General features: G+C 64.5%; 95 protein-coding genes, 1 pseudogene and 1 other annotated feature (1 of these 97 running past the window's edge). Of the genes and pseudogenes, 40 read left to right on the top strand and 56 right to left on the bottom strand.

All coding sequences use genetic code 11. The annotated features are described in order from the left end of the window. From ppsR to QU44_RS18620, 6 genes are all read left to right on the top strand, one after another. A protein-coding gene (gene ppsR / locus QU44_RS03530) for a transcriptional regulator PpsR (RefSeq protein ID WP_033920112.1) crosses the window boundary here: on the top strand, positions 1–1,120 show its 3' portion. The gene continues 314 nt to the left of window position 1, outside the view; only the last 1,120 of its 1,434 coding nucleotides appear in the window; its start codon lies off the left edge, out of view; its stop codon occupies positions 1,118–1,120. A gap of 84 nt (positions 1,121–1,204) precedes the next feature. Then, positions 1,205–2,113, top strand: a complete 909-nt coding sequence (chlG, locus tag QU44_RS03525) for a chlorophyll synthase ChlG (RefSeq protein WP_033920111.1) — start codon at positions 1,205–1,207, stop codon at positions 2,111–2,113. Further along, the gene (locus tag QU44_RS03520) at positions 2,101–3,438 is read left to right on the top strand and encodes a BCD family MFS transporter (protein WP_033920110.1); all 1,338 of its coding nucleotides are present in this window, start codon (positions 2,101–2,103) and stop codon (positions 3,436–3,438) included. The genes chlG and QU44_RS03520 overlap by 13 nt, the downstream gene beginning before the upstream one ends. Further along, positions 3,435–4,619 (top strand): geranylgeranyl diphosphate reductase, encoded by a 1,185-nt coding sequence (locus QU44_RS03515; RefSeq protein WP_033920109.1) that lies wholly within the window; start codon positions 3,435–3,437, stop codon positions 4,617–4,619. The genes QU44_RS03520 and QU44_RS03515 overlap by 4 nt, the downstream gene beginning before the upstream one ends. Continuing rightward, a complete protein-coding gene (locus QU44_RS03510; RefSeq protein ID WP_231621598.1) occupies positions 4,616–5,107 on the top strand; it encodes a TspO/MBR family protein in 492 nt (163 codons plus the stop codon). The genes QU44_RS03515 and QU44_RS03510 overlap by 4 nt, the downstream gene beginning before the upstream one ends. After that, positions 5,044–5,346 carry a hypothetical protein gene (locus tag QU44_RS18620; RefSeq protein ID WP_231621597.1) on the top strand — a complete coding sequence of 101 codons (303 nt, stop codon included), beginning with the start codon at positions 5,044–5,046 and terminating at the stop codon, positions 5,344–5,346. The genes QU44_RS03510 and QU44_RS18620 overlap by 64 nt, the downstream gene beginning before the upstream one ends. An 84-nt stretch (positions 5,347–5,430) precedes the next feature. On the opposite strand, the gene QU44_RS03500 is transcribed toward QU44_RS18620, so the two are convergent. After that, on the bottom strand, positions 5,431–5,943 hold the full coding sequence (locus QU44_RS03500) for a c-type cytochrome (RefSeq protein ID WP_033920188.1): 513 nt from the start codon (positions 5,941–5,943) through the stop codon (positions 5,431–5,433). Between the two features lie 316 nt (positions 5,944–6,259). On the opposite strand from QU44_RS03500, the gene QU44_RS03495 reads away from it, so the two are divergent. Further along, complete coding sequence (locus QU44_RS03495; protein WP_197054234.1) at positions 6,260–7,177, top strand: GGDEF domain-containing protein; 918 nt, start codon at positions 6,260–6,262, stop codon at positions 7,175–7,177. Here the strand turns inward: QU44_RS03495 and QU44_RS03490 are convergent. Both QU44_RS03490 and gntA read right to left on the bottom strand, forming a co-directional pair. Continuing rightward, positions 7,147–7,758, bottom strand: a complete 612-nt coding sequence (locus tag QU44_RS03490; RefSeq protein WP_033920107.1) for a DUF1989 domain-containing protein — start codon at positions 7,756–7,758, stop codon at positions 7,147–7,149. The genes QU44_RS03495 and QU44_RS03490 overlap by 31 nt on opposite strands. After that, on the bottom strand, positions 7,755–8,444 hold the full coding sequence (gene gntA, locus QU44_RS03485; protein ID WP_033920106.1) for a guanitoxin biosynthesis heme-dependent pre-guanitoxin N-hydroxylase GntA: 690 nt from the start codon (positions 8,442–8,444) through the stop codon (positions 7,755–7,757). The genes QU44_RS03490 and gntA overlap by 4 nt, the downstream gene beginning before the upstream one ends. A 137-nt stretch (positions 8,445–8,581) precedes the next feature. Here gntA and QU44_RS03480 point away from each other — a divergent pair, with 137 nt between their 5' ends. Next, entirely contained in the window at positions 8,582–9,034 is a 453-nt protein-coding gene (locus tag QU44_RS03480) for a MarR family winged helix-turn-helix transcriptional regulator (protein ID WP_033920105.1), read from the top strand. Between the two features lie 77 nt (positions 9,035–9,111). Further along, positions 9,112–11,208: a malate synthase G gene (locus QU44_RS03475; protein ID WP_033920104.1), complete on the top strand. Its 2,097-nt coding sequence runs from the start codon at positions 9,112–9,114 to the stop codon at positions 11,206–11,208. Here QU44_RS03475 and QU44_RS03470 read toward each other — a convergent pair whose 3' ends face one another. Next, positions 11,209–12,225, bottom strand: coding sequence for a YihY/virulence factor BrkB family protein (locus QU44_RS03470; RefSeq protein WP_052134292.1), 1,017 nt, complete (start codon positions 12,223–12,225; stop codon positions 11,209–11,211). Between the two features lie 314 nt (positions 12,226–12,539). On the opposite strand from QU44_RS03470, the gene QU44_RS03465 reads away from it, so the two are divergent. From QU44_RS03465 to QU44_RS03440, 6 genes are all read left to right on the top strand, one after another. Further along, on the top strand, positions 12,540–14,675 hold the full coding sequence (locus QU44_RS03465) for an autotransporter assembly complex protein TamA (protein WP_231621596.1): 2,136 nt from the start codon (positions 12,540–12,542) through the stop codon (positions 14,673–14,675). Continuing rightward, the gene (locus QU44_RS03460; RefSeq protein WP_033920102.1) at positions 14,675–18,883 is read left to right on the top strand and encodes a translocation/assembly module TamB domain-containing protein; all 4,209 of its coding nucleotides are present in this window, start codon (positions 14,675–14,677) and stop codon (positions 18,881–18,883) included. Before QU44_RS03465 ends, QU44_RS03460 begins: the two co-directional genes overlap by 1 nt. Positions 18,884–18,967: 84 nt before the next feature. Then, on the top strand, positions 18,968–20,449 hold the full coding sequence (locus tag QU44_RS03455) for a flavin-containing monooxygenase (protein WP_033920101.1): 1,482 nt from the start codon (positions 18,968–18,970) through the stop codon (positions 20,447–20,449). 71 nt (positions 20,450–20,520) lie between these two features. After that, positions 20,521–21,288 carry a trehalose-phosphatase gene (gene otsB, locus QU44_RS03450; RefSeq protein ID WP_231621595.1) on the top strand — a complete coding sequence of 256 codons (768 nt, stop codon included), beginning with the start codon at positions 20,521–20,523 and terminating at the stop codon, positions 21,286–21,288. Beyond that, positions 21,285–23,081: a glycoside hydrolase family 15 protein gene (locus QU44_RS03445; protein WP_033920100.1), complete on the top strand. Its 1,797-nt coding sequence runs from the start codon at positions 21,285–21,287 to the stop codon at positions 23,079–23,081. Before otsB ends, QU44_RS03445 begins: the two co-directional genes overlap by 4 nt. Beyond that, a complete protein-coding gene (locus QU44_RS03440; RefSeq protein WP_443018068.1) occupies positions 23,078–24,466 on the top strand; it encodes an alpha,alpha-trehalose-phosphate synthase (UDP-forming) in 1,389 nt (462 codons plus the stop codon). The genes QU44_RS03445 and QU44_RS03440 overlap by 4 nt, the downstream gene beginning before the upstream one ends. Positions 24,467–24,504: 38 nt before the next feature. On the opposite strand, the gene QU44_RS03435 is transcribed toward QU44_RS03440, so the two are convergent. Genes QU44_RS03435 through QU44_RS03425 form a run of 3 tightly spaced genes read right to left on the bottom strand, consistent with a single transcriptional unit; the run spans position 24,505 to position 30,408 of the window. After that, entirely contained in the window at positions 24,505–25,974 is a 1,470-nt protein-coding gene (locus QU44_RS03435) for an efflux transporter outer membrane subunit (RefSeq protein ID WP_033920098.1), read from the bottom strand. Then, complete coding sequence (locus QU44_RS03430; RefSeq protein ID WP_033920097.1) at positions 25,971–29,180, bottom strand: efflux RND transporter permease subunit; 3,210 nt, start codon at positions 29,178–29,180, stop codon at positions 25,971–25,973. The genes QU44_RS03435 and QU44_RS03430 overlap by 4 nt, the downstream gene beginning before the upstream one ends. A gap of 1 nt (position 29,181) precedes the next feature. Next, the gene (locus QU44_RS03425; protein ID WP_081987844.1) at positions 29,182–30,408 is read right to left on the bottom strand and encodes an efflux RND transporter periplasmic adaptor subunit; all 1,227 of its coding nucleotides are present in this window, start codon (positions 30,406–30,408) and stop codon (positions 29,182–29,184) included. Between the two features lie 219 nt (positions 30,409–30,627). Here QU44_RS03425 and QU44_RS03420 point away from each other — a divergent pair, with 219 nt between their 5' ends. Then, positions 30,628–31,662 (top strand): oxidoreductase, encoded by a 1,035-nt coding sequence (locus QU44_RS03420; protein WP_033920096.1) that lies wholly within the window; start codon positions 30,628–30,630, stop codon positions 31,660–31,662. Between the two features lie 9 nt (positions 31,663–31,671). On the opposite strand, the gene QU44_RS03415 is transcribed toward QU44_RS03420, so the two are convergent. Then, positions 31,672–32,388 (bottom strand): FadR/GntR family transcriptional regulator, encoded by a 717-nt coding sequence (locus tag QU44_RS03415; RefSeq protein ID WP_052134291.1) that lies wholly within the window; start codon positions 32,386–32,388, stop codon positions 31,672–31,674. 130 nt (positions 32,389–32,518) lie between these two features. Between QU44_RS03415 and QU44_RS03410 the strand changes: the two genes are divergently transcribed. The 3 genes from QU44_RS03410 to QU44_RS03400 are packed head-to-tail and all read left to right on the top strand — an operon-like array spanning position 32,519 to position 35,617. Further along, positions 32,519–34,114: a sodium/sugar symporter gene (locus QU44_RS03410; RefSeq protein WP_033920095.1), complete on the top strand. Its 1,596-nt coding sequence runs from the start codon at positions 32,519–32,521 to the stop codon at positions 34,112–34,114. 4 nt (positions 34,115–34,118) lie between these two features. Continuing rightward, entirely contained in the window at positions 34,119–34,985 is an 867-nt protein-coding gene (locus tag QU44_RS03405) for a 2-dehydro-3-deoxygalactonokinase (protein WP_033920094.1), read from the top strand. Then, a complete protein-coding gene (locus tag QU44_RS03400) occupies positions 34,982–35,617 on the top strand; it encodes a 2-dehydro-3-deoxy-6-phosphogalactonate aldolase (RefSeq protein ID WP_033920093.1) in 636 nt (211 codons plus the stop codon). The genes QU44_RS03405 and QU44_RS03400 overlap by 4 nt, the downstream gene beginning before the upstream one ends. On the opposite strand, the gene QU44_RS03395 is transcribed toward QU44_RS03400, so the two are convergent. Beyond that, the gene (locus QU44_RS03395; RefSeq protein WP_231621594.1) at positions 35,606–36,205 is read right to left on the bottom strand and encodes an arylesterase; all 600 of its coding nucleotides are present in this window, start codon (positions 36,203–36,205) and stop codon (positions 35,606–35,608) included. The genes QU44_RS03400 and QU44_RS03395 overlap by 12 nt on opposite strands. Positions 36,206–36,328: 123 nt before the next feature. On the opposite strand from QU44_RS03395, the gene QU44_RS03390 reads away from it, so the two are divergent. Beyond that, a complete protein-coding gene (locus QU44_RS03390) occupies positions 36,329–37,027 on the top strand; it encodes an ABC transporter ATP-binding protein (protein WP_033920091.1) in 699 nt (232 codons plus the stop codon). Next, positions 37,024–39,534 (top strand): ABC transporter permease, encoded by a 2,511-nt coding sequence (locus tag QU44_RS03385; protein ID WP_033920090.1) that lies wholly within the window; start codon positions 37,024–37,026, stop codon positions 39,532–39,534. Before QU44_RS03390 ends, QU44_RS03385 begins: the two co-directional genes overlap by 4 nt. Positions 39,535–39,540: 6 nt before the next feature. On the opposite strand, the gene QU44_RS03380 is transcribed toward QU44_RS03385, so the two are convergent. The 12 genes from QU44_RS03380 to QU44_RS03325 form a co-directional block, all read right to left on the bottom strand. Next, positions 39,541–40,887 carry a dicarboxylate/amino acid:cation symporter gene (locus tag QU44_RS03380; RefSeq protein WP_033920089.1) on the bottom strand — a complete coding sequence of 449 codons (1,347 nt, stop codon included), beginning with the start codon at positions 40,885–40,887 and terminating at the stop codon, positions 39,541–39,543. A gap of 144 nt (positions 40,888–41,031) precedes the next feature. Next, entirely contained in the window at positions 41,032–41,973 is a 942-nt protein-coding gene (locus tag QU44_RS03375) for a manganese catalase family protein (RefSeq protein WP_231621605.1), read from the bottom strand. A gap of 299 nt (positions 41,974–42,272) precedes the next feature. Then, entirely contained in the window at positions 42,273–43,124 is an 852-nt protein-coding gene (locus QU44_RS03370) for a universal stress protein (protein ID WP_033920087.1), read from the bottom strand. A gap of 13 nt (positions 43,125–43,137) precedes the next feature. Then, positions 43,138–44,622, bottom strand: a complete 1,485-nt coding sequence (locus QU44_RS03365; RefSeq protein WP_033920086.1) for a SulP family inorganic anion transporter — start codon at positions 44,620–44,622, stop codon at positions 43,138–43,140. A 93-nt stretch (positions 44,623–44,715) separates the two neighbouring features. After that, positions 44,716–44,770 (bottom strand) — a sequence feature (sul1 is cis-regulatory element that is thought to sense ions involved in sulfur or methionine metabolism; They are found in Alphaproteobacteria). 117 nt (positions 44,771–44,887) lie between these two features. Further along, complete coding sequence (locus tag QU44_RS03360) at positions 44,888–45,667, bottom strand: phosphoadenylyl-sulfate reductase (protein WP_033920085.1); 780 nt, start codon at positions 45,665–45,667, stop codon at positions 44,888–44,890. Further along, positions 45,660–46,121, bottom strand: a complete 462-nt coding sequence (locus QU44_RS03355; RefSeq protein WP_052134290.1) for a DUF934 domain-containing protein — start codon at positions 46,119–46,121, stop codon at positions 45,660–45,662. The genes QU44_RS03360 and QU44_RS03355 overlap by 8 nt, the downstream gene beginning before the upstream one ends. After that, complete coding sequence (locus QU44_RS03350) at positions 46,108–47,745, bottom strand: nitrite/sulfite reductase (RefSeq protein ID WP_033920084.1); 1,638 nt, start codon at positions 47,743–47,745, stop codon at positions 46,108–46,110. Before QU44_RS03350 ends, QU44_RS03355 begins: the two co-directional genes overlap by 14 nt. A gap of 1 nt (position 47,746) precedes the next feature. Further along, positions 47,747–48,043 (bottom strand): DUF2849 domain-containing protein, encoded by a 297-nt coding sequence (locus tag QU44_RS03345; RefSeq protein ID WP_033920083.1) that lies wholly within the window; start codon positions 48,041–48,043, stop codon positions 47,747–47,749. Further along, complete coding sequence (cobA, locus tag QU44_RS03340) at positions 48,040–48,828, bottom strand: uroporphyrinogen-III C-methyltransferase (protein ID WP_033920082.1); 789 nt, start codon at positions 48,826–48,828, stop codon at positions 48,040–48,042. The genes QU44_RS03345 and cobA overlap by 4 nt, the downstream gene beginning before the upstream one ends. A gap of 88 nt (positions 48,829–48,916) precedes the next feature. Then, positions 48,917–49,480 (bottom strand): DUF6891 domain-containing protein, encoded by a 564-nt coding sequence (locus QU44_RS03335; RefSeq protein WP_033920081.1) that lies wholly within the window; start codon positions 49,478–49,480, stop codon positions 48,917–48,919. A gap of 9 nt (positions 49,481–49,489) precedes the next feature. Beyond that, positions 49,490–50,905 (bottom strand): succinylglutamate-semialdehyde dehydrogenase, encoded by a 1,416-nt coding sequence (astD, locus tag QU44_RS03330; RefSeq protein WP_033920080.1) that lies wholly within the window; start codon positions 50,903–50,905, stop codon positions 49,490–49,492. 101 nt (positions 50,906–51,006) lie between these two features. After that, positions 51,007–52,383 carry a protein adenylyltransferase SelO family protein gene (locus QU44_RS03325; RefSeq protein ID WP_033920079.1) on the bottom strand — a complete coding sequence of 459 codons (1,377 nt, stop codon included), beginning with the start codon at positions 52,381–52,383 and terminating at the stop codon, positions 51,007–51,009. Positions 52,384–52,401: 18 nt separating this feature from the next. Here QU44_RS03325 and QU44_RS03320 point away from each other — a divergent pair. From QU44_RS03320 to QU44_RS03310, 3 genes and pseudogenes are all read left to right on the top strand, one after another. After that, positions 52,402–53,271: pseudogene (locus tag QU44_RS03320) on the top strand (alpha/beta fold hydrolase); the annotation flags it as partial. A 143-nt stretch (positions 53,272–53,414) separates the two neighbouring features. After that, positions 53,415–54,554 carry a glycosyltransferase family 4 protein gene (locus QU44_RS03315; protein ID WP_033920078.1) on the top strand — a complete coding sequence of 380 codons (1,140 nt, stop codon included), beginning with the start codon at positions 53,415–53,417 and terminating at the stop codon, positions 54,552–54,554. A 78-nt stretch (positions 54,555–54,632) separates the two neighbouring features. Next, on the top strand, positions 54,633–56,036 hold the full coding sequence (locus QU44_RS03310; protein ID WP_033920077.1) for an NAD(P)H-dependent flavin oxidoreductase: 1,404 nt from the start codon (positions 54,633–54,635) through the stop codon (positions 56,034–56,036). A 93-nt stretch (positions 56,037–56,129) separates the two neighbouring features. Here the strand turns inward: QU44_RS03310 and arsH are convergent, their stop codons facing one another. The 11 genes from arsH to QU44_RS03255 form a co-directional block, all read right to left on the bottom strand. Beyond that, positions 56,130–56,891 (bottom strand): arsenical resistance protein ArsH, encoded by a 762-nt coding sequence (gene arsH, locus QU44_RS03305; RefSeq protein ID WP_033920076.1) that lies wholly within the window; start codon positions 56,889–56,891, stop codon positions 56,130–56,132. 13 nt (positions 56,892–56,904) lie between these two features. Continuing rightward, positions 56,905–57,969: an ACR3 family arsenite efflux transporter gene (gene arsB, locus QU44_RS03300; RefSeq protein ID WP_033920075.1), complete on the bottom strand. Its 1,065-nt coding sequence runs from the start codon at positions 57,967–57,969 to the stop codon at positions 56,905–56,907. Beyond that, positions 57,966–58,448: an arsenate reductase (glutaredoxin) gene (gene arsC / locus QU44_RS03295; protein ID WP_081987841.1), complete on the bottom strand. Its 483-nt coding sequence runs from the start codon at positions 58,446–58,448 to the stop codon at positions 57,966–57,968. The genes arsB and arsC overlap by 4 nt, the downstream gene beginning before the upstream one ends. 12 nt (positions 58,449–58,460) lie before the next feature. Continuing rightward, positions 58,461–58,790, bottom strand: coding sequence for an ArsR/SmtB family transcription factor (locus tag QU44_RS03290; RefSeq protein ID WP_033920074.1), 330 nt, complete (start codon positions 58,788–58,790; stop codon positions 58,461–58,463). A gap of 68 nt (positions 58,791–58,858) precedes the next feature. Further along, the gene (locus QU44_RS03285) at positions 58,859–59,533 is read right to left on the bottom strand and encodes an NAD(P)H-dependent oxidoreductase (RefSeq protein WP_033920179.1); all 675 of its coding nucleotides are present in this window, start codon (positions 59,531–59,533) and stop codon (positions 58,859–58,861) included. Positions 59,534–59,707: 174 nt separating this feature from the next. Continuing rightward, complete coding sequence (locus QU44_RS03280) at positions 59,708–60,331, bottom strand: response regulator transcription factor (RefSeq protein WP_033920073.1); 624 nt, start codon at positions 60,329–60,331, stop codon at positions 59,708–59,710. Beyond that, complete coding sequence (locus QU44_RS03275) at positions 60,328–61,797, bottom strand: PAS domain-containing sensor histidine kinase (RefSeq protein WP_231621604.1); 1,470 nt, start codon at positions 61,795–61,797, stop codon at positions 60,328–60,330. Before QU44_RS03275 ends, QU44_RS03280 begins: the two co-directional genes overlap by 4 nt. Before the next feature lie 501 nt (positions 61,798–62,298). After that, positions 62,299–62,784: a hypothetical protein gene (locus QU44_RS03270; RefSeq protein WP_197054233.1), complete on the bottom strand. Its 486-nt coding sequence runs from the start codon at positions 62,782–62,784 to the stop codon at positions 62,299–62,301. Between the two features lie 8 nt (positions 62,785–62,792). After that, the gene (locus tag QU44_RS03265) at positions 62,793–63,596 is read right to left on the bottom strand and encodes a universal stress protein (RefSeq protein WP_033920071.1); all 804 of its coding nucleotides are present in this window, start codon (positions 63,594–63,596) and stop codon (positions 62,793–62,795) included. A gap of 90 nt (positions 63,597–63,686) precedes the next feature. After that, on the bottom strand, positions 63,687–65,000 hold the full coding sequence (hemN, locus tag QU44_RS03260) for an oxygen-independent coproporphyrinogen III oxidase (protein ID WP_033920070.1): 1,314 nt from the start codon (positions 64,998–65,000) through the stop codon (positions 63,687–63,689). A gap of 288 nt (positions 65,001–65,288) precedes the next feature. Then, positions 65,289–65,687: a BLUF domain-containing protein gene (locus QU44_RS03255; RefSeq protein WP_033920069.1), complete on the bottom strand. Its 399-nt coding sequence runs from the start codon at positions 65,685–65,687 to the stop codon at positions 65,289–65,291. A 106-nt stretch (positions 65,688–65,793) separates the two neighbouring features. Between QU44_RS03255 and QU44_RS03250 the strand changes: the two genes are divergently transcribed. Continuing rightward, a complete protein-coding gene (locus tag QU44_RS03250; protein WP_033920068.1) occupies positions 65,794–67,446 on the top strand; it encodes an NAD(P)/FAD-dependent oxidoreductase in 1,653 nt (550 codons plus the stop codon). Positions 67,447–67,493: 47 nt separating this feature from the next. Here QU44_RS03250 and QU44_RS03245 read toward each other — a convergent pair whose 3' ends face one another. From QU44_RS03245 to QU44_RS03205, 9 genes are all read right to left on the bottom strand, one after another. Then, positions 67,494–69,188 carry a hypothetical protein gene (locus QU44_RS03245; RefSeq protein WP_033920067.1) on the bottom strand — a complete coding sequence of 565 codons (1,695 nt, stop codon included), beginning with the start codon at positions 69,186–69,188 and terminating at the stop codon, positions 67,494–67,496. Continuing rightward, the gene (locus tag QU44_RS03240; protein WP_033920066.1) at positions 69,185–71,338 is read right to left on the bottom strand and encodes a DUF4175 family protein; all 2,154 of its coding nucleotides are present in this window, start codon (positions 71,336–71,338) and stop codon (positions 69,185–69,187) included. Before QU44_RS03240 ends, QU44_RS03245 begins: the two co-directional genes overlap by 4 nt. Continuing rightward, positions 71,335–72,462 (bottom strand): BatA domain-containing protein, encoded by a 1,128-nt coding sequence (locus tag QU44_RS03235; RefSeq protein WP_033920065.1) that lies wholly within the window; start codon positions 72,460–72,462, stop codon positions 71,335–71,337. The genes QU44_RS03240 and QU44_RS03235 overlap by 4 nt, the downstream gene beginning before the upstream one ends. After that, positions 72,459–73,346, bottom strand: a complete 888-nt coding sequence (locus QU44_RS03230; RefSeq protein WP_033920064.1) for a DUF58 domain-containing protein — start codon at positions 73,344–73,346, stop codon at positions 72,459–72,461. Before QU44_RS03230 ends, QU44_RS03235 begins: the two co-directional genes overlap by 4 nt. A 9-nt stretch (positions 73,347–73,355) precedes the next feature. Next, positions 73,356–74,351: an AAA family ATPase gene (locus QU44_RS03225; RefSeq protein ID WP_033920177.1), complete on the bottom strand. Its 996-nt coding sequence runs from the start codon at positions 74,349–74,351 to the stop codon at positions 73,356–73,358. Positions 74,352–74,378: 27 nt separating this feature from the next. Then, on the bottom strand, positions 74,379–75,140 hold the full coding sequence (locus QU44_RS03220) for a DUF4159 domain-containing protein (protein ID WP_231621593.1): 762 nt from the start codon (positions 75,138–75,140) through the stop codon (positions 74,379–74,381). A 32-nt stretch (positions 75,141–75,172) separates the two neighbouring features. After that, complete coding sequence (locus QU44_RS03215; RefSeq protein ID WP_033920063.1) at positions 75,173–76,504, bottom strand: TldD/PmbA family protein; 1,332 nt, start codon at positions 76,502–76,504, stop codon at positions 75,173–75,175. Between the two features lie 24 nt (positions 76,505–76,528). After that, positions 76,529–78,163, bottom strand: coding sequence for a TldD/PmbA family protein (locus tag QU44_RS03210; RefSeq protein WP_033920062.1), 1,635 nt, complete (start codon positions 78,161–78,163; stop codon positions 76,529–76,531). Positions 78,164–78,383: 220 nt separating this feature from the next. Continuing rightward, complete coding sequence (locus QU44_RS03205) at positions 78,384–78,767, bottom strand: c-type cytochrome (RefSeq protein WP_081987840.1); 384 nt, start codon at positions 78,765–78,767, stop codon at positions 78,384–78,386. 168 nt (positions 78,768–78,935) lie between these two features. On the opposite strand from QU44_RS03205, the gene adh reads away from it, so the two are divergent. The 4 genes from adh to QU44_RS03185 all read left to right on the top strand — a co-directional run bounded on the left by adh (position 78,936) and on the right by QU44_RS03185 (position 84,495). Further along, the gene (gene adh, locus QU44_RS03200; RefSeq protein ID WP_033920175.1) at positions 78,936–80,456 is read left to right on the top strand and encodes an aldehyde dehydrogenase; all 1,521 of its coding nucleotides are present in this window, start codon (positions 78,936–78,938) and stop codon (positions 80,454–80,456) included. Positions 80,457–80,589: 133 nt separating this feature from the next. After that, positions 80,590–80,979 carry a DUF779 domain-containing protein gene (locus tag QU44_RS03195; RefSeq protein ID WP_033920060.1) on the top strand — a complete coding sequence of 130 codons (390 nt, stop codon included), beginning with the start codon at positions 80,590–80,592 and terminating at the stop codon, positions 80,977–80,979. Positions 80,980–81,109: 130 nt separating this feature from the next. After that, a complete protein-coding gene (locus tag QU44_RS03190) occupies positions 81,110–82,240 on the top strand; it encodes an FIST N-terminal domain-containing protein (protein ID WP_052134288.1) in 1,131 nt (376 codons plus the stop codon). Beyond that, the gene (locus QU44_RS03185; RefSeq protein ID WP_033920059.1) at positions 82,240–84,495 is read left to right on the top strand and encodes a hybrid sensor histidine kinase/response regulator; all 2,256 of its coding nucleotides are present in this window, start codon (positions 82,240–82,242) and stop codon (positions 84,493–84,495) included. The genes QU44_RS03190 and QU44_RS03185 overlap by 1 nt, the downstream gene beginning before the upstream one ends. Positions 84,496–84,524: 29 nt before the next feature. Here the strand turns inward: QU44_RS03185 and QU44_RS03180 are convergent, their stop codons facing one another. The 4 genes from QU44_RS03180 to pedF all read right to left on the bottom strand — a co-directional run bounded on the left by QU44_RS03180 (position 84,525) and on the right by pedF (position 88,472). Next, positions 84,525–85,181: a response regulator gene (locus QU44_RS03180; RefSeq protein ID WP_033920058.1), complete on the bottom strand. Its 657-nt coding sequence runs from the start codon at positions 85,179–85,181 to the stop codon at positions 84,525–84,527. Between the two features lie 86 nt (positions 85,182–85,267). Beyond that, positions 85,268–87,055 carry a methanol/ethanol family PQQ-dependent dehydrogenase gene (locus tag QU44_RS03175; protein ID WP_443018067.1) on the bottom strand — a complete coding sequence of 596 codons (1,788 nt, stop codon included), beginning with the start codon at positions 87,053–87,055 and terminating at the stop codon, positions 85,268–85,270. Positions 87,056–87,174: 119 nt separating this feature from the next. After that, positions 87,175–88,038, bottom strand: coding sequence for a substrate-binding periplasmic protein (locus QU44_RS03170; protein WP_033920172.1), 864 nt, complete (start codon positions 88,036–88,038; stop codon positions 87,175–87,177). Next, entirely contained in the window at positions 88,038–88,472 is a 435-nt protein-coding gene (gene pedF, locus QU44_RS03165) for a cytochrome c-550 PedF (protein WP_033920057.1), read from the bottom strand. The genes QU44_RS03170 and pedF overlap by 1 nt, the downstream gene beginning before the upstream one ends. 113 nt (positions 88,473–88,585) lie before the next feature. On the opposite strand from pedF, the gene QU44_RS03160 reads away from it, so the two are divergent. Both QU44_RS03160 and QU44_RS03155 read left to right on the top strand, forming a co-directional pair. After that, the gene (locus QU44_RS03160; protein ID WP_033920056.1) at positions 88,586–89,545 is read left to right on the top strand and encodes a PQQ-dependent catabolism-associated beta-propeller protein; all 960 of its coding nucleotides are present in this window, start codon (positions 88,586–88,588) and stop codon (positions 89,543–89,545) included. 193 nt (positions 89,546–89,738) lie between these two features. Next, positions 89,739–91,157, top strand: coding sequence for a hypothetical protein (locus tag QU44_RS03155; protein WP_033920055.1), 1,419 nt, complete (start codon positions 89,739–89,741; stop codon positions 91,155–91,157). 27 nt (positions 91,158–91,184) lie between these two features. Here the strand turns inward: QU44_RS03155 and QU44_RS03150 are convergent, their stop codons facing one another. Together QU44_RS03150 and QU44_RS03145 are read right to left on the bottom strand one after the other, a co-directional pair. Beyond that, a complete protein-coding gene (locus QU44_RS03150) occupies positions 91,185–92,168 on the bottom strand; it encodes a quinoprotein relay system zinc metallohydrolase 1 (RefSeq protein WP_033920054.1) in 984 nt (327 codons plus the stop codon). Continuing rightward, positions 92,168–92,968, bottom strand: coding sequence for a quinoprotein dehydrogenase-associated SoxYZ-like carrier (locus QU44_RS03145; RefSeq protein WP_033920053.1), 801 nt, complete (start codon positions 92,966–92,968; stop codon positions 92,168–92,170). Before QU44_RS03145 ends, QU44_RS03150 begins: the two co-directional genes overlap by 1 nt. A gap of 44 nt (positions 92,969–93,012) precedes the next feature. Here QU44_RS03145 and QU44_RS03140 point away from each other — a divergent pair, with 44 nt between their 5' ends. From QU44_RS03140 to QU44_RS03130, 3 genes are read left to right on the top strand one after another with little or no spacing between them, the layout of a single operon-like run. After that, on the top strand, positions 93,013–93,609 hold the full coding sequence (locus QU44_RS03140) for a rhodanese-like domain-containing protein (protein WP_231621592.1): 597 nt from the start codon (positions 93,013–93,015) through the stop codon (positions 93,607–93,609). After that, entirely contained in the window at positions 93,606–95,069 is a 1,464-nt protein-coding gene (locus tag QU44_RS03135; RefSeq protein ID WP_052134286.1) for a sensor histidine kinase, read from the top strand. The genes QU44_RS03140 and QU44_RS03135 overlap by 4 nt, the downstream gene beginning before the upstream one ends. A gap of 13 nt (positions 95,070–95,082) precedes the next feature. Next, on the top strand, positions 95,083–95,757 hold the full coding sequence (locus QU44_RS03130; RefSeq protein ID WP_033920170.1) for a response regulator transcription factor: 675 nt from the start codon (positions 95,083–95,085) through the stop codon (positions 95,755–95,757). A gap of 104 nt (positions 95,758–95,861) precedes the next feature. Here QU44_RS03130 and QU44_RS03125 read toward each other — a convergent pair whose 3' ends face one another. Next, a complete protein-coding gene (locus QU44_RS03125; protein ID WP_197054231.1) occupies positions 95,862–98,255 on the bottom strand; it encodes a TonB-dependent receptor family protein in 2,394 nt (797 codons plus the stop codon). Between the two features lie 162 nt (positions 98,256–98,417). Between QU44_RS03125 and QU44_RS17360 the strand changes: the two genes are divergently transcribed. Together QU44_RS17360 and QU44_RS18110 are read left to right on the top strand one after the other, a co-directional pair. Continuing rightward, positions 98,418–98,993, top strand: coding sequence for a tetratricopeptide repeat protein (locus tag QU44_RS17360; protein WP_052134284.1), 576 nt, complete (start codon positions 98,418–98,420; stop codon positions 98,991–98,993). Between the two features lie 91 nt (positions 98,994–99,084). After that, positions 99,085–99,741: a hypothetical protein gene (locus QU44_RS18110; protein ID WP_156140899.1), complete on the top strand. Its 657-nt coding sequence runs from the start codon at positions 99,085–99,087 to the stop codon at positions 99,739–99,741. A 33-nt stretch (positions 99,742–99,774) separates the two neighbouring features. On the opposite strand, the gene QU44_RS03110 is transcribed toward QU44_RS18110, so the two are convergent. Continuing rightward, entirely contained in the window at positions 99,775–100,149 is a 375-nt protein-coding gene (locus QU44_RS03110; protein ID WP_081987847.1) for a winged helix-turn-helix transcriptional regulator, read from the bottom strand. A gap of 113 nt (positions 100,150–100,262) precedes the next feature. Between QU44_RS03110 and QU44_RS03105 the strand changes: the two genes are divergently transcribed. Continuing rightward, complete coding sequence (locus QU44_RS03105) at positions 100,263–101,111, top strand: SDR family oxidoreductase (protein WP_033920050.1); 849 nt, start codon at positions 100,263–100,265, stop codon at positions 101,109–101,111. A gap of 113 nt (positions 101,112–101,224) precedes the next feature. Then, on the top strand, positions 101,225–102,646 hold the full coding sequence (locus tag QU44_RS03100) for a methyl-accepting chemotaxis protein (protein ID WP_331377418.1): 1,422 nt from the start codon (positions 101,225–101,227) through the stop codon (positions 102,644–102,646). A 5-nt stretch (positions 102,647–102,651) separates the two neighbouring features. Here QU44_RS03100 and QU44_RS17355 read toward each other — a convergent pair whose 3' ends face one another. The 7 genes from QU44_RS17355 to QU44_RS03065 form a co-directional block, all read right to left on the bottom strand. Beyond that, the gene (locus QU44_RS17355; RefSeq protein ID WP_052134282.1) at positions 102,652–102,996 is read right to left on the bottom strand and encodes a response regulator transcription factor; all 345 of its coding nucleotides are present in this window, start codon (positions 102,994–102,996) and stop codon (positions 102,652–102,654) included. Positions 102,997–103,066: 70 nt separating this feature from the next. Then, entirely contained in the window at positions 103,067–104,203 is a 1,137-nt protein-coding gene (locus tag QU44_RS03090; protein ID WP_052134281.1) for a hypothetical protein, read from the bottom strand. Positions 104,204–104,236: 33 nt separating this feature from the next. Then, positions 104,237–105,958 carry a hypothetical protein gene (locus tag QU44_RS03085; RefSeq protein ID WP_033920049.1) on the bottom strand — a complete coding sequence of 574 codons (1,722 nt, stop codon included), beginning with the start codon at positions 105,956–105,958 and terminating at the stop codon, positions 104,237–104,239. A gap of 2 nt (positions 105,959–105,960) precedes the next feature. Continuing rightward, positions 105,961–107,283: a hypothetical protein gene (locus QU44_RS03080; protein WP_052134280.1), complete on the bottom strand. Its 1,323-nt coding sequence runs from the start codon at positions 107,281–107,283 to the stop codon at positions 105,961–105,963. Next, positions 107,280–108,224, bottom strand: a complete 945-nt coding sequence (locus QU44_RS03075; RefSeq protein WP_033920048.1) for a hypothetical protein — start codon at positions 108,222–108,224, stop codon at positions 107,280–107,282. The genes QU44_RS03080 and QU44_RS03075 overlap by 4 nt, the downstream gene beginning before the upstream one ends. 57 nt (positions 108,225–108,281) lie before the next feature. Then, positions 108,282–109,178: a hypothetical protein gene (locus QU44_RS03070; protein WP_033920047.1), complete on the bottom strand. Its 897-nt coding sequence runs from the start codon at positions 109,176–109,178 to the stop codon at positions 108,282–108,284. A 186-nt stretch (positions 109,179–109,364) separates the two neighbouring features. Beyond that, complete coding sequence (locus tag QU44_RS03065; protein WP_033920162.1) at positions 109,365–109,565, bottom strand: hypothetical protein; 201 nt, start codon at positions 109,563–109,565, stop codon at positions 109,365–109,367. A gap of 177 nt (positions 109,566–109,742) precedes the next feature. Here QU44_RS03065 and QU44_RS03060 point away from each other — a divergent pair, with 177 nt between their 5' ends. Both QU44_RS03060 and QU44_RS03050 read left to right on the top strand, forming a co-directional pair. After that, positions 109,743–111,698 carry a CocE/NonD family hydrolase gene (locus QU44_RS03060; RefSeq protein WP_052134279.1) on the top strand — a complete coding sequence of 652 codons (1,956 nt, stop codon included), beginning with the start codon at positions 109,743–109,745 and terminating at the stop codon, positions 111,696–111,698. A 682-nt stretch (positions 111,699–112,380) separates the two neighbouring features. Next, positions 112,381–115,170, top strand: a complete 2,790-nt coding sequence (locus QU44_RS03050) for a TonB-dependent receptor (protein WP_033920045.1) — start codon at positions 112,381–112,383, stop codon at positions 115,168–115,170. Positions 115,171–115,343 lie beyond the last annotated feature (173 nt).

Below are 115,343 nucleotides of genomic sequence, written 5' to 3'. Positions count from 1 at the left end.
CGACAATGGCGAAGTGCCGGTGCGCTATCTGGCGATGGCATTGGGCAAGGATGGCCGTGTCGTCGCGATCGGGCGCGACATGCGCGCGCAGGCAGCGACTCAGCAGCGACTGATCCAGGCGCAGCAATCGCTCGAACGCGATTATATCCGGCTGCGCCAGGTCGAGGCGCGATACCGGCTGTTGTTCGACATGGGGCGCGAGGCGGTGCTGGTCATCGACGCCGCGACTCGCCGCATCCGCGAAGCCAATGTCGCCGCGCATCGACTGGTCGATGCCAAGCCCGGCGCACTGGTCGACCAGCCGGCGACGATGTTGGTCGAGGCCGCTGATCGTGAGCGATTGGTTGCCTATCTCGGGGCGGCAGCCGTTGCCGTGACCCCGCCGACCGAGGTATTGATGCTGCGCAAGGGTATCGGGGAGGGGAGGTTCGTGGCGACGCTATTTCGCCAGGAGCGAGCCGCCCTGCTGCTGCTGAGGATCGAACCGACTGCTGTCGGGGCGCAAGTTTCCGACGAATCGTTGCCGTTGCGCGATGTCGTCGATGCGTTGCCCGATGCGTTCGTGCTGGCCGATGCCGATATGCGGGTGCTGACCGCCAATGCGTCGTTCCTGGAGCTGGCCGAATTGCCGGTGCTCGATCGAATGACGGGGGGGGCACTTGGCGAGTGGCTCGGGCGTCCTGGTATCGACCTTGAAGTGATCGAAACCCAGTTGCGCGAGCATGGCACCGTCCGCAATGTCGCAACGATCATGCGCGGCAGTTCAGGCGGCGAGGAAGAAGTCGAGCTTTCGGGGGTCGCGGTTCCCGGAACCGATGGGTCGATGCATTTCGGCTTCACCATCCGCACGCTGGCGCGTCGGGTGGTCGACACCGCCCAGCCGGGACGCGAAGTACCGCGTTCGGTCGAGCAGTTGACCGAGCTGGTTGGCCGCATGTCGCTTAAGGAAATCGTGCGCGAGAGCACCGACCTGATCGAACGATTGTGCATCGAGGCGGCGCTGGCGCACACATCGGATAATCGCGCTTCGGCGGCGGAGATTCTGGGGGTCAGTCGCCAGAGCCTCTATTCCAAGCTGCATCGCCACGGCCTGGGCAGTTTGACGAGCGAACCGCAATAGCTTCTGCGCTGACACGGTCTTACTTGACAGCTAATAGTGTCAATTTCATTTGACGCTTTCGGTTGGCGGGCATAGCCTCATGCCATGGCCGAAACTTCGACTCATTCGCGTGGTGCTCCCATTCCGGCGGCGCGCGATGTGTTCGAACTGCTCAAGCCGATCACCTGGTTTCCGCCGATCTGGGCCTTTGTCTGCGGGGTTGTTTCCTCGGGCGTGCCGCTGGGTGATCGCTGGCCGTTTCTGATTGCCGGCATTCTGCTGACCGGGCCGCTGGTGTGCGGCACCAGCCAGGCGGTGAATGACTGGTTCGATCGGCATGTCGATGCGATCAACCAGCCCGAACGGCCGATCCCGTCGGGGCGGATCGCCGGGCAATGGGGATTGGCGATCGCGCTGATCGGCAGCGCGGTGTCTGCGCTGGTGGCATGGGTCACCGGCCCCTGGGTATTTGTCGCGACCTTGGTAGGGTTGGCGCTTGCCTGGGCGTATAGCGCACCGCCGCTGCGGCTGAAGGTCAACGCGATCCTGGGGCCGGGCGCTGTGGCGCTGAGCTATGAGGGGCTGACCTGGTTCACCGGGGCTGCGGTGATGGCGGGGACGCTGCCCGATGCGCCGGTGCTGGTGATCCTGCTGCTGTATAGCATCGGCGCGCACGGCATCATGACACTCAATGATTTCAAAGCGGTGGAGGGCGATCTTGCCACCGGGGTCCGTTCGCTGCCGGCGATGCTGGGTATCGGACGCGCGGCCAGGGTGGCGTGCCTGACGATGTTGCTGCCGCAACTGGCGGTGGTCGCGCTGCTGCTCCGCTGGGAGCATGCGATCGTCGCCGGCGTGGTGGCGTTGCTGGTGATCGGGCAGGTCGGGGCGATGGCGCGGCTGCTGCGCGATCCAAAAGCGATGACCCCTTGGTTCGCCGCGACCGGCGTGTCGATGTACGTGCTCGGCATGCTCGCCGCCGCGTTCGGGCAGGGGGGCGTATGGGGATTATAGGCAAACCGCTTGGCTGGGGCGGCATCGTTCGCCTGGGGCTGGTGCAAAGCGCGATCGGCGCGATGGTGATGCTGGCGACGTCGCTGCTCAACCGGGTGATGGTCGTCGAATATGCGCTGCCCGCAGCGTTGCCGGCGGGACTGGTTGCCTTTCACTATGCGGTACAGCTTTCGCGGCCGTTGTGGGGGCATGGCTCCGATCGCGGCAATCGGCGAACGCCTTGGATCGTCGGCGGCATGGGCGCGCTGGCGCTGGGGGTAGTGCTGGCGGTCGATTCGCTGGCGTTGCTCGCGCAGGGCGGGGTGGGCGGCTATGCGATGGCGATCCTGGCCTTTGCGATGATCGGCGGCGGCGTGGGAGCAGCAGGCACGTCGTTGCTCGCACTGCTGGCGACGCGGGTCGCGGCCGAGCGGCGACCGGCGGCGGCGGCGATCACCTGGATCATGATGGTCGCAGGGATCATCGTCAGCGCCGGCGTGGCGGGCGCGTTGCTCGATCCCTATTCCTTGCCCCGGCTGGCGATGATCGTCAGCGGTATTGCGCTGGTGGCGTTTGTGATCGCGCTGGTGGCGGTACGCGGCATCGAGCCGGCCAGGACCGCGATGGAGGCGGCTACGTCGCCACTCATGCGGATCGAACCGGAGTCGTTCGGCGTAGCGATCGCTGCGATGCTGGCCGATCGCGATGCGCGGCGGTTTACGCTGTTCGTCTTCGCCTCGATGCTCGCTTATTCGATGCAGGACATGATCCTCGAGCCGTTTGCGGGACTGGTATTTGCTTACTCCCCTGGTGAATCGACCAGCCTGGCGGGCATTCAGCATGGCGGCGTATTGGCGGGGATGATCGCGGTCGGGGTCGGCGGCAGTGCTTTTGGCGGGCGTAGCGCGATGGGATTGCGCCGCTGGATCGTCGGCGGATGCGCCGGATCTGCGCTGGCGCTGGCAGGGTTGGCGATGGCGGCGCAGGCAGGACCGGGTTGGCCACTGGCGCTGAATGTGGCGCTGCTGGGTATGGCCAATGGCGTGTTCGCGGTCGCGGCGATCGGCACGATGATGGCGCTGGCAGGGGCCGCCGGCGATGGCCGCGCGGGCATGCGGATGGGCGTATGGGGCGCATCGCAAGCCATCGCCTTCGGCCTGGGCGGATTGATCGGCGCGGTCGGCGTCGATTGGGGGCGCGCCGCGACCCGTGATGACGCTGCGGCATTCGCATTGGTCTTTGCGGGCGAGGCGGCGCTGTTTGTCGTTGCCGCCGCATTGGCGATCGGCGCGACGGCGCGTTCCACCACGATACAGCATCTCGAACTGGCGGAGTTGGCACGATGAAGACGGCGTATGATTACGACGTGGTGGTGGTCGGCGGCGGCCCATCGGGCGCAACCGCCGCCACAGACCTGGCACGATTGGGCAGGCGCGTGATGCTGCTCGACCGGGGCGGGCGGATCAAGCCGTGCGGTGGTGCAATCCCGCCGCGCGCGATCGAGGATTTCGCGATCCCCGACCATTTGCTGGTCGGCAAGGCGCGGACGGCGCGGATGGTCGCGCCTTCGGGCAAGATCGTCGACATGCCGGTCGGCGACGGTTTCGTCGGGCTGGTCGATCGTGAGACATTCGATGAATGGCTGCGCGCACGGGCAGCGCTGGCGGGTGCCGATCGGCGGACGGGGACGTTCGAGACGATCGAGCGTGCCGAAGATGGCGCGGCGGTGGTGGTCTATCGCGAAAGCCGAAACGGGCAGCTGCAGCGGGTGCGGGCGGCTAGTGTGATTGGGGCCGACGGGGCGCGATCGGGTGTGGCGCAGGCGACGCTGAAGGGCGAGCGAACGCCGTGCGTGTTCGCCTATCACGAGATCGTCAAGTCGCCCCCTGCGGGCGACCCGAGCTTCGATCGCAGCCGCTGTGACGTGATCTATCAGGGGCATTTGTCGCCCGATTTCTATGCCTGGGTGTTCCCGCATGGCGAGACCGCCAGCATCGGTGTGGGCAGCGCGAACAAGGGATTCCCCTTGCGCGACGCGGTCGCCCGGTTGCGCGCCGACAGCGGTCTTGCCGAGTGTGAGACCATTCGCTGCGAAGGCGCGCCGATTCCGCTCAAGCCGCTCAAGCGATGGGATAATGGCCGCGACGTCCTTGTTTCGGGTGATGCGGCGGGCGTGGTCGCGCCTGCATCGGGCGAGGGAATTTATTACGCGATGGCATGCGGCCGCTTCGCCGCCGACGCGATCGATGCGTTTTTGACCACCGGCAAGGCAAGCGCGCTGAAACAGGCGCGCAAACGCTTCATGCGCGAACATGGCAAGGTGTTCTGGATCCTGGGGATCATGCAGTATTTCTGGTATCGCAACGACAAACGGCGCGAGCGCTTCGTGAAGATGTGCGAGGATCCCGACGTCCAGAAACTGACGTGGCAGGCCTATATGCACAAGCGCCTGGTGCGATCCGATCCGATGGCGCACGTCCGTATTTTCTTCAAGGATATGCGCCACTTGCTGGAGTCCGCGACATGACTACCCTTAATCGCGCAGGTATGTTCCCGGTGGCGATCGCCGCCGTCGCTGCAACGTTCGTCGCCGTCGTCGGCGCGACGATGACCGATCTGGGGCCATGGTATCGCACGCTGGCAAAGCCCGGCTGGGCGCCGCCCGACGCGATGTACGGGATCGCTTGGACATTGGTGTTCGCCACCACGGCGCTGGGCAGCGTCACCGCGTGGCGCGCGATCACCGATCGCGCTGCCGGCGATTGGCTGATCGGGCTGTTCGCGTTCAACGGATTCCTGAATATCCTGTGGAGCTTGTTGTTCTTCCGCCTCCAGCGACCCGACTGGGCCGCGATCGAAGTGGTGGTGCTCGGGGTTTCGGTGTTCGTGCTGACGCTCTTTGCCTGGCGGCATTCGCGCGCGGCGGGGATGTTGCTGTTGCCGTATCTGGGTTGGGTGGTGTTGGCTGGCGCGCTGAACTGGGAAATCGTCCGGCTGAACGGGCCGTTCGCCTGAACGCCTTTTTCGCCAGCGGCCATGCGGTCGACGTCGTGCTGGCGGTGCTGGCGCTCGAATTCGGCTGGCTGGTCTGGCGCGGCGGATGGGGGGTGGCCGATGCCGCCTTCCGGCTGTTGCCAGGCGCGCTGATGCTGCTGGCGACGCGGGGGGCGTTGACCGGCGCTGCCTGGCCCTGGGTCGCGCTGCCGCTGCTGGCATCGTTTCCGGTGCATCTGCTTGATTTGCGGCGCAGGTAGCCGGGCCGATCGAATGAGCTGATGCACGGCAAGTACAAAAAGCCGCCCCGGTCGCTCGGGGCGGCTTTCAGCAATGGTGCTGACTTACTTCAGCTCACCGAGATACGCGATGACATTGGCGCGCTTCTGTTCGTCGGGAATGCCGGCGAACGCCATCTTGGTGCCGGGCACCACGCGCTGCGGATTTTCCAGATACTGGAACAGCTTTTCGGGGGTCCAGGTGATGCCGCTATTTTTGTTGGCGGGGGTGTAGCTGTAGCCAGCGACCGTGCCGGCGGCGCGTCCGACGATGCCGGCAAGCGATGGCCCGATCTTGTTCACGCCGGCTTCGACCGCATGGCAGGCTTGGCACTGCAGGAACACGGTCTTGCCGCTGGCGGCGTCGCCGGTGAAGCTTGCGAAGGTCGCGCCGGTTACCGTCGCAGTATCGTCGGCTGCGGGCGCAGCCGCTTTGGGGGCTGGTGCTGCCGCCGGTGCAGCAGCGGTCGTAGTGTTGGCCGGGGCTGCCGCTTTTTCCTCTGATCCGCCGCCCGAGCATGCGGCTAGCGTCAGGGCAGTCGTCGCGACGCCCAACGATAACCAACCTGTGCGCTTCATCGATCCAAAGTTCATTCGCCTGCTCCTATACAGTGTAAATGGTACGCTTCTTTTGTACCCTACATCGTCACGCAATAACCCGCCGATCGAAAAACAGTGCCGTCTCCGGATTTCGCCCTTTCATTTCTATCATGCAGGCGTTTAACCGCAAGACGTACATGCATCGATCGTTGCGCGATTTATGGTCGGGCGTGCTTGCATGGCAACGCAGTCGTAAGTTTTGCGGTCTTATGTTGCACTGCATCCATCATGGAGCTACCAACTTGCTTCTCAACAAGGTTAACGAACATTGAGTAGCATGCTGGCGCAACCGGTAATGATCGTGGATCGTGCACCTGACGAGGGGGCCTTGCTCGCGCGTGCCACCCGCCTTGCCGGGATCGGCGCGTGGCGGTGCGATCTTGCCGACGACCGTCTGGCGTGGACCGAAGGGGTCTATGGCCTGTTCGGGGTTGCCTGCGATGTATCGCTCGATCGACGCGAGGTTGTCACCTGGTTCGACGAGGAGTCGCGGGACATTCTGGAGCGTCTTAGGTGCGATGCCATCGCCCGGCGCGGTAATTTCAATATGGATGCGCGAATTATCCGGCCCGATGGCGAAACCCGCTGGATCAGGATCCGTGCGGAATATGGCCATATTCCAGGCGGGGCGGGTGAGCTATATGGTCTGAAACAGGATATTACCGAGGAACGCACACGCTGGGAGGCGTTGCGACGCCTTGCCGACTGCGATGCACTTACTGGCCTGGCCAGTCGCGGCACGTTTCAGCGGGACTTTCTCGATCGCGATTCCGTTGCGGGCTCGTTGGTGCTGTTGGACATCGACGGGTTCAAACCAACCAATGATCGGTTCGGCCACGCCGCTGGCGACGCTTGTCTGGTCGCGGTGGCGCATCGCCTGCGCGCCGCCTTCGCAGATGCAAAGATGGTTGCGCGGATCGGCGGCGATGAATTCGCCGTCGTCGCGCGCGGTGCGCCCGAAGCGGTCGCGAAGCGAGTGAAGAGCGCATTGTGCGATTTATCGTTGCCGGTCAGCTGGGGCAGTGGGCTGCTGGCGCTGAGCGCGTCCGCCGGCATGGCGTCGTGTCGAGACCATGAGCGCATGAGCGCCGAAGCGTTATTCGTTGCCGCCGATACCGCATTATATGCGGCGAAGCGGGCAGGCCGAAATCGCCTGATGATCTCGCCTTCGGCCATGAGCAGTCAATTCTCGAAAGGGCGTTCGATCCGATAATGGATCGGCTTGAAGCTGCCGCCGTTCGAATCCTTGGCCGAACAGGCGGTCAGGCCGACGATCAGGTCGATCTCGGCGCGAAAGCTGATGTGGTCGCCGGCTTTGCTGAGCGGCGGCAGCACTTGCAGCTTGCCGGTTTCGCCGTCGACCGGGACATTCATGAAGCAATTGAACGCACTGGGTATCTGGTCGGGCGTCACGCCATAAGGTTCGAGCGCAGCGGCGAGGTTGCCGAAGCATCCGCGATGCGGCGGCTCGTTCTCATAGCATAGGCGGAACGTGTCGTAAGAGCATGGCGTCAAAAGGAAATCATGGCGCCCGACGCTATCGTCGACGATCGTCAGCATGACGTTCGATCGGTTGGAAAACAACCGGTCGCCGGTGGTGAGATAGATGCGTTCGGCATAGTCGAAGGTGCGACCCGACGAGATGACTTCGCCCAGATCGTCGGCGCTGAACGCCAGCAGGTCGGATACCTGCTGCCCCTTCGGGTCGATCACCACTAGCAGCTCGCCCTTGGCCAGGCGCAAGGCGGTGCCGCTGCGTTCGGGAATCTCGATCGTTTCGCTAATCTCGCTCATTTCGGGGCGTCTCCGCGATATTCGAAGGGCGGGGTCCAGCCATCGTCGACGACTCGGCCCGAATATTGCCGGGCTTCGCTGGTTTCACCGTGGCGCGACAACATCGGGTTGCGGCTGCCGGCAAGCGCTTCGTCGCGGACCATGATCTTTTCGCGCATCTTTTCATACTGGCCGTCGGCGCGAAGCTGTTCGAACTGATCGTGCAGGTTGAACACCATCGTGGGCCGCCCGAACCGGCGAGCGGGACGGCTCGCCTGCGGATGGAGGCCGACGATGAAAAAGGCCTCGCCCCCGAAACTGAGCGAGAAATGCGGGTTGCTGGGGTCGTGGCTCACGCGCCGGTCATATTCCTGACCGCGCCAGACGTCCTTGTCCGACAGCGACTGTACCCGGCGCCACAATGCCGCTTCGAACGCGGGTTCGTCGAGGTCGCCGGGACCGTCGAACACCACCGCGAAGCTGCGATACAGCCCCGGATCGGCGCGATAGGCGGTGGCAAATCGCAACAATTCGTCATGGATACGCACATCGTCCCACGCGCTGTCGATCGTATTGCAGGCAAGCACCTGCAAGGTTCCCTTGGCCATTGCCGCCTTGGCGCCGACGCATGGGAACGCCCGATCCTCAACATGGGCGAAGAGCATTTGTTCGAGCGCATCCTGCGCTTCGTGTTTCCAGCTAAACATAGGTTGGGATCGCGTCGCATCTGTAACGGTGGGGACAGGCAATACGAACGGAGCGCATTCCTGTTCCCAAGCCAATGGTATTGCGCGATTTTGGTTGGCGGCGTGACGGCGGGGAAAAGGCGCGGTAGCATCGCGGCATGAACCGGCTCCATCTCGACAGTTTCCTACCCTATCGCCTTTCGATCGCGTCGAACCGCGTGTCGGGGGTGGTGGCGATCACGTACCAGGCGATGTTCGGCCTTCGCATCCCCGAATGGCGGCTGATCGCGGTGCTGGCAGAGGGCGATGGGGCGACTCAGCAGGCTTTGGGGGTGGCTACCCGGATGGATAAGGTGACGGTCAGTCGCGCGGCGATTGCGCTGGCCGAGCGGGGGCTGGTCGATCGGCTGCCCAATCCGGGCGACCAGCGATCGCATATCCTGTCGCTGTCAACGGCGGGGCGGGCGCTGTATGAACAAGTCGCGCCCAAGGCGATCGAGATGGAGGCACGGTTGTTCGAGGGGTTTGACGCCGGAGAACGCAAGCTGTTGCGATCGATGCTTGAGCGATTGGAAGCGGCTGCGGCGACACTGGAGCATGAACAGGGTTGATTGCGCGCGCCGGGCGTGCTGAACGGGTTGCGCCTCCCCGGGTATGTGCCGAGCAATGCCATAGCCAGGAGTATGCCATGCCCACCACCGAACGCGCCGGCCTGACCATCGCGACTTCGCTTGCGCGTTTCATCGAGGAATCGGTGCTGCCGGGCCTTGGCATCGATGCGCCGAGCTATTGGCAGGGCGTGGCGGTGATCTTTGCGCAATTCGGGCCGCGCAACCGGGCGTTACTGGCGGTGCGCGACGATCTTCAGGCGCAGCTTGATGGCTGGCACGACCGGCATCGCGGCGAAGCGATCGACCCGCTCGCCTATCAGGCGTTCCTGCGCGCGATCGGCTATCTGGTCGATGTGCCGGCACCCTTCACCATCGGCACGACGAAGGTCGATCCTGAGATTTCGGTGCTGGCCGGGCCGCAACTGGTGGTGCCGGTGCTCAATGCCCGCTTCGTATTGAATGCCGCCAATGCGCGCTGGGGCAGCCTGTATGACGCGCTGTATGGCACTGATGCACTACCGGGGGTGCCGACACCGGGCGGGTATGACGCGAATCGCGGCGCGCAGGTGATCGAGCGTGCGCGGGCGTTTCTGGATCAGGCGGTACCGCTGCGCAGCGGGAGTTGGCGCGATTTCACCAGCGGGCATCTCGATCTGGCCGATCCGCAGCAATTTATCGGCCACCATGGCGCGAACCTGCTGTTTCGCCATCATGGCCTGCATATCGAAGTGGTGATCGACCACGACCACCCGATCGGCGCGACCGACAAGGCGGGGATCGCCGATGTGCTGCTCGAATCGGCGCTGACGACGATCGTCGATCTGGAGGATTCGGTCGCGGCGGTCGATGCCGAGGACAAGGTGGCGGCCTATACCAACTGGCTCGGGCTGATGCGCGGCGATCTGGAGGAGAGCTTCGTCAAGCAGGGTAAGACGCTCACCCGAACGCTGAACCCCGATCGCAGCTATGCGCTTGCCGATGGCCGCGACCTGTCGCTGCCGGGCAGGGCGGTGTTGTTCGTCCGCAACGTCGGCCATCTGATGACGACGCCCGCGGTGCTGCTGCCAGGGGGCGACGAAGCGCCCGAGGGCATTTTGGATGCGATCGTCACCAGCACGATCGCCCTGTACGATCTTCGCGCGCTGGGCCGGTATCGCAACAGCCGCACCGGATCGGTCTATATCGTCAAGCCCAAGATGCACGGGCCGGCCGAATGCGCCTTCACCAACGATCTGTTCGACGCGGTGGAGGATCTGCTCGGCATCGATCGCCACACGATCAAGGTGGGGGTGATGGACGAGGAACGCCGCACTTCGGCCAATCTTGCCGCCTGCATCCACGCGGTGCGCGACCGGATCGTGTTCATCAACACCGGCTTCCTCGATCGCACCGGCGACGAAATCCACACCGCGATGCGCGCCGGGCCGATGGTGCCCAAGGGCGAGATGAAGGGTGCTGCATGGATCAAGGCGTATGAGGATCGCAACGTCCTGATCGGGCTGGCGACCGGGCTGGCCGGGCGCGCGCAGATCGGCAAAGGGATGTGGGCCGCGCCCGACCGGATGGCCGACATGCTCGACCAAAAGATCGCGCATCCGATGACCGGCGCGAACACCGCCTGGGTGCCGTCGCCGACCGCCGCGACGCTGCACGCGCTGCATTATCATCAGGTCGATGTGGCGGCGCGGCGCGAGGCGCGTGCTGCCGAGCCGATCCCGCCGCTTGGCGACCTGCTGACGATCCCGCTGGCGATCGGGCGCAACTGGACGCCGCAGGAAGTGGCGCGCGAGCTCGACAATAATGCCCAGGGGATTCTTGGCTATGTCGTGCGCTGGGTCGATCAGGGGGTGGGCTGTTCCAAGGTGCCCGATATCGACGATGTCGGGCTGATGGAGGACCGCGCCACGTTGCGGATCAGTTCGCAATTGCTCGCCAATTGGCTGGCGCACGGCATCGCGACCGAGGCGGAGGTCGACGCCGCGCTCAAACGGATGGCCGCCAAGGTCGATGGCCAGAATGTCGGCGATCCGCTGTACCGGGCAATGGCGGGGCGCGAGGACCAGTCGCTCGCCTATCAGGCCGCGCGCGCACTGGTGTTTGAAGGCGTGGCGCAGCCGAATGGCTATACCGAGCCGCTGCTGCATCGTTTCCGCCAGCAGGCGAAGGCGCGCTGATCAATATTGGTCGCGGCGCGGCTTCACCTGGCGTTTGCTGGGCAAGGTATCGGCCATCCGCGCCCCGCGCTGTCCCTGTGGGCGCGGGTCGCCGGTGGTCGAATCGACGCCGGTCTGGCGCTCGGCCTCGGCATTGATTTCGGCACCGATCAGCACCGCATAGCTCGACACGAACAGCCACATCAGCAGCACCACCACCGCGCCCAACGCGCCATAGGTGGCGTTGTAATTGGCGAAATTGGCGGCGTAGATGCCAAAGCCGAAGGTGGCGGCCAGCCACAGGATGGTGGCGGCGAGCGATCCCACCGACAGCCATTGCCAACGCGCGCGGGCGCGATCGGGGCCGTAGCGATAGACACAGGCAAAAGCGGTGGTCGCGATCAGCGTCGCGATCAGCCAGGTCAGCGCCTGGATGACCACGACGCCCGCCGGGCCGAGCAGATCGGTGAGGAAGCGCAAATAGCCAAGCGCGCCGGCTGACAACAAGCCGACGATCGCCGCGATGACCGCGCCGATGGTGAGCAGGGCGGATAAGAGGGTGGTCTTGAAGAAGTTTCGCCCTTCTTCCTCCTCATACACCACGTTGAGCGCCTGAATGATCGCGCTCGACGCGCGCATCGCGCCGTAGATGGATAGGGTGAGCGCGATCGCCAGCGCTAGTCCGGCGGTTTCGGCGGCGGTGCTGACGACCGAGATCAACTGGTCTGAAATCAGCTTGGCGGCTTCGGCGGGCATCAATTCGAACAGCGTCTGCATATGCGCGGTGACGGTGACCGGATCGGCCACCAGGCCATAGGTCATTACCACCGCACCCAAGAGCGGGACGAACGACAGAAACGCATAGAAGGCGACCCCCGCCGCCATCAGCGACAGGTTATGATAGCCCATCATCGTGTAAACGCGGAACAGGATCGATCGCCATGCCGGCCAGGGGTGATGCCAGGGGTGATGTGAATCGAAACCGGGGATGCCCGCTGGGTTGGTAGTCGATTGGTCGGTGGTCGCCGCGTCGTTCATCTTGCCCCTCTTATCGTCGGCTGGATAACGCTGCCGACGCCCCGAGGATGCACAGCGCCCGCCAACGGACACGCTTTGCACCTGACAAGGTTGCGCAAAAACTGCATGAGGCGCGGGAGCCTAATGCCCGATCGGGCGTTTGCGGGGTTCTGGGGATGAGCGCGTCGCGTTCGCAAGCGCCCCGCATAAGTAGCGGGGACGCAGTGGGGACGAGCAGCGCTTTGAGGTATCGTAAGTCATTTGGCCCCGTGGCGCGGGGTGTTTCGCAAGTTGCCCTGGCATCGTGTTTCTTGTGCGTGCCAGCCGCTGCAACGGTGCAAACAGCGCCTGCAGCCGATGTCCCTGCCCAGACGCTGCCGAGCATCGCCGGTGCCCCCCAGATCGAGAATCCGATCATTCCCGAGGCCGAGTTTGAAGCGGCGCTGCCGTCGCTATCGGACGATCTCGACGCGCCGCTTGAACCTATGGAACGTTTTGAAGCGCCGGTGGCTCCCGCCGCTGCGGCACCCGATGCTACTGCGCCAGTACCCGGCCAGACCGTCGCCGATCCCGGCACCATCGCGCCGCAGCCCTTGTCCGCCGAAGCGATGCTCGCGCAACCACTGCCGCCGATCGCCACGTTTGAGGTGAACCCGCCGATCGAAGTCGCGGCGCAGGACGATACCGATCCGGTCGAAATCCGTTACATCACCGTCGTCGACGGACTGAAGCAGGTTGGCCTGGCCGATGCGTTCAAGACGTTGTCGGCATTGCAGGAGGGCAAAGGCAAGGCTGCCAATGCAACGCAGGTGGCTGCCCGAGCGCGCGAGGATGAGCAACTGGCGCTGCGGCTGTTGCGCTCGATCGGCCATTATGATGCGTCGGTCGTGTCGGCGATCGAGCAGAACCCAGCCAATTCGGGCAATTTGCGCGCGGTGCTGACCGCTACCGCCGGGCCGGTCTACAAGATCGGATCGATCGACGTGAAGGCCGAGGAGACCGTGCCAGCCGGCCTGATCCTGCGCGAATTGCCGCTGAAGATAGGCGAAACGATCGATGCCGCGCGGGTGCAGGGGGCCGAGGCCAATGTCGCGCTCAAGCTGCCGCAACAGGGCTATCCCTTTGCCGAAGTGGGGCAGCGCGACATCTTGCTCGACGAGCGCGTCTTTACCGGAGCCTATACACTGCCGGTGACCACCGGGCCGCGATCGTCGTTCGGCACGATCACGACCCAGGGCGACCAGGTGTTCGAGGTCGATCACCTCGAAGTGCTTACCCGTTTTGATCCGGGTGAACTGTATGACAGCCGCAAGGTCGACGATCTGCGCGATGCGCTGATCGCCACCAGCCTGTTTTCGACGGTGTCGGTCGAGCCGCAGCGCACCGGCACGCCCGGTCCCGATGGCACCGAGCAGGTCAATCTGCTGGTGCGGCAGAATGCGGGGCCTGCACGAACGCTTGCGGGCGAAGTCGGTTATGGCACCGGGCAGGGCATTCGCGCCGAGGGCAGTTGGACCCATCGCAACCTGTTCCCGCCCGAAGGCGCGCTGATTGGCAACATCATCGCGGGCACGCAGGAGCAGGGGCTGGGGGTGACGTTTCGCCGATCGAATGCCGGCAGGCGTGATCGCACCGTGTTGCTGAATGCCAGTGCCAACCGGTCGGATTACGAGGCGTTCGAAGCTTTCACCGGCACGCTTTCGGGGCGGATCAGCTATGATTCGACGCCGATCTGGCAAAAGCGGATCACCTATTATTATGGCCTCGAACTGATCGCCACCAACGAAGACGTTTTCGATTTCGATCTGAACGACCGGGTGCGCCGGACCTATGGCATCGTGGCGGCTCCGTTGTTCATCGGCTGGGATAGATCGGACGATCTGCTGAACCCGACCAGGGGCTTTCGCCTGAAGCTGAACGTCAGCCCCGAGGCGTCGGTGCAGGGCAGCGCGCGGCCCTATGGCCGGTTCATGCTCGAAGGCACCGCCTATTTCCCGGTCACCGACAGCATCGTCATCGCCGGTCGTGCGCGCGGCGGGGCGATTGCGGGCATTTCGCGCGACGATCTGGCCCCGTCGCGGCGCTATTATGCCGGCGGTGGCGGATCGGTGCGCGGCTTTGGCTTCCAGGAATTGGGACCGCGCACGATCGAGCCCAATCCCGATTTCGACCCCGAGAATGAAGATAGCTCGCCAACGGTGTTCCGCGCGATCGGCGGTCGCAGCATGAACGAGTTCGCGCTTGAGGCGCGCTATCGCTTCGGCAATTTCGGCATCGTGCCGTTCATCGATGCTGGGCAGGTGTATGACAGCACCTTGCCCAAAGGATCGGACTTGCGCTTCGGCGCGGGGATCGGCGGGCGGTTCTATACCAATTTCGGCCCGATGCGGCTCGATGTCGCAACCCCGATCGCGCGCCGCGAAGGTGAATCGCTGATCGCGGTCTATATCTCGATCGGGCAGGCGTTTTGATGACCGACACCATCGCCCAGGATCAGCCCGAAGCGCCACGCGACGAGCAACCCGGTGGTGCGCCGATGTGGCAGCGCGTGCTGAAGTGGATCGGCATTGCCGTTATCGGCGTCGCATTACTGCTTGGCCTGGTGGTGGCCGGGCTGAATACCGCGCCGGGGCGGCGGTTCGTGGCCAATCAGATCAACGGCTATACCCTGGCTTCGGGGCTCAACGTACAGGTCGGGCGGATCGAGGGATCGCTTTACGGCGCGATGGTGTTGCGCGACGTTCGGCTGCGCGATCAGCGCGGGGTGTTCGCTACCTCGCCGCGGTTTGCGGTCGACTGGCGTCCCTTTGCCTTTGCGTCGAACCATGTCGACATTCGATCGCTCACCAGCCCGCTGGTGCGGATCGCGCGGATGCCCGAATTGAAGGAAACGCCGAGCGACCCCGACGCGCCGCTGCTGCCCGATCTCAACATCGACGTGAACCGGCTGGCGATCGCCCGGATCGAGCTTGCGCCCGCAGTGACGGGCAAGCGCCACATCGCGCAGATCGATGGCGAAGTGCATATCGCCGATCGCCGCGCACAGCTTAGCGCCAAGGCGGTGACGCTGCGTGCCCCCGGTATTGCCGGCGGCGATAGGCTGGTGCTGGCGCTGGATGCGGTGCCCGATGACGACCGGTTCGACGTCGACCTGAAGCTGAATGCCCCGGCGGACGGGCTGATCGGCAGCATGGCGGCACTTCGCGCGCCATTGGCGATTTCGATCGATGGGCAGGGGACATGGGCGCGCTGGACCGGGCGGCTGGCGGGAACGCTTGGCGGGCAAAGCCTGGCCAATATCGCTGTCACTGCGCGCGATGGTTTTTTCCAGGTGCGCGGGCGTGCCCAGCCAGGGCTGTATCTGGAAGGGCCGGTCGAGCGGCTGATGGCATCGGGGCTGCAAATCGCGCTCGATGCGCGGCTGCTCGAAAACCGCCGCCTCGATACCCAGCTTCGCCTGCGATCGGATGCACTGGCGGTGGCGACCAAAGGGCTGCTCGATCTTGGCCGAAGCCGTTTCGAGGGCTTTCGCGCCGAGGCGCAATTGCTGACGCCGGGCGCGATCGCCGACAATCTCAACGGTAATGCCGTGCGCGCGCAAGTGGCGCTCGACGGGGCGTTCGCGACGCCGACGGTGGATTACAAGCTGCAGGCGGCAGCGATCGGCTTTGGCGAAACGGTGGTCGAGCGGCTTTATGCCGAGGGTCGCGCGACGGTGAATGCCGATCGCATCCTGGTGCCGGTAAATGCCCGTGCCGCCCGCATTGCGGGGCTGAACGCAGCCATTGGCGGGCTGGTCACCAATGTCGCGATCAATGGCGATCTGGCCTATTCGGGGCAGCAATTGCTGTCGGACAATCTGCGTATCCGCTCCGACCGGATCGACGCGACGGCGGTGATCGTCGCCGACCTTGGCACCGGACGCTATACCGGCGCGCTGAAGGGGCGGGTGAATGATTATGAACTGGCCTCGATCGGTATCCTGGATCTTAGCACCGATGCCGATCTGGTTGCCACCGCTGGCGGATACGGCATCCGTGGCCGCGTCGTCGCGCAGACGACCCGGCTGTTCAACGACGGGGTTCGCAGCTTTCTGGGCGGCAATGCGACCACTGCGGCCAATGTCGCGCTGGGGCCGGATGGGATCGTCCGCTTCGACAATCTGCGCCTGAACGCGCCGCAATTCCGTATCACGCGGGGGGCGGGGCGATATGATTTTGCCGGGCCGCTGCTGGTCAATGCCGATGCGATATCGACCCAATATGGCCCGATCGCCGCGCGCGTCAGCGGCACCGTCGCCGCGCCCGTCGTGCTGCTGCGGGCGCCGCGCCCCGGGGTTGGCGTCGGCTTGAGCGATCTGGTCGCGAATATTCGCGGGCAGGGCGATGCTTATGCGGTAAAGGCAACCGGCGATACCGATTATGGCCCGTTCAACGCCAATGTCCTGCTGCGGACCGGGCCGCGCCTGACCGCCGACATTCGCGATACGGTGTTTGCGGGCATGAACATCGATGGCCGGATCGCTGCCACCGATGCAGGGCCGTTCACCGGCGCGCTCAACTTCTCCGGCTCGGGCGTGAACGGCATCGCTAGACTGGGCGCGCAGGGGAGCTATCAAAGCGCAACCGTTAGCGCGCGGGCGAACAATGCGCGGATTCCCGGCGATGCCGGCCTCACCATCGGTCGCGCGATCATCGACGGGTCGGTGGTGCTGTATGACGATGCCCCAGCCATGGTGTTCGACGCGCAGGTGGCGAATTTCCGCCAGGGCGATTTCGTCATTACCCAGGCGCGCGCGCGCGGTGATTATCGCGGCGGCAACGGCACCGTCACGGCGCTGGCGCGCGGATCGTCGGGCGTGCCGTTCGAGATCGCGGCCAATGCACGGCTAGGCCGCGGCCAATATCTGGTGGCGCTGAAGGGGCAGGGCAACGGCATCGGTTTCCGCACGGTGCAGCCGGCGCGGATCGTGCCGGCGGATGGCGGTTATCGCCTGTTCCCGACGCGGATCGACTTCGACAATGGATCGGCCCGGATCGCGGGCACCTATGGCAATGGCATGTCGGTGCAGGGACGGCTCGACAAGCTGGACCTGGCGATTGCTAACGCCTTTGTCCCCGGCCTGGGGCTGGGCGGATCGGCAAGCGGCAGTTTCGAGGCGACGCAGGCCGCGGGCGCGGCCTTCCCGACCGGCAACGCCCGGATCGAGGTCGATAATTTCACGCGATCGAGCTTGGCGACGGTATCGGCTCCGGTCGATATTCAGGCGATCGGTACGCTGGGATCGGGGCGAAGCGACCTTCGCGCCATTGTCCAGCGGGGCGGTGCGACGATCGGGCGGGTCGTGGCGGGGTTCACTCCCGGCAGCGGCGGCTATGCCCAGGCACTGCTGACCGGCGGCATCCGCTATAACGGCCCGTCGGACGTGCTGTTTTCCCTGACGGGTATTGCTGACCAGCGCCTGTCGGGTCCGGTGGGCATCGCCGCCGATTTCTCGGGCACCGTTGGCGCGCCGCGCATTGCGGGTGTCGTTCGGGCGAACAGCCTGCGGTACGAGAATGAAACCTATGGCACGCGGCTGACGGCGATGCGGATCAACGGGCGGTTCAACAACGACCGTTTCGAGCTGACCGAATTGCAGGCGACAGCGGGCGAAGGCACCGTGACTGCGCAAGGCTATGTCGGGTTGGCGGCGAATAGCGGCTTCCCGATCGACGTTCGCGCCAGGCTGAACAATGCGCGGCTGGCGCGCAGCGATGCGCTGGGTGCCACCGCGACCGGCAATATCCGGCTGACCAATGGCACCGATGGCGGGCTGATCCAGGGCGACATCGTGATCCCCGAGGCACGCTATCAGGTGATCCGCCAGGGCGCGGCAGAAGTCGCCGAACTTACCGGCATCCGGCGGCGCGGCGATGTCGTGAAGGTCGCGACCTCGGATGGTGCAGTCAGCGGCCCGCCAGGGCTGTTCCGCCTGGCGATCAATGTCCGCGCCGACAACCGGCTGTTCGTATCGGGGATGGGGCTGGAGTCCGAATGGGAGGCTGATCTGCGGGTCGGCGGAACCTCGGCCAATCCGCGCATCACCGGGACGATCGAGGTTGTGCGGGGAACCTATTCCTTCTCGGGCAAGCGGTTCGACCTGACGCGCGGGGTGATCAGCTATGAGGGCAATGACCTGACCAATCCCAATGTCGCGATTTCGGCAAGCACCACCACCGAAGGCGTGACGGCGATCATCAACGTCACCGGCACCGCGCAACAACCGCGGGTGGCGTTCAGCTCGACCCCGGCGCTGGCGCAGGATGAGGTGCTATCGCGGATATTGTTCGGCAGTTCGGTGACGAACCTATCGGCGGTGCAGGCGATCCAATTGGCATCGGCGCTTAATTCTTTGCGCGGATCGGGCGGCGGGCTGAACCCGCTGGGTGAGTTGCGCCAGGCGGGCGGCATCGATCGCCTGCGGATCGTCGGCGGGGATGAGGCAACCGGGCGCGGCACGGCGCTGTCGGCTGGGCAATATCTGACCGACGACATTTATGTCGAGATTATTACCGACGCGCGTGGCTTCACCGCCACCCAGCTCGAAGTGGCGCTGACCAAAACGTTGAGCGTGTTGTCGCAGACCGGATCGTTCGGCGGATCGAACGTCAATCTTCGCTATTCGCGCGATTATTGATCCTTTGGGGATCGCAAAGGCGGGCTATGTCCCGCCTTTCGTTCATCGCCTGAATCGAATAACGGGTATGGCGGGAGAAACGCGATGACTGTGGAGCATTTCGACGTCGTAGTGGTGGGGGCGGGCTTGTCTGGCATCGGTGCCGGACATTACCTGCGCGAGCGCTGCCCCGACCGCAGTTTCGTGATCCTGGAGGGGCGCGAGCGCAAGGGCGGCACCTGGGACTTGTTTCGCTATCCGGGGATTCGTTCGGATTCGGACATGCATACGCTTGGCTATGCGTTCAAACCCTGGACCGAGGCCAAGGCGATCGCCGATGGCCCGTCGATCCTGAATTATATCGAGGAAACCGCGCGCGAAGACGATCTGGAGCGCCGGATCCGCTATCGCCAGCGCGTGGTGGCTGCCAGTTGGTCGAGCGCCGATGCGCTATGGACATTGACGGTGGAGGAAGGCGAGGCGGCGGTGCCGCGCAATTATACCTGCAATTTCCTGCACATGTGCACCGGCTACTATGACTATGCCAAGGGCTACACCCCCGATTTCGCGGGGCGCGACGATTTTGGCGGCATTGTGGTGCATCCGCAATTCTGGCCAGCCGAACTGGAGTATGCCGGCAAGCAGGTGGTGGTGATCGGCAGCGGCGCGACGGCGGTTACGCTGGTGCCAGAACTCGCCAAGCAGGCGGCGCATGTTACCATGTTGCAGCGGTCGCCAAGCTATATTGTCGCTCGCCCATCGCATGATCGTTTCGCCAATTGGCTGCGCCGCGTTGCGCCGGCCAAGCTGGCATATGGCGTCGTGCGCTGGCGCAACGTGCTGCTGGGGCAGTTTTTTTATAGCCGCACGCGCAAATATCCGCAGCAGACCAAGAAGCGGCTGCTTGGCTGGGTCCGCGATCATCTTGGCCCCGACTATGACGTCGATACCCATTTCACGCCCAGCTATAATCCGTGGGACCAACGGCTGTGCCTGGTGCCCGACGCCGATCTGTTCGAGACGATCAAGCGCGGCGAGGCGAGCGTGGTCACCGGGCATATCGATCGCTTCACCGCCGACGGCATCCGCCTGACCAATGGCGAGGAAGTCGTCGCCGATGTCGTCGTCACCGCGACCGGGCTGGAGCTGCAACTGATGGCCGACATGCCGGTGACGGTGAATGGCGTACCGATCGTGTTCAGCCAGACGCTGAATTACAAGGGGATGATGTTCAGCGGGGTGCCTAATCTGGCGTATTCGTTCGGCTATACCAATGCGTCGTGGACGTTGAAGGCCGATCTGACCGCCGCCTATATCTGCCGCTTGCTCAACGCGATGACCAAACGCGGCGTTCGGCAAGCGACGCCGACGCAAAGCGATGCCGATCCGGCGGCGCATCCGTTTCTGGATTTCTCGTCGGGCTATATCCAGCGGGCGATTGATCGGTTTCCCAAGCAGGGCGCGCATGCGCCGTGGAAGCTGCACCAAAGCTATGCGCGCGATCTGGTCGCGCTGCGCTTTGGATCGATCGACGACGATATGGTGTTTTCCAATCCCGTTCCGGGCGGCAAGCGTCAGGCTGCCTGATAGTTGCCAATTTTTTTGCTGCAACGCGAAACCGGTTCGCATCCGGAACGTTCAAGTCGCGGGAGGCCGTTTTGCAAAATTCTATCATTACCGATGCCCAGGGGCTGTTGCCCCCACCCAGGGCATTGCTTCGCGGTGCCAGCCTGTTTCTCGATTTTGACGGGACATTGGTAGACTTACAGGACCGTCCCGATGCGGTGACGGCGGATGCCGAACTGCGCGGGCTGATCGCGCGGCTGGGTGAGGCGCTGGATGGGCGGGTTGCGATCGTGACCGGGCGGGCGATCGCGCATGTCGAGCATATGTTTGGCAGTCTCAGCTTTGCCGTGGCTGGTAGCCACGGGGTCGAGTTTCGCTGGCCCGATGGCCGCACCGCCGCACCCGCGCTGCCGCCGACGCTGGATCGGGTGATGGCGCAGGTTCATGCCTTTGCCGCGACGCGCGATGATGTGCTGGTGGAGACCAAGCCCTTTGGCGTGGGGCTCCATTATCGCATGGCCCCGCAGCACGAAGCCGATGCGCGCGTGCTGGCGCAGCGGCTGGCGACCGAACATGCGCTGCACCTGCAACCCGGCAAGATGATGATCGAACTGCGCGCCGCCAGCGGGGACAAGGGCAGCGCGATCACCCGATTGATGCAGGATGCGCCGTTCGCTGGGATGCGGCCGGTGTTCCTGGGCGACGATGTGACCGACGAGGACGGTTTCCATGCGGTGGCCGCAATGGGCGGCGTTGGCATATTGGTGGGCGATGCGCGTCCGACGGCGGCGGGGTATCGCCTGGCCGATGTGGCGCAGGTGCGCGCGTGGTTGCAAGGCGCCGTGCAGGTGGCGGTATGACCCCCACGCTCGATCTATGGCCGATCGGTAATTGCCAGGTCAGCGCGCTCGTCGATCGCGGCGCGCGCTTCGTTTGGGGATGCGTGCCGCGCGTCGATGGCGACCCGACGTTTTCCTCGCTGATCGACGGGCGCGATCCTGAATCGGACGACGCGGTTGGGCTTTGGGCGATCGACCTGGAGGACTGCGTTTCGATCGACCAGCATTACCGCCAGAACACCCCGATCCTGGTGAGCCGGATGACCGATTCGAATGGCGGCGTGATCGAGGTGACCGATTTCTGCCCGCGTTTAGAACGGCTTGGGCGAACCTATCGCCCGGTCGCCTTCGTGCGCTGCGTCAAGCCGATCGCAGGCAGCCCGCGCATTCGCGTGCGGCTGCGCCCGACGCGCAATTGGGGCGATTCAGCGGTCGAGCGGACCAGCGGATCGAACCATATCCGCTTCCTGCTCGACGGCATTCAGCTTCGGCTGTCGACCAACGCACCGGTGGGCATGCTCGAGGCAGAGCGCGTCTTCCGCGTCGAGCGGCCGCTGCATTTCTTCCTTGGCCCCGATGAGAGCTTTGCCGGCGATCTTTCGACCACGGTCGAGGAGATGCTGACCTATACCACCGAGCATTGGCAGCATTGGGTACGTGGGCTGGCGACGCCGTTCGAATGGCAGGATGTGGTGATCCGATCGGCCATCACGCTGAAGCTGTGCCAATATGAGGAAACCGGCGCGATTGTCGCAGCATTGACCACGTCGATCCCCGAGCATGTCGGGTCGCAGCGCAACTGGGATTACCGCTATTGCTGGATCCGCGACGCTTACTACACCGTGCAAGCGCTCAACCGGGTCGGTGCGCTCGACGTGCTCGAGGGGTATCTGGGCTATCTGCGCAACATCGTCGACGGGGCGAAGGGCGGGGACATCCAGCCGTTATACGGGCTGCTGGGCGAAGCCGAACTGACCGAGCGCGAAGCCGAGCGGCTGGCGGGGTATCGCGGGATGGGGCCGGTGCGTGTGGGCAACCAGGCCTATGAGCAGATCCAGCACGATGCCTATGGCCAGATCGTGCTGTCGAACGTCCAGGCGTTCTTTGACCAGCGATTGTTCCGCATGGCGGGGATCGAGGATTTCGAAGCGCTCGAACGGGTGGGTGAGCGGGCATGGGAGCTGTACGACAAGCCCGATGCCGGGCTGTGGGAGCTTCGCACCCGGCAATCGGTGCATACTTATTCGGCGGCGATGTGCTGGGCGGCGTGTGATCGGCTTGCCAATGCGGCGGGGCGGCTTTGCCTGCCCGACCGCGAGAAATTCTGGAACGAGCGTGCCGCCACGATGCGCGCGACGATCGAGAAGTCGGCGTGGCGCGAGGATACGCAGCGGCTGTCGGCCACCTTTTCGGGCGATGATCTCGATGCCAGCCTGATCCAGTTGCTCGACCTGCGTTTCCTGTCGCCCGACGATCCCCGCTTTCGCGGCACGCTGAACGCGGTCGAGGCGGGGCTGCGGCGGGGCAGCCATATGCTGCGATACGATACCGAAGATGATTTCGGATTGCCCGAAACGGCATTCAACGTCTGCACCTTTTGGCTGATCGAAGCGTTGCATTTCACTGGAAGAGACGCCGACGCGCGCGCGCTGTTCGACGAAATGCTGTCGCGCAGAACCGCCGCCGGGCTGCTGTCCGAAGATATCGACCCCGCAACCGGGGAATTATGGGGCAATTATCCCCAGACCTATTCGCTGGTCGGCATGATCAATTGTGCGGTCCTGCTGAGCAAACCATGGAGTGCTATTCGTTGAGCCGCCTGATCATCATTTCCAACCGAGTCTCTGCCCCGACCGAGTCCAATTCGGGGGCGCAGGGCGGGTTGGCGGTGGCACTGGCGGCGGCGCTGCGCGAGTATAAGGGCATTTGGTTCGGCTGGTCGGGTGAAACCACCGATCATTTCACCGGCCATATCAACTTCCAGCGCGCGCAGGGGGTGACCACCGCCACCGTCGATCTGGAAGAGCAGGATATCGAGGAATATTATAACGGCTACGCCAACCGCACCTTGTGGCCGTTATTCCATTACCGCATCGACCTGGCCGAATATGAGCGCGATTTCGCCGGTGGGTATCAGCGGGTCAATGATCGCTTTGCCGATACCGTTCGGCCACTGATCGAAGCCGACGATGTCGTCTGGATTCAGGACTATCACATGTTTCCGCTCGGCAGTTCGCTTCGCGCGCGCGGGTGCAGGAACCGGATCGGCTTTTTCCTGCACATTCCTTGGCCACCGCGACGGCTGCTGGGCGTATTGCCCGAAGCGGCGGAGTTGGTGCGGCATCTGTTCGATTATGACGTCATCGGATTTCACACCCAAGAATGGCTCGACAGTTTTTGCGACTATGCCGTGGTCGAACTGGGCGCGACGCTCGACGGGCATATGCTGACGCTGGGCGATCGGGTGTTGCACGTCATGGCCGACCCGATCGGGATCGACGCCAAGGAGTTTATCGAGGCATCGCACAGCCCCACGGCTCGCCTTGCGTTCCGGCGGATGCGCGACAGTGCGGTGGGCCGCGACATGATCGTCGGGGTCGATCGGCTCGATTATTCCAAGGGGCTGGAGGAGCGGTTCCTTGGCTATGAGCGTTTCCTGAAAACCTATCCCGAAGAGCGCAAGGAAGTGTTCCTGCTCCAGATCGCACCGCCTTCGCGCGGCGCGGTCGAAAGCTATCAAAAGATACGCACTGCGCTGGAGGGCATGTCGGGGCGGATCAACGGCGCGTTCGCCGATGTCGATTGGGTGCCGATCCGATATGTGAACCAGGGTTATCCGCGCGACCAACTGGCGGGGATATATCGCGCCGCTCGCATCGGGCTGGTGACGCCGCTTCGCGATGGGATGAACCTGGTCGCCAAGGAATATGTCGCGGCGCAGGATCCCGACGATCCCGGCGTGCTGATCCTATCGCGCTTTGCCGGGGCGGCGGCGCAACTCAAGGAGGGCGCGGTCCTGATCAATCCCTACAGCGCCGAGGAGATCAGCGATGCGATCGTGCTGGCGCTGAAGATGCCCCGCGAAGAGCGGATCACCCGCTGGCGCGCGATGATGGACAATGTGGTGAACGAAGATGTGGTGTGGTGGCGCAAGCGCTTCACCGAGGCGCTGATGGCTGACATCACCATCGATGCCTGATCAAACTCCCCTCCCCAGCCGGGAGGGGAGTTTGACGGTTACTGTGCCGCCGCCGTCGCCGCCCGCCGGGTGACGTCGGGTGCATTTTCCCAGCCACCGCCCAGCGCCTTGAACAGGTTCACCTGTGCATCGGCCAGCGTCGCGTCCGAGGCCGCGAGTGCGGCCCGCGCATCGGCGCGCTCCTGTTCGGACTGGATCAGTTGCAGGAAGCTGTCGGCGCCATAATCGAACCGCAGCCGCGACAGCCGCGCCGATTCGCCCGACGCGCGCACCGCGCGTTGCAACGTCCGGTTGCGGTCGAGTTCGCCAGCATAGCGGGCAAGCGCCTGTTCGACTTCACGAAGCGCGGTCAGCACCACGCCGTCGAACGCGGCAAGGCTGCCATCGGCAGTTGCCTTGGCCTGGCGCAAGCGGGTGCGGGCAACCGTCATATTGGGGAAGTTCCACGAAATCAGTGGCCCCAGCGAGAAGTTGATGCTGTCGCGCTCGACAAGATTGTCGATCGAGGTCGAAGCCAGGCTGGTCGACCCGAGCAACTGGATCGACGGATAGAGCGACGCTGTCGCAACGCCGACGCGGGCAGTGTCCGCCGCCAGCTTGCGTTCGGCCTGGCGAACGTCGGGACGGCGCGCCAGCAGCGCCGCGCCATCGCCGATCGGGATGATCTGTGACGTGCGCGGCGGCGCGGTGCAGGCGTTGGCGGTTGCATCGATCTCGGCGGCCGGACGACCTGTCAGCGTCGCGAGGGCATAAAGCGACGCGCGGCGTTCGGCCTCCAGCAACGGCACTTGGGCCTGGGTCTGGGCCAGCAGCGTATCGGCGCGTTCGACGTCACGGCGCTGGCCACGCCCGGCTTCGAACAGCCGGCGCGTGAGGTCCAGCGTCTGCTGCTGAAGTTCCACCGTTTCGCGCGCTACCGCGATCTGGCTGGCATTGCTGCATGCGGTGGCATAGGCGCGCGCGGTTTCGCCGGCGACCGATACGCGAGCGGCATCGACCTGCGCCGCAGCCGTCGCGACATCGCCGCGAGCCGCCTCGATCGCACGGCTGACGCCGCCGAACAGATCGAGTTCATAGCCGACATCGACACCGGCGGTGAAAAAGTCGGTTTCGAACGAGGGGATTTGCTGCCCCTCACCGAATTGCGCGCCGAAGCTGTTCGACCCGGTGCGCTGTCGCGTGCCTTGCGCCGACAGGCTGGTGGTGGGCAACCGTCGTCCGCGCGTTTCGCCTAGGACGGCGCGTGCGCGTTGCAGGTTCGCGGCGGCCTGCCGAATGTCGGTATTGTGCACCAGCGCCTCGGTCACCAGCCGATCAACATTGGGGTCGTCATAGAGCTGCCACCATTTTTCGGGCAGCGCCTGTGCCGAGACCGCGCTCAGCCTCTGGCCTTCGGCAAAGGCGGCTTCGCTGGTGATGCCGCCCGGCGTTGCGGGCCTTTCATAGTTGGGGCCAACCGCGCAGGCCGAAACCATCAGCGCGGCGGTTAGACTTGCCAGCTTCTTCATGCGGGCTCTCCGGCAGCGGGGGCGGGCGGGGCAGGGGGCTGATCGACAGGCTGGCGCGGCTTGTGCCGATCACGCCAGCGCGCTGCGCCATTCCCCATGCGACGGCTCATGATGTAGAATGCAGGGGTGAACAGCAGGCCGAACAGCGTGACGCCGATCATGCCGAAGAACACCGCCACACCCAGCGCTGCGCGAAGCTCGGCACCGGGGCCTGACCCGATCACCAGCGGCAGCACGCCCAGGATGAACGCGATCGAGGTCATCAGGATCGGCCGCAGGCGTTGAGCAGCGGCATGCCGCGCAGCTTCATACATTTCGTCGCCGCGGTCTTCATTCGCCTTGGCAAATTCGACGATGAGGATCGCGTTCTTTGCCGCCAGGCCGATCAGCACCACCAACCCGATCTGGGTGAGGATGTTGTTGTCCAGCCCCATGAAATTGACCCCGAGCAGCGCCGCCAACAGGCACATCGGCACGATCAGAATCACCGCGAACGGCAGGGTCAGGCTTTCATAATTGGCCGACAGCAGCAGGAAGACGAACAGCACCGCCAGGCCAAAGGCGACGATCGCAGTGTTGCCCGCCTGCTTTTGCTGGAACGCGAGTTCGGTCCATTCATAGCTCATCCCGTCGGGCAGTGTTTCGGCGGCGATCCGCTCCATCGTTGCCAGGCTCTGGCCGGTCGAAAAGCCGGGAATGGTGTTTCCCTGCAATTCGGCCGAGGGGTATAGATTGTACCGCACCACGCGATACGGCCCGCTGTCGTCGCGCAGGGTCATCACCGCATCGAGCGGCACCATCTGGCCCGAAGCCGAGCGGGTGCGCAGCCGGCCGACATCCGACGTTTCGTCACGATAGGGCGCATCGGCCTGTGCGGTCACACGGAAAGTGCGGCCGAGGAAGTTGAAGTCGTTGATGTATGACGAGCCCAGATACGTTCCGAGGGTCGAGAAGATATTCGCCACTGGCACCCCAAGCTGCTCTGCCCGTTCGCGATCAATGTCGGCGAACAAACGCGGAGTCTTGGTGTTGAACAGGGTGAAAGCGCCGGTGATGCCTGGGGCGGCATTTGCCTTCATCATCATCTGAAACGCAGCCGCTTCCAGCGCGCCATAGCCACGGTTCTGACGATCCTCGATCATCATCTTCCAGCCGCCGCCGGTGCCGATGCCCTGAACCGGGGGTGGCGGGATCACCAGCAGCATACCCTCGGTCAACTGGCTGAAGGCACCGCGCAGCATGTTGGCGACGTCGTCGGCCGGCGGCCGCTCGGCGTGACCCTTCATCGTCACGAACATCGCGGCGGTGTTGGGCGCAGCCGAAAAGCTTGCGCCGTCGAGGCCGACCAACGCCACCGTGTCCTTCACATATGCGTTCTTGCCGGTGATTTCCTGCGCGCGCAGCATCATCGCGGTGGTCCGCTCGAGCGACGCGCCAGGCGGAAGCTGTGCCGCAACGATGACATAGCCCTGATCCTGCGCCGGAATGAACCCGGTTGGCGTCGAGTAGAACTGCCACCCAGCCGCTGCGATCAGCAGGACATAGGCGATACCGACGATCCCCAGCATGCGGATCGCACGCGCGGTGAGCCGGCCATAGCGTTCGGCCAGCCATTCGAACCCGCGATTGAAGCTGCGGGCAAAACGGGTGGGCCAGCCGCGCACGCCAGCGGCGGGGGCGACATCCTCATGCTTTTTGGGCTTGAGGATCAACGCCGCAAGGGCGGGCGACAAGGTGAGCGAGATGAAGGCCGAGATGGCGGTGGCCGACACGATCGTCAGCGCGAACTGCTGATAGAAGGTGCCCGAAATGCCCGGGATGAAGCTGGTCGGGATGAACACCCCGCACAGCACCAGCGCGATCGCGATCAGCGCGCCCGATACTTCGTCCATCGTTTCATGCGCTGCCTGGAGCGGGGTCAGCCCCTTTTCCTCCATCAGGCGCTCGACATTCTCGACCACGACGATCGCGTCATCGACGACGATACCGATCGCGAGCACCAACCCGAACAGCGAGAGGTTGTTGAGCGAGAAGCCAAATCCCAGCAGTACCGCCAGCGCGCCGACCAACGAGACCGGGATCGCGATGATCGGGATGATCGCCGCGCGCCAGCTTTGCAGGAAGATCAGCACGACCAGGCTGACCAGGATGATCGCCTCGATCAGTGTATGATACACGGCATCGATCGACGCCGAGATATATTCGGTCGGGTTGTACGGAATTTCGTACTTCATCCCCGGCGGGAAGGTCTTCGACACCTGTTCGAGCTCGGCGATCACCGCGTCGGCGGTGGTCAGCGCGTTCGATCCGGGAAGCTGTGAAATCGCGACGGCGGTGACCGGCTTTCCGTTCAGATACGCATTGATCGAATAGGTTTCGGCCCCGAGCTCGACCCGCGCCACATCGCGCAACCGGGTGAGTGCGCCGCCTTCGCCGCGCTTGACGATGATCTCGCCGAACTGTTCGGGGGTGGTGAGGCGACCTTCGGCCTGGATGCCGAGCTGGAACGCATTCTTGCCGGTATTGAACGGCGGCGAACCGACCGAACCGACCGCTGCCTGCGCGTTCTGTGCGCGGACCGCGGCGGTGATTTCATCGACCGTCAGGTTGCGCGCGGCGGCCTGATCGGGATCGATCCAGACGCGCATATTATAGTCGCGGCTGCCGAAGCTTTGCGCGTTGCCGACGCCCGACACGCGCGAGATCCGGTCGATCACCTGCGTCCCGACATAGTTCGAGACATATTCCTGGCTGAGCGAGCCATCGGGTGACGAGAACATCGCCACCATCAGGAAGTCTGGCGAGTTCTTGAGCACCGTTACGCCGATCTGGCGCGTCTGTTCGGGCAGGCGCGGCTCGGCCGAGGCCACCCGGTTCTGCACCAGCACCTGTGCCTGATCGGCATCGGTGCCCTGCGCGAAGGTGACGGTGATCTGGGTCTGGCCGTCGCCGGTGTTCGACGAGGACATGTAGATCATGTTCTCGACGCCGTTCACCGCTTCCTCGATCGGGGCGGCGACGGTTTCGGCTAGCGTTTCGGCGCTGGCCCCGGGGAATGACGCGGTGATGACCACCGTTGGCGGTGCGATCTCAGGATATTGGGTTATCGGCAGGGCGGGGAGCGCCACCAGGCCGAACACCAGGATGAGGATCGACAGGACCGCCGCGAAGATCGGGCGATCGATGAAGAAATGCGGGAATTTCATCTCAGTTCGCCGCGCTGGCTGCGGAAGCGGGTGGGGTCGATACCGGCATCGATGCCGGCGAATTGCTAGCCGGCTTCAGCTGGATCTTGGTGAGCTTGGCTTGCACCGGCATGCCCGGTTGCAACGCGGTCAAGCCGGCGATGACGACGCGGTCGTCCAGCTTCAGCCCTTCGCGGACCACACGCAGCCCGTCGGCGGTCGGGCCGGTGACGACCGGGCGCGGCGCAGTCTTGCCATCGGCACCGACGACATAGACGAACCGGCGGGTCTGATCGCTGACGATCGCTTCTTCGGGGATCAGCATCGCACGATAGTTCCCCGATCCAAGCAGGCGGGCGCGGCCGAACATGCCCGGTGTGAGGAAGTCATCGGGATTCTGGATCAGCGCATGCGCCCGGATCGTGCCCGAATTGGGATCGATCGTGTTATCGACAAAATCCACCTTGCCGCGCCAGTTCCAGCCGCTCTCGTCCGAGAGCTGGATTTCCACCGGGTTGCGGGCGTCGCGCGAGGAGCGGCGCTCGCCGCTTTGATCCTGCCGGCGATATTTCAGGTAAAATGCCTCGGCACCGTCGAACACGAACCAGATCGGACCGGTCGATACGATACGGGTCAGCACGGTCTGGCCATCGCTGACGAAATTGCCGTTGCTGACGCGGCGGCTCGACACGCGCCCCGAAATCGGCGCGCGAACCGTGGTGAACGAGACGTTCAGTTCGGCAGTCTGGGTCTGCGCGCGTGCTGCCGCTACATCGGCTTGCGCGGTGCGGAGCGCAGCCTGGCTGGTTTCAAACTCTTCGCGGCTGACCGCTTGCGCCGCCAGCAGCTTTTCGGAGCGCTGGAGTTCGCTGCGTGCATTTGCCAGCGTTGCTTCGGAGCGCTGGGCCTGCGCACGGGCTTGTGCCAATGCGGCGCGATAGGGGCGGGGATCGATTTCGAACAGCGCCTGGCCCTTGCTTACCTGCTGGCCATCGCTGAACATGACGCGGGTGATCGTGCCGGTGGCGCGGGGGCGGATCTCGGCGTCCTGGATCGCTTCGAACCGGCCGACATATTCATCCCAGTCGCGGATTTCGCGCTCGATGGGATTGGCGACCGACACCTGCATCGGCGGGCGCGCCGGGGGCGGGGCTTCGCCCGAGCATGCTGCCAGCAGCATCGCCGACATGAGCGGCATCGCAGCGGTCAGCCGCAGCGGGTTCCATAAATTGTTCGTTACCTGCGGCATTGCCGTTCACCTCTTGCATGCGCCAAAATTTTCGTCGGCGACCGCCAAGTGCGTTCGCAGTCGCAACATTGCAATAGCCCGAACCATAATTTTTGAACACTGGCGTTCAAAAGCCCGGAATCCGGTGGGTCAGGCGTTGCAAGGATATACAGCGTCACGCCGAACATTGTCCGATAGACCGCCCTTTTGCATTGTAGTGGGGCGGATAGGAGAAACGAAATGGCCGGAATGCTTGGAGTCGGACTGGTCGGCTATGGTCTGGCGGGCAGGGTGTTTCACGCACCGCTGATCGGAGCAGCACCGGGCCTCACGCTGCGATCGGTAGTGTCGCGTGACCCTGCCAAGGTCTGGGCCGATTTGCCGGGAATGCAAGTGGTGCCCGATCTGGCAACGCTGCTTGACGACGATGCGATCGATCTGGTGGTGATTGCCACCCCCGATGCGTTGCATGCCGAGCAGGCTATCGCCGCGCTACGGGCGGGGCGGCATGTGGTGGTCGACAAGCCGTTCGCACTGACGCTGGTCGATGCCCAGTCGGTGGCCGATGCCGCCGATGCGGCGGGCCGCAGCGTGACGGTGTTTCACAACCGCCGTTGGGATGCCGATTTCCTGACGCTGCGCCGGTTGATCGGCCAAGGCGCGTTGGGCGAGGTGATCCAGTTCGAAAGCCATTTCGATCGCTTCCGCCCGCAGGTGATCGATCGCTGGCGCGAACATGCAGGGGCAGGGGTGTGGAACGATCTGGGGCCGCATTTGATCGATCAGGCGCTGGTGTTGTTCGGCCTGCCCGATCGCGTGATCGCCGATTTCGCCATTCAGCGACCCGGCGGCCAATCCCCCGATTATGCCCATGTCACGTTGGTGTATCCCAGGCTTAGGGTGATCCTGCACGCCAGCATGATGATGCCTGCGTCGGCGCTACGCTTTGCGGTCCACGGGACCAAGGGCAGCTGGATCAAGCACGGCCTCGATCCGCAGGAAAATGCGCTGCGAGCCGGCACCCTGCCAGGGGCGGAGGGCTGGGGCATCGATCGCGTGCCCGCGCATTTGTCGCTGGTGGGCGAGGGTGCGGGCGTCGAAACCCGCGACGCGCCGTGTGATCCAGGGGACTACCCCGCCTTCTATGCCGGCGTCGCGGCGATGATCGCCGGCGACGGTCCCAATCCAGTGCCGGTGTCGCAGGCAATAGACGTCATGCGCGTGATCGAGGCGTCGCGACGATCCGCCGATGAAGGCCGAAGCGTCGCACCGTGACGAAAGCGGTCAGTCGCGCTCGGCGATCAGCACCAGCACGTCGCCGATGATGGCGGTCATCGCGCGGCGGGCATCCTCGGGGTCTCGCCGTTCGATCGCGTCGGCGACCGCCCGGTGATCGACGATGTTGGCCGACCGGCCCTTGATCTTGTTGGTGAAGCGGATCGACGTTCGCAGCGCAGTCGCGACGACCATCTGGAACTGTTCGTAGAACGGATTTTTCGACGCGCGCAGGATCGCCAGGTGAAAGGCGATGTCCGCCTCGAGCGCGTCGCCGTCGCCGGCTTCTGCCGCCGCCATCGCATCCAGCCCGCCGCGAATCGCGCGCAGGTCGGCGGCGTCATGAAATTGGGCCGCCAGCGCTGCCGCTGCAGGTTCGATGCCGATCCGTAGCTGGTTGAACTGGCGCAGCAATTCGACCGAGAATTTGCGTTCGAGCAGCCAGCGCAGCACATCGGGATCGAACAGGTTCCACGCCTTGGCCGGCTGAACGATCGTGCCCTGGCGCGGCCGCGCGCTGACCAATCCCTTTGCGGTCAACATCTTCACCGCTTCGCGCGTCACCGATCGGCTGACGCCGTGTACCTTGGCGATTTCGGCCTCGGTCGGGAAGGGCCGGTCGGCATATGCCCCCGTCACGATGGCGCGGCCCAGCAGCTCCAGCATGCCGTGCGTCAGATTGCGGCCCAGCTCGGGCCGCGCGGCAGCGATATCCTCGTCAGTCATTCTCATCCCCATCTGGGCCGTGTTTTATGCATGCACGCGACTTTGTCACTCGCTTCGATGCTCGACACTAGCATTTTATCGTATAAATACCGGCGAGATTTCAGCAACCATGCGGGACAGGGGCGCAGCTATGGGGCTTTCGACGATCGATCTGGTCGTGGTGATCGTATATGCGATCTTCATCTTCGGCCTGGCGCAGTTCGTGTCGCGCGAAAAAGGCGGTAAGGAAAAAGACACCAGCGATTATTTCCTGGCGTCGAAGTCACTGCCCTGGTGGGCAATCGGCGCATCGCTGATCGCGGCCAACATCTCGGCCGAACAGATCGTCGGCATGTCGGGATCGGGCTATGTCATGGGGCTGGCGATCGCATCCTATGAATGGATGGCGGCGATCACGCTGCTGATCGTCGGCAAATTCTTCCTGCCGATCTTCCTGAAGAACGAAATCTACACGATGCCGCAGTTCCTAGAGCAGCGGTATGGCAGCTCGATCCGGACGCTGATGGCGATCTTCTGGCTGGCGCTGTACGTGTTCGTGAACCTGACGGCGATCCTGTGGCTCGGCTCGATCGCAGTGAACAAGGTCGCGGGCGTCGATCAGATGGTCGCGCTGTTCGGGCTCGGGCTGTTCGCGTTGCTGTACCAGCTTTACGGCGGGCTGAAGGCGGTGGCGTTGACCGACATCGTTCAGGTGACGTTGCTGGTGTTCGGTGGCCTGACGATCTCGGCGTTGACGCTCAACGAAGTCGGTGGCGGGCAGGGGGTGCTGGCCGGTTTCGGGGTGCTGCTCGATCGTGCGCCCGAAAAGTTCAACATGATCCTAGAGCCCGGCGAAGTCGGCTATCAGGAACTGCCCGGCATCGCGGTGCTGGTGGGTGGCATGTGGATCGCCAATCTGAGCTATTGGGGGTTCAACCAATATATCATCCAGCGCGCGCTGGCGGCCAAGAATCTGGCCGAAGCGCAAAAGGGCATCGTGTTTGCCGCGGGCCTCAAGCTGCTGATGCCGCTGGTCGTGGTGGTGCCGGGGCTGGCGGCGGTGATCCTCGCGCCGGGGCTGAATCCTGCCGATGAAGCCTATCCCACGATGATGCGCTATCTACCGTCGGGGCTGCTGGGGCTGGTGTTCGCCGCGCTGATGGCGGCGGTGGTCGCCTCGACCGCGTCGAAGATCAATTCGATCGCGACGATCTTCACGCTCGATCTGTACGCGAAGTTTCGTGACATCCCGACCGTCGCCGAAGACGGTGCGGCGCGGACGGGCCGCGAAAAGCATCTGGTGCTGATCGGTCGTTCGTCGGCGGCGGTGGCGACGGTGATCGCGTTGTTCACCGCGCGGCCTTTGCTCGGCGGATCGGACCAGGCGTTCCAGTTCATCCAGGAGTTTTCGGGCTTTTTCACGCCGGGGATCACGGTGATCTTCCTGCTGGGGCTGTTCTGGAAGCGCGCGAGCGAATGGGGCGCAATCGCCGCCGCGGTCGCATCGGTGGTGCTGTCCTATCTGTTCAAGGTGGGGATGCCCGACATGCCGTTTATCAACCGCATGGGGCTGGTGTTCATCATCGCATTGGTGCTCGCCGTTGTCCTGTCGCTGGTAAAGCCGGGGGCTGCGGGCAGCGACCGGATCACCGCCGAGGGGGTGAGCTTCCGCACCACGCCAAGCTTCAACGTCGCCGCGTTCGCGATCGTCGGCGTCGTGATCGCGCTTTATGCGTCGATGTGGTGAGCCGATGACCGACGCATTCATCGCGGTCGATTGGGGCACCACCAACCGCCGCGCCTATCGGATCGAGGGCGGCATCGTCGCGGCGAGCGAGCGCGGCGGGCCGGGGGCTGCGGCGACGCCTGCCGAGGCGTATCCTGGCGAAGTGGCAGGCCTGCGCGAGCGGCTGGGCGATCTGCCGATGTTGCTGGGCGGCATGGTCGGATCGACGATCGGCTGGCGCAGCGTTGCCTATGCCAGCGCGCCGGCGGGGCTCGCTGATCTGGTCGCGGCAGTCGAGTGGATCGACGATCGCACCGGCATCGTGCCCGGGGTTTCGATCGTGCAGGGCACGCAGGGCGACGTGATGCGCGGCGAGGAATTGCAGATCCTCGGCGCGGTGGCGGCTGGCATGGTGCCGGGCGATGCGCTGGTGTGTCAGCCGGGCACGCATTGCAAATGGGCGACAGTGGCGGCGGGGCGGATTGCCAGCTTCACCACCGCGATGACCGGCGAACTCTTTGCGCTGTTGCGGACGCATAGCGTGTTGAAGGGGCAGCTCATGGGTGAGGTCACGCCCGGCGACGCCTTCGTCGACGGCGTGCGCGAAGGGGCCAAGCGCGACCTCGCCGCCAGCCTGTTCGGCGTCCGCGCCGCCAGCGTGCTTGGCTTGCGCGACGATGCCGATGCCGCGAGTTATGCCAGCGGGCTGCTGATCGGGGCCGATGTCGCCGCAAGGATAGGGGCGGGTGTGACGGTGTATCTGCTCGCAGATGCCAATCTGGGCGCGCTCTATGCCGCCGCTATTTCGACGCTGGGCGGCCAATCGGTCGCGATCGACAGCGAAGCCGCGTTTCTTGCCGGCGTCACACAGCTTTGGGAGCTTGCCCGATGACTAATCTCCACCGTTTCGACGCCGCCTTTGCCGCCTGCCCATTGGTGGCGATCCTGCGCGGGGTTCGCCCCGACGAGATCGAGGCGATCGGCCATGCGCTGGTCGAGGCGGGGTTCACGCTGATCGAAGTGCCGCTCAATTCCCCCGACCCGTTCGCGAGCATCGAATTGCTCGCCCGCCGTTTCGGCGATCGCGCGGTGGTCGGCGCGGGGACGGTGCTGACGGTCGAGGATGTGCTGCGCGTCGAGGCGACCGGCGGCACGCTGATCATCGCCCCCAACGCCAATCCTGCGGTGATCTCGGCGGCGGCCGAGCGCGGGCTGGTGGCGATGCCGGGGATCGGCACCCCCACCGAAGCCTTTGCCGCGCTGGCGGCGGGGGCGGCGGCGCTGAAACTATTCCCCGCCGAGGCTGCAAGCCCCAAGGTGCTGAAGGCGATGCGCGCAGTGCTGCCCAAGGATGTTCGGATGCTGCCGGTTGGCGGCATCACGCCCGAGGCGATGGGGCCTTGGCGCGAGGCGGGCGCGGCCGGGTTCGGGCTGGGGTCGGCGCTCTATGCCCCCGGCATGACCGCGGCTGAAGTCGGCGAGCGGGCACGCGCCTTCGTCGCGGCGCTGCCGTCAGTCGGCTAGCCGCTGTGCCACCAGCGGGGTCACCCGATCGGCGACTCGCTCGACGCCCTTGGCGTTGGGGTGGATCCGATCGGGGAGCATCAGCGCGGGGTTGCCGATCACGCCGTCGAGGATGAACGGGTACAGCGCCGCGCCATATTCCCTGGCCAGATCGGTATAGATCGCGTTGAACGCGGAGACATATTCGGGGCCGAGATTGGGCGGGGCGACCATGCCGGTAAGCACCACCGGCACTTCGCGCCGCCGCAATTCATCGAGCATCGCCACCAGATTGGCGCGCGTTTCGGCAGCGGGAATCTGGCGCAGCACGTCGTTGCCGCCTAGCCCCAACAGCACGAGGTCTGGCTTGCGCGGCAGATTGTCGAGCGCGAAGGCCAGACGCTGACGGCCCGCCGCGCTGGTGTCGCCCGATACGCCCGCATTGACCAGCGTTGCGTTGATGCCGTCGGCGCGAAGCCGGTTTTGCACCGCATCGGGAAGGCTCTGCCCGCGTCCCAATTGATAGCCCGCATACAGGCTGTCGCCGAACGCCAGGATCAGCTTTTCCTCGCCTGCCGGACGCACGGTGGCCGCCGTCTTTCCCGCCATTGCAGCCGCGTTATCCGCCACTGGCAGCGCGGGATCGCCGCAGCCATTCAAGCATATCGTTTGGAGAATGGCCGCTGCCGCCACATATCGCTTGTTCAAACTAGCCAAGGTCAAGCTCACTCCATGCATTCCCCACAGCAGCGCGATATGGTCATCGATGCGCGCGATGTCACGCTGACGCTAGGCAGCGGCGATGCGGCGACGCAGATTTTGCGCGGTATCGACCTGGCGGTGCCGCGTGGTCAAAGCATCGCTCTGCTGGGACCATCGGGGTCGGGCAAGTCGTCGCTGATGGCGATATTGTCGGGGCTCGAGCGCGCCACCGGCGGCAGCGTCGCGGTGGCGGGGCTGGATTTCGGGACGCTCGACGAGGATTCGCTGGCGCGCGCGCGGCGGGGGCGGATCGGCATCGTGCTTCAGGCCTTCCACTTGCTGCCGACGATGACCGCGCGCGAGAATGTTGCTGTGCCGATGGAATTGGCGGGGGTGGCCGACGCCTTCGAGCGCGCCGATGACGAGCTGGCGGCGGTGGGTTTGGGCCATCGCATCGGCCATTATCCCAGCCAATTGTCGGGCGGAGAGCAGCAGCGCGTGGCGATTGCGCGCGCGCTGGGGCCGCGCCCCGATCTGGTGTTCGCCGACGAACCCACCGGCAATCTCGACACCGCCACGGGGGCTGCGATCATGGATTTGCTGTTCGAGCGGCAGGCGGCGGCGGGGGCGACGCTCGTCATCATCACGCATGATCCGGCGCTTGCAGTACGCTGCGACCGGGTGGTGACGCTGGGCGACGGCCTGATCGTCGAGGATCGCGCGGCGTGAGCGATTGGGGAATCGCCTGGCGGCTGGCGCGGCGCGAATTGAGCCTGCGGTTTCGCGGGCTTCGGCTGTTGCTTGCCTGCCTGTTTTTGGGCGTGGGGGCGCTGGCGGCGATCGGCAGCCTGACGCAGGCGATCGGCGGCGAACTCGCGGCGCGGGGGCAGACGATCCTGGGCGGCGATGTCGAGTTCGAGATTTCGCAGCGCGAGGCCAATGATGCCGAACGCGCGGCGATGGCGCGGCTGGGCAACGTCTCGCAGAGCGTGCGGATGCAGGCGACGGCGGTCGGCGGCGATCCGGGCAGTCCGCGCATCGTGCCGATCGACCTGAAGGGCGTCGATGGCGAATATCCGCTCTATGGCCGGCTGACGCTGCGCGACGGTCGCAGTGTTGGCGCGCCCGATGCCGGGACGGTGTGGATCGCACCCGCGCTCGCCGATCGGCTGCGCGTGGGGCAGGGCGGTCGCTTCCGCATCGGATCGGCAAGCTTCACCGTCGGCGGGATCATCGCCGACGAGCCTGACCGATTGGGCGAGGGCTTCACCCTGGGGCCAGTCGCGATGGTATCGCTGGGCGGGATAACGCGCACCGCGCTGGTCCAGCCGGGCAGCCTGTATGCCACGCGCTACCGCATCCAGATGCCCGACTCGCGCGATCCCAAGACCGTCGAGGAGGCGTGGAACAAGGCGTTCCCGGTCGCCGGCTGGGAAACCAAGACGCGCGAACGTGCATCGCCCAGCGCCGCGCGCTTTATCGACCGGATGGGGCAGTTCCTGCTGCTGGTAGGGCTGTCGGCGCTGGTGATCGCGGGAATCGGCGTCGGCAACGGCGTGACCTCGTATCTCGCGGCGCGGCGGGGGAGTATCGCGGCGCTGAAGGTGCTCGGCGCGACATCGGGGGTGATTGCGCGGGTGTATCTGTTGCAGATCGGCGTGGTCGCTGTGGCCGGGATCGCTGCCGGGCTGCTGGCGGGCGTGGTCGCGGTGCCGCTGATCGTGTGGGCGGCGGGCGACGTGCTGCCGGTCGCGCCCGAATTTCAGGTGCAGTTGCTGCCGTTGATGCTGGCGGCTGCCTATGGCCTGCTGATCGCGCTGGCGTTCACCGCGCGCCCGTTGATCGCGGCGGGGCGTGTGCCCGCCGCGGGGTTGCTGCGCGGGGTGATCGGTGAGCGTCCGGTGCCCTGGCGGCATTCGCTGCCCTGGGTGGGCGGTGCCGGTGCGGCGATCCTCGCGCTGGCGCTGGCGACTGCCGAGCAGCCGTTGCTCAGTGCCGGCTTCCTTGCCGCCGTTACTGCGGTGCTGCTGCTGTTGGCTGGCGTCGGCGTGCTGGTCCGGCGCACCGCCGCGCGACTGCCACGGTCGCGTCGCCCGTTGCTGCGGCTGGGCATTGCAGCGCTGCATCGGCCGGGATCGCGCACCGGCGCGCTGGTCGTCGCGCTGGGGCTTGGCCTCACGCTCTTCGTATTGCTGGCGGCGATCCGCACCAGCATCGACGGCAATATCGCAAGCTCGGTGCCGCAGCGCGCGCCCGCTTTGTTCGCGCTCGACGTGCCGCCGCCGCGCGAAGCCGATTTCCGCGCGACCATCGCCGCGATCGAGCCGCGCGCCGAAGTGAAGACCGTCCCTGCGATGCGCGGCACGATCACCGGCTATGGCGATGTCCGCGTCGCTGACCTGGAGGAGCTTCCCGAAGGGGCATGGGCGCTGCGCGGTGAACGCGGGCTGACCTATGCGGCGACCTTACCCGAAGGCAGCGAACTCGTGGCGGGAAGCTGGTGGCCGCGCGACTATAGCGGTCCGCCCATAGTTTCGGTCGATGAACGGCTGGCCGAGGCGATCGACCTGAAGCTTGGCGATCCGATCAGCGTCAGCTTGCTCGGCGTCGAGCGTACCGCGCGCGTGGCGTCGTTCCGCAAGATCAATTGGGACACATTGGGCTTCAACTATGTGCTGGTATTCAGCCCCAATGCCATCGCCGACGCGCCGCATAACCTGGCGGCGACGATCGATTTGCCCAAGGGGCGCGAGCGGGCGGTGCTGAACGCGCTCGTGCCACGATTCCCTTCGATCTCGGTGATCGAGGTTGGCGGGGTGCTGGCGCAGGTGCGCGACATTGTCGGCGCGATGGCGACCGCGATTGCCGCTGCGGCTTCGGTCGCGATCCTGGCGGGGCTGGCGGTGCTGGTGGGCGCGATCGCCGCGACGCGCGAGGCGCGGACCTATGACAGCGTGATCCTCAAGACCCTGGGCGCGACGCGCGGGCAGGTGTTGTGGGTGCAGGCGATCGAATATCTGCTGCTGAGCGCGATTTTGGCCGCGCTCGCCCTCGCGCTGGGCTTGGGCGGCGCATGGTATGTCGTGACGCAATTGTTCAGCTTCGAATGGCTGCCCGATTATCGCGCGGTCGGCGCGACGCTGGCGGCGGGTGTTGTGGTGACCACGGTCATCGGCGTGCTGGGGGCGCTGCCGGTGCTCAATGCCCGCCCGGCGCGGGCGCTGCGCGAACTATAACGCCGCTCAGTCGATCGACGCGGCACCCTGGGGGATCGCCCCGATGGCAGGCAGGTCGCCGCGCATCGCCGCGTCGAACTGTGGCTGGTCGAGCGCATTTTCCCAGCGCGAGACGACTACCGTCGCCACGGCGTTGCCGATGAAGTTCGTCAGGCTGCGGCATTCGGACATGAAGCGATCGACCCCCAGGATCAGCGCCATGCCCGCCAGCGGCACCGACGGCACGATCGACAGCGTTGCCGCCAGCGTGATGAAGCCCGCCCCGGTGACCCCCGCCGCGCCCTTTGATGACAGCATTGCGACGCTCAGCAACAGCAATTGCTCGCCGATCGTCAGGTCGACATTGGTTGCCTGCGCGATGAACAATGCCGCCATCGTCATGTAGATGTTGGTGCCGTCGAGGTTGAAGCTGTAGCCGGTGGGCACCACCAGCCCGACGATTGATTTGGGGCAGCCCGCGCGCTCCATCTTCTCGATCAGCGACGGTAGCGCGCTTTCGGATGACGAGGTGCCCAGCACCAGCAGCAATTCGGCCTTGAGATAGGCGATAAGCTTGAAGATCGAAAAGCCGCACAGTCGGGCGACGCTGCCCAGCACGACGATTACGAACAGCAAGGCGGTGAGGTAAAAGGTGCCCACCAGCGCCGCGAGGTTGGCGAGGGTTCCCAGCCCATAGGCACCGATGGTGAACGCCATCGCGCCGAACGCTCCCACCGGCGCCGCGCGCATGACGATCGACACGAGCTTGAAGAAGACTGCCGAGACGTCTTCGAGCAGGTTGAGCACCGGTTCGCCCCGATCGCCGACCAGCGCCAGCGCGACGCCGAACAGGATCGCGACGAACAGCACCTGCAGGATGTTGCTTTGCGTCAAAGCGCCGGTGAAGGTGTCGGGAATGATCGCGAGCAGGAAGCCGGTCAGCGTCGATTGCTGCGCCTTGGCGGCATAGGTCGCGACCGCGCCGCTATCCAATGTCGCTGGGTCAATGTTCATCCCCGCGCCGGGCTGGACAAGATTGCCCACCACCATCCCGATCACCAGCGCGAAGGTGGAGAAGAAAAGGAAATAAGCGAACGCTTTGCCCGCCACCCGTCCGACCGAGGCGAGGTCACGCATCCCGGCGATGCCGGTGACGATCGTCAGGAAGATCACCGGCGCGATGATCATCTTGACCAGTTTGATGAAGGCATCGCCCAGCGGCTTGAGCGCTTCGCCGGTGGCCGGGTAGAAATGGCCGACCGCCACTCCCGCGACGATCGCGAGCAGCACCTGTGCGTATAGCAGGTTATACCAACGATTGCGGCGTGGCGCGGCTACGCCCTCCGCCGGTAGCAGGGTGATCTTCAGCGACATTCGCGTCTTCCTCGACTGGCCGCGATTGAGCGGCACATCTGTCGATAGACGGCTTGATGCGGGATATACCAGTGCTGCGCTGCCACTATCCCCAGGCTGTAACCGGAAAACGGCCCGCCGATACCCGATCGGCGGGCCGTGGCATTACATCGCGTCGGCCATTCTCACGGCGTCGTCGACATCGGCAGCAGCGCCCTTGTCGTCGCCGGTGATCCGGCCGGCACCCGCGCCTGCGCCCAGATCGACGCCCGTCGTCGGATCGCCGGTCGGCACCGACGCAGTGCGGACGGCAAGCTTTTCGGCGGCCATGGCGTCGGCCTTGTCGAGTACTACCGAAGCCGAACCATCGCCATCATCGAACGGCATGGTCTGCGCCAGATCGTCGATCCGCTCCCATTGATCGCCCGAATTCCACGGGCCGTTCATGTCGCCTTCGCCTTGCGACGTGTTGACATAGACATTGGCATATTTCTCGATCCCCGGCAGCTTGCCCGACGGGAAATTGTCCTCGATCGCGTACAGCGCCTTTTCGAACGACTTCTGGTGCGCGATTTCGCGGGTCATCAGGAAGCCGAGCGCATCCTTGATGCCGGGATCGTCGGTGATGTTGATCAACCGCTCGTAAATCACCTTGGCGCGGCTCTCGGCGGCGATGTTCGAGCGGAGATCGCACGTCGGATCGCCGCGGCTGTCGATATAGGCGGCGGTCCACGGCACGCCCGACGAGTTGGTCAGCGAAGGGCCGCCACCGTGTAGCAACGACTGGGTATGGCTGTTGCCGCCCCGAGTCATCGACAGATAGAGTTCGGCTTCTTCCATCGAGGCTTCCGCAAGCTGTGCCTTGGCACCCTTGTTCAACATCGCGACGATCGAACCGATTACTTCCAAATGGCTAAGCTCTTCGGTAGCGATGTCGATCAACAGATCCTTGCGACCTGGATCGAGTTCGCCCAATCCTTGCGTGAAATAGAGCATCGCTGCTGCGAGTTCACCATCGGCACCGCCGAACTGCTCCAGCATTAAAGATGCCAATACAGGGTTTGGTTCGGCAACGCGCACGGTATATTGCAACCGTTTGTTGTGCATGAACATCGGGATATTCCAGTTCTGTCAGGAGGTGCTGGAATAACGGGCAATTTGCGACGATGTTCCCGCACAACAGAATAAGCGGATACCACTAACCTGGATCAGGCAAGGTGATGGACGATCTATTCGTCGGCAGCGTAACGATCTATTGAGCGCCTGCCAGTAAACTCAATCGATCCGATCGAGCATCATCGCAATTGCCGAATCTACTGCGCCGCCAGCATAGAGACTGGAGCTGCCACAATGCTCGCCGCGATGCTTTGGTTGCCCCGCGATCGATGCGGGGCAACCTCCCGCGTTTATCGCACCAGAAAAACCGGCGCGTGGACGGTGCGGATCATCGCCGTCGTGGTGCTGCCGACGATCAGCGTGCGCAGCCGTGAATGGCCATAGGCACCCATCACCAGCATCGCCCCCGGCGTCTTGGCGACGATGTCAGCGATGACCTCTTCGGCTTTGCCCTTTTCCAACGTCGCGGTGACCGCGTGCGCGGCCTCCAACTGGCTGGTGGCTGCTGTGAGCGCCTGTCGGTGGGCGTCGTTTTCGCTATCGGCCATGACGATATGCACCGGCATGGCAGCAAATAATGGCGAATTGACCAGCCGTTCCAGCGCGCGATCGGCGGCTGGGCTGGCGTCATAGGCAAAGACCACGCTTTGCGGTGCCTGCGCTGCCCGATTGGCGATCAGGATCGGCTTGGTGCTGGCACGCACGACGCGCTCGATCTTTGACCCGATATGGTCGGTCGCGAATTCGTGGCTGCCGCCGCGCTTGCCGATTACGACCACGCGCGCATCGGCTTCCTGCTCAAGGATCGTCTCGACGATGCCGCCATGCCGATGGAGCACGCGAACCTCGGTAACGCCGCCTTCGCGCAATCGGGCTTCCCCGGCTTTGAGCAGCGCCCGGCCGCGTTCGACCTGTAACCGTGCGTCGGTTTCCTCCAGTCGCACCAATTCTTCCATCAGGTCGGTCTTGGCCCCGAGGCCGATCGCGCCCGACAAGTCACCGCGCGCGGTCACCGATTCCTTGCGCTGGACGACGTGGAGCAGTTCGACCGGCATTTCGAGCCGCTTTGCGGCCCAGGCTGCGAGGTCGCAGACGCTGTTGGCGTAGCTAGATGCGTCGATACAGGCGAGAATATTTTGCATATTCAATTTCCTATCAATGGCCGCCGAGTTGCGCTTGGGCACCCGGCTTGTCGTGGATCGCGAAACGCTGGACCAGCGATGCGCTTGCCTCGTTCAGCCCGATCACCTCGACATCGGTGCCTTCACGCCGGAATTTCAGAATTGCCTTGTCGAGCGTGCCGATCGCCGAAATGTCCCAGAAATGCGCATCGCTGACGTCGATCACGACGCGGTCGAGAACCTCTTTGAAGTCGAATGCTTCGGCGAAGGCGTCGGACGAGGCGAAGAACACTTGGCCCGCGATGCGATAGGTGCGGGTGGCACCTTCGGCCGACAGGTCGGACGTGACGACGAACAGCCGCTTGACCTTGCTCGCAAAGAACAGGCCCGACAGGATCACGCCCGCCAGCACGCCTTGCGCCAGATCATGCGTCCACACCGTGATGACGACCGTTGCCAGCATCACCGCCGACGATTGCCAGGGATGGCGACGCACATCGGTGATCGAGCGCCAGCTAAAGGTGCCGATCGACACCATGATCATTACTGCGACCAGCGCCGCCATCGGGATGATCGCGACGACCGAGCCGAGCACCAGCAACAGGAACAACAGGAACACGCCCGACACCATCGTCGACAGCCGCGTCAGGCCGCCCGACTTCACGTTGATCACCGACTGGCCGATCATGGCGCAGCCGCCCATGCCGCCCAGGAAGCCGGTGAAGAAATTGGCGATTCCCTGGCCCTTCATCTCGCGCTGCTTGTTCGATCCGGTGTCGGTGAGGTCATCGACGATCTGCGCAGTCATCATCGATTCGAGCAGGCCGACTGCGGCCATCGTCGCCGAATAGGGCAGGATGATCTGGAAGGTTTCGAACGTGAACGGCACGTTCGGAATCAGCCACGCCGGCAGCGACGAAGGCAGCTCGCCCATGTCGCCCACGGTGCGGACGTCAAAGCCCATATACCAAACGAGCAAGGTCAGCACCGCGATCGCGATCAACGGCGACGGCACCGCCTTGGTCAGACGCGGGAAGAGATAAATGATCGCCAGCCCGCCTGCGACCAGCACATAGGTGAGCGGCGCGACCCCGGTCAGTTCGGGCAATTGCGCCATGAAGATCAGGATCGCCAGCGCGTTGACGAAGCCGGTGATGACCGACCGCGACACATATTGCATCAGCAGATGCAGCCGCAGAAAGCCCGCGAGCAACTGAATGACGCCCATCAAGATGGTCGCGGCGAACAGATATTCGACGCCATGATCGCGCACCAGCGGCAGGATCAGCACCGCGATGGCGGCAGTAGCCGCAGAGATCATGCCCGGTCGACCGCCGACCAATGAAATAATCACCGCGATCGAGAAGGAGGCATATAATCCGACGCGCGGATCGACGCCGGCGATGATCGAAAAGCCGATGGCTTCGGGAATCAGCGCAAGCGCCACGACGATACCCGCGAGGATGTCACCACGCGGGTTGGAAAGCCATTCGCGTTGCAGCGAAGCTAAAGAGGGCATTGAAAAACCTTGGAAAATGCTTGCAGCACCGGTCGTTCAAGCGCTCGACGATAAGCGGTTACGATGACGGAGGGCGGACAGCCGATGCCAAAAGGTTATCCCGGGGATAGGCGCCGGGCCGAGCCACCTGGTAAGCCCCAGGTCCAGCGGACGCACGGCCAGTACGAGCAAAGCCGTTGTTTCGCAAGTGCGCGCAGGACATTGCGCGAGGCGGGCCGCGATGTGGGCGGCCCGCGCTACCGGCCCGGCAGCCGGGCGGGGTGTCTCAGAACGAAGGCTGGTCGGGGTCGCCGTCGCCCACCGGCGAATGAATGCCGCACTCTACCTTGTCCCAGCCCTTCCAGCGGCCCGATCGCGGATCTTCGCCCGGTGCGACCTTGCTGGTGCAGGGCGCGCAGCCGATCGACGGATAGCCTTGCTCGACCAGCGGATGCACGGGCAGGTCGTGCGCCGTGAAATAGTCGGTCAGGTCGGCCTGACTCCAGGTGGCCAGGGGATTGAGCTTGAGCCGGCCGAAATCATCCGATCCGTCCAGTTCGAACCGTGGCAGCGCGTTGCGGGTCGATGCCTGGAATGCCTTGCGCCCGGTGACCGTGGCGTCGAACCCGGCAAGCGCGCGGGCCAGCGGCACCACCTTGCGGATTTCGCAGCAGCCATCGGGATCATAGGACCAGCGCAGCCCGGTCTCGTCGCGCTTTGCCAGCGTTTCGGGATCGGGGCGCAGGATGCGAAGATCGGTCAGCGCCAGCCGCTCGACCAGTTGATCGCGGTATAGCAGCGTTTCGGGGAAATGCTTTTCGGTGTCGAGGAACAGCACCGGCACAGTGCGATCGACGCTTGCGATCAGGTGCAGCAATGCCGCCGATTCAGCGCCGAACGACGACACGATCGCGACATCGCCCAGCATCGATTCACCCAGCACCGCGCGGAGCATCGCCACCGTGTCGCGGCCGCGAAACAGGTTGTTCAGCCGATGCGCGTCGGCGGCGGTGAAGCGGGGGCCGGTGTCGATCCGGTCGATCGGACGCAGAAGCGCATTAGCCATGCCGCAATTTCCAGATTGGCGCGCGCCCGTCGGCGGCTGCCTGATAGACATTGTCGTACCGCGTCATCGCACGTTCGAGCGCGGCACCGTCGATCGCCGCCGCCGGGGCGAAACTGTCGAACCCGCAGCGCCGCATCAGTGGCAGTTGATCGACCAAGACGCCGCCCTCGGCGCGCAATTCGCCGGTATAACCGGCCTCGCGCAGCACCCGCGCCGCCGAATAACCGCGCCCGTCGCGAAAGGTAGGAAAGCCGATTTCGATCAGCGCGATCCGATCGAGATGCCCGAGCAGCGCGCGTGCGTCCTCGCCGGCTTCGATCCGCACCGCGGTGGCGTTCGACTGGCCCAGGAATGATTCGAGCGTCACCGCCGGCTCGTCATGGGGTTCGTCGTCGCGAAAACGCAGCAGCGTTTCTTCGCTGGCCACCGAATTGGCAATGTCATGCAGGGCCATAGATGGCCTCCTTGAAGGGTTCCATGCCGATGCGGCGATAGGTGTCGACGAAACGTTCGCCCTGTTCGCGCTTGGCAAGATAGACGTCAGTGGCCTTTTCAACCGCGTCGACGACGCCGTCCTCCGAAAAGCCAGGGCCGGTGATCTTCGCGAGGCTGACGTCCTCAGCCCCCGAACCACCGAACGATAGCTGGTAGTTTTCCAGGCCTTTCTTATCGACGCCCAGGATGCCGATATGGCCGGCATGGTGGTGGCCACAGGCATTGATGCAGCCCGAAATCTTGAGCTTCAATTCGCCAAGCTCGCGCTGTCGATCGAGATCGGCAAAGCGGCTCGCGATCTTTTGCGCGACCGGGATCGAGCGGGCATTGGCGAGGCTGCAATAGTCGAGGCCGGGGCAGGCGATGATGTCGCTGATGAGGTCGAGATTGGCTTCGGCCAGCCCCGCTTCGTGCAGCGCCTGCCATACCGCATACAGATCGGCCTTGCGGACATGCGGCAGGACGATGTTCTGTGCGTGCGTGACGCGCAGTTCGTCAAAGCTGTAGCGCTGGGCTAGGTCAGCCATCAGGTCGATCTGGTCGGCGCTGGCATCGCCCGGAATGCCGCCGGTCGGCTTCAGGCTGATCGTTGCGATCGCATAGCCCGGTTGTTTGTGCGGCTTAACATTCTGGTCAAGCCAAACGGCGAAATCGGGGTCGCTGCGATCGAGCGTGTCGGGCGCGTCGGCGGCAAAAGCGGGGGCCGCGAAGAACGCCTTGATCCGCTCGAACTCGGCGGCGGGCGGGTCGATGCCCAGCGCCTTTACGTGCGTGAATTCTTCCTCGACCTGGCGGCGATATTCGTCGGCCCCGATCTCGTGGACCAGGATCTTGATCCGCGCCTTGTACATATTATCGCGGCGGCCGTAGCGATTGTAGACGCGCAGGCACGCTTCGAGATAGCTAAGCAAATCCGACAGCGGCACAAATTCGCTGATCTCGGACGAAATCATCGGGGTGCGGCCCATGCCGCCGCCGACGAACACGCGCGCGCCATGTGCGCCATCGCGCTCGACAATCTCAATGCCGATATCGTGTAACCGCATCGCGGCGCGGTCTTCCTTGGCGGCGATCACCGCGATCTTGAACTTGCGCGGCAAATAGCTGAATTCGGGGTGGAAGCTGCTCCATTGGCGAAGCAGCTCAGCCCAGGGGCGCGGGTCGGTAATCTCGTCGGCGGCGGCCCCGGCAAACTGGTCCGACGAGATATTGCGGATGCAATTGCCCGAAGTCTGGATGGCATGCATTTCGACCGTCGCCAGTTCGGCGAGGATGTCGGGCGTATCCTCCAGCTTGATCCAGTTGAACTGCAAATTCTGCCGCGTGGTGAAATGGCCATAGCCACGGTCATATTTGCGCGCGATGTGCCCAAGCATCCGCATCTGGCGGCTGTCGAGCGTGCCATAAGGAATCGCGACGCGCAGCATATAGGCGTGGAGCTGCAGATACAGGCCGTTCATCAGCCGCAGCGGCTTGAACTGGTCCTCGCTCAGTTCGCCCGACAGGCGGCGTTCGACCTGGTCGCGAAACTCGGCGACGCGGGTATCGACCATGTTCTGGTCATATTGGTCATATTGGTACATTTCAGATTACCCAATTGCCCGCCGACGGATCGGCAGGCTTCAACGTCAGATCGGGACGGATGGTCGGCCCGAGCGCGCGGACGCGGTCCTTGATATGCGCCGGGCGGGGGCCTTCGGCGGTCATGCTGGCGTCGATGACATAAGGCACGTTGACTCGGCGCGCGGCCTCTTCCTGGCGGGCAAGAGCCTCGCCGGTTTCGCCGACATCGGCTGAATCCTCGACATGGCGCGACCAGCCAGAGCCGGTCCACCATACGACGTCGCCGGTCTTTAAATCATTGCCCGTCAGTATCTTCACGCAACATTCTCCGCCACTTTGGCCCAGCGCAGCAGCTTGTCCTGCGCGTCGGATAGTTCGACCACTTCGCCAACCACGATGATTGCGGGGCTGGCCACCCGCTCGCGATCGACCATCGGCCCAAGATCGGCCAGCAATGTCCTGAGCGCGCGGCTGTCGTCGCAGGTGCCGCGTTCGAGCACCGCCACCGGCATGTCGGGGGCGACGCCTTCGCCCATCAGCTTTTCGGCGATGTCGCTGGCGGTCGCCACGCCCATATAGATGACCAGGGTGCGCCCTTGCCCGGCAAGGCCCGACCAATTTTGATCGGCGAGGCCCTTGCACTGACCAGCGACGAAGCTGACCGCGCTTGAATAATTGCGGTGGGTCAGCGGCAGCATCGCTTCTGCGGCGCAGCCCAGGGCCGCCGACACGCCGGGGATTACCTCAACCCCAAGCCCAGCCGCGCGAACCGCTTCGACTTCTTCACCGCCACGTCCGAAAATGAACGGATCGCCGCCCTTCAATCGCACGACGATCGCGCCGCGCTGGACATGATCGACGATCAGCGCGTTGATGCCTTCCTGCGGCACGGTGTGGCGCGCACGTTTCTTGGCAACCGAAATGCGCTGCGCCCCGGCGGGGGCCAGATCGAGTACGCGCGGATCGACCAAGCCGTCATGGATGACGACGTCGGCCGATCGCAGCGCTTCGACCGCTCGCACGGTAAGCAAGCCCGGATCGCCAGGGCCTGCGCCGACCAGAATGGCTCGCCCGCGCGCGGTTGGATCGGATGGATTGGCCATGAACGCTAAATGGTCATCGGACGGCAGGGCAGCAACCGATGTTGCTTTGGGGCAGGGGAAGGGATTCTTTCACCCCTTCGCCAAGCGATCACGCCTCAACCGGCGTGCGGCGTTGCCACTGGATCGACGGCAGCGCCATCCGCTGGCCGGCGGTGCCGTCCCATTCGACCGTGAAGCCGGCTTCGCGCAACGCGGCGCACACCGCATTGCCTACGGCCAGGCCATTGGCCGCCTCGGTATCCAATGATCCGAACGCGATGTGCAGCGGCGCGCCGTCAATCGCGCCTTCGACATCTTGCCCGTGGAAGAAGCAATAGCCGTGATAGGTGCCCTCGGCTTCTTCCGACACCACTTCGCTCACGTCGCTATGCCCATCGGCGATGGTATAGCCGGCATGTTGCAGCGCGCAGATGCCGTCGTCGTGCAGCCCCTCGAACACCGCGTCGAGCCGGTCGCAATCGGTTTCGTCGGCCCATGTCGCCTCGGCGGCCAGCTTTTCGGCAAAGGCGGCGTCGATCGCGGCGTGCAGCTTTTCCAGATCGTCTTCGGGCTCGGCGATTTCGTCGAGCAGCTCGCGCGCTTCATCAATGGTGTAGAAACCCGACCATGCCCATTTGCGGATCGAATCGAGCGCATATTCTTCGTCAGTCATCAAAGTCCCTCAGCCGTCGCGCATGCCGATGCCGATGCTGCCGCGTGCCTGTTCGGCCTCGCTCGACACCACCGGAAACACGCAATAATCCGCCGCATAATAGGCGCTGGGCCGGTGATTGCCTGACCAGCCGACGCCGCCAAACGGTGCCGCCGATGATGCGCCATTGGTCGGACGGTTCCAGTTGACGATGCCGGCGCGGATATTTGCCCAGAACTGGTCATACAGCTTGGGGTCCTGGCTCACCAGGCTCGCCGACAGCCCATAGCGGGTGTTGTTCGCCTCGGCGATCGCCTGTTCGAACGTATCGGTGCGGATCACTTGCAGGATCGGGCCGAACAGCTCGATGTCGGGGCGCTCGCTAGCGCCGGTCATGTCGATCAGGCCGGGGGTGAGAAACGGTCGCCCCTCGATCGAGCGCTGGAGATAGCGGATTGGCCTGCCGCCGCTGGTCGACAGCGCCAGGAAGCTTTCGGTGAGCTGGTCGGCGGTGTCATTGTCTATCACCGGCCCCATGAACGGCTGGGGATCGGCATGCGGTTCGCCGATGATCAGGCGACCGACCAGCTTGTTCACCTCCTCGATCAGCGGGTCATACAGCTTGGCATCGACGATCAGCCGGCGGGCGGCGGTGCAGCGCTGACCCGCGCTGGTGAACGCCGATTGCACCACCAGCACCGCCGCGGCGTATAGATCGGGGGTGGACCACACCACGATCGGATTATTGCCGCCCATTTCCAGCGCCAGGATCTTTTCGGGCTTGTCGGCAAAGGCACGGTTGAGCGCGAGCCCGGTGCGCGCCGATCCGGTGAACAACAGGCCGTCGATTCCCGGATGGCCTGCCAGCGCCTTGCCCTGATCGGGACCGCCGAGCAGCAGCCGAACCGCATTTTCGGGCACCCCGGCGGCGCGATAGCAATCGACCAGGAACGCGCCGACCGCAGGCGTCTTTTCCGAAGGCTTGAACACCACCGCATTGCCCGCCAGCAGCGCGGGGACGATGTGGCCATTGGGCAAATGCGCGGGGAAATTATACGGGCCGAGCACCGCGAGCACGCCGTGGGGCTTGTGCCGCAGCGCCAGCCGCGTTCCCATCTGCGCCTCGATCCGGCGCTGGCCGGTGCGTTCGGAAAAGGCGGTGACCGAAATATCGACCTTCGAAACTACCGTATCGACTTCGGTGCGTGCCTCCCAGAGCGGCTTGCCGGTTTCGCGTGCGATCAGGTCGGCAAAAGCCTCGTGCCGGCTGCGAACGACATTGGCGAAGCGGCGCATGGTTTCGACACGGAATGCCAGCGGCCGCGCTGCCCATTCGGACCAACCCGCTCGCGCGGCGGTGACTTCGGCGTCGGCATCGCCCGAAACCCCGCGCCATAGCACCGCACCCGTTGCCGGTTCGGTTGAAAAAAGATCCTGTCCGAGCACCTACACGCCTTCTTTGTCTGGTTATCGCGGGCTTGTGCCGCAAATCGTCATTGGTTTCCAGCAGCGCCGCAAGCTTGAGTCCGTCTGCCGCCCGTGAAAAGTCAGGCCAACGCTTCACCCATCGCCCGGATCACGGCTATCTTGGCGTGGAGCGGTGCCCAGTCGTCGTGCTGATCGATCGCATCCCACAGCGCCTCGACCTCTTCGATCGGCATGGCGCAGGCCGGGGCGGTCCAATGCGCGTGGTCGCGTGCCTTGCGGGGGTGATACTCGGCCAGCAGCGCGCGAACCTCGGCAAAGGCTTTGCCATAGCTTGGCGGCACCACCCCGCCGAAGCTGTCATGGAAGAACGCACCGATCGAGGTCTCGCCAGCGACCAGCGCCTGTTCGAGTGCTTTCACCAACGCCGCATCGTCCGCCGATGCGCGCGGGACGACGCCTAGCCGCCACAGCAGCGCCTCGACGATCGCTTGCTGATACAGCGCCGCGAACCGATCGAGCTGGGCGATCAGCGGCGGGGCTTCACAAAGTGTGCGAAGGGCGACCGCCAATTGCATGCAATCCCAATGGATCGCCTCGGGCTGGCGACCAAAGGCATATAGCCCCGAATGGTCGAAATAGGCGGCGGTGAAGGCGGGGTCCCAGGTCGTGGCGAACCGCCACGGGCCATAGTCGAAGCTCTCACCGGTCATATTGATATTGTCGGTGTTGAGCACGCCGTGGACGAATCCCGCCGCCATATAGCCGGCGGCCAGCCGCGCGGTGCGTTCGACGACATGCGCGAGCAGGCGGGCAGGGGCATCGTCGCCCGAATCCTCGCCCCGATCATCCTCGCCATAGTAATGCCGGAGCACATAGCCGACCAGCGCCGCCATCGCTTCGGCATCGCGCAGATAGGCAAGCCGCTGAAAGGTGCCGATACGGATATGGCCGTGGCTGAGCCGGACCAGCACTGCCGATCGGGTGGGGGATGGTTCGTCACCGCGTTCGAGTGCTTCGCCGGTTTCGATCACCGACAGCGTGCGCGAGGTGTCGACGTTCAGCGCTTCGAGCATTTCGGTCGCCAGGATTTCGCGCATCGCCCCTTTCAGCGTCAGCCGCCCGTCGCCGAAGCGGCTCCACGGAGTCTGGCCCGATCCCTTGGTGCCAAGGTCCATCAGCCGCCCGCGATCGTCGCGCAACTGAGCATACAGAAACCCGCGGCCATCGCCGATGTCCGGATTATACTGGCGGAACTGGTGCCCGTGATAGCGCAGCGCCAGCGGGGTATCGAGGCTACCCGGCAGCGGAGCGAACCGACCCAGATGCGCGATCCATTCGGTATCGCTCCACCCATCCAGCCCGATTTGGGCCGCCGCGCGATCATTGCGGAAGCGTAAGATCGTCTGGGGAAAATCGGCGGCGTGGACGGGATCGTAAAACGCATCGCCTAATTCCAGGATCGCGCGTTCGGGTCGTGCTTGCGTGTTATCGGCCATGCGGCGATATGGGTGCCGATGGCCGCTTCGCGCAACCTTGCCCGCTACACCGATGCCTATTGGTGGTCGAATGACGGGCTTCGCCTGCATTATCGCGATTATGCCGGGCCTGCCGACCGGCCGGCGATCCTGTGTATTCCCGGCCTCACCCGCAACGCGCGCGATTTCGAGGGCGTTGCAGAGCGGTTGGCGGGCGATTGGCGGGTGATTGCGGTCGATCTGCGCGGGCGCGGCGAAAGCGCCTATGCGCGCGATCCGATGACCTATGTACCATTGACCTATCTTCAGGATGTCGGACGGCTGGTCGACGAGTTGCAACTGGAATCGGTAATTGCGTTCGGCACGTCGCTGGGGGGCATATTGACGATGCTGCTGGCCGCCGCCGGGCGTCCGCGGCTGGCCGGCGCGTTGCTCAACGATGTCGGGCCTGAACTCGACCCGCAGGGGCTGGCGCGGATCCGCACCTATGTCGGCAAATCGTCGCAATATCCCACCTGGATGCATGCGGCGCGCGCGGTCGCGGAAAACAATGCCGCGATCTATTCGGAATATGATGTCGAACAATGGCTGGTGATGGCCAAGCGGCTGTACAAGCTTACTTCCGGCGGGCGGATCGTACCCGATTACGATATGAAGATCGCCGAACCCTTTCGCTTGCCCGGCAACGAGGCGGGACCGGATATGTGGGGTGCGTTTCGCCAGTTGAAGCACGTCCCCACGCTGATCGTGCGCGGTGCGCGATCGGATATTTTGGCGGCGGGGGTCGCCGATCGGATGCTGGCCGAACTGCCGCAGTGCGAGCTGGTGACGGTGCCCGCGACGGGCCATGCGCCGACATTGGATGAGCCGGAGGTGGTGGCGGCGATTGACCGGCTGCTGGCTAGAGTCCCCCTCCCGCTTGCGGGAGGGGCTAGGGGAGGGCCTGTCGAACCGGCCGTTTCGGAGACAAGCCCTCCCCCGACCCCTCCCGCAAGCGGGAGGGGGGAAGAAGAAGCACCCTCGGCCAACCCAGAACGCCCCGACCTTCTCCTTTGAGCGCGCCGGTCCATATTCTCCACCTCCATTCGTCTTTCTCGCTGGGTGGCAAGGAAGCGCGGGCGGTGCGGCTGATGAATGCATTTGGTGCCGCCGCGCGCCATACGATCGTGTCGGGCGTGCCCGATCAGCTCGGCGCGCGCGCGGCGATCGCGCCAGGCGTCGCCTATGAAATCGCGCAAGACGCGCCGCCGCTGGTCGGCAAGCCATCGGTCGCGCGCTATGGGGCAATCGCCGGCTTCATGCGCCGCTTCGATCTGGTGCTGACCTATAATTGGGGCGCGATCGACGGGGTGATGGCCAAGCGTGTGTTCCCCAAGGGCGCGCCGCCGATCATCCACCATGAAGACGGGTTCAACAGCGACGAGGCCAAGGGGCTGAACCCGATGCGCAATGTCTATCGCCGGATGGCGATGGGGGTGGCGCATGCGTTGGTGGTGCCATCGCATCGGCTGGAAGACATCGCGCTAAAGGTTTGGAAACAGCCCGCAGGCCGCGTGCGGCGCATTCCCAACGGCATCGCGCTCGCCAATTATTACGCCGCACCGAACCGCAACGCGATCCCCGGGTTTCGGCGCAAGGGCCGCCGCCCGGTGGTGGGCACACTGGCCGGCCTTCGCCCGGTGAAGGATTTGCCGCTGCTGGTCCGCGCGGTGGGCGGCATCCCCTTCGATACCGAATTGGTGATCGTGGGGGAGGGGCCGGAGCGGCAGGCGATCGTCGATGCGGCCGAGGGGATGTTCATGGAAGACCGGGTGCACCTGCCCGGATTCCTGCGCGACCCGCACAAATATATGGGGCTGTTCGACGTCTTCGCACTGTCGTCGCAGAGCGAGCAGCAGCCGATTTCGGTGATCGAGGCGATGGCGACCGGGCTGCCCGTGGTCGCCCCCGACATCGGCGATATTCGCCACATGGTCTCCGAGGAGAACCTGCCCTATATAAGCCCCGACCGGCACGAAGTGCATCTGCGCGATCGGCTGGCGATCCTGGTCCAGCATCCCGAGCTGCGTGCCAAGATCGGCAATGCGAATCGGATCAAGGCCGCTCAATTGTTTGACGAATACGGCATGATCGCCGCGTATCGCGAATTATATGAATCTGCGATGCGTCGCCCTGGTGTATTAGGAACGTAACTTTAACTCGCCAGCCCCGGCTGGTCCCGCTAACGCGCGCCCGATATTTGCGCGCCGATCATTTGCCTGGAGGAAGTTTTGTTCAAAGGCCTGTCGCCGATCGTTTATAATGGCCGTGAAGTCTGGCCATTGGTCGAAGGTGGAAAAGGGGTGGCTGCTACCAACCACGCATCGGCTGGTGCCTGGGCCGCTGCTGGCGGAATCGGCACCGTGAGCGCGGTCAACGCCGATAGCTATGACCATGAAGGCAAGATCATCCCGCAAATCTATCGCGCGCAAACGCGCCGCGAGCGGCATGAGGAGCTGATCGAATATGCCATCGAAGGCGCGGTGCAGCAGGTCGATCGCGCCTATGAGATCGCCGATGGCAAGGGCGCGATCAACATCAACGTGTTGTGGGAAATGGGCGGCGCACAGCGCATCCTGCACGGTGTGCTTGATCGCACGCGCGGCAAGGTGGCGGGCGTCACCTGCGGCGCGGGGATGCCGTACAAGCTGAGCGAGATCGCGGCGTCGTACAATGTCCATTACCTGCCGATCGTCAGCTCGGGCCGCGCGTTCAACGCATTGTGGAAGCGCGCTTATTCAAAGGCCGCCGAATGGCTGGCGGCGGTGGTGTATGAGGATCCCTGGCTTGCCGGCGGCCATAACGGCTTGTCGAACGCCGAAGACCCGCTGGCACCGCAAGACCCTTATCCCCGCGTAAAGGCGCTGCGCGACGTGATGCGGGAGGGTGGCATTCCCGACAGCACTCCGATCGTGATGGCGGGCGGCGTGTGGTATCTGCGCGATTGGGCCAATTGGATCGACAATGACGAATTGGGCGCGATCGCGTTCCAATACGGCACCCGCCCGCTGTTGACGCGGGAAAGCCCGATCCCCGAGGGGTGGAAGGCGCGGCTGATGACGCTGGAGCAGGGCGACGTCCTGCTGCACCGCTTCTCGCCGACCGGCTTTTATTCCTCGGCGGTGCGGAACCCGTTTCTGCGCAACCTCGAGATGCGCTCCGAGCGGCAGATCGCCTTTTCGACGCAGGAGGCTGGCGATCATGTGTTCCAGCTCGATGTGGGGGTAAAGGGCAAGAATTTCTGGGTGACGCGCGGCGATTTGCTGCGCGCGCGCGAATGGTTCGGCCTGGGCTTCACCGATGCGCTCAAGACCCCCGATAATACGCTGGTGTTCGTGACGCCCGAGGAAAAGGGCGTGATCCGCAAGGACCAGGCCGATTGCATGGGCTGCCTCAGCCACTGCGCCTTTTCGTCGTGGAAGGACACCGAGACGAACTCGACCGGTCGCCTGGCCGACCCGCGCAGCTTCTGCATTCAAAAGACGCTGCAGGACATCGCGCATGACGGCCCGGTCGAACAGAATCTGATGTTCGCAGGGCATAATGCGTATAATTTCAAGAAAGACCCGTTCTATTCGAACGGTTTCGTGCCCAGCGTGAAGCAATTGGTCGATCGCATCCTGACCGGCGATTGAGCCGATTCGCGCCGATAGCGGGATGACTGCGCGTTGACCTACCGATCTTCTTTTCGTCATTCCCGCGAAGGCGGGAATGACGGGGGAAATGCGTTAGCCTTGCGTAACGCTCTGGCTTTTCAATAGCGCGATGCTCGAAAGATCGGTGGCGGGGTCGATCGCCACCCCGGCCTCCTTGCGCCCCGAATAGCGATCGACCAGCCTGGCGGCATGCGGTCGCATCAGCACGGTGAAGCGCACCAATTCCTCCATCACATCGACGATCCGGTCGTAATAGCTCGATGGCTTCATCCGCCCGGCATCGTCAAACTCGTCGAACGCTTTGGCGACCGAGGATTGGTTGGGGATGGTGAACATCCGCATCCAGCGGCCGAGCACGCGCAACGTATTGACGCTGTTGAACGATTGCGAACCCGCCGACACCTGCATCACCGCGAGCGTCCGCCCCTGGGTTGGCCGCATTCCGCCCATTGCCAGCGGCAGATGGTCGATCTGCGTTTTCATCACCCCTGTGATCTGGCCGTGGCGCTCGGGGCTGCACCACACCTGCCCCTCTGACCACAGCGACGATTCGCGCAGTTCGTGGACGGCGGGATGGTCGTCGCCCGCCACCTGATCGGGCAGCGGCAGCGTCGAGGGATCGAAGATGCGCGTCTCGCAGCCGAACCATTGCAGCAATCGCGCTGCCTCCTCGACGCACAGCCGCGAATAGGAACGTTCGCGCAAGCTGCCATAGAGCAGCAGGATGCGCGGGGGCGGATCGGCGGGGCCAAGGCCGGCGGCGGGGCGATCGAAGGTGTAGCGGCGATCGAGCGCGGGCAAATGATCGGGGTCGGCAAGGGTGCGTAGCGGCAAGTGGCATTCTCCGTCAGGCTGGCGCGGTGGCGGGGAACCAGCGCCGGCCGAGCCGCAGCGCGACTTGGACCAGCAGGATCAACACCGGCACCTCGACCAGCGGCCCGATCACAGCGGCAAAGGCGACCGGCGAGCCGAGCCCGAAGGCGGCGATGGCGACCGCGATCGCCAGCTCGAAATTATTGCCCGAAGCGGTGAAGGCGATCGCGGTAGTGCGCGGATAATCGGCCTGGATCAGCTTGCCCATCAAGAAGCTGATCAGGAACTGGACGATGAAATAGATCGTCAGCGGGATCGCGATGCGGATCGCGTCGAGCGGCAGGCGGACGACGTCGCCGCCCTTCAGCGTGAACATTGCGGTGATGGTGAACAGCAATGCCGCCAGCGTGATCGGCCCGATCCGTGGCAGGAAGGTGGTTTCGTACCAATCGCTGCCGCGCCTGGCGACCAGCCATTTGCGGGTGACATACCCCGCCAGAAACGGCAGCCCAAGATAGATCAGCACCGCCTCGGCAATCGTCCAGAAGCTTACGTCGATCACGCTGCCTTCCAGCCCGAACAGCGGCGGCAGGACGGTGAGGAACAGCCAGGCATAGGCGCTGAAAAAGGCGATCTGAAAGATCGAATTGAACGCGACCAGCCCCGCGACATATTGATTGTCGCCCTTCGCCAACTGATTCCACACCAGCACCATCGCGATGCAGCGTGCCAGGCCGATCAATATCACCCCGGTCATATATTCGGGATAATCGCGCAGGAAGATCACCGCTAGCGCGAACATCAAGGTCGGCCCGATCAGCCAGTTCTGCACCAGCGACAGCGCCAGCACCCGCTTGTCGGCAAAGACCTTGGGCAGGTCTTCATAGCGCACGCGCGCCAGCGGCGGATACATCATCAGGATCAGCCCGATCGCGATCGGGACATTGGTGGTGCCCACCGACAGGCTGTTGAGCGCGGCGGGCAGACCGGTGAAGATTGTGCCGAGCAGCACCCCCAGCGCCATCGCCGCGAAGATCCACAGCGTCAGCCAGCGATCGAGAAAGCCAAGCCGCTCGGGCTTGGAAAGCTGCTCGGTCATTGCAGCTTTGCTCCGGTGTCGTCAGTCACCCGCTCGCCGTCTTCCTTGGTGAAGGCTCCGCGTTGTGTGGCAGGCAGGATGTCGAGCACGAGTTCGGACGGGCGGCATAGGCGGACGCCGATCGGCGTTATCACCAACGGTCGGTTGATGAGGATCGGATGCGCGATCATCGCGTCGATCAGCGCATCGTCACTCAGGCTGGCGTCGTCCAGCCCGAGTTCGGCATAGGGCGTGCCCTTTTCGCGCAGCAACGCGCGTGGCGTCAGGGCAGCGCGGGCGATCAGATCGACCAGCACCATGCGCGACGGCGGAGCCTTCAGATATTCGATCACTTGCGGTTCGATCCCGGCATTGCGGATCATCGCCAGCGTGTTGCGCGACGTGCCGCAGGCGGGGTTGTGATAGATTGTCACGGCTTGCGCGGCGTCGGTCTGGGCTTTGTCGGTCGCGCCGGTGTTGGCGGTAATCGGATCGGACATTGCGATACTCCTTCAGCAGCAGGCGAGTTGGGCGATCAGCGGTTCGCAAAGCTCGGCGCTGCCGCCGCAGCAATCCTTGGCAAGGAACAGCATCAGCGCGCGCAGCCGGGCGATGTCGGCGCGCTGGATTATCTGGCGGCCTTGCTTTTCGGGCTGCACCAGCCCCGCCGCCACCAGCACCGCCAAATGGGTGGAGAAGGTGCTTTGGCCAAGCGCGGTCGCCTCGACCAGCGCGCCGGTGGAAAGCCCATCGGGTTCGGCGCGCACCAGCAGCCGGAACGCGGTCAGCCGCGTGGGGTGCGAGAGTGCGGCAAGGCAGGCAAGCGCATCGTCATCGTTCATACATCGGCATTATCCGATGGAACTACCCGCCGCAACCATCGACTTTTGCCGATGCTTTTGGTTCGGTGCTATCCCAGCAGCCGCTGTACCCTGGCCTGATGCTGGCGTTGCAGCAGCGCGGCGCATACCGAGCGCGTCTTTTCGCGCACCACCGCCAGCGCTTCGTCGATATGGCGCGGCTTCATCTCTTCGACGATCGAATCGAAATGCACATGCTCGCCCGCTTCCATGCCGAACACCGTGGTGAGATACCCGTCGAACGCCCGCCGAAGCGCGACCCATTGGCCCTGTTCTTCCAGCCAGCATTTGGTCGATGCCGATGAGCTGAACTGCATCAGTTTCTTGCCATGCAGCGATGGACCGGCCCCGGCGGTTTTCAAATTGCGCGCGGCAAAGCCTGCTCCCATCACGCGATCGACATAACCCTTGATGATCGCCGGTGGCATGCCGAACCAGATCGGATAGATCAGGGTCACGATCGCGCTGTGCTGAAGATAGCCCAGTTCCGGCTGGACATCCGGGGCAGGGGCGAAGTGCGCTCCGTCTGGCTGTTCCTGCGAGCGCAGCAGCGGATCGAATTCGAGCGCGTACAAGTCGCGAAGCTGCGCCACCTGGCCACATTCGCGCACCGTTTCGCAATAAGTGCGGGCTACCGAATGGTTGAAGCTGCCGGGGGAGGGGTGGCCGAGCACCACGATGTGCCGGATCGTCTTGTCGGTGCCGCCGTCGTCGATCATCGCCATCACATCTCCATCCCGCTGCCCGGTCCGAAGTCCGTCCGCCCAAAGGAAGATCAGCTTGCAGCCAAGGCGGCTTTTATCCTGTTTTCGGATCGACATAGCCTAGCGCGTCCAAAAGACGTGGCCATAGGGGTGTATACGGATGGCTCGGCCATTGGCTCCAATGATATCAGCGTATCAGATTTTGCCGTTTCCCAGTCCGGCGGCGAATGCGATCCGCAGCGCGTCGGACAGGCTTCGCGCGCCAAGCTTGGTCATCACATTGGCGCGGTGGACCTCGACGGTACGCGCCGAAATGCCAAGGTCATAGGCGATCGTCTTGTTCGGATAGCCCTGCGCCAGCCCTTCGAGCACTTCGCGTTCGCGCGCGGTGAGCGCACCCAGCACGACGCCGGCATCGGCGGCGCGCACGATGACGTCGGCCGCCATATCGATCCGATCGAACGCGCGCCCGATCGCATCGAGCAGCACGTCGCTCTCGAACGGCTTTTCGATAAAGTCGACCGCGCCGGCCTTCATCGCCTTCACCGCGATGGTGACGTCGCCATGCCCCGTCAGTATGATCACCGGCATCGCCACGCCGCGTTCGTTCAGCGCCTGCTGCACCTCCAGCCCGTCCATTTCGGGCATGCGGATGTCGAGCAAGATGCAGCCGAGTTCGGCGTGGCGCACTTCCTTCAGGAACGCGGTGCCCGATTCCCACGTGCATGTCGCGAAGCCCGAGGTCTTGAGCATGAAGCTGGCCGAGCGCCGAACGCCGTCTTCATCATCGATGATATGGACCAATCGCTTGTCGCTCATTCCACCGTCTCCTTTTTGAACTGCGCGATCGTGAAGTGGAAAGCGGTGCCGCCGCCTTCGCGTGGCTCCATCCATATCCGGCCGCCATTCGCCTCGACGATCGTCCGGCAGATCGATAGGCCCAAGCCCATTCCCCCCGCCTTGGTAGTGTTGAACGCGCGAAACAGGTTTTCGGCGATGTGGGGGGCAATGCCAGGGCCGGTATCGGCAACCGAGAGGCGGACAAAGCCCGGCGCGTCGACATGGGTCGATACCGTCAACTGGCGAAGCGGCGCGTCGGACATTGCTTCGATCGCATTCCGCATCAGGTTGATCAGCACTTGCTGGATCTGCACCTTATCGACCAGCACGCACGTTGCGCCCGGATCATGCGTGAACGAAGCCGATACGCCGCGTTCGCGCGCGCCGATCAGCGCCAGATGTGCTGCCTCCTCGATCAGCAGCGGCAATTCCTCGACGCTTTTTTCCACATCACCGCGCGCCACGAACTCGCGCAGCCGCCGGACAATATCGCCGGCGCGCATCGCCTCGCGCGATGCGTCCTCCAGCGCTTCCTCGATCATCGGGCGATCTGCCGGATCATTATCGCGGGTCAGGTTGCGGATGCCGCGCATGTAGTTGACGACGGCGGTGATCGGCTGGTTCAGTTCATGCGCCAGGGTGGATGCCATCGTCCCCATCGCGCTGACCCGCGCGGCATGAACCAGGCTGGATCGCAACTCCTCGACCCGTTCCTCCATCTGCTGCCGCTCGGTCAGGTCGCGGATAAAGCCGGTGAAGACGCGCTCGCCATCGGTCACCGCTTCGCCGACCGATAATTCCATTGGAAAGGTGGTGCCGTCGCGCCGCTGGCCGATCACGGTGCGGCCAGTGCCGATGATCCGCCGTTCGCCGGTGTCGAGATAGCGGTTGATATAGCCGTCATGCCGAACCCGGTCGTGCTCGGGCATCAACCGGCTGACATTGGTGCCGGTCACCTGCGCCTCGGTATAGCCGAACAGCCGTTCGGCTGCGGAGCTGAATGACAGGATGTCGCCTGCCTTGTTGATCACGATCATCGCGTCGGGAACGGTCGACAGGATTGAGCGCAGATGGTTGGCGCTGGCGCTTGCCTGATGCTCGCCCGCGCGCTGTTCGGTGACGTCGCGGATCACGGTGCCATAGCCGCGCAGATTGCCGACCTTGTCGTATAGCGGTGTGATCAGCACATGCGCCAGAAACTCGGACCCGTCCTCGCGAACCCGCCAATCTTCCTCGTCTACCTTGCCTTGGCTGCGCGCACGATCGAGGTCGCCGAAAGGCTTGCCCGCCGCGACCGCCTGTTCGGAATAAAATAGCGAGAAATGCCGCCCGACAATGTCTTCGGCGCGCCACCCGTTCAGTCGCCGCGCGCCCTCGTTCCAGATCGATACTCGCCCCATCGGATCGAGCATGTACAGCGCATAGCCGCTGGCACCCTCGATCATCAGGTTCAGCTCGTCGGCTAGTTCATCGACCTGGACCGTCCGGCGGGCGATCCGGTGTGCGATCCAGATGATGCTGGTCGCGGCCACCAGGAAGGTGACCAGCGCCGGGACGCCGGTTTCGCCCGCCGGCCAGCGCATGAAATAGGCAATCACCACGGTAAGCGCGGTCGCGATCAGCGCCGGCAGCGCACCGCCGAGCACGCCGGCGATCAGCACCGCCACGGTGGACAGAATATAGGGCGATGCCCCCGGCAGCCACTGGCTCAGCGCCAGTTGCACGATCGTGGCAATCGCCACGGCGCCAAAGGCGATGCCGTGGTTCAGCAGTTGCGGTCGCAGTGCAGAGATACCGATGCGCCCTATCCCGCCTTTCAAGCCTTCCGACTGACCGGCGCAGGCAAGCCCCGGAGCGGGGAGGGCAATAACAGGACGGCTATGGCATTACCACCGATGTGCTGCCCCCCCCCTTGCCATGCGCGATGCTGTACCGGGGCAGGGGCGTCATTTTGAAAGCGCGTTGAGCAGTTCCAGCCGACCGATCGGCTTGTCGACGATCGCAGCGAAGCCGGCGTGCCGTGCCTCGTCGGCCAGGTCGGTGGTGGGCGATCGGGCGACCAGGATCGCACGGCCCTGCCAGCCCGATTGGCGCAGCGCCGACAGCAGGGCGCGATCGCCGCTATTGAGCACGTCATGCGCCACCAGCAGGACATGCGCGTCGCGCGCGTAGGAATCGGCCAGTGCCGGGGCGAGGGCACCGAAGGACCGCACGGCGAAACGAAAGCCCTGCAGCATCAATTGCAGGCTGCGCCGCACGCTGTCTTCGGGCTCGATGATGAGCGCGCGGCGATCGACGACCGGCTCGGAATCAATCCCGGTCGGCAGGGTGCGGGCACCATTCGCCCTTAGCGGCACCTGCGGGCGATCGGTGGCCGGGGTCCAGGCGTTGCCCGGTTTCACATCGCCCGGTTTCACGTCGATCGCCCGCACCGATGCGCTCAGTGCGCCAGGAACAGCGGCACCGGGCATTCCTTCAGCATGCGCCGGGTGACGCCGCCAAAAGTTGCCTGGAGGAAGCGGCTATGGCCAAAGCCTCCCATCACCAGATAGGCAGCGCCGGTCTCGGTGATCGCTTGCAGGATCGTGGTGCTGGCAACATCGGTCAGCGACGTCTCGCGGCGGATCATCGATTTGATGTCATGGCGCGACAAATAGGTCGCGGCATCGATAGCGGGCAGTTTCAGCGACCCGTCGTCGATCTCCAGGATCGTCACCATGCGCGCGTGTTGCAGCAACGGTACCGCCGCCTGGAGCGCTGCTTCGGATTGGGCTGATCCATCCCAGGCGACCAGCGCACTGCCGAACGCATCGAATTTTTTGGTCGACGCCGGCACCGCGACGATCGGCTTGCGCGTCTTGATCAGCACATCGCCGACCAGATCGAACATGTCGGGATACAGGATGCTGTCCAATTCGCGGTTCAGCACGATCAGGTCGGTCAAGCCCGCCGAATCGAGGATGCACTGGCTTAGAAATCCGCGTTCGTCATGCCAGCTATAGGCCACGTCCTCGGCCTCCAGGCGGGCCTGCATCCGCGTCCGGTTGGCACCTTCGCGTTGTTGTTCGTCGGCCATCATCAGCGCGGTGCCGCCCATGTCGACATAGTCGCCGACGAGAACCGGCAGGATCGAAACGTCGACACAGGTCAGATGCCCACCCAGCGCGCGCGTCAGATCGAGCGCCGACTGAAACCGTGCCTCCTGGCCGGGATCGTCATGCAAGAGCACAAGAACGTTCTTCATCGTCGCCTCCTCGGTTGAATTGGCATCAGGCTATTGGTGCTGGGCAGCTTGCGACATTGTGGATGTTACGGAGAGTGGCGCCGAGCAGCGTCAGACGGCGCGGCTCAGCGGCAGTGTTACCGATCGGCGCGAGTCAAAGGCTGCGGCGACGATCCGGGCGTAGGGCCAACCGATGTCGGTGATCTCGATCCGATCCGTGATCCTGCGAACTACCCCAAGTGCTTCGAGCTGATCGATCGCCGGTTCGCCGTGGCGGGCGATATAGGTCGAGATATCGGCCTCGCCCTGGCACAACAGCCGCTCGATGATCGCACCGCGCAGCCGGTCATCGGCATCGCGCTCGACCCCCCTTACGCCGGTGAGCTGGCCATTGGCCGCGCGCATCCGCCAGCTGCCGACATGTTTCTCATTCTGGACGATCAGGTCGGGAAAGTGGCTGATGGCCGAGGCACCGATCCCGAGCACGACGTCGGCCGGATCATCGGTGAAGCCCTGGAAATTCCGGCGAAGCTCGCCGGTCCTCGCGGCGGCGGACAGGCCATCGCCGTGCCGTGCGAAATGATCGAACCCCACCGGATCATAGCCCGCTTCGGTCAACAGATCGTGCGCCAGCGCGCTTTGCCAAAAGCGCTCCCGCGCCGTGGGCAGCGCGGTGCTGTCGATCATCCGTTGGCGCGGCAACTGGAGCGGCAGATGGGCATAGCCGAACATCGCGATCCGATCGGGCCGCAGCAGCAATGCCTGGGCGATCGTCGCGGCAATGTCGTCGAGGGTCTGGCCGGGCAGGCCGTACATCAGATCGAGATTGATCCGCTCGATCCCGGCGGCGCGCATCGCTGCCGCGCTACGGGCGACCTGGCGAAAGGGTTGAATACGATTGATCCGCGCCTGGATCTGCGGGGCAAAGGTCTGCGCCCCCAGGCTGACCCGGGAGATGCCCGCCGCCGCCAGCCCCTGGGCATAGGATTCGTCCAGATGGCGCGGGTCAAGCTCTGCTGCCCATTCGGCATCGCCGCTGACCGAAAAGCTCGCGCGGATGGCGTGGCAGACCAGCGCGAACAGCCCGGTGGACAGCGCGTTGGGACTGCCGCCGCCGAAATGCACCGCGGTCACCCGTCCGGGGAACCGCCGGCCCACCGTTTCGATCTCGCGGACCAAGGCAGCGACATAGGTTGCCAGCCGCTCCACCTTGCCGATCGCCCCGGTGTTGCAGCCGCAATACCAGCATATTTGATGGCAATAGGGGATGTGGATATAGATCGACGCCGTGGTTTCCGCCGTAAGCGCGGCCAGCGCCGCTGCCTGCTGGCCTGATCCAACCGCCGGCGTGAACGCCATCGCGGTGGGATAGCTGGTGTAGCGCGGCACCGATTGATCGGCGATTTCGGGAAGGAAGACGTGCATGTCAGATGCGCTCCTGATCCGCCTCAAGACGAGTGGGTCGAGCGCGGATCGACAGCGCGTGAAGCCGCAAGGAAGTCGGGCAGCCCCGCGCGCCCTGTGCGTGCTCGCCACGCGGATAGTGGCGTTGGGCAGCGAGTGGCTGCGATAGGTCGATGGCGGCATCCATGTGCGTTCTCCACGATGCCGTTGGCCCGGCAGCCAGACCTTGACTAAAGCGGCTGCGCGCGCATCGGCATTGTGGATTTCCCGTATTCAGCGGCGTTCATCGGCAAGCCGCCCCAACCCCGATCAATCGAGCGTTCGTTTCCGCAATCGGCCAAATGCCGCGCGCAGCATCGCCGGGCTTGCAGCCTCCAGCGCGCCGTCCACAACTTCGGCGGGTGACCAGAACAGCGACGGCGCTTCGTCATCGAGCATCGCCCAGGCCGGAAACATCCGCTCGGACACCTCGTCGCTCAGTAATAGCCGGACATCGCCGTGGCGATCGTCGACTGTGATCCGCGCGTAGAGGGCATCGATCGCCGCCGCCGGTCCCTCGATCAATTGCAGATACAAATCATGGCGGCAGATCAGCGCGCCGGTGATGTCGTCGCGCGGATTGTTGCGCCGGGCCGCCGAAAGGATGCCGGCCAGCATCGCATGATCATAGCCAAAGGGCTGTGATCGATAGATTAGCTGCTTCATCATGCGATGCTCTCCCCAGCCAATGCTGTTTCGGGCAGGCTACGCCAAGAGATCATCCGCGCCTAGAGCCGCACTTTGCTTACGGCGCGGCAGCGCTTAAGGCCGGGCGATGCTGCGCATCACCGAACTCAAGCTGCCGATCCATCATCCCGAGGAAGCACTGGCCACCGCGATCCGCGATCGGCTGCGGGTCACCCCGCGCGACCTGGTCCGCTACACGATCGCGCGCCGGGCGCATGACGCGCGCGACAAGATGGATATCCAGTTCGTCTATTCGGTCGACGTGACGCTGCGCAACGAAGCGCCGGTGCTCGCACGCTGTCGCCGCGATCGGCACGTCAATCCGACCCCTGATACGGGCTATCGCTTTGTCGCCAAGGCACCGGCGGATTATGTCGGGCCGCGCCCGGTAGTAGTCGGGGCGGGGCCGTGCGGATTGTTCGCGGGGCTGATGCTGGCGCAGATGGGGTTTCGCCCGATCATCCTCGATCGCGGCAAGGTGGTGCGCGAACGCACCAAGGATACCTGGGGGCTGTGGCGGCGAAGCGAGCTCAACCCCGAATCGAACGTTCAGTTTGGCGAGGGCGGGGCGGGCACCTTCTCCGATGGCAAATTGTGGAGCCAGATCAAGGATCCGCGCCATCTGGGCCGCAAGGTGCTGACCGAATTCGTCAAGGCGGGGGCACCGCCCGAAATCCTCACCGAAGCACATCCGCATATCGGCACCTTCCGGCTGGTGACGATGGTCGAGAGCATGCGCGCGACCGTCGAGGCGCTGGGCGGCGAATATCGCTTCGGGCACCGCGTTGAGGATGTCGAGATCGAGACCGCTGCCGATGGATCGCGGCGGCTGCGCGGGCTTCGGTTCCAGACCGGCGAGGCGATGGCGGTGGGGCCGGTGGTGCTAGCGGTCGGCCACAGCGCGCGCGATACCTTTTACATGCTGCACGATCGCGGCGTGTTCCTCGAGGCCAAGCCGTTTTCGATCGGGGTGCGGATCGAGCATCCTCAATCATGGATCGACCGTGCGCGCTTCGGGCCGTGCGCCGGACATCCCGATTTGGGGGCGGCGGCGTACAGCCTGTCGCATCACTGCGCCAATGAACGCACCGTCTATAGCTTTTGCATGTGTCCCGGCGGCACCGTGGTCGCCGCGACCTCCGAGCCGGGGCGAGTCGCGACCAACGGCATGAGCCAATATTCACGCAATGAACGCAACGCCAATTCAGGCATTGTCGTCGGCATAGATCCCGCGCGCGACTATCCGGGGCATCCGCTGGCGGGGATCGCGCTCCAGCGGCATTGGGAGGAGCGCGCTTATGTGGCAGGCGGCGGTGATTACAGCGCGCCGGCGCAGAAATTGGGCGATTTCCTCGCCGGCCGGCCTTCGACGGCGCTTGGCAGCGTCATCCCCTCCTATCGCCCCGGTGTGAAGTTGACCGATCTGGCCGAATGCCTGCCCGATTTCGTGGTGACCGCGATGCGCGAGGCGTTGGTTGCGTTCGGGCGCGAAATTCCGGGCTATGACCATCCCGATGCGGTGCTGACCGGGGTCGAGACGCGGACGTCTTCGCCGGTGCGGATCACGCGCGGCGATGATTTTCAGAGCCTCAATACGGCGGGGCTGTACCCGGCGGGCGAGGGGGCGGGCTATGCCGGGGGCATCCTGTCGGCGGCGGTCGATGGGATCAAGGTGGCCGAGGCGGTGGCGCGCGATTTGCAGGCGATCGGGCAGACGAAGGAGGCTGTGGCGAGGGCGTAGGGTTCGCGTTAGCATCGGCCTCAGCACGAACGGAAGAAGTTCTGACGCTAAGCCGCGGAGACTCTTTGCCGTTCGAGCCACCACAGCGGGGCGATCAGCGCCAGCAGCAGCAAGAGCCAGGGCCAGCGTGGGCCGGGAGCCGATCGTTCGGCTGCGTCGGTCGAGGGTGACCCGATCAGCGCCAATGTCCCCTCGCGCCGCTGCGCTGCCGCAAGCGCGGGTGCCGCGTTTGCAGGGTGGACGTAAAGCGCCGTTTCGCGATCCTTGGCATTGCGCACCACATGCCAGCCGGGCTGTTGCGGCCAGAAGGCGGCGCAGTCATTGGCGGCGCGATCAATCAGCAAGCGGCTGACCCCGCCATCGGGTGCGAGCAGCCGGGCATCCTCTGCCAACCCGCACACCGCGCCGCGTCCGCCCGCGCGAACCAGCGCCGACAGGCGCGGCGCGGCGGGTTCGCCTTCACGCGCCAGCGTCGAAAAGATCATGCTCCACAGCGCCGAATATCGCTGAGGCGCGCCGGTGAGCGTGAGGGCATAGCTGTCGGTAACGCTCATCAGCCCGACCCGCCCGCGCCCGCGCGGTGCCCAGGCCGCGATCGCCTCGCCCGCCGAATCGCGCAGCATCGTGACCGCGTTGGCCCCGCCCATGCTGAAGTTGCGGCGTGCAAGCGGCAGCGAATCGGGGGTGTCGTCGAGCCGCACCGGCAGGCTGGCATCGCCGCCCGAAACCGCTAGGCCCAGCGAAGCCCAATCGCGCCGCACCCCGGCGGGCAGCGGGCCGGTGGGACGCAGCAGCAATCCCATCCCGCCCGACAGCGCGGCGACGATCGCATTACGCTCACCGCCGGAGAGGCGCTCCCAGCGGCGATCGTCGATCACCAGCAGATCGGTTCGGGCCAGGGTCGCGCGGTCGATCGCGACGGGCGCATCGCCGGTCTGAAGCCCGGCCCCGAGATCGACGCGCAGCGTAACGTCGATCCCGGCATCCTCGGCAAAGCGGCGCAATTGGCGCACCTCGGCAGAGGGCGCACCGGCGAGGATCAACAGCCGTGGCGGAGTGGGGTCGCGGCTATCGACCGGGATCGCCAGCCGTTCGATAACGCCGCCAGAACGGTTGCGCGCGACCAGCGTGAACAGCGCGGTGCCGGCGACCGGCGCGGTGCCCGAAAGCCTGAATTGGCCGTCGGTGGCGATTGGGACATTTGCGACGCGGGTACCTGCGGGATCGAGCAGATCGGCCGTGCCACCGGCCAAGCCGCTTGCCTGCCCCCCGAACATAAAGCCGGCACCGGGGGCGGTGGGTTCGGGCAAGGTGATCGCGGTGATGCCGGCGGGCTGCGGCGGCGGGGTGAAGCGTAGCGGGTTGGTGATCGCGATCCGGTCGCGCTCGACCAGCCCTAGCCCCAGCAATTCGATCGGCGTGCCGGCGGGAACGTCCGCGATGGCTGCGGCGAAATCGGGGACCGGTTTGGCACCTGGGACGTTGCCCGCTTCGGGCAGGCTGACGACGTTTCCGGTCGGACCCGCCGCCATCGGGCTGGTGACGACGGTGAGCGAACCGCCGCCGATCCGCACGCTCGGCGGGAACAGGAACAGCAGCAACGCCGCCCCCGCCAGCCATTGCAACGCGAGCAGCGGTACCAGCCTGCGCGGCCCAAGCCCGCGACGCACCAGCAGCCAGCTTGCCAGCAGCAGCGATCCGACGATCGCGATCAGGCTCCAGGCAAAGGTGTCGCCGGTCATCGCAGCGCTTCGAGATAACGGCGACCGCTGGGGCGCGGGGTCGCGCGGCGTTTGATCGCGGCGGGAGGGGGCTCGATCGCGCGCCACAGCAACGCGCGCAGCCGATCGCGACACTCACCACAGCCGGGCTCGCCGCGCAGCGTGTCGATCGCCGCGCGCAGCGCCAGCGGGTCGGCGAGCTTGTCGCCATTGGTCCGCACCCAACGATCGAGCGCGCCAAGCCGGAGGGGCGGGCGCTTGCCGGGGATGTCGGCGAGCCCGCGCCAGGCGTCTGAGAGGGCGGTGTCGGGGTTGGGTGGCTCGGCTTGCGGCAGCCGCCGCGCGACGATGCCCTCACGATCACCCGACAGCCGCCGGGTCAGGTCGATCGGCGGCAGTTCCGCACCGACGCGGGGCAAGAATATCCGCGTCGCCTGCTGCGCTTCCTTGAGCAAGGCGAGTGCGCGGTTGGCGTGAGGCAGTGCCGCTCGCGGGTCGCCCTGGCGTAACTCGCGCTCGGACGACCACATCGCGTCGAGTGCCTGTGCGAGCGTGCTCCGCGTCCCCGGATCGTAGAGCGTCGAGGCGTCGCTATCGTCATGGACATGGCCGAAACTGCGCGCGGCATCGAAATCGCCGCCGGGCGCGCCATGATCGTGTCCGTCACCTTCCGAATGGCCGTCGCCCAGCGTCGGGTCTTGCCGGTCTTGCGCTGCGGCGGGTGGCGTGTCGTTGGTTGGCAGCGCCGGCTCGTCGTTGGTGGGCAGCGCGATGCCGCCGCCCGATCCTGCACCCTCTGCCTCCTCCCCGACGAACTGGCCATAGCGAAGCCGCAGGATCGCCTGATCTTCGCCAAGCGCGTTCGATCGCGTCGCAAAGGCATCAGCCCCCAGCCGGGCGCGATCGCGGATCAAGGCTTCGGCGTCGATGATGATCTGGCGCTGGCTGCGGAAATAGGCGGGCATGACGGGTTGTGCCATGCCGTTCAGGCCGTCGGCCAGCCCCAGATCGGTGGGCCAGCGCAGGATCACGCTCGGCCCCTCGACTCGCTGCGAGGCGGGCGAGCGATTGTCGGTGACGATGAGTTGCGCGATCAGGTCGCCGCCGGGGGCGAGGCCTTCGCGCGCGATGTCGAGCGTCGCGGTAAAGCGCCGGCGGCGCGATGGGCCGCTGCCCGCCAGCATAATCGTCCGCTGGGTGAAGCTGATGTTTTCCCCTTCGCCTGCGGTGACGGTGATCCGCAGCGTCGCGCCAGCCGCAACGCCGTAATCGTCGCTCGCCTCGAACACCGGGGTCCAGCGGCGCTGGCCGGCGGTGACGGTGGCGAGTTGTTCGGACGGGGTGATCGCGCGGATGGTGGGGGGCGTGTCGGCGATGGTTTCGATGCGGTGGAGGCGTTGGCGGGGAAGGGCGGTTGCTTCGATCCGGTATAGCGCTGGGCGGGTGGCGGTGTGGGCGGCGGTCCAGCGCGCGCCGTTTCGGGTCAGCGGGACGGCTTGGCTGCCGGGGAAGGCGATCGTCGCTGCGGCTGGGTGCGGCGAGAAGGCTAGCGACCAGGTGATCCGTGATCCTGCGGGAATTTGCGCGTCGAGGCTGGCCTGCTCGCGCGCGGGCAGGCCGGTATAGGCTGGCGGCGTGATCCCTATGCTGGCGGCGACCAGGCGGGGTGGGCCTGCGACGGGGGCAGGCGTTGCGGTCGGCTGCGGGGCGATAGGGTTAAGCGGATCGGGCCAGAGCCATGCCGCGAGCGCCAGCACGATAGCAGCGATCCACGCCGCCAGGATCGCGCGTTGTGACCAGGGCGGGCGCAGGTCGAGCGGTTGCGCGGCATCGATCCGCGCCTCGATCCGGCGGCGTTGTAGCTCTGCCAGACCGGCCAGCTTGGCGCCGGGCGCGAATAGTAGGGCGCTGCTGTCTTCGAACGCGGGAACCTCAGCATCGAGCCGGGACACCAGCCAAGCGCGGTCGAAGCGCTGGCCCCGCCGCCATGCCACCAACGCCAGCACGGCCGCACCGATGAGCGACAGCGCGATAGCAACCGTGCCGCCGCCTAGCCGCCAACCGATCGCCGCCGCGCCGAGGGTCAGCGGCAGCGCCACCGCGACGCTGTCGAGCAGCACCCGCATCTTTGCCGCGCGGCGGTGCCGGTCGAGGATCGGGCGTTCGATCATGCGATTTCCCGGCGCTGGCGGGTCGCGAGCAGGCGCTCGATCGCGAAGACCAATGCGATTGCCAGCGCCAGCCAGGGTGCCAGGTCGAGCGGCGGTTGCGGCCAGGCGGGGGCACCCGTTAGCGGCGCATGATCGGCGGCAGCCGCGCGCGCGGGCGGTGGGGCGGGGTAGAGCAGATCGGCGAGGCGATCGGGAAAGGTCGCGTCGAGCAGGATCGGCATCGCAGCAGGGTCGATAGCGCGTGTCAGGCGAAGCACGCGGCCCTTGCCGTGGCGCTGTTCGGTCGCCAGCGGCTGGCCTTCGGCGTCGCGCCAGACGGTGCGTGGGGCGTCGTCGAGCGCGAGCAAGGTGTCGCTTGTCACCAGCACGGTCGCGCCATTGACGACTCGATCGAGGATCGGGGCGGGAAGCTCGCCGCTATCGAACCAGATGATGTGGCGGGCCGTCGATGCCAAGGGTTGCTCCAATCCTCCGACATCCGGCGCGCGATCGGGCGGTGCCAGCGCAGTGGCGGCGGCGCGGAAATAGCGGACAGCGCCGCGCATCGAAGCGGCGTGGCGGATCGCGATCGGCGGCGGCACTGTTGGCGTGGCAGCGAGCATCGGCGCATCGACCACGCGCCAGGTGACTTCGCGCGACAATCGCGGGCGCTCGGCATCGAGGCCGTCGAGCACTGGCGGGACGATCACGGTCAGCGGCACCCCGGGGGCCAGCGCGGCATCAAGCCTGCGGATCAGCGTGGCGGGGCGATCGGGGCGCGGCGGCGAAGCACCGGCGACCGAGGGAAAGCCCGGCGCGAGCCATACCCCGCGCACGTCGTCGCCGATTGCCGGTGCCGCCACTCCCGGAAACACCGCAACGACCGCGCGGCGATCCTCGGCACCCCAAAGGATCGGCCCCGCCAGCAGGATCGCGACCAGCGCCAGCAATAGAATCCGCACCGCCAGCAGCAGCCATTCGTCGAGCCGCAAGCGCTGCCGAGGGCGCGGTCTCGCGTCGAGCCAGCGCAGCGCGGCGAAATCGACCGGACGCATCTCGGTTCGCCGCGCCAGATGGATCGCGATCGGCAGCAGGATCGCCGCCAGCGCCAACAGGCCGAGCGGGGTGAGCAGCGCCGGTGTCATCGGCGGGCGCGCCGATCGAAGAGCGCCGCGATTGGTTCGTCGGCAGGCCGGTCGACGTAGCTTTCGGTGTGGCGGACTCCTGCGGCTTCGAGCCGTGCTTCCTTCGCGGCACGTGCGGCGGCGAAGCGTGTCAGATACTGCTCGCGCAATGCCGGACCGTCGCCGATCACGCTGGCACCGCTTTCGGCGTCGGTGAAGCGATAGCCACTGTCGAAGGGGAAATCGCGCTCGTCGGCGGTGAACAGCCGGATCGTACATAGGTCGCGGCCCGACGCGGCGAGCGCCTCGATCGTGGCGATGCAGGCTTCGTCGAAGCCGTCGGTCAGCACGATCGCGACATCGTCGCGGCCGATGCGCTCGCCCAGCCGCTGGCGCGCGCCTTCCCAGTCGGCGACACCCGTGGCGGCAAGCGGCGCGAGCGCGAGATGCAGCCGGTCGCGGTGGCGCGGGCCGCTGCCGGGGGCGACGACGATCGGTGCGCCGCCGCCTTCGACGATCAGCCCGAACCGATCGCCCTGCGCCAGCGCGACGGCGGCGATCGCGGCGGCGAGGCGGCGGGCGGCGTCGAAGCGCGACCAGCCGGGGGTGGCAAGATCGGCCTGCGCCATCGACGCGCTGGCATCGAGGATGATCCATACCGCGAGCGGGCTTTCGCGCTCGGCATCGCGCACGAAGAAGCGGTCGGAGCGGGCGTAGAGCTTCCAGTCGATCGAGCGTAGTTCGTCGCCGCGCTCGTACGGGCGGTATTGCGCGAACTCCATCCCGGTGCCGCGATTGCGGCTGGCATGGATGCCGACGCCGCCGAGACCCGATCGCCCGCGCGGCACGATCGCCAGCCGCGCCAGTCGGCGGCGAACGTCGTGCGGGAGATCGAGCGGCGACACGGTGTCGGGTCAGGCGGGTGCTGGGATCGCGGCGAGCAGATCGGCGATGACGTCGTCGGGCGAGCGGCGCTCGGCCTCGGCAGCAAAGGACAGCAGGATGCGGTGGCGAAGCACCGGCGCGACCAAGGCGGCGATGTCCTCGCGCGTCGCCGCCAGCCGCCCTTCGAGCATCGCGCGCGCCTTGGCGGCGAGGATCAGCGCCTGCCCCGCGCGCGGGCCTGCACCCCAGCGGACATAGTGGTTGATCGCGGCGGGCGCGGTGGGGCCGGGGCGCGTGGCGCGCACCAACGCCGTCACCCAGCCGAGCAGCGCCTCGCTGACATGCACCTGGCGCACCCATTGCTGGATCTGGACGATGTCGGCGGCGTGCATCACCGCCTGAACGCGCGTGCCCGCTGCGCCGGTGGTGTGGGTGATGATCGCGCGTTCTTCGGCCTCGGTCGGATAATCGACGCGGATGTTGAGCAGGAAGCGGTCGAGCTGCGCTTCGGGTAGCGGATAGGTGCCCGCCTGTTCGATCGGGTTTTGCGTCGCCAGCACGAAAAAGGGTTCGGACAGGCGGTGAGTAACGCCGGCATAGCTGACGCTGTGTTCCTGCATCGCTTCTAGCAGCGCCGCCTGCGTCTTGGGCGGGGTGCGGTTGAGCTCGTCCGCCAGGAACAAATTGGTGAAGACCGGGCCTTTCTGGAAGCGGAAATGGCGATGGCCGGTGCCGTGATCCTCTTCGAGCAATTCGGTGCCCAAAATGTCGCTTGGCATCAGATCGGGGGTGAACTGAACGCGGCGAAATTCGAGCGACAATGCGTCGCCCAGGGTGCGGACGAGCAGCGTCTTGCCCAGCCCCGGCACCCCTTCGATCAGGCAATGGCCGCCCGCGAACAGCCCGATCAGCAATTGTTCGACGACGTCGCGCTGGCCGATGATCGCGCGGCCGATTTCGACGCGCAGCCGCGCGATCGATTCCATCCGGGCGGCTAGATCGGCTTCGCTGGGGGTGTCGGTCATCATGGCTCCGGGTGCGGGCAAGGGGGGTCAGACGGTCAGCGCGTAGATGATGATATTGACCGCGAATTTGGTGTTATCTTCGGCCAGGAAGCGCTTGTTTCGCCAGTCATAATCCCATTCGCAACCATAATCCTTGTTGCTGTAGAGAATGCCCAGCCGGCGGTTGACCGTATAGCCCCGCAGATAGTCATGGATGAGGTCGTCACCCCAGCCGTTCAGCTCGAAACTGGTGGCTGGCGGCCCGTCGAATTTGAAGAAGCTCGAATAGATCGGGTGGGTGTTGGGGAGCTTCTTCAGCGGGTCGGCACCGAAGAGCTTCGCCATCTGGCGCTCGAACGACTTGGCGAACAGGCCGTCGATGTCGTGGTTGCAGTCATCGACGAAGACGAAGCCGCCATTTTCGACATAGGCCTTGAAATTGGCGGCTTCGGCGGTGCTGAAATCGACCAGTTTGTGGCCGGCCAGATAGCAAAAGGGCGCGCGCAGCATCGCCGGATCGGACAGGCGGACCACGCGCTCCCGCGGGTCGATCCGAAGATTGGTATAATCGACCAGCGAGGTGAGTATGTTCGCCGGCATCCGCTGATCGACGTCCCAGTCGCCTGAGTCATAGCGAAGGCGCGTAAACCAGAAGTCGTATTCGGGTGCGGCGGTGGCGACCGAGGGCAGCGCGGCGGCGATCGCGCCGCCGACCGCGCCGCGTCCAAGCAGGCGGATGAGTTGCGCGCGGGTCATGCCCTTGTCACCCCGGAAAAAGGCCGGGGCGACGAAGAAGGCCGGGTGCGGCACGAACGGACAAGATCGACGGCCGCACCCCGATCCTACACCGCGTCCGACAGCGAGGTGAAGGTGAAGTCGCGCAGTCGCATTGCCGGGATCATCATCTGCAACCCGCCCTCGCTGGTCACCCGCACAGGGCGGCCCAGTTCGTCGATATTGTTGAGCATGATGATCGGTGATTCGTTGAAGCGGAAATTCTTCAGCGGATATTTGATCTGGCCATTCTCGATATAAAAGGTGCCATCGCGGGTCAGGCCGGTGAGCAGCACCGTCTGGGGATCGACCATGCGAATATACCAGGTGCGGGTGACCAGCACCCCGCGTTCGGTCTCGCGCACCAGGTCAGAGGTCGATTTGGTGCCGCCAGCCATGATGAGGTTGCCGGGCGAGCCGGTGGGCTGTTTTCCCTGTTTCTGTGCCCAGAAACGCGAATAGATCATGTTGGTGACCCCGCCATTTTCGACCAGCGACTGGCGCGTGCGGGGCAGGCCTTCATCGTCCCACGGCATCGTAGCAAGTCCGGGATAGGCGGGATCGGAGAACAGGTTGACGCGGCTGTCATACACCTGCTCGCCGATCTTGTTGCCGCCACCCGCTTTGGACAGGAAACTGCGGCCCTCATCGGCCTGTCGCGCATCGAAAAAGCGCGCCATGAAGCCGATCAGCCCGGCGGCTGCCGCCGGTTCGAGGATGACGGTGTATTTTCCCGGCTCGAGCGCCTGCGCCTCGACCGAGGCGCTGGCCTTTCGCATCGCGATGTCGACGTCGCGCGCGGCGTTGAAGCTGCCAATGTCCTGCAGATTGCTGCCGACCCAGCCGGAACCGCGCCCGTCCTCGGTCCGCACGGTGCAGGTGTAATCCATCTGGGTCGCGCGTTGATAGCCGAAATTGCCGTTGGAATTGGCAAAGGCGACGAAGCTCTGGCTGTCCTCCAGAAAGCCTGCCGCGATCAGCCTTTGCGCGCGGCACGGCTGGATCGACGCGCGGGCGATTTCGGCGCGCTGGTCGGGGGTGATCGCCGCCGTTGCCGCGCTGAAGGTATCGGTGGCGCGATAGCTTTGCTTGGCCACGGCGGGCACGAATTCGGGGCTTTCGGGCGCAAGCTTTGCCAGCGCTTCGGCGCGTTCGACGACGCGGGCGAGTGCTGCATCCGAAAACTCGTTGATCGTCGCGGTGCCGACGCGCCGGCCGAACGCCACCTGCACCGACAGATCAGTGTTGCTGATGATCCCGCTGGTCGAGACGTTATTGAGCGCGAACCGGATATTACCCTCGACCGATCCGGTCAGTTGCGCGGTGCATTGATCGGCGGTCGCCAGCGCGATCACCTTGTCGAGGATCGTTTTTGCCTCGGCCTCAGTCATGATTGCCATTGTCGTGTTCTCCCCGCGTACCGTTCAACCGAGCGAGCGCGCGGTGTTGATGACGTTGATCCCGTCGAAGCGGGTCGTCGCCGAACCGTGGCTGACCGCCGACACCTGGCTCGGCTGACCCTTGCCGTCGAAGAACGATCCGAACAGACGGTAGTCGCTCTCGTCGCAGATCCCCGAGCACGCCGCCCAGAATTCGGGGGTGCGCATCTGATAGGCGACATCCTCGATCGGCTGGGTGATCTTGCCGTTCTTGATTTCGTAGAACAGCGTGCCGCCGAACTGCGCGTTATAGCGCTGCTGGTCGATCGAGAACGAGCCGCGCCCCAGGATGTAGATGCCGTTATCGACCCCGGCGATCATGTCGTTCAGGCTGAGCTTGGCCTTGCCGGGTTGCAGCGAGACGTTGGGCATCCGCTGGAACTGCACCGTCGACCAGCTATCGGCATAGGAGCAGCCATCGGATTCGGTCTTGCCCAGGATATGCGCCTGATCGCGGGTCGCCTGGTAATCGACCAGACGACCATCCTGGATCAGCGGCCAGCGCTTGGTCTTGATGCCTTCATCGTCATAGCCGACCGCGCCCAGGCTGCCCGGCTGCATCTTGTCGGCGACGATGTTGACGATGTCGCTGCCATATTTGAACCGCTCCTTGCGCTTGTCGAGCGTTGCGAAGCTGGTGCCGGCATAATTGGCTTCATAGCCGAGCACGCGATCGAGCTCGAGCGGATGGCCAACCGATTCATGGATGGTGAGCCCCAGATGGTTGGGATCGAGCACCAGGTCATAGCGGCCTGGCTTGACCGAGGGTGCTTTTAGTTTCTCCTGCGCCTGGCGCGCCGCCGCCACGGCGTCTTCGCGCATATCATAGGATTTGTTGTAGCTGATGACGCCGTTGGGCGAGGCGACCTTGTCGGCGGCGTTGCCCGCGAGATACTCATAGCCAAGCCCCATCGGGGCCGACAGACCCTCGCGCGATCGGAACTTGCCCGTCGCCTTGTCGATCGCGGTGACGGTGAACGGTGCCCAGATGCGGTGGACGTCCTGATCGATATACGACCCGTCCGAGCTGGCGAAATATTTCTGTTCGTTGACCAGGAACAACTGCGAATTGACGAAGCTGGCCCCCGCGCTCATCGCGGCGGCGTTGACGCCCAGCAGCAGGTCGACCTTTTCCTTGAGCGGCACTTCCATCGCGTTGCGCTGGATCGGGGTGCGCCACGAAACTTCGCCAACGCCCTTTGCGGGGGCGAGCTGGACCGGGGCGGTCTGGCTCTTGGCATTGGCGCGCGCGATCGCGATGGCAAGGCGGGTGGCCTCGGTCACCGCCTCGGGCGTCATCGTGTTGGTGGCGGCGAAGCCCCAGGCTCCGTCGGCGATGACGCGGACGCCGACGCCCGACGACTCGGTATTGACGACATTCTGCACATTGGCTTCGCGCGTCAGCACGAACTGGCGCAGATACCGCCCGACACGGACGTCGCAATAGCTGGCTCCGCCCTGCGACGCCGCTGACAGCCCGGCATCGGCGAGTCGGCGCTTTACCGCGGCTTCGATCGGATCGACGAGTTGTTCGGCTGCGATCGCTTGCCCGGCAAAGCCCGGCAGCAGCATGCCGCCGGCCCCAATGCCGCAAGCGGCAAGAAAATGACGTCTATCCACGGCGTATCTCCACCCCCGATGCGAATACCCGCCTGTGCTTGAACGCTATGGTTTCGATTTGGCGCAGGCGACTGGAATGGGTGCAGCATCGCCGCAGCTTCGTGATCCGTCAAATACCGATCGCAAAAATGATTGGATTCATTGCCGATTGCTGGTGCGCTATCGGCAGTCGGCCAGGTGGGGCAGCGGCCGAAGCGCCGCCGGCACCGGGCAATGGCGGTTATTTCAGGGTCTGGAGATACCCGATCAGGGCGGCGCGCTTGGCGGGGTCCTTCATGCCGGGATAGGACATTTTGGTGCCGGCTGCATATAGCCGCGGGTTTTCCAGATATTTGTCCAGATCAGCGGGCGTCCACGCCCCCTTTTTGCCCTGGAGCGCGGGCGAATAGGTGTAGCCGGCCACGCTGGCGATCTTTCGCCCCACCACCTTGTGCAGCGTCGGCCCCAGCCGTGCGGTATTCGGGGTGATGGCATGGCAGGCGGCGCACGGGGCGAAGGCCGATTTGCCGGGATTGGCGACGGGGGCTTTCGCTGGCGTCTGTGCGTTTGCGGCTCCCGCCAGCACGAAGCTCGCGGCGAGCGCTGCCACCATTGTGTTTCGCATCCTCAACTCCCGTCTTCACAGCATTTTGCGGGCTGATCTTTCCGGTGAGCGCGGGGGGTGTGCAATAGCGCCTTGGTACAATGGCGGTGCCCGGCGGCTGGCAGGATAATGACGGTCGGTTCGGGGCAATCTGCGCGCCCCGCTGGAAAAAAGATACAGGAGGCCAGGATGCTGCAACATGCACTCGACAAGCTGAAGGGCGACATTGCGCTTCGGCCGCGCTACGACAATTTCATCGGCGGCAATTGGGTGGCCCCGGTGCGTGGCCAGTATTTCGACAATCCATCGCCGATCACCGGCAAAACCGTCTGCCAGGTCGCGCGCGGCACGGCCGAAGACATCGAACTGGCGCTCGACGCCGCGCATGCGGCCAAGGACGCCTGGGGCCGCGCCAGCTATGCTGAACGCTCGCTGGTGCTCAATCGCATCGCCGACCGGATGGAACGGCATCTCGACCGGCTGGCGCTGGCTGAGACGATCGACAACGGCAAGCCGATCCGCGAAACCACTGCCGCCGATCTGCCGTTGGCGATCGATCATTTCCGCTATTTCGCCGGCTGTCTTCGTGCGCAGGAAGGCGGCATTTCGCAAATCGACAACGACACTGTCGCCTATCATTTCCACGAGCCGCTGGGCGTTGTCGGCCAGATTATTCCGTGGAACTTCCCGCTGCTGATGGCGGTGTGGAAGCTTGCCCCGGCGCTGGCAGCGGGCAATTGCGTGGTGCTCAAGCCCGCTGAGCAGACGCCGATGTCGATCATGGCGCTGGTCGACCTGATCGGCGATCTGCTGCCCGATGGCGTGCTGAACATCGTCAACGGATTCGGGATCGAGGCGGGCAAGCCGCTGGCGCAATCGCCGCGCATCTCGAAGATCGCGTTTACCGGCGAAACCACCACCGGCCGGTTGATCATGCAATATGCGACCGAAAATCTGATCCCTGTCACGCTCGAACTCGGCGGCAAATCACCCAACGTCTTCTTCGCCGATGTGATGGACGAGGATGATGATTTCTTCGACAAGGCGCTCGAAGGCTTTTCGATGTTCGCGCTGAACCAGGGTGAGGTCTGCACCTGTCCCAGCCGCGCGTTGATCCATGAATCGATCTATGACCGGTTCATGGAGCGGGCGCTTGCCCGGGTGGCCAAGATCACGATGGGCAGCCCGCTTGATCCTGCAACGATGGTCGGCGCGCAGGCATCGAACGATCAGCTCGAAAAAATCCTGTCCTATATGGACATCGGCAAGGCCGAAGGGGCCAAGATCCTGACCGGCGGCGAACGCGCGATGCTCGAGGGTGAGCTGGCCGGTGGCTATTACGTCAAGCCGACGATCCTGGAGGGGCATAACAAGATGCGCGTTTTCCAGGAGGAGATTTTCGGCCCCGTGCTGTCGGTCACCACCTTCAAGGACGAAGCCGACGCGCTCGCGATCGCCAACGACACGCTGTACGGTCTTGGGGCCGGTGTCTGGAGCCGCAACGGCAACACCGCCTATCGCATGGGGCGCGGCATCCAGGCGGGGCGGGTGTGGACCAATTGCTACCACCTCTATCCCGCCCATGCGGCATTTGGCGGCTACAAACAGTCGGGCATCGGCCGCGAAAACCATCGCATGATGCTGGACCACTATCAGCAGACCAAGAATCTGCTGGTCAGCTATAGCCCCAAGGCACTGGGGTTCTTCTGACCGACGCGCGCCGATACTCTCCCGGCAGACGTCGTGGACAGGCGGGGGCTGGAGCCGCCGCCTGTCCGTTCGGCTTGGGCCGATCGGCGGGGTTGGTTGTTGCGGGGAGAGCCAGTGCGGGGAGGATAGGGCGATGACGGCACCCCTGCGTATTCTTGTCACCGATGCCGCGGTCGCGGTGATGCGCGAACTGACGGCGGCGCATGGCGCGCTGATGTTCCATCAATCGGGTGGCTGCTGCGACGGATCGGCACCGATGTGCTACCCCGCCGGCGAGTTTCGCACTGGCGGCCAGGATGTCCTGCTCGGCACGGTCGGAGACGATATTCCGGTGTGGATCGGCGCGGCGCAGTTCGCCTATTGGCGACACACCCAGGTTACGATCGACGTCGTTGACGGACGCGGTGCCGGTTTTTCGCTCGAGGGGCCAACCGGCAAACGCTTCATCATCCGCAGCCGGGTCTTCACCGACGACGAGGTCGATGCGCTCGACGCGCAGGGCGAGCCCCGGCGTGGCGGCTGACCGCATGCGGCCGCGCAAACGAGTGACGCGCGTGGCGGCAACTGGCATGGTTGGCGACATGGTCGATGCCGCCGCCCTTTCTGACCCAGCCCGCCATTCTGACGCAGCCTCGCTATCGGATACCGCTCCAATGCCGGTAGTCCGCTCGGCCTGGACCAGCGATCCCGATCCTGACGCGGCGGCGCAGGCGATCTTCGCGGCGCTGGACCCGCAATCGCTGGCCGGCGTCATTCTGTTCTGTTCCAGCCGCTATCCGGTCGAGCCGCTGGCGCAGGCGATCCTGCAACGCTGCGACGGGGTGACGGTGATAGGCTGCACCTCTTCGGGCGAAATCACCGCCGACGGCTTTGTCGAGGGTTCGATCGTGGCGATCGGCTTCCCGGCCAGTGACTTCAGCTTGTGCGCAACTCGCTTCGATGCGCTCGACGATCTGGAAGCATCCCAGGCGCAGGCAGCGGTGCGATCGTTGGTCGCCAGCGCGGCCGAGGGTTCACGCCAATTCGGCGATGACGTTCATCACGCGGCGATCTTCCTGGTGGATGGGTTGTCGCACCGCGAAGAAATGCTGACGGTGACGCTGCAAGACGCATTGGGGCCGATCCCGTTGATCGGCGGATCGTCGGGCGACGGTTTTGCGTTTCGCGAGACGTTCGTGCTCGATTCGGACGGTTTCCATTGTGATGCTGCGCTGGTGGCGATCCTATCGACCCGCCGGCGGCTGCACGTCTTTCGGTCGCAGCCCTATCTGCCGGGCAGCATCAAGATGGTGATCACCGGTGCCGATCCGGTGGCGCGCATCGTGCATGAGATCAACGCCGAACCCGCCGCCGACGAATATGCGCGGCTCGCCGGCGTGCGGCGCAGCGACCTGGGGCCGCAGATATTCGCATCGCGCCCGCCAATGGTGCGTGCCGGCGGCGAACATTATGTCCGGTCGATCCAGTCGGCGAATGATGATGGCAGCCTGACCTTTTACTGCGCGATCGATGAGGGGCTGGTGCTGACGCTGGGGGCCGCGACGAACATCGTCGGCGACATGCAGGCTTTGTTCACCGACCTGCAACACGCCGTCGGCGGCATCGATCAGATATTGGGATTTAACTGTGTCTTGAACCAGGTCGAAATCGAACAGCAGCAGCTATCGCGGCAGGTGGCGCAATTGATGATCGTCAACCGGGTGGTGGGCTTCAACAGCTATGGCGAGCAGTTTCACGCGCTGCACGTCAACCAGACCTTTTCGGGCCTGGCGATCGGCCAGTAATGGCAAGCGCAGCCGAACTGATCGACCCTGCCGAAGCGCGAATTGCCGCGCTGGAGGCAGAGGTGACCAAGCTTCGGCGGATCAACGCGGTGCTGATGAACCGCGTCGAGCGATCGATGGACTTGCAGGGCAATGCCTTCTCGCTGTTTGAAACCGCGATCACGCTGGAAGGCAAGGTGCAGGAGCGCACCCGCGACCTTGAACATGCGCTCGACGCGCTCGCCTCGACCAATGGCGAACTGATCACCGCACGCGATGCGGCGCGCGACGCGCAGCGCCGGCTGGCCGATGCGATCGAAAGCATCAACGAGGGCTTTGCGATCTTCGATGCCGAGGACCGGCTGGTGCTGTGCAACCAGACTTATCTCAGCTTCTGGCCCAAGCTGGTCGATCGAATCACGCCGGGCATCAAGTTCGCCGATCTGGCGCGGATGGTGGGGGAGGGGACGGCGCTTGGTGCGATCATCTCGCCCGATCGCTGGATTTCGGAGCGGCTGGCACAGCATTCGGTCGCCGATGGCAGCCATGTCCACGCCCTTGCCGACGGCCGCTGGATCCAGATCAACGAACTGCGGACCAGCGAAGGCGGGATCGTCGGCGTCTATACCGACATCACCGAGGTAAAGGCATCCGACGCCCGCGAACGTGCCCGCGAACAGGCGCAGAAATCGCTGATCCTGCAGGCGACCCTCGACAATATCCGATTGGGAGTGTGCGTGTATGACACCGATCGGCGGCTGACGGCGTGGAACCACCCGCTGCTGGTGGTGATCGGCCTGCCCGATGACGCGATCCCTGGCATCGCCACCCATGCGGGGCTGGTCGCCACCTGCACCGCGCTGAACGGGCCGATGGAGCCGGAGCAGCCGCTTGGCTGGCTGCCGCAGGGTGCGGTCGACGTCGTCAGCCAGCGCCGCCACGCCAGCGGCCGGCTGATCGAAGTGCGCCGATCGTCGCTTGCCGATGGCGGCATGGTGATGTCGTTCGAGGACATTACCGAACGATCGCGGCGCGAAGAAGTGCGGTGGCAGGCGAACCAGACGCTCGAGCGCCGGGTGGAGGAGCGCACCGCCGACATCGCGGCGGTGAATGTCGAGCTGCAGCAACAGATCGCCGAGCGACAGGCAGTCGAGGAAGCATTGCGCGAAGCCAAGACTGCGGCTGAAGAGGCCAATCTGTCGAAAACGCGGTTCCTGGCCGCCGCCAGCCATGATTTGCTGCAACCGCTGAACGCTGCGCGGCTGTTTGCTTCGGCATTGTCCGAACGCCGATTGGCACCGACGACCCACATCCTGGTCCGCCAGGTCGAATCGGCGCTCGATTCGGTCGAAGACCTGCTCGAGGCGCTGCTCGAAATTTCAAAGCTGGACGCCGGTGCGATCCGCCCCAATGTGATCGATTTCGGCCTGGCCGAAACGATGCGGAGCATGGCCGCCGAGTTTCAACCGCTGGCCGACGAACGCGGCCTGACGCTCACCTTCGACGATTGCGATGCCTGGATCACCTCCGATCCCCGCCTGCTGCGACGGATCGTCCAGAATTTCATCTCGAATGCGCTGCGCTACACCGACAACGGGCATGTCGCGGTTCGCTGCTATGACGAAGGGTCGGTGCTGCGGATCGCGGTCGAGGATAGCGGCCCTGGCATTGCCCCGGCGTTCCACCGCGAGATATTCACCGAATTTCGGCGGCTCGACCATGACACCCCTTCACGCGGGATCGGCCTGGGGCTGGCCATCGTCGAACGCGCCAGCCGAATGCTGGGGCATCGCCTGCAACTGGTATCGTCGCCGGGGGCCGGGTCGATCTTTTCGGTGCTGGTGCCACGCGCCGCCAGCCGGGTGACCCACGCCAAGGTGCCGGTGCAGCGCGTGCGCGGCGGGCTGGCGGGGCGCAACATCTTGGTCATCGACAATGAAGCGACGATCCTGCTGGGGATGCAGGCTATTTTATCCGGCTGGGGCTGCACGCCGATTTGCGTGCCCGACCGCGCACAGGCGATCGCCGCCTTTGGCCAAGCCGATCGTCCGATCGATGCGATCGTCGCCGATTATCACCTCGATCAGGGCGATACCGGGGCCGAAGCGGTGCAGGCGATGTTCGCCGCGGCGGCGCGCTGTGTACCGACGATCATCATCACCGCCGATCGCGCGCCCGAATTGAAGGACCGGCTGACCGCGCAGGGGTTTCACTGCCTCACCAAACCGGTGAAGCCGGCGCAGTTGCGCGCGCTGCTGAGCCAGTTGGTGCGCTGAAACAGGCCCGGCGGCGGCGCGGCGCAGCTTTACTCGCGGGTCATCTTGGCTGCCGAAAACTGCACCTTGTTCGCCAGGATCACCGCCTGGGTGCGGTTGAACACCTGTAGCTTGGCCAGCACGGCTGAGACATGTGCCTTTACCGTGGTCATCGACACGTCGAGTTCATAGGCGATTTGCTTGTTCAGCTTGCCGGCAACGATCAGGCTGAAGACCACGCGCTGTTGCGGGGTGAGCAAATCGATCCGTCGCCAGATGTCGGTTTCGGCGGCGTCTTGATGCTCCAGCTCTTCGCTCATATCCTCGGGCAGGAATACTTCGCCGGCCAGCACGGTACGAACGGCATCGGCGATGGCACCGCGCCGAAGGGATTTCGGGATGAACCCGGCCGCACCGTTGGCCAGCGCACCCCGGACCAGGCTGATGCCATTGGCGGCCGATACGATCACCACCGGCGTCGAGGGAAAGCGTTCGCAGAGCGAGCGCAACCCCTCGAAACCATTGGCCCCGGGCATATTCAGGTCGAGGAGGACGAGATCGAATTCGCCGCCGCTCGCCAGCACGTCATTTGCCTCGGCCAGGGTTGCCGCTTCAAATACTTCGCAGCCGTCGAACGCGATCGAGATGACCGCCCTCAGGCCGTCGCGGACAAGCGGGTGGTCGTCCGCAATCAACACCCGTTCCACGCCGGCCCCCTCTTTTCCCCCGCAACTACCTACCGGGTGATAGGCGTGGCGGAAAGCGCGGGAAGCAACCGCGCCTTCCTCGCGCGTCATGACTTGGGCAGCTTGAACACCCACAACATGCCGCCCTGGTTGATCATGTTGATCGACTTGGCGACTTCGCCACCCCAAAGCGGCACCGCGCCACCCCAGCCTGACATGACCGCGACCATCTGCTCGCCATCCTGTTCCCAGGTGACAGGGGATCCGACCACGCCCGATCCGGTGTTGAACTTCCACAATTCCTTGCCGGTCTTGGCATCGAATGCCTTCAGAAAGCCCTCGGGCGTCCCAGTGAACACCAGATTGCCAGCGGTGGAAAGGACGCCGCCCCATAATGGAGCCTTGTTCTTATATTCCCAGACGATCTTTCCGGTCATCGGGTCCATCGCGCGCAACACGCCGATATGATCGTCGTATAGCGGCTTGATGGTGAAGCCTGCCCCCAGATAGGCTGCGCCTTTCTTGTAGGCGATCGGCTCGTTCCAAATGTCCATGCCCCATTCGTTCGACGGGATGTAGAACAGGTTGGTCTGCCGGCTATAGGCCATCGGCATCCAGTTCTTGCCGCCCAGGAACGACGGGGCCGAGAACACCGTGCTACCCTTTTCCGCCGTGGGCGGGCCGGGGCGATTGGCGGGATCGTAGATCGGCTTGCCCGCCTTGTCGAAACCCTTGGCCCAGGTGATCTTGCTGACAAACGGGTTGGCCGAAACGAACTTGCCGTTGGTGCGATCGAGCACGAAGAAGAAGCCGTTGCGATCCGCCTTGCCGCCAAGCTTCATCGGCTTGCCGTTGACCACGCCTTCGAATGGGATGAATTCATTCACCCCGTCGAAGTCCCAGCCGTCATGCGGGGTGGTCTGATAATGCCACTTGATCTCGCCGGTTTCGGGATCGAGCGCCAGTGTGGACGACGTGTACAGGTTGTTGCCCGGCCGCAAATGGCTGTTCCAGGGGGCGGGGTTGCCGGTACCCATATAGACCAATTTGGTTTCGGGGTCGTAGGTGCCGCCAAGCCATGTCGCGCCGCCGCCATTTTGCCACTGATCGCCGTCCCAGCTCGCATTCAGCTTGCCGGTCATCGTCGTCGGCTTGCCATCGGCACCGACACCGACATGCCCCTCGATCGTCGGGCGCGACCAGATCAGTTCGCCGGTGTTGACGTCGCGTGCCTCGACCTTTCCGACCACGCCGAACTCACCGCCGGAGTTGCCGTAGATCACCTTGCCGTTCACGATCATCGGCGCAGCCGTATAGCTGTAGCCGGCGGCGTAATCGGCCAGCTTCTTGTTCCAGACGACCTTGCCGGTCATCCGGTTGAGCGCGACCATGTGCGCGTCGAGCGTGCCGAAAATGATCTTGTCGCCATGGATCGCGGCACCGCGATTGACGACGTCGCAGCATGGCATGATGCCGTCGGGTAGCCGGGCGTCATATTGCCACTTTTCCTCCCCGGTGCGCGCATCGAATGCGAACAGGCGGCTGTAGGAGCCGGTGACATAGATCATCCCGTCATAGACGATCGGCTGCGATTCCTGGCCGCGCTGCTTTTCGCCGCCCAGTGATGCGGCATAAGCCGGCACCAGTTTGCTGACATTGCCGGCGTTCAGCGCGGTGAGGGTGCTGAAACGCTGCCCCTTTGGCCCCATGCCATAGGTGAGCACGTTCTGCGGATTTTCGGCATCATTCATCAAATCGGCGTCGCTAGGCCCCAGCACGACGGGGGCGGGTGCTGCCGCGGGTTTTTCTTCCTCGCGGGCGATTGCGGCGGTCGCGCCGCCCAATACCATTACCGAAAGTGCGATGCTCGACACCGAGCGGGCCCACCGTGTCATTCCTCATCTCCTAACCATCATGGTCGTATCGGCTTCGTGGCCGTGACGATTCAGACGCTATAGCTTAGGCAGAGGCGAACAATTGGACCTTGGGAGGATAGTCCTTCGGCACCCGGGTATCAGACCAATATCGGGGCGCGATGCTGCACACCATGTACCGAAAAAAGCGCGCGAATTTCGCCGCTCTTGGTTGCGTCTTCGACAATTCGTTCGATTGCGTCGCCCAGATCGCGGCTATTATCCTTTACCGCCATGCCGACGTTCCAGCCGGGGCTGGCCATCGCGGGCAGGGAGCTCTTTCGGATCACCGCGCGGCCGCCGGGGGGCTGTTTCGCCAGCATCCCTTCGGCCTGCGCGCGGGTGGCGACTGCGGCATCTGCTTGACCGGCGATCACCGCTGCGACGGCATCGGCACCGGTCAGCTTGTGACTGACGCTCGATCGAAGCACGCCGCCGAACGCGCCCGCCAAATAGAAATCGGGAATGCTGTCCAGTTCGGCGACGAGCCTCTTGCCCGCGAGCGACGCCGGCTCGATCTCGCAATCGGTGGTTTCGCGATTGCATACCATCGCGAAGCTTTCGCGATAATAAGGCGCGACCAGCACCGCGCGATCGTTGCGCTTGCCAAAGGTGCGATCATAGGGCGCGTGCATCATGACGTCGCCCGGCGGCATGCCGATCAGCGAGCCGCGCCAGACCATGTTGCGCAGATCATCGTCGGCGCTTTCATCGGCGAGATATTCGATCACCTCGGCACGAACGCCAAGCTTTGACGCGATCAGCTTGCCCAGATCGACATCGATGCCGCGTGGGTTGCCGGGCGTTTCGCTATATGCCCAGGGCGCAAAGTCGCGATATACCGCGACCCGGATCATCCCCAGTTCCCTGATCCTGGCAAGCGGCGCTGCGCGCAGCGGCGCAATCATGCCCGCCACCATCGTCGCGCCGGCGCCAGCCAGCAACCCGCGCCGCGACAGGGGCATCATGATTCCTCGTGCTTGGTTTCCAGCCAGGCGCGGATGGCCCAGCCGGCCTTTTGCCCGATCACTTCGCCGAATGCCGGCATGAAAACCTTGCCATCGCGTGCTGCGCCGTGGCGATAGCGGCTGATATACCATTCATCGCCCGCATCGCCGACCTCCAGATAGCGTAGATCGGGCGCGATGCCGCCGCTGATCGCCTCAAGCCCGTGGCAGCGCGCGCAATTGCCGCCATATGCCGATTCGCCGATGCGGATCGCATCGGTATTGCCGCGATAGGGATTCACCGCGACCCAATCCTCGCCAATGTCCTGCAGCTTGGTGGTATCGACGGGTTGGGGCGTGACATTGTCATGCGCCAGAACGCCGGCCGAAACGGTCACGGCGAACAACGCCGTGGCCCCTGCCAGGGCGAGCTTCCCGAAACCTTTGGTCATCCAATCTCTCCGAACGCGATTATAAGTCGTGCTTTATTCTTGCTGGAGCTGGCCGAGTCCCGACATTGTACTTTGGTATCGGCGCAACGATCCTTGCGACCGTCTAGGAGAGCATGATGCGTTATCTTCTACTCCCCGCCCTCGCGATGATCGCGACCCCCGCCGCCGCCGAGACGATCTATGTCTCCAACGAAAAGGGAAACTCGATCACCGTCATCGATGGTGCTTCGCTGAAACCGATCGCCACCTGGCCGGTCGGCGCGCGACCGCGCGGCATCACGATCAGCCGCGATGGCAAGCATTTATACGTCTGCGCCAGCAACGATCACGCGGTGCAGATCATCGAACGCGCCACCGGCAAGGTGATCGCCGATCTGCCCTCGGGCCAGGACCCTGAGCAGTTCGCGCTGTCGGTGGACGGGGCGATGCTGTTCGCCGCCAACGAGGACGATGCCGCGATCACCGCGATCGACGTTCGCGGCAAGCGCGTGGCGTTTCAGGTCGATGTCGGCGTCGAGCCCGAAGGAATGGCGACCAGCCCTGATGGGAAATGGGTGGTTGCGACCTCCGAAACCGACCACAAGGTCCACTGGATCGACATAGCGGGCCAACAGATGGTCGCCGAAACACAAGTCGATGAGCGGCCGCGCCACGCCGAGTTTACCGCCGACGGCAGCAAATTATGGGTTTCGGCAGAGATCGGCGGAACGCTGCAGATCATCGACGTGGCGACAAAGACCGTCGAACATTCGATCGCCTTCAAGCCGCCGGGCGTGCCCGCCGAGAAGAATTTGCCGGTGGGCGTGCGCTTTACCCCCGACGGCAAATTGGCGCTGGTGGCGTTGGGGCGCGCAAACCAGATCGCGTTCGTCGATACCGCGACACGCGCCATTCTTGCCTATGTGCCGGTCGGGCAAAGGGTGTGGCATCTGGCGATCAGCAAGGACGGCCAGCGCGCCTATGCCGCCAATGGCCTGTCGGACACATTGTCGGTGATCGACATCGCCGAACGCCGCGAAATTGCCCAGATCCCGACCGGCGATGCGCCATGGGGAGTCGTCATCGCCCCCTGATCGCACTTTCTCCTACCGGCGGATGAGACGCGGGCGGCACCTGCCGATGATCGACATTGAAATCGTTCGGGGAATAGCGAATTCACGGCGTTTCAGGGCTGTCCTAAGTGCAATTTCCCCGGTGGCCAGGGCGAGTCACCTTCGGCGGTATAACGGCAATATCACCTGCCGGTAACCGGGGAGGATCTGCATCATGCCACTGACCACCAGGGGGCTGTCCGCCACCATTCTAGCCACATGCCTGTTCACCGCCGCACCCGCCGCCGCCCAGACGACGACACAGGATCTGCTGCTGAAACTCAAGGAAAAGGGCATCCTCACCGATGAGGAATATGACGCCCTGGTGGCGCGCGAAACGACCGCGCCGACCGCTGCTGCCAATACCGTGGCAACGGTTACCACCGGCCCTGCCCAGCCGCCGCAGGAAGCTGCCGGCCAGGCGCTGGGCGATACCAGGCTGGTGCGGATGACTGAAAGCGGCGTTGGGCTGGAGCTGGCGGGGGTGACGCTGAAGTTCTCGGGCTCGGTCAATGGATTCTATGTCCATGAAAATGGCGACAGCGGCGGGCCTGGCAGCCAGGTGACCGGGGGCCTGGCGAGTGTCGGCGGCAACAGCGCGTCTATCCGCAATGGCCTGTTGCCGGGGTTTTTGAAGGTGGACGTCACCACCAACCAGGGTGGCTGGGACGTCGGCGCGCATTTCGGGCTGTATCCCGGCATCAACAGCGTCACCAATATCGGCGGGGCCAATTCGGCGGGTAGCCCGACCGCACTCAGCACATCGGGAATCGACGCCCGCCAAACCTATCTCACCTTTGGGCGGGCCAGCTTCGGCGAGATCAAGATCGGGCGCGACATCGGCCTGTTCGGATCCGAGGCGATCCTGAACGACATCACCCTGTTGGCGACCGGATCGACCGGCGGCAATGTTGCGCCCTCCAACACGTCGCTCGGGCGGATCGGGGTCGGCTATATCTACACCGATTTCCAGCCCCAGATCACCTATACCACCCCCAAATTCGGCGGTGCGCAGCTATCGGTTGGCGTGTTTCAGCCGCTCACGACGATCGGCGAGACCGAGTATAATTCGACACCGGGGTTCCAGGCCAAGCTGGTGTACGATTTTGCCAGCGGCGGTGTTGGCGGGCATCTTTGGGCCTCGGGCCTGATCCAGAAGCATGACGGCATCCTGGGCTCGCCCGAATATACCGGGCGTGCGTTTGACGTGGGGGCAAAGCTCAGCGCGGGCACCGCCAGCGTGCTTGGCTATTATTACGGCGGCAGCGGGGTGGGGACGACCGGCTTGTTCCTGTTGTCGGTCGATGCCGCCGGCCGGCGGCGCGACAGCGACGGTTTCTATGTGCAGGGCACCTATGGCATCGGCAAGGTGACGCTGGGTGCAAGCTATGGTCAAAGCAGCCTGGATCTGGCCGATGGCGAGATCAACCCGACGCTGCTCGATCGTAACAGCAGTTGGGTGGGGCAAGTCCGCTACGGCCTGACGAGCTGGGTCACGCTGCTGGGCGAATATACCAACACCCGCGCCCGCGCGCACAATGGCAACCGCGCGACATCCGATGCGATCGCTGCCGGGGCGATCCTGTTTTTCTAAAAGCCGGGGCAGGGCGGGGTGAGGGGGTTAACCCTCGCCCCGATCGATTCGGGCGAACAATTCAGCTTCGATGCGCGGATAAAAATGCGACACTGATCGCTGTAGTTCATAGCGTGCCGCCTGCATCCGGGCGAACCGCGGGGGGATCGGCATCGCACCTGCCTCGACCATGTCGCGCCCCGACGCCACTGCGTCGCGCAGGCTGATCTCCAGCCAGTTAATCCAATCGCGGGTCTGATCGATCGCACGATGGGCGGACGGGTCATAGGGGCCGTGGCCCGGCAACAATGTCCTGTGGCCAAGCTGTTTGAGCGTTTCCAGCGACGTCCGCCATGCCGACAGATCGGCTTCGGGCGTGGCGGGTGCGCGGTCGTGGAATACCAGATCGCCGGCAAACACCGTGCCGGTCGCCTCATCGAAGATAGCAAGGTCCGCCGCACTATGGCCCGACAGCGGCAGCATCCGCAACGTCCGTCCGCCGATCATGAGCGGACCCGCCCCGACATCACCGCGCGGCGAGGGCAGTTCGGTGCCGCGCATCCAATCGTCCAGCAATCGGTACATCCCATCGGAAAAGCCCGGCCCGCTGACGGTCAGGCCGCGCACCATTTCGGGCGTTGCCGATACGAGCGCGTCGGGAAAGGCGGCGGCGGCGAAGCAGTGATCGGGGTGAAAATGGGTGAGGAAGATGCGGGTTACCGGCCTGCCGGTAAGCCGAAACGCCGCAGCTTTCAGGGCTTTGCCATAGCGCAGCGACGGGCCGCAATCGATCAGCACCGTGCCGGCGTCGGTGGCCAGGATCGCCAGATTGGCGATGGCGCCGCCATTGTCGCGCAAAATCGGCGCATCCGCCCCGCGCACGATCCACAGCCCGTCGGCGATCGCTTGCGGCGCTATGCCATAGTCATAGCCGGCCCGATCGTAGCCGGCTCCGTCGCGGCTTGCGGCGAAGGCGCGCGCGCCCAGCATTGCGATGCCCCCCGCCATCAACGCCCGCCGGTCCAGCCGCATCAACGCGCCGCCATGTGGGCGGGCGCTGCCGTCACCATCAGCTTGCCGTGAAAGGTGCGACCATTGGTATCGCGTGCTGCAATCGTCAGCATATCGCCAATGCGTCCCGGCACCATCAGCGTCAGCGCTGGGTCTTCTGCCACCGATGCTTCGAGCCGCATCGCGCCGACCGTGGCACCGTCGCGTTCGATCGCCAGGGTTTCGAGGTGATAAAGCGAGATGTTGTCGACCAGCCCGGTATCCATCGGATGGCGCAAGGTCAGCCGCAAGCGTGCCGCGTCGCCATCGGCAATCGCAAGGCCGCGAATCTCGCCCAGATGATCGGACCAGTCACCCTTTACCCGGCTGACCGGCGGGGCCGAACAGCCGCCGCCCGCTGCATCGATCCAGCCGCCATTGACGTGCCATGCGCCATCGGCGGTCTGCACCGCCACGCGAACCGGCGTGCGCTGATCGAGCTTGATGCGGATCGACAGATAGGCGGAGGCTTTACCGGGCGCGAAATCGATCGCGACCGGAATCGGGTTCAGGTCGGCGAACAGGAGGATGCGGCGGACATCGCCCAATTTGCGCGCGTCGATCGTCACCGGAAAAGCATGCTGATTCTCGGCGATGTCGGGAAAGGCCACTATCACGCGGTCGTCAAAGCCGATCGGGCCGCCTTTCAGCAACACCCCGGCCAGGTCGTTCCACATCGGTGAGGCGAGGGGGTCGGCCGGGATCGCCTGAGCCTTTAGCGGCGCAGCGCTGATGCAGGCGAGTGCGATCGCCAGAAACGCTATTGGCGGGCGGACCCACATCGCTGCTCTCCCTCGTACTTTAGTCGGGTTTACGCCTTCACCGGGTGACCTACCATCGCACCTTCGGACAAGGCGCATCGGCGCGAACCGGAGGTGGCGCGATGTGGCTGGGGCTGATGATCGCGATGCAGGCCGCCGCACCGGCTCCGGTCGAGCCGCTGTTCGATTCGGCAACGGGCTATCGCGTCGCACGCTATCGCAGCGTCGTGCCCTCGCCGCCGCACGAGGTGACGGCGATCGACAGCGACCAGGCCCTGCACCTGCATGACCGCGATGCCGCGCTGTTCCTCGACGTTACGCCGGCAGACGGCGGGTATCGCGATCCGGCCACCGGCAATTGGCGGCTTGCGCGTGAGCATCGCACCCTGCCGCGCGCGTTGTGGTTTCCCGAGGCCGGACGCGGCATCCTTAGCGACCCGATCGGGCGGTGGTTCTTCCGCGGGGTGCAAGTGCATGCAAAGGGCCGGCCGATCGTAGTGTTCTGTCTGTCGGATTGCTGGATGAGCTGGAACGCAGCGATGCGGCTCCAGCGCATGGGTTATGCCGATGTCCGCTGGTTCGCCGATGGCGTCGATGGCTGGCGCGAGCGCCGCTGGCCAATGATCGCGGCGGCGCCGGTCGCTGGAGCGATCGGCGAATGACTGCGCCCACGATATTGCGCGCCGACGACCGGGGGGCGCCGATCGGCTTTCGCCGGCTGATGCTGCTGACCGCGCTGGCATTGGCGCTGCTGGTCACGGTGCTCGTCATCGGGCTGGTTACCGCGCATCAGCGGACCGGACGGTTGCAGGCGCTTGGCGATACCGCATGGCAGCAGGCACTGCTGGTGACCCGGATCGAGGCGGATCTCACCGCGATGCTGCTGGTCGCTCCCGATGATCGCGCCGTGCCGCGCGCGCAGGTGCTCGCCCGGTTGGAGGCATATGAAGCATTGATTGCCGCTGAGCGAATGCTGCTCGACGGCGATGCAGCCGCCCTCACCGCGCAAGACGCCGAGCAAGCTGCGGCGCAGCGTCTGGCGGCGCTGGTGCGTGCCACGCCGCCGCGCATCGCGCAGGCTCGCGCGCTGGTTAAGGCGATCGCCGCCGATGAACGCGCCGAAGCCGAGCAGGCAGTGGCGCAGAGCATCGCGCTGCGGATCGAGGGTGCCCGCCGCGCCGCGATCGTCATGGGGCTTGCGCTGGCGCTGCTGGGGGGCGTCGTGCTTGCGCTGTGGCGGCAAGTGATCCGCCCGATCGGCGATCTGGCGGATGCGACGCGACGGCTGGCGGCGGAAGCTTCACCTGTGCGGGTGCCGGTGCGTGGTCTGGCGGAGCTGCGTGATCTGGCGGTCCGGTTTAACGACATGGCGACTATGATCGAGCGGCAGGTGGCCGAGCGCACCGAGTCGATCGAAGCAAGCAACGAAGCACTGCGCGAAATCGATGCCCGGCGGCGATTATTCTTCGCCAAGGTCGGGCATGAATTGCGAACCCCCGTCACGGTCATGCGTGGTGAGGCCGAAGTGGCATTGCGGCATGGCGTCAACGTGGCGTCCCTGCGCGACGCGCTGGCACAGGTGCGCGACAATGCCGATTTCCTCGACCGGCGGATCGAGGATCTGTTGGGCATCGCCCGCGCCGAGAACGGGGCATTGGTGCTTCAGCATGAACCGATCGATCTGGCGGCGCTGGTATCGGAATCGGGAGCGGTGGCCGAAGCGTTTGCCCGGGCGAATGGCATCGTCCTGAGCGTCGGCGCGCCAGGCCCCGTGCCGGTGCATGGCGACCGGCAATGGCTGCGCCAGGCGATGTTGACCGTCATCGACAATGCGGTGAAATTCTCACCGCCGCGCGGCCGGGTGACGCTGACCCTGGCGGCCGCCGACGGCCTGGCGCGGATTAGCGTGGTCGACGAAGGGCCAGGCGTTGCGGCGGAAGCGCTCGATGATATTTTTGCCCCCTATCGCCAAGCGGTGGCAGGGCGACAGCGCGGCGGCGCCGGGTTGGGCCTGTCGCTGGCGCGCTGGATCGCGCACCAGCACAAGGGCAGCATCATCGCCACTCCGGCGCGGGCGGGGCAGGGCCTTTGTGTCGAGATGACCTTGCCGGTGTTGCAATAGGATGGGCGGGGCAATGCACCTGTTGCTGGTCGAAGATGACCTGGGCATCGGCCGGTTCCTTCAGCGCGGGTTGCTGGCCGAGGGATATGCCGTCGAATGGCAACAGGCAGGCGAACCCGCCTATGCGGCGCTCGCCAGCCGCCGTTATGCCGCCGCGATCCTGGACCTGGGGCTGCCCGATATGGACGGGGTCGATCTGTGTCGCCGGGCACGCGGGGCGGGTATCGATACCCCCATCTGCATGTTGACCGCGCGCACGACATTGGAGGACCGGCTGGCCGGTTTCGACAGCGGAGCCGACGACTATCTGTGCAAGCCTTTTGCCTTTGCCGAATTGCTGGCGCGATTGGCGGTGATGCTGCGCCGTAATGCCGCTGTGCCTGCCAGGCTGGTGGTGGGTGCGCTAGCGCTGGACCCCATCGCCCGGCAGGCGACGGTGGCGGGGGTGGCGATCGACCTCACCCCGCGCGAGTTCGCCTTGCTGCACTGCCTGGTCGATCATGCCGGTTCGGCGGTGTCGCGCGATTTGCTGATCGATCGGGTGTGGGGCGCGCATGCTGCGGTCACCGAGAATATTGTCGACGTATATGTCGGCTATCTTCGCCGCCGCTTTGCCGACCACCCCGACGCGCCGGCATTATTGACCGTCAGGGGGGTCGGCTTCGCCATTCGCGAGCGGGCGGGCTAGAGCGGTTCTCGATCCGATTGCATCGGATCAACCGCTCTAGACTATTGATTTAACGCGTTTTCCGAGTCGCCGGGTGATTTCACCCGGCTTGAAAATGCTCTAAGTCAAAAGCGAACCCGAACACCGCCGAGCATTGTCAGCCGCCGGCCCGCGACCACCCCATCTACCCGGCTGGCCAGATAGACACGGTCGGCCAGATTATAGCCGCTCACAAAATATGATACGCGCCGGCCAGGAGGCGCGAAGTTGATCGATGCGTTGAGCAGCGTGACGCCAGGTATCTCGCCCGCCAGTCCCGAGCAAAGAGCATCCGAACAGCCGGCGTCGTTGATGGCGGTGTCGAGCACCCGCGCAAAGGCGTCGGGCTGCTGACTGCTGCGATAGTCGATCCCGATCCGGGCATCGACGCCGCTGCCATGGGCATAGCCGGCGTTCAGCGACAATAAGTGGCGCGGCGCATAGGGCAGGCGGCTGCCCGCGATGATCCCGTTGCCGTTATAGCATCCTCCGTCGTCTTCGCATGCTGCACCGACCACGCCGCCGTCGCCCGCGTTGAATGCCGCGTCGCTGGTGGTCAGAAATTTTGCGGTAAATAAATTGGTGTAGTTGCCGAGCAGATACGGGCCATTGTCGCGCCCCGCCATCTGCCCGAAATCGATCCGCCCTGCGATTTCCAGACCCGCCTGTTCGGATGCGCCGCCATTGACGAACGCGCCCGCCGCGCTGCTGATGACGATCTGGTTGAAATCGGTGAAGAACAGGGTCGATGCGATCGAGATGCCGCGGGTGGGCGACGATCGAAAGCCAATTTCCCAATTGGTGCTTTCCTCTGGTTGGACGGGCAATGCGCCCTCGCCAACCGCGACATCGCGGCTGGGGCGGGGCGGCGCGAAGCCGCGATGCACCCCGGCGAACAACGTGGTGCCCGCGAACCCGCCATAGGTGAGCCCTATTCCCGGCAGAATTTCAGAAGTTTCGGTGGTGACGATGCGCCCGTCAGGCTCGCTGCCCGAACGCAAGGTTGCGGTCTGTGTGTCGATTTGTTCGAGCCGCGCGCCGGCGGTCAGTGCAAAGTCGCCGAACGCGAACGTGTTCTGAAGGTAGAAAGAATAGGCATCGACCGTGGTTTCGACGCTTTCGCGATGTTGGTCGCCAAACCCCTCGATGTCGCGCGGATCATCGTCATCATAGCCGATCAGCTCGCGGGTGAAGGCAAGATCCTGGATACGCGGATCGGCGGTGCGGAACTGGTCACGCTGAATATCCTCGCGATGATAGCGCGCGCCGATCACCATGTTGTTGTCGATCCCGAACAATCGATGCGTCAGATCCAGTCGGGGTTCGACGCCGTAATACACAAAGCTTCGCGGCCGCCAGCGTCCGCCACACGCCTGTGACGCAGCCAGGGTAATCGGGTTCCCGGCCGATCCGCCGGTGCCCGACGCGGGATCATCCTCGTCATAGCAACGGTCGAGCGTGGTGTAGCCGGTGGCCAATCCGCGCTCATCGGGCGCATCGTCATAACCGCCGGGCTTGTCGGTCTGGCGAAACGACGCGCGAAACGTGTCGATATGATAGGCGTTGGTGGTCAACCGGATGCCGTCCGACGGTGTCCAGATGTGGCTGAGGTGAAATGCGGTGCGATCTTGGCGAAACCGATCGAGGCGACCTGTGGGTGCCTGAAACGGATCGTCGGCATATTCGATCGCGCCGAGCATCGTTTCGGTGATGTTCGATCGTTCCTCGAAATAGCTGACCTTCGCCCGCAGCTCATGCGCGGGGGAGAGTTGCAGCCGGCCTTTCACCGCAATGTCGCGAATGTCGAAATCATGGTTGCGGCGCACGCCGTCGCCGGCGCGATACAAGCCGTCGACCATGATCCCGGCGGTGTCGGTGCCAAAGCCCAAGCTGAGATACGCTTGGCGGTAATCGCGATTGCCGGCTGCTGCTTGCCCGCGTACCGCAAGCCCATCCTGCGGGATGGGCTTGGTCACGAAGTTGATCATGCCGCCAACGGTTTGCGGGCCGTACAGGATCTGGCCCGATCCGCGCACGACCTCGATCCGCTCCAGCCGCTCGAACGGGGTCGAATAATGGGCGGCCGGATCGCCATAGGGCGCAAGGAACAGCGGCACGCCGTCTTCCATCAGCAAGGTTCGCGCGCTTCGCCGGGGATCAAGTCCGCGCACGCCGATGTTCAGCGCCAGCCCCGATGCATCTTCATCGACGATATTGACGCCGGGCACTTGGCTCACGACCTCCTTGATCGAAAAAGGGGGGCGCGCTTCGATCTCGTCGCGGGTGATGGTATCGAACGCGCCGGGGAAATTCGCAGGATCTTCGGGCAGGATACCGCGGACGATGATGTCCGGTTGCTGGGAATCCTTGTCTTCTGCTGCGGCGATGTCGTTGGCCGGCGGCATATCGCGCGCCGTGGCCGGGGCTGCCGCCAGCGCGGTCAGCATCGTTGCAGCCCATAATTCTCCGAACCGGCGCATCCATCTCTCTCCCCGCAGCGCGGCCCTTTGGCGGCCGGTCAACGCTCTGCTTCTAGGCGGTCGGCGATGCGGCGGTCTTGAGAACTCTCTCATAAACGCATCGTCATTTGGTCCTATGTCAGGGTGGCCGCTGCGGGCGCATGATGTCGGGCGGAGGCAGACATGCGGATGACGCTGATGGGCTATGCGGCGCTTGCAGCCGCGATTTGGTCGCCGCCGGTACAGGCCGGCGCACAGTCAGACGCGCGTGATCGCCAGAGCATCGAAGCCGTGGCCAATCTGGAAGCCTATGCTGCCTACAAGATGGGTCATTATGCCGACGCGCTGGCGCGTTGGGAGGCGCTGGCGGCTGCTGGCAACACTACGGCGATGATCAACCTGGCGAACATGTATGATCAGGGGCAGGGTGTTGCCGCCGATCCTGCTGCTGCGCTTGGCTGGACCCGCATGGCGGCGGAACGCGGCGATCCTCGTGCCGAATATGAGCTGGCGATGTTCTACGAACGCGGCGTGCGGCTCGCGCGTGATCCGGTGGCAGCCGAGGGGTGGTTCCGCCGAGCGGCGGGGCGCGATCATCTAGATTCGCAGTTCGCATTGGCGGTAATGCTGATCACGGCGCGCGGTGCCGGCATGGGCAATGCAAGTCCGGCGCAGGCGGCCGAGGGGCGCGAATGGCTGGTGCGTGCCGCCGTCGCTGGTCATGCCGAGGCCAGGGAATTGCTGGCCGGGCTGCCGTGATGCAGGAATGACGACGGCGATCGGCGGGGCGGCGGTGCCGCCGGCGGAACGGCGGGTCGCGGCGATGGTTCAGTCGGGGAGGAGCCCTTCCATGACCGACGATACCCCTTCCAAACAGACCCCGGCGGTGGCTTCACGGCCAACTGCGACCGCATTGGGTGCCGGCCCCGGTTATTCCGGGCAGGAAGCCGGCACCCATGACCGCGCCGACATTGCCGGTCGGCCAACTCCAGCGCTTGCGCCGGTTAAGGAGGCGCGCTCGGGCGGCACGCCATCGGGGGTCGATTTGCGCGATCTGCCACCCGATGCCGGTTGGAACGGCGCGGACATGCAAGGCACCGGCGAAGTGCATGGCAGCGGCGCGGGGGCCGGCGGCGGCAACCCGGGCGAAGATTACGACAGCGACACCGGCGGCGACCAAAGCGAAGGTCGCGCCCACCAGAGTCCGGGCAATCGCGACCGTTTTCGATTTTCAAAGGATTCCATGATGAGCGACAAACAACCGATGCAGGCAAGCGGCGCAGGCACCAGCCGCGATGCCCCCGATGGCGTCAGCGACGCAAAGATCAGCGGCAAGACCGGCAGCGAGAGCGATGGTGCGGCCTATCCCAACCCGCATACCGGCAAGGACGGCAACCCCGAAGCCGACAAGCATGGCGGCCAGACCGAGATTGCCTATCACGGCCCAGGGCAGTTGGGGGAGCAGAAGGTGGGCGAAACCAAGAATGCGGTAGCCGAGAGCAACTGAGCCGGGCGCGGCGGACGGCGGCTGATCGCGCGATCAGTTCGCCGGCGCGGTGCCCAGTTGCGGCAAATTGACTTCGACCCAATCGGCAAGCCGCCCGACATGTGCGGCTGCCTCTTGACCCAAGGGGGTCAGCGCATATTCGACATGCGGGGGCACCACGGCATGGACGGTGCGGGTGATGATACCGTCCTGCTCCAGATGCTTGAGCGTCTGCGCCAGCATCCGTTCGCTCACCCCGTCGATCCGCCGCCGCAACTCGCTGAAGCGAAGCGTGCCGTCCTGCAGAACGATCAGGATCAACACCGCCCATTGCCCCGTGATATGACGAAGCACGCCGCGCGAGGGGCAGGCCGATGCCAGGACGTCGCCCTGGCGCAACTGGGTGGACAATGAAGGGCGAGCTTCCATGGGTTCGATCGCTACCATAATTTTCCGACACTAACAAATCTGTGCGTACTTACCTTCGATAAGTGCCCTTTCTACATCGCTGGAGGTTCAATACCAATTGAGGAGTATGTGACATGACGATCGCGATCACCGGGGTGCCAGGCCAGTTGGGCAGCCTGATCCTGAAGAAGGTGCAGGTGCTGTTGCCCGAAGAAACCGTCATTGCCCTGGCGCGGTCGCCCGAGCGGGCGGCGGGGTTGGCCGAGCAGGTTCGGCATTTCGACTATAACGACCCGCCATCGCTCGCACCCGCGCTGGCTGGCGTCGACACGCTGATGCTGGTGTCGTCCAGCGAAGTGGGGCAGCGCGAGCGGCAGCATGCCGCCGTGATCGACGCCGCCGTGACGGCCGGGGTGGCCCGAATCGTCTATACCAGTGTGTTGCATGCCGACACCTCGTCGCTCTCGCTGGCGGGCGAGCATCTGGCGACCGAGGCGATGCTCAAGGCAAGCGGCATCGCCCACACGATCCTGCGCAATGGCTGGTACACCGAGAATTACACCTATTCGGTGCCGCCGGCGCTGGCCAATGGCGGCTTCATCGGCAGCGCGGGCGAAGGCCGCATCGCGTCCGCCGCGCGCGAGGATTATGCCGATGCCGCCGCGATCGTGCTGACGCAGGACAGCCATACCGGGCGAACCTATGAACTGGCCGGTGACGAAGCCTATACGCTGGCCGATCTCGCCGCCGAATTGTCGCGCCAGACCGGGCGCAACATTCCCTATGTCGATATGCCCGAGAATGCCTACGCACAGGCACTGGTCGGCGCCGGCTTGCCGCAGCCGATGGCGGCGGCCTTTGCCAGCTATGACACATCGGCTGCGGGCGGGGCGTTGTTTGACGATGGCCGCCAGCTTTCATGCTTGATCGGACGACCGGCTACAAGCTTGTCTGCCAGCATCGCGCAAGCGTTGCCTAAGTAGAGTAGATAATTGCCGGGCTTGGCCTGCGCCGGCCCGGCAAAATACCTTGTCATTTAAACTAGCATTTACCAGCGATAAACGTTGGCATATTTGAAAAGAATCGCAGTTTCTGTGTGTTTGCGATCCGCAACCCGGATAATCGTCTAAATACAACAAGCAGACGGAAACGGTTTGGAAAGATCGCCGAAATGACAAGCTGGTATCGCGAGAAGTTGCCGATTCGGGACAAATTGTTCTTTACATTCAGTGTCATGACGGGTTTGGTTGCGTTGGCAACGCTTACTGTGGCACTTGCGACGTCATTCATTGGTATCATGTCTGGTATGGTAATTGGTACGATCGTGGCTGGTGCCACCGCTTTTGCTGGTGCCTGGTTCCGGACCCATATTGCCGATCCGTACGTCACCACTGTTGTACGGATGGAGGGCCTCGCCGCCGGGGACCTCGCCAGCCCGATTCAGTTTACCGATTATGAGGATTGTATCGGCCGGATAGGCAAGGCGATGTTCACGTTCCGCGACGCTGCCGTGGCGCAGAAAGAAAGCGCAGCCGAACAGCAGATGGTGGTCGACACGGTTTCGGCCCATCTGGAAAGCCTGTCGGGCGGTGATCTCACCGCAGCGATCCATGCCGAGTTCCCAAGTGGCTACGCTTTGCTGAAGACCAACTTCAACGGGGCGCTCAGCAGCTTGCGCGCGCTCATCGCGTCGGTTGGTGAGAGTGCAGTGACGATCCGAACTGGTTCGGATGAAATTGCCCAGGCATCCGAAGATCTCGCGCGCCGCACCGAAACCAACGCGGCCAGCCTGGAGCAAACCGCAGCCGCGGTTTCCCTGATGGACGGACGACTAAAGGCAACCGCCACCGCCGCTACGACCACGGTAAAGCGCGCCGATCAGGCGATCAATACGGTGGGTAGTGGGCGCGCGGTAACTGCCGAAGCCGTGCAATCGATGGGCCGGGTGTCGGAAAGTGCCAAGGGCATCGACAGCGTCATCGAAGGGTTGGACAAGATCGCGTTTCAGACGCGGGTTCTGGCGATGAACGCGGCAGTCGAGGCCGGACGCGCCGGCGATGCCGGTCGCGGCTTCGCCGTCGTGGCCGATCTGGTCTCGGCATTGGCGATGCGCGCCGAGGAAGAGGCCAAGCGCGCCCGCGATCAGTTGACCGCCACGCAGAGCGAAATCAGGATCGCCGTCGATGCGGTCCAGTCGGTCGACGGCGCGCTTGAGGGGATTGCCGGCGATGTCGGCCAGGTCCACGGCCTGCTGGCCAGCATCGCGACCGACAATCACGCGCAATCGGTGGCGATCAGCGAGATTTCGGCAGCGATCCAGACCATGGATGAATCGACGCAGCAAAACGCGGCGATGGTCGAAGAGACTTCGGCGGCCGCGCGCAACCTTACCGGCGAAGTCCGGGCGTTGGCCGAGGCTGCCGAGCGCTTCAACGTTCGCGAAACCGGGGGGCGTTCCAGGGCGCGGTTGTCCATCGCATCGAGCAACCAAGGCTCCTCGGCATATTCCTACGCTTAAGGGTGCTACGCCTTCATACTGAGGACCGTTGCGCCTCGCGCTGCCGCCGGAACCGGACGCGGGTTCGTGGGCAAAGCGGGGGTGATTACCAAGCGGCATAGTTCGATGCGGTTGTTGATGTCGAGCTTGGTGAATATCCGGCGCAAATGCGTCGATACCGTCCAATGGCTGATCCCGAGCTGACGCCCGATCGCCTTGTTCGACATGCCGATCGCGACCAGCTGGGCGATCTCGCCTTCGCGCGAGGACAATAATTCGGCTGGCCCCACTGCGTCGGTGGCGGGCCAGGTAACCGGCATGTCGAAATCGTCAGATGCGATGAACATCTTGCTGCGGTACGCTATCGTCATGGCACATCCTCCGAAAGTTCGGCCCCGAACGTTCAGCGCTGAACGATCCGGCCCCCGATAGAAGCGACTCTCAGAAACGTGACCCGTTCTTGGTGCGGGCGGCTGGACGAAACGTAACGATATTGTCATCGACAAGTCCCGGCTGCCGCCGAAGACCAAGCGACTCGGCACTCGTCAGCCAATCATCGCATGCGTCAACTATCGCCTCAAGCAACGATTCGAAATCGATACGCACCGTTGAGAGCAGATAGTCCTCGGCAAGCCAGCGCAGGATTTCACGACCCGTCACTGCCATGCGGCTGCGCTGCGACGTGACCGGCATTTCGTGCAGATAGCGCTTCATGATTTCTTCGAGCACGTCCCATGCATTGTCGGCCCCGAAGAGATTGATGACGTCGTTCGATCCCAGAATGTCGAACGCTTCCTGCAACAACACCATGACCTCGCTTCGCAGCACCGCGACATGGCCATAGGACACTTGTTTCAAATTGTGCCGCAGGTCTAGGCCCGAACGCCGGACCACCGCCATGCTGCCGAAAGTCTCACGCCCGCCATCGGGGCGAAGCACTTCGGACACGCGCTTGTCTTCGAAAAAGCGCGAAACATGCTGGCAATAGGTGGATAGCAGCGCGTGAAAGGCGGTGTTGGCCTCGGCCCCCGAGGGCGGCTGCGCTTCGGTATAGCCGAACACTTTGCGATATACCGACCGCCGCTCGCGCCCGGTGTAGCGAAGCACGCGCTTGCGATCGAATTGGTAGAGCGCGACCGCGCCGGGACCGTCGGACAGCCGCACTTCGCCCGATTGGAACAGATGCTGAAGCTTCAGCACCGCGCGGAACACGCCCGCGCGCTCGTGCTGGTAAATATAGTATAGATCGCCGACGGCGGTCAGCCGCTCGCGATTGATCTGGTTGTCATAGGTTGGAACCAGTCCCTGTGGGCGGGTGTCGTCAAGCGTTTCCGCGACATTTTCGCCAAGCCCGATCAGCCGCATCATGCCGCCGTCATTGCCGGGTGCGCCGGCGACCGGCTTCAGCGCGTCCATCAGCAGTTGTTCGGCGTCGGTGATATATTGGTTGATCAGTTCGGCCTGTGCGGGCGTCTTGACCAGTTCGTCGCGGGCATCTCGCACCATGGTGGCGCGCAGGGCTTGCAGGCGGGCGAGCAGGTCGTTCAGTTCGCCCTGGGTCTGTGGATGGTCGGCCATTTGCGGTCTCCGAAGGCGGGTTGGCGGATGGGATCAGGCAGCGCTCGATTGCGGTTTGGCGGCTTCGTCCGCGACCCCGGCCAGGATGGCGGCATGCCGGCGAGCGGCCGCCAGATAGCCGGCAAGCTCGGCCAGCTGCGCGCGTGGGGCCGCGCGCTGAAGGCCGCTGTTGGCGCTTGCCGCTTCGAACTGCCGCGCGCTGCACTCGAGCGCCTGCAATTCGTTTTCGAGCACCACCGCCTCGCGGCCGCGCAGCGCGGCAGCCGCCATGTCGCTGCGCGCAAAGGGCGTGGCGGTAGCCCGCGCCCAGCGGATGAACTGGCCAATCGACATCGTGTCGTCGGCGCTGCCGATGGTGGGGACAAACTGCACGTCCTGTTCGAGCAGATCGGTGCCCCAGCGTTCGAGCGCGGCTTCGAGATGATCGACCGCCCCCAATGCCGCGGTCATCGTCTCTTCGAGCCGAGCGGCGGCCAAGCCACGCTGCTCGCTGCCGCGTGGGCGCATCAGCCGGGTGCCGATCGATTCGATCAACGTCAAAAGTCCAGCGATCTCGGCACCAATTTCCTCATCGCGGACAATCCCGACCGCCACGGTCAATTGCTCGTCGCGCAGCTTCCCCAGGGTGGCGACGGCGCTTTCCAGCTCGCCCAGCGATTTCGGGGCGAGTGAAAGATCGAGTATCTCGGCCTCGTCGAAATAGTCGAACGTCGCAATGATCAGCCGGTTGAATTCAAACCCGGCGCGGGCCCGGTTCAACCCCATCGGGTCGCGAACGCAGTCGACCAGATTGTCGAGATGCGCCCGCACTGCGTTTCGCAGCATATGCAGCCCCGCAACCCCGCGTGCCCGCTCGAACCGCGCCATCGACGGCAGGCGGTCGAGGATCGCGACCACCGCATCGGCTTCGGCGGCGAGCAGATTGGCATTCACCAGCGCCCCGCCGCGCAACAAGCGGGACCGGTCATAGCGATCACGGGTCACCGGCTGGGCATCGGTCTGGTAATATTGCCGCATGCCGTCCTGGTCGCGATGGGCGAAGTTGCGGCGCAGCCCGTCGATCAGCCGGCTGCGGGCGGCATCGGGATCGCCCGCCCGCACGATCTGTCCGCCGTCATGCGGAAGGCCATAGGCATCGAGCGAGGCGGCGAGCTGGTCGGCCACGGCTTCATAGCGGCGACCGATGCGACCGGTCCCGCCGCTGCCAGTGTTGCCGAGCATCGATATCGTATTGCCGAGTTCGCGCACGGCCTGGGCCATCGCATTGTTGGTCTCGTCCATGGTTTCATCCTTCCTCGAATCGATGTCATGAGCAAAAGCGACGCTTGCTTCGCAGATACGGCCGGTGGCGGTGCTGAAACGTTCGAAGTGCTGCTCGACCGCGGCCCAATGCCGGGCGCGGGCGGCGGAGCCACCCCCGGCCTCGCCGACTTCGCGGTCAAGCTCGTCGAGATTGTCGCGGCTTGCGATCTGGTTGTGCAATATCTCCAGCAGTCCGATGATCGCGGCCATCGCGTCGCCCGATCGATCGCGCGCCAATTCGCGAGCCGCATTGCCGATTTGCACCTTCGCCAGCGTCAGGCCGTGCAGGGTGGTTTCGATCAGCTTCGTATCGCCGCCCTTGCGGAGCTGGTATAATGACGTGCGCGCAAGTTCGATCTGTTCGCGAAGCTGCGACAGTTCCTCGGTCAGCGCCTGTGCAGCGGGTGATGCGGCAACGCTTTCTTCGGTGAACAGGTGGGGTTGGCTGGCCATGATCAGCGCCGCCCCAGCGCGTCATAGAAATTGCGGTGAAGCGTTGCGGGTGATGTGCGCGCCCATGCCAGCGCCTGCCGCGCCGCCGCGATCAGGAAACGTTCGGGTAATACGCCGGTATCGGTGCCGGTTTCGAGGCGATTGGCAGCCTCGCGCACCAGTTCGGCATGTTTGGGTTCGAAGCGGATGACGTCGGCCAACGCCTTGCCGCCATATTCGTCGAACGGTTCGAAACAGATCGCGTCGAGCACCGCATCGATCTGTTCGGTCAGCTTGTGCCGCACCCATGCCGGCACTTCGGCCCAGACGCTTTTGGGATACAGCACGTCCCATGCCTGGCGAAATGCGGCTGCATCGCCGGCAAAACCGATGCGTTCGAGCAGCCGCAGGTTGAGCGGCACGCGGATGATCGGTGTCGGGTGGACGGCTTCGTCGTTCCAGGCGGCCGTGGCCTCGCGCGACCGGCCAACGACGTCCATCAGCGATCCGGCATAGGCCGGCCCGATCAGCAGCGTGCCCGCCAGATCGGCATAGGTTTCCTTATGCCAGCGCTGCCACACCTCGGCATTGCGATCGGACAGTCCGCGCGAGGCAAAGGCAGCGCCGATCCGCGACGGCATCAGTTCCCACAGCCCAAGGTCGCTTTGAAGGTTATGCGCCACTTCATGCGGCACCGCGCCCAGCGACCACGGATTCAGCAGGCGATGATAGGGAACCTTTACCAGCGGGAAGGGATTAGCCGCCCGGCCCAATTTGCTCAGCCGCACGCCGCGGCGGAACGTGGCCGGGCCAAATCCCGCCTCCATATAGGTCAGCGGCGCGGGGGTGGGGATCGAGCGCGCCTTGCCCAGCCCCAGATACACCGCCTGATAGCAATCGAGCGCGACGCGATCGAGCCCGCCGAGCCAGGGCGCGAAAGGGCCGGTGCGCTGGCTGAACAGGTTGAGGTAGAAATCCCATATCTGTTCGGTGTCGCGCGCGCGCGATTCGCTGCGCTCCTTCAGCATCAGGAAGGTGGCGCGCCCGCTGTCGTCGGCGCTGGCCAAATCGCGCGCGGCGGCGGCGAGCGCGCGCTCTTCGACTTCCTGGCGTTCGCGCGCGCCTTCGATCAGGGTGTTAACGGCGCGAAGATGCGACGGATTGGGGGCGCTGGGACCGCGCCCGAACTCACCCTCGCGAAAGCTGCGCAATCCGCCGAGATAGCGGCGTGCGTTTACCGCAGTCCGCCAGGCGAAATAGGGCAGGGCCGTTGCCGGGCCAGCCGATGCGGCAAGCGACGATTGCCGGGGTGGCGCTGCCAGGTCCGGGCGATCGGCGGGCGTCACCCGAATGCCTCCCAGTCGATTTCGCCTTCAAACTCGCGTTGTCGTTTGCCCATGGCGACCGCAGCAACGGCAGTGGTGGCCAGCACCTTGAGCGCCAGCGGAATTTCGGCATTGAAGATGCCATAAACTGCCTGTGCGAACAGCGGCGCGTTCACCTTGTCGAGCAGCCCAACCTGCTTGGCAGCGGTGGTGATCGCCGAGGTTATCAGCGCAGTGAGCAACGCCTGATGTATCGGTGTGCCGCCGTCGTTGCTGCTGAACAATTGCCAGGCCTGCTGGGCGAAATCACTCGCCGCCAATTGCAGCAGGCGATCAATAATGCCGACCGGTGCGTTCGCGATCGGCATGTGCTGTAGTGCGCGCCGGAATGCCGATGGTGCGGCCCGGCGTAGCTGGTCGAGCGCCGCGCGGCGTTGTCGCTTCAGCCCTTCCTGATGGCTAGCCCGCAACTGGGCGCGGTCGGTTCGGGTGCGTTCGACGCGGATCTTTTCGCGCTGGTTGCGGCGAGCGCGCTTGGGATCGAAGGCGTGATCGGCTTCGAACAGATCGGGATAAGCCGAACGCTGCGCATCGACCGCGACAGGGGCCGTCGATGTGAGGTCGGCGAAGTCATCCTCGGCATCGAAATGCCCGCTCTCGCTCGCGGGCCTTGCCGACGGGGTTGCGCCGCGCAGTGCCTGCCAGACGGCGGCCATCGCCTGATGGATTTGCGGATCGGCCGGGTTGCCCGGCTGCTCCACACGAACCGCCGCCGTCAGCCGGTGCGCGCCTGCCCGAAGCAGGTGCAATTCGGCCAGGAAGCGGTGGCGGGCTGCGGTGTCGGCGGCGGCCCAGCGGCTGCTGCGCCATTGGCTGAGGCGGACGGCGCGCTGCCGCAGCGTCTGTGCGTTCGCCAGGATGGCAGGCGATCGAATGGCAGGCATGGCGACTGGCCGTTGCATTGCGTGTCTCCCTTGCGGAAAAACGGGGCGGCGGGCGTTCTCCGCCGCCCGATGCGATCAATAGAAGCGCTCGGCCCCGGCAACTGCCTTGCGATCGATCCCGCGCTTCTTTGCGGCATTGTCGGCCAGCGCCTTGGCGATCACCTGGGGGCTGCCCATGGTGCGGCTGGCGTGGCGTGCCATCACCCGGACTGCGGTGCGCGGCGTCACCGGCTTGCCGGTTTGCGCCTTGCGGGTGAGGGTGGCGACGGTGCGTTTCTGGATGGTCGGCAGGGTGCGGATCAGCGCACGGGCGCGCGGATCGCGGCTGCTGGCCAGCGTGCGCGCGACGTCGCTGCCGGCCTTGGCAAGCACCGGTATCACTGCCTTCACCGGCAGCGGGGCCCGGCTGGCGATCGTCACAGTCAGCGCCGAACCCAGCGAAGCGGCATCATTGGGGCGGGATTTGGTCGCTGCGACCGCCATTGCTTCGGACAATTGGTCGTCGGTAATCGGCACGCGGATCACCGCGTTCATTTCGTCTTCGGTTTCGCCTTCATCCTCGGCTTCCATCGATTTGACGAAACCGCCCAGCTTACCGCCGATTGCCGCGCCTGCCGGACCGCCAAGCGCGCCGCCGATGACCGAGCCGATCTGTGGTGCGAATTTCTTGGCGATCGGTGCAACGACCTTGGCGGCCTTTTTGGCGGCATTCCAGATTTTGCCCAGGAATTCGTCGCCCTCGGGGTCGAACTGGTCATAGCCGTTGTTTTCGGACGCGCCCCAGGCTTCGCCGTCATATTCGTCTTCGCCAAAGGGTTCATACCCATCATTGCCGGCGAAATCGTCGAGTTCGCCAAAGGCTTCGTCTTCATATTCGGCGTTCATGAAGCCGCTGGCCCCGCCGCCGCCTGCGCCGTTCAGCTCGAACGGATCATTTTCTAGTTCGCCGTAGCTTTGCTGCTGGTCGTACATGCGTGGTCTCCCTCGCGCTGGTGCGACCCGCCAGCATATGGCGGGTCCGACTCCGGTTTCGCGTGGGAGAGTTCATCATGCAGGGGTGCGCCGATATAGTCGCGCAGATCGACTAGCATGAATAAGGTAGCATATGGTTGGTGTGCCGGGCCGGCTGAGCGTGGCCCGGCACCTGGCGACGATGCGTTATTGTTTCGGGGTTACCCATACCGAGACGGGGACGACGAATTTGCCGGGGGCGGGCTTGCCGACGTCGACGCGGTCGGCCTTTACCAGTTCCCCGGTTTCGAGATTGAAGGAAGCCCAAGGCTTGGGCATCCGGCCAAAGCTCATCTTTTGAATGGGTTGGCCGGTGGTGCTGTTCATGATTGTTGCGATGATTGCCATGAGCTGCGGATAGGGGGCAGCGATCGGGCCTGTCCAGCGGTTGCGCGCGGCGGCGCGAATTTCCTGGGGATCATTTTGCCGGCACATGCCTGTTCCTGCGCATTGTAGGTTTGCGGGGCTTTGCTATCACCGATCGCGAGGGGCGTTTGCCGCGCCGCGTTACCAGGGGGATAAGCCATGAAGACCGCGAAACCATCGTTCGACGCACGGCGCGCACGGCGTGTCGGCGCGCTGCTGCTGGCTCCCCTGCTGTTGACGACCGGTGCGACGGCGCAGCAGGCGAGCTTTTCGCCGAGCGACGTTCCGGCCAATTTCACCCCGCCGATCGATGCACGCGACTATGTGAAGCGCGAAGCGATGATCCCGATGCGCGACGGGGTGAAGCTGTACACCGTCATCGTGTATCCAAAGGCGCTGACCAACGCGCCGATCGTGCTGACGCGGACGCCGTATAATGCGGCCGGCCGGGCCAATCGGATGGACAGCCCGCATATCCTGTCGACGCTGCCGCTGGCCGATGAAATGTTCGTCAAGGGCGGCTACATCCGCGTGTATCAGGATATTCGCGGCAAATACGGGTCGGAGGGCGACTATATCGTCACGCGCCCGGTGCGCGGGCCGCTGAACCAGACCCAGACCGACCATGTCACTGATGCCTATGACACGATCGACTGGCTGGTGAACAAGGCGAACCTGCCGCAGTCGAACGGGCGCGTCGGCATGATCGGGTCGAGCTATGAGGGCTTTACCGTCGCGATGGCGCTGCTCGATCCGCATCCGGCGCTGAAGGTCGCGGTGCCCGAAAGCCCGATGATCGACGGGTGGATGGGCGACGACTGGTTCCACTATGGCGCGTTCCGCCTGGCTAATATCGGCTGGGTCGGATCTCAGACCGGCTATAAGGGCGCAGGCCAAGACCCTGCCACCGGCATCTATGACAATTATGAGGAGTTCCGCCGGCTGGGCGGGGCGAATGAATGGGCAAAGCGATCGGGGTTCGACCAGCTTCCGGCCTGGCAGAAAATGGTCGCGCATCCGGCTTATGATGGCTTCTGGCAGGGGCAGGCGCTCGACAAATTGCTCGCCGCCAATCCATCGAACGTGCCGACCATCTGGGAACAGGGGCTGTGGGACCAGGAAGACATGTACGGCGCGATCACCGCTTGGGAAGCGCTGAAGGCCAAGGGCAAGACCGGCAACAACTTCCTGGTGATGGGGCCGTGGCGGCACAGCCAGATCAACCGCGAGGGGCGCGAGCTGGGGCCGTTCAAATGGGATGGCGACACCGCCGCGCAGTTCCGCGAGGAAATGGTGCTGCCGCTGTTCGAGCAATATCTGAAGGACGGGCCCGCGGCCAAACTGCCGGCGGCAACGATCTATAACACCGGCGAAAACAAGTGGGAGCGGTTCGCCACCTGGCCGCTGGCGTGCGAGGCGGGTTGTGCCGCGCCGCTCACGCCTATTTACCTGCAGGCAGGCGGGGCGCTTGGCTTTGCCAAGGGCGGCGCAGGCGGCGACAGCTATGTCTCCGATCCGGCCAAGCCGGTGCCGCATTTGCCGCGTCCGGTGAATTTCGGCGATGGGCGCTGGGGCGACTGGCTGGTCAGCGATCAGCGCCATGTCGATGGCCGCGGCGACGTGATGACCTATACCACCGAGGTGCTGACCGAGCCGATGCGGCTGTCGGGCGCGCCGATCGCCGAGATATTCGCCAAGACCACCGGCAGCGACGGCGATTTCGTCGTCAAGCTGATCGATGTCTATCCCGACGAGGTGGCGACCGATGCCAAGATGGGCGGCTATCAACTGCCGATCGCACTGGACATCTTCCGTGGCCGCTATCGCGACAGCTTCGAACGGCCGACCGCGATCCCGGCGGGCAAGACCCAGCGCTATCGCTTTCGCCTTCCGACGGTGAACCACGTGTTTCAGCCGGGGCACCGGGTGATGGTGCAGGTGCAATCGAGCCTGTTCCCCCTGTACGACCGCAACCCGCAGACCTTCGTGCCGAATATCTTCCTGGCCAAGCAGGCGGATTATCAAAAGGCAACGGTGACGCTGGAGCGCGGCGGGGCCAATGCCAGCGCGGTGTGGCTGCCACTGGTGAAGGACAAGGGCGCGGCGGGGGAATAGCGCCGGGCGCGCGGCAAGCTTGTGTCGCGGCGCTGAAACCGCGTGTCGCTCGACAGCAGCTCGCCGATTCGTGCCATTTTGACGCGGTGCGTTGCGCCGCGCGGCGGCTAGGCTGTGCCGGCGGAAATGGCGGTGCGGGGTCTTTGGGCAGTGGCGCGACCCGTGTCAGATGATGGCAGTCACGTCTTGGATAGGTATCATCAGCCACTAGCTCAAGCTTATTGAAAATGCTGCATAAAGCCGGCGAGGAATTATAATATTTCTCCGACAGGCCCATTCGCGCGATAATATACCAGTAAGGTATCGTTTTGGTATTGAACTGAGACATAACCTATGACAGTTTGATGGCCTGCAGGACGGGCAAATGCTCGTTCGTGCATCCACGGATCGCTGAGGGGCGACCGCAAACTGGGGGGTTTAGGTGAAGATGGCTCGTCTGAGGACCATAATGTCGGCGCTTGGCGGCGAAGCATTCGCAGCCACCGCCTGTTCGTTGGCATCGCTCCATCGCCGCCGCTTCATCTTTTCCAATCGGGATTCCGCTGACGCCACGGTGCGCGGGCCTGGCCTTACCTTTGCCGTTTGCACTGTCGGCGGCGAGGCAATGATTCTGTCGAACAGAGCCTGAAAAGGGCCACGACACCACCTGACCAATTTCGGTCACACTCACGGGGGTTATATTATGCGGGGATTACGTACATCATTGCTTCGGACGTCGGCGGGGCTTGCGCTTGCAGCTTCGGCATCGGCGTTTTTGTTGGTGGCACCGGCAGCGGCGCAGACTGCCACTGGCGTGGGCACCGATGATGATTCGGGCGATATTGTTGTTACCGGTATCCGCAAGAGCATCGCGGATTCGATCGCAACCAAGCGTGCAGCGAGTTCGATCGTCGACGTCATCAGCGCCGAGGACGTCGGCCGCTTCCCTGATTCGAACATCGCCGATTCGCTCGCCCGCCTGCCCGGTATCACCGTTGACCGCCAGTTCGGCGAGGGGGAGCAGCTTTCGATTGCGGGCGTCGAGCCTGCGCTGAACCGCCTGACCATAGACGGCCACTCGGTCGCCTCCGCCGACTGGGGTGGCAATCCTTCGGACCGTTCGAGCCGTTCGTTCAACTATTCGCTGCTGTCGCCGACGATCATCAGCCAGGCGATCGTGTACAAGACCCCCGAGGCGCGGTTGCAGGAAGGCGCGATCGGCGCGACCGTAGACGTCGTCACGCGCAAGCCGCTGGACCTCAAGCCCAACACCATGGCCTTCACCGGCGGCGGTGAATATAATGATCGCGCCAAGCGTGGCAGCTTCCGTGGTTCGGGGCTGTATAGCTGGCACAATGCCGAAGGCACGATCGGCATCCTGGGGTCGGTCAGCTACGACAAGGAGCAGCTCACCCGCGCCGGTGTGGCCAGCTATTGGTATCGTGATGGCTCGGCGCTGCTTGAGCGTTATCCAAGAAATGCTGATGGCAGCATCGCTTACGGGGCGAACAACGGTCCTGTCGCCAGCGGCCCGACGATCAACGGCAGACTCCCGGACAAGGCCACGATCGACGCTTTCAGCCAGGCGCGCTATGCCTCGTTCTTGGCGCGCGAGTATTTCGAGCAAGAGCGCGAGCGCATCGGTTTCAACGGTGCGATCCAGTTCCGTCCGGCCGACAATCTGACGCTGACCGGCACCGCGCTGATCATTCGCGGCAATTACGATAACGTCTCGAATTCGATGTATACCTATGGCTTTGAAGGCTCGCGGATGACCGCAGCAACCTTCGAGCCGGGCACCAATGGCAGCCCCGGCATCGTCACCTCGGCAACCTTCTCCGGCATCACCAGCGGCAACGGGTCGACGGGCCAGCTCGACACGCTGTATCGCCGCACCCGCATCAAGAACGACAGCTATGCCATGCTGTTGAATTGGGATTACGACGGCGTCGAGATCACCGGCAACGTCGGATATACCCGCGCATCGGGCGGCAAGGATCCTGAATATCTGCTCGATTTCCGCACGCAGCAGGGCTTTACCGCTGGGGCCAATGGCCAGAACACGATTGTCGACTGGCAATTCCCGGCGAGTGACGCCACCAAATGGCTGAGCAACTTCACCGCCAATGGCGGCGAACAGATCACCGCTCCCGATGGTCGCACCTTCTTCGGCCGGCAAATAGGGGGCGTTCCCACCCAATCGGGCTTCACTGTCGACAAGGAAATATTCGCCGAGCTGAATTTCAAATATAATGTCAACTGGGGTCCGTTTACTGAACTACTTTGGGGCGGTCGCTATGTCGATCACGACAACAGTAACACCAGCTTCAGCAACGCGATTTATACCAACCAGAACTTCACACTTGCCGATCTCGATCCGACATTGCGCGACGTTTATAACGGTCTGGGCACATCGGGCAACGGTACGCCCTATGCGGGTCTTGATCGCGATCAGATCATCGCGGCCCTGGATAGGTTCGGCAATTTCAGCGTCGATCGCGGGCTGGCGACCGGGGAGTATTGGCTGGTCAACGAGAAGATCGTTGCCGGCTATGTCCAGGGGAACTTCGAACTGGGCAAGGTCCGAGGTAACGTTGGTGGCCGTTACGTCGTGACTCAGGACCAGTCGGACTTCTATGTGCAGAGCGGTGCCAACTCTGCACTGACCCGCGTCACGACCGATGACAGCCGTTTCCTCCCCGCCGTCAACCTGATCTATCAGGCTGGCGAGGATGTTGTGCTGCGCGCCGCAGCTGCCAAGGTGATCGCTCGTCCGCGCTATAGCGACCTTGCCGGTTCGCTGTCGCTCGACGATTCAACCCGGAGCGGCAGCGGCGGCAATCCTGACCTGAAGCCTTATGCCGCCACGAATTTCGGGGCAACGGCGGAATGGTATTTCGCACCGGGCAGCTTCTTGTCGGCGGAGGTGTTCTACCGCGACATCTCGAATTATGTCGGCAACGAGGTGGATGACGGGCCGGACGGCGAAGGTGTTCCATTCACCAACACCGTTACCGGTCGCACCCTGAACTATTCGATCACGCGCCCGGTGAACGGTGGCCAGGCATCGGTTACCGGCTTCTCGATTTCGGGCAATACCAACCTGATCTGGGGCTTTGGCGTGCAGGCCAACTATACCTTTGCCGATGCCGACACCCCCAACGCAACCACTGGCTTGCCATTCCTGTCGCGCGACACGATCACGATCGCACCCTATTTCGAAAAGGGGCCGCTTCAGGCTCGGGTGAGCTACAACAGCCGGTCGAAATACTTCAACCGCTTCGGCCGCCAGCGGTCGCAGGACTATACCGATGCCTTCCGGCAGGTGGACGCTCAGGTTTCGTACAATCTGAACGAGTTCATCCAGGTGACGGCAACCGCCGCCAATCTGCTGGATGAAACCTATTACCAATACAGCAGCACGCCGGATGCGCCCACGTCTGTGTACAAGAACGGTCGCGTCTTCTCGCTCAGCACCGGCTTCCGGTTCTAAGGCCGACCATTTCTGGCTTCCGGCACCTGCGAATGCGGTGCCGGGGGCTCGGGTGGGCAAACGCTCCTGGGGGCCGCTGCGGGCGGCAACCGGGAGCGTTTTGCTTTTGGGGATGCGTGGGCGAGCGGGGAGCTGCCGAGGCAGGTGGGCACTTCCAATAACCCCTCGACATA

It is taken from the genome of Sphingomonas sp. 37zxx (assembly GCF_000786205.1).
GTDB lineage: Bacteria > Pseudomonadota > Alphaproteobacteria > Sphingomonadales > Sphingomonadaceae > Sphingomonas.
This window is presented reverse-complemented; position numbering and strand designations above follow the sequence as displayed.

Coding starts and splice junctions, on each gene's coding strand:
- QU44_RS03150 (WP_033920054.1), bottom strand. CDS start 92,168: ATGCGGCTGGACCGGCGGGCGTTGATGGCGGGGGGCATCGCAATGCTG.
- arsB (WP_033920075.1), bottom strand. CDS start 57,969: ATGACCGAGCAGCTTTCCAAGCCCGAGCGGCTTGGCTTTCTCGATCGC.
- QU44_RS03285 (WP_033920179.1), bottom strand. CDS start 59,533: ATGGCGATGATCGACGACGGCGGCACCGACAAGACGATCCGGCACATC.
- QU44_RS03050 (WP_033920045.1), top strand. CDS start 112,381: ATGCGGGGATTACGTACATCATTGCTTCGGACGTCGGCGGGGCTTGCG.
- QU44_RS03470 (WP_052134292.1), bottom strand. CDS start 12,225: ATGAACGACGCGGCGACCACCGACCAATCGACTACCAACCCAGCGGGC.
- QU44_RS03240 (WP_033920066.1), bottom strand. CDS start 71,338: ATGATCGAACGCCCGATCCTCGACCGGCACCGCCGCGCGGCAAAGATG.
- QU44_RS03405 (WP_033920094.1), top strand. CDS start 34,119: ATGACCGACGCATTCATCGCGGTCGATTGGGGCACCACCAACCGCCGC.
- QU44_RS03145 (WP_033920053.1), bottom strand. CDS start 92,968: ATGTGGGTCCGCCCGCCAATAGCGTTTCTGGCGATCGCACTCGCCTGC.
- QU44_RS03460 (WP_033920102.1), top strand. CDS start 14,675: ATGACCGACACCATCGCCCAGGATCAGCCCGAAGCGCCACGCGACGAG.
- QU44_RS03455 (WP_033920101.1), top strand. CDS start 18,968: ATGACTGTGGAGCATTTCGACGTCGTAGTGGTGGGGGCGGGCTTGTCT.
- QU44_RS03490 (WP_033920107.1), bottom strand. CDS start 7,758: ATGAGCGAGATTAGCGAAACGATCGAGATTCCCGAACGCAGCGGCACC.
- QU44_RS03475 (WP_033920104.1), top strand. CDS start 9,112: ATGCCCACCACCGAACGCGCCGGCCTGACCATCGCGACTTCGCTTGCG.
- QU44_RS03425 (WP_081987844.1), bottom strand. CDS start 30,408: ATGCCGCAGGTAACGAACAATTTATGGAACCCGCTGCGGCTGACCGCT.
- QU44_RS03360 (WP_033920085.1), bottom strand. CDS start 45,667: ATGGCTAATGCGCTTCTGCGTCCGATCGACCGGATCGACACCGGCCCC.
- QU44_RS03110 (WP_081987847.1), bottom strand. CDS start 100,149: ATGGAAGCTCGCCCTTCATTGTCCACCCAGTTGCGCCAGGGCGACGTC.
- QU44_RS03495 (WP_197054234.1), top strand. CDS start 6,260: ATGATCGTGGATCGTGCACCTGACGAGGGGGCCTTGCTCGCGCGTGCC.
- QU44_RS03280 (WP_033920073.1), bottom strand. CDS start 60,331: ATGAGCGACAAGCGATTGGTCCATATCATCGATGATGAAGACGGCGTT.
- QU44_RS03225 (WP_033920177.1), bottom strand. CDS start 74,351: ATGACCGACACCCCCAGCGAAGCCGATCTAGCCGCCCGGATGGAATCG.
- QU44_RS03105 (WP_033920050.1), top strand. CDS start 100,263: ATGACGATCGCGATCACCGGGGTGCCAGGCCAGTTGGGCAGCCTGATC.
- QU44_RS03090 (WP_052134281.1), bottom strand. CDS start 104,203: ATGGCCGACCATCCACAGACCCAGGGCGAACTGAACGACCTGCTCGCC.
- QU44_RS03410 (WP_033920095.1), top strand. CDS start 32,519: ATGGGGCTTTCGACGATCGATCTGGTCGTGGTGATCGTATATGCGATC.
- gntA (WP_033920106.1), bottom strand. CDS start 8,444: ATGTTTAGCTGGAAACACGAAGCGCAGGATGCGCTCGAACAAATGCTC.
- QU44_RS03130 (WP_033920170.1), top strand. CDS start 95,083: ATGCACCTGTTGCTGGTCGAAGATGACCTGGGCATCGGCCGGTTCCTT.
- QU44_RS03380 (WP_033920089.1), bottom strand. CDS start 40,887: ATGTCGCTGAAGATCACCCTGCTACCGGCGGAGGGCGTAGCCGCGCCA.
- hemN (WP_033920070.1), bottom strand. CDS start 65,000: ATGCACGTCTTCCTTCCCGAAATCGCCGATCAATCGGTGCCGCGCTAC.
- QU44_RS03435 (WP_033920098.1), bottom strand. CDS start 25,974: ATGAAGAAGCTGGCAAGTCTAACCGCCGCGCTGATGGTTTCGGCCTGC.
- QU44_RS03085 (WP_033920049.1), bottom strand. CDS start 105,958: ATGGCCAGCCAACCCCACCTGTTCACCGAAGAAAGCGTTGCCGCATCA.
- QU44_RS03415 (WP_052134291.1), bottom strand. CDS start 32,388: ATGACTGACGAGGATATCGCTGCCGCGCGGCCCGAGCTGGGCCGCAAT.
- QU44_RS03365 (WP_033920086.1), bottom strand. CDS start 44,622: ATGCCCTCTTTAGCTTCGCTGCAACGCGAATGGCTTTCCAACCCGCGT.
- chlG (WP_033920111.1), top strand. CDS start 1,205: ATGGCCGAAACTTCGACTCATTCGCGTGGTGCTCCCATTCCGGCGGCG.
- QU44_RS03215 (WP_033920063.1), bottom strand. CDS start 76,504: ATGGCAATCATGACTGAGGCCGAGGCAAAAACGATCCTCGACAAGGTG.
- QU44_RS03375 (WP_231621605.1), bottom strand. CDS start 41,973: ATGCACAACAAACGGTTGCAATATACCGTGCGCGTTGCCGAACCAAAC.
- QU44_RS03265 (WP_033920071.1), bottom strand. CDS start 63,596: ATGAAGAACGTTCTTGTGCTCTTGCATGACGATCCCGGCCAGGAGGCA.
- QU44_RS03520 (WP_033920110.1), top strand. CDS start 2,101: ATGGGGATTATAGGCAAACCGCTTGGCTGGGGCGGCATCGTTCGCCTG.
- QU44_RS03185 (WP_033920059.1), top strand. CDS start 82,240: ATGGCAAGCGCAGCCGAACTGATCGACCCTGCCGAAGCGCGAATTGCC.
- QU44_RS03510 (WP_231621598.1), top strand. CDS start 4,616: ATGACTACCCTTAATCGCGCAGGTATGTTCCCGGTGGCGATCGCCGCC.
- QU44_RS03355 (WP_052134290.1), bottom strand. CDS start 46,121: ATGGCCCTGCATGACATTGCCAATTCGGTGGCCAGCGAAGAAACGCTG.
- QU44_RS03065 (WP_033920162.1), bottom strand. CDS start 109,565: ATGGCAATCATCGCAACAATCATGAACAGCACCACCGGCCAACCCATT.
- QU44_RS03070 (WP_033920047.1), bottom strand. CDS start 109,178: ATGTACGACCAGCAGCAAAGCTACGGCGAACTAGAAAATGATCCGTTC.
- QU44_RS03190 (WP_052134288.1), top strand. CDS start 81,110: ATGCCGGTAGTCCGCTCGGCCTGGACCAGCGATCCCGATCCTGACGCG.
- QU44_RS03255 (WP_033920069.1), bottom strand. CDS start 65,687: ATGATGAAGCAGCTAATCTATCGATCACAGCCCTTTGGCTATGATCAT.
- QU44_RS03155 (WP_033920055.1), top strand. CDS start 89,739: ATGCCACTGACCACCAGGGGGCTGTCCGCCACCATTCTAGCCACATGC.
- QU44_RS03370 (WP_033920087.1), bottom strand. CDS start 43,124: ATGCAAAATATTCTCGCCTGTATCGACGCATCTAGCTACGCCAACAGC.
- QU44_RS03430 (WP_033920097.1), bottom strand. CDS start 29,180: ATGAAATTCCCGCATTTCTTCATCGATCGCCCGATCTTCGCGGCGGTC.
- QU44_RS03205 (WP_081987840.1), bottom strand. CDS start 78,767: ATGCGAAACACAATGGTGGCAGCGCTCGCCGCGAGCTTCGTGCTGGCG.
- QU44_RS03245 (WP_033920067.1), bottom strand. CDS start 69,188: ATGACCGGCGACACCTTTGCCTGGAGCCTGATCGCGATCGTCGGATCG.
- QU44_RS03500 (WP_033920188.1), bottom strand. CDS start 5,943: ATGAAGCGCACAGGTTGGTTATCGTTGGGCGTCGCGACGACTGCCCTG.
- QU44_RS03350 (WP_033920084.1), bottom strand. CDS start 47,745: ATGTACCAATATGACCAATATGACCAGAACATGGTCGATACCCGCGTC.
- QU44_RS03290 (WP_033920074.1), bottom strand. CDS start 58,790: ATGAACGATGACGATGCGCTTGCCTGCCTTGCCGCACTCTCGCACCCC.
- QU44_RS03075 (WP_033920048.1), bottom strand. CDS start 108,224: ATGCAACGGCCAGTCGCCATGCCTGCCATTCGATCGCCTGCCATCCTG.
- cobA (WP_033920082.1), bottom strand. CDS start 48,828: ATGGCCAATCCATCCGATCCAACCGCGCGCGGGCGAGCCATTCTGGTC.
- QU44_RS03400 (WP_033920093.1), top strand. CDS start 34,982: ATGACTAATCTCCACCGTTTCGACGCCGCCTTTGCCGCCTGCCCATTG.
- QU44_RS03275 (WP_231621604.1), bottom strand. CDS start 61,797: ATGATCGAGGGTGCCAGCGGCTATGCGCTGTACATGCTCGATCCGATG.
- QU44_RS03235 (WP_033920065.1), bottom strand. CDS start 72,462: ATGACACCGGCGCTGCTCACCCCGCTCGGCCTGTTGGCGCTGGCGGCG.
- QU44_RS03325 (WP_033920079.1), bottom strand. CDS start 52,383: ATGGCCGATAACACGCAAGCACGACCCGAACGCGCGATCCTGGAATTA.
- pedF (WP_033920057.1), bottom strand. CDS start 88,472: ATGACCAAAGGTTTCGGGAAGCTCGCCCTGGCAGGGGCCACGGCGTTG.
- QU44_RS03395 (WP_231621594.1), bottom strand. CDS start 36,205: ATGGCGGGAAAGACGGCGGCCACCGTGCGTCCGGCAGGCGAGGAAAAG.
- QU44_RS03125 (WP_197054231.1), bottom strand. CDS start 98,255: ATGCGCCGGTTCGGAGAATTATGGGCTGCAACGATGCTGACCGCGCTG.
- QU44_RS03335 (WP_033920081.1), bottom strand. CDS start 49,480: ATGACTGACGAAGAATATGCGCTCGATTCGATCCGCAAATGGGCATGG.
- QU44_RS03390 (WP_033920091.1), top strand. CDS start 36,329: ATGCATTCCCCACAGCAGCGCGATATGGTCATCGATGCGCGCGATGTC.
- adh (WP_033920175.1), top strand. CDS start 78,936: ATGCTGCAACATGCACTCGACAAGCTGAAGGGCGACATTGCGCTTCGG.
- QU44_RS03135 (WP_052134286.1), top strand. CDS start 93,606: ATGACTGCGCCCACGATATTGCGCGCCGACGACCGGGGGGCGCCGATC.
- QU44_RS18110 (WP_156140899.1), top strand. CDS start 99,085: ATGACCGACGATACCCCTTCCAAACAGACCCCGGCGGTGGCTTCACGG.
- arsC (WP_081987841.1), bottom strand. CDS start 58,448: ATGTCCGATCCGATTACCGCCAACACCGGCGCGACCGACAAAGCCCAG.
- QU44_RS03445 (WP_033920100.1), top strand. CDS start 21,285: ATGACCCCCACGCTCGATCTATGGCCGATCGGTAATTGCCAGGTCAGC.
- QU44_RS03170 (WP_033920172.1), bottom strand. CDS start 88,038: ATGCCCCTGTCGCGGCGCGGGTTGCTGGCTGGCGCCGGCGCGACGATG.
- QU44_RS03480 (WP_033920105.1), top strand. CDS start 8,582: ATGAACCGGCTCCATCTCGACAGTTTCCTACCCTATCGCCTTTCGATC.
- QU44_RS03060 (WP_052134279.1), top strand. CDS start 109,743: ATGAAGACCGCGAAACCATCGTTCGACGCACGGCGCGCACGGCGTGTC.
- QU44_RS03515 (WP_033920109.1), top strand. CDS start 3,435: ATGAAGACGGCGTATGATTACGACGTGGTGGTGGTCGGCGGCGGCCCA.
- QU44_RS03195 (WP_033920060.1), top strand. CDS start 80,590: ATGACGGCACCCCTGCGTATTCTTGTCACCGATGCCGCGGTCGCGGTG.
- QU44_RS17355 (WP_052134282.1), bottom strand. CDS start 102,996: ATGACGATAGCGTACCGCAGCAAGATGTTCATCGCATCTGACGATTTC.
- QU44_RS03160 (WP_033920056.1), top strand. CDS start 88,586: ATGATGCGTTATCTTCTACTCCCCGCCCTCGCGATGATCGCGACCCCC.
- QU44_RS03420 (WP_033920096.1), top strand. CDS start 30,628: ATGGCCGGAATGCTTGGAGTCGGACTGGTCGGCTATGGTCTGGCGGGC.
- QU44_RS03250 (WP_033920068.1), top strand. CDS start 65,794: ATGCTGCGCATCACCGAACTCAAGCTGCCGATCCATCATCCCGAGGAA.
- QU44_RS17360 (WP_052134284.1), top strand. CDS start 98,418: ATGCGGATGACGCTGATGGGCTATGCGGCGCTTGCAGCCGCGATTTGG.
- QU44_RS03175 (WP_443018067.1), bottom strand. CDS start 87,055: ATGACACGGTGGGCCCGCTCGGTGTCGAGCATCGCACTTTCGGTAATG.